88 protein-coding genes and 6 pseudogenes (1 of these 94 only partly in view) are annotated in these 115,343 nt (G+C 53.0%); 55 read left to right on the forward strand and 39 right to left on the reverse strand.

What is annotated here, in order from left to right; genetic code table 11:
* The first annotated feature begins 375 nt into the window (after nucleotides 1–375).
* From IAE39_RS00230 to IAE39_RS30035, 13 genes and pseudogenes are all read left to right on the forward strand, one after another.
* Entirely contained in the window at nucleotides 376–1,443 is a 1,068-nt protein-coding gene (locus tag IAE39_RS00230; RefSeq protein ID WP_201162894.1) for a Rieske 2Fe-2S domain-containing protein, read from the forward strand.
* A 100-nt stretch (nucleotides 1,444–1,543) separates the two neighbouring features.
* Nucleotides 1,544–2,887 (forward strand): nucleobase:cation symporter-2 family protein, encoded by a 1,344-nt coding sequence (locus IAE39_RS00235; RefSeq protein WP_201162895.1) that lies wholly within the window; start codon nucleotides 1,544–1,546, stop codon nucleotides 2,885–2,887.
* A gap of 29 nt (nucleotides 2,888–2,916) precedes the next feature.
* Nucleotides 2,917–4,002, forward strand: a complete 1,086-nt coding sequence (locus IAE39_RS00240; protein WP_117182408.1) for a sugar phosphate isomerase/epimerase family protein — start codon at nucleotides 2,917–2,919, stop codon at nucleotides 4,000–4,002.
* Between the two features lie 150 nt (nucleotides 4,003–4,152).
* A complete protein-coding gene (locus IAE39_RS00245; protein ID WP_201162896.1) occupies nucleotides 4,153–5,007 on the forward strand; it encodes an aromatic ring-hydroxylating oxygenase subunit alpha in 855 nt (284 codons plus the stop codon).
* 30 nt (nucleotides 5,008–5,037) lie between these two features.
* On the forward strand, nucleotides 5,038–6,804 hold the full coding sequence (locus IAE39_RS00250) for a Rieske 2Fe-2S domain-containing protein (RefSeq protein ID WP_201198339.1): 1,767 nt from the start codon (nucleotides 5,038–5,040) through the stop codon (nucleotides 6,802–6,804).
* 10 nt (nucleotides 6,805–6,814) lie between these two features.
* Entirely contained in the window at nucleotides 6,815–7,483 is a 669-nt protein-coding gene (locus IAE39_RS00255) for a glutathione S-transferase family protein (protein ID WP_201162898.1), read from the forward strand.
* Nucleotides 7,484–7,553: 70 nt separating this feature from the next.
* A complete protein-coding gene (gene fghA / locus IAE39_RS00260; RefSeq protein WP_201198341.1) occupies nucleotides 7,554–8,402 on the forward strand; it encodes an S-formylglutathione hydrolase in 849 nt (282 codons plus the stop codon).
* 53 nt (nucleotides 8,403–8,455) lie between these two features.
* The gene (locus IAE39_RS00265) at nucleotides 8,456–9,172 is read left to right on the forward strand and encodes a hypothetical protein (RefSeq protein WP_117139635.1); all 717 of its coding nucleotides are present in this window, start codon (nucleotides 8,456–8,458) and stop codon (nucleotides 9,170–9,172) included.
* Between the two features lie 75 nt (nucleotides 9,173–9,247).
* Nucleotides 9,248–10,369 (forward strand): Re/Si-specific NAD(P)(+) transhydrogenase subunit alpha, encoded by a 1,122-nt coding sequence (locus IAE39_RS00270; RefSeq protein ID WP_201198344.1) that lies wholly within the window; start codon nucleotides 9,248–9,250, stop codon nucleotides 10,367–10,369.
* Between the two features lie 11 nt (nucleotides 10,370–10,380).
* Nucleotides 10,381–10,692: an NAD(P) transhydrogenase subunit alpha gene (locus IAE39_RS00275; RefSeq protein ID WP_117139633.1), complete on the forward strand. Its 312-nt coding sequence runs from the start codon at nucleotides 10,381–10,383 to the stop codon at nucleotides 10,690–10,692.
* Nucleotides 10,693–10,697: 5 nt separating this feature from the next.
* On the forward strand, nucleotides 10,698–12,134 hold the full coding sequence (locus tag IAE39_RS00280) for an NAD(P)(+) transhydrogenase (Re/Si-specific) subunit beta (RefSeq protein WP_117139632.1): 1,437 nt from the start codon (nucleotides 10,698–10,700) through the stop codon (nucleotides 12,132–12,134).
* A 166-nt stretch (nucleotides 12,135–12,300) separates the two neighbouring features.
* A pseudogene (locus IAE39_RS00285) lies at nucleotides 12,301–13,269 on the forward strand (GlxA family transcriptional regulator); the annotation flags it as partial.
* A gap of 205 nt (nucleotides 13,270–13,474) precedes the next feature.
* On the forward strand, nucleotides 13,475–13,741 hold the full coding sequence (locus tag IAE39_RS30035; RefSeq protein WP_394342696.1) for a methyltransferase domain-containing protein: 267 nt from the start codon (nucleotides 13,475–13,477) through the stop codon (nucleotides 13,739–13,741).
* A gap of 297 nt (nucleotides 13,742–14,038) precedes the next feature.
* On the opposite strand, the gene IAE39_RS00295 is transcribed toward IAE39_RS30035, so the two are convergent.
* The 3 genes from IAE39_RS00295 to IAE39_RS00305 are packed head-to-tail and all read right to left on the reverse strand — an operon-like array spanning nucleotide 14,039 to nucleotide 19,760.
* Complete coding sequence (locus IAE39_RS00295) at nucleotides 14,039–15,493, reverse strand: efflux transporter outer membrane subunit (protein WP_201198348.1); 1,455 nt, start codon at nucleotides 15,491–15,493, stop codon at nucleotides 14,039–14,041.
* Nucleotides 15,490–18,618, reverse strand: a complete 3,129-nt coding sequence (locus tag IAE39_RS00300) for an efflux RND transporter permease subunit (protein WP_201198350.1) — start codon at nucleotides 18,616–18,618, stop codon at nucleotides 15,490–15,492. The genes IAE39_RS00295 and IAE39_RS00300 overlap by 4 nt, the downstream gene beginning before the upstream one ends.
* Before the next feature lie 11 nt (nucleotides 18,619–18,629).
* A complete protein-coding gene (locus tag IAE39_RS00305; protein WP_201198352.1) occupies nucleotides 18,630–19,760 on the reverse strand; it encodes an efflux RND transporter periplasmic adaptor subunit in 1,131 nt (376 codons plus the stop codon).
* A 213-nt stretch (nucleotides 19,761–19,973) separates the two neighbouring features.
* On the opposite strand from IAE39_RS00305, the gene IAE39_RS00310 reads away from it, so the two are divergent.
* Entirely contained in the window at nucleotides 19,974–20,564 is a 591-nt protein-coding gene (locus IAE39_RS00310) for a TetR/AcrR family transcriptional regulator (RefSeq protein WP_201162907.1), read from the forward strand.
* Between the two features lie 92 nt (nucleotides 20,565–20,656).
* On the opposite strand, the gene IAE39_RS00315 is transcribed toward IAE39_RS00310, so the two are convergent.
* The gene (locus IAE39_RS00315) at nucleotides 20,657–21,379 is read right to left on the reverse strand and encodes a DUF4198 domain-containing protein (protein ID WP_201162908.1); all 723 of its coding nucleotides are present in this window, start codon (nucleotides 21,377–21,379) and stop codon (nucleotides 20,657–20,659) included.
* Nucleotides 21,380–21,538: 159 nt separating this feature from the next.
* On the opposite strand from IAE39_RS00315, the gene IAE39_RS00320 reads away from it, so the two are divergent.
* Nucleotides 21,539–23,650 carry a TonB-dependent receptor gene (locus tag IAE39_RS00320; RefSeq protein ID WP_201198354.1) on the forward strand — a complete coding sequence of 704 codons (2,112 nt, stop codon included), beginning with the start codon at nucleotides 21,539–21,541 and terminating at the stop codon, nucleotides 23,648–23,650.
* Nucleotides 23,651–24,015: 365 nt separating this feature from the next.
* The gene (locus IAE39_RS00325; RefSeq protein ID WP_201162910.1) at nucleotides 24,016–24,243 is read left to right on the forward strand and encodes a hypothetical protein; all 228 of its coding nucleotides are present in this window, start codon (nucleotides 24,016–24,018) and stop codon (nucleotides 24,241–24,243) included.
* A gap of 199 nt (nucleotides 24,244–24,442) precedes the next feature.
* Here IAE39_RS00325 and thrS read toward each other — a convergent pair whose 3' ends face one another.
* The 8 genes from thrS to IAE39_RS00365 all read right to left on the reverse strand — a co-directional run bounded on the left by thrS (nucleotide 24,443) and on the right by IAE39_RS00365 (nucleotide 32,581).
* Nucleotides 24,443–26,455, reverse strand: a complete 2,013-nt coding sequence (gene thrS / locus IAE39_RS00330) for a threonine--tRNA ligase (RefSeq protein WP_201198365.1) — start codon at nucleotides 26,453–26,455, stop codon at nucleotides 24,443–24,445.
* A 114-nt stretch (nucleotides 26,456–26,569) separates the two neighbouring features.
* Nucleotides 26,570–27,163: a 6-pyruvoyl trahydropterin synthase family protein gene (locus IAE39_RS00335; protein WP_201198367.1), complete on the reverse strand. Its 594-nt coding sequence runs from the start codon at nucleotides 27,161–27,163 to the stop codon at nucleotides 26,570–26,572.
* Complete coding sequence (yidD, locus tag IAE39_RS00340; RefSeq protein WP_201162913.1) at nucleotides 27,157–27,411, reverse strand: membrane protein insertion efficiency factor YidD; 255 nt, start codon at nucleotides 27,409–27,411, stop codon at nucleotides 27,157–27,159. The genes IAE39_RS00335 and yidD overlap by 7 nt, the downstream gene beginning before the upstream one ends.
* The gene (cysS, locus tag IAE39_RS00345; RefSeq protein ID WP_201162914.1) at nucleotides 27,408–28,823 is read right to left on the reverse strand and encodes a cysteine--tRNA ligase; all 1,416 of its coding nucleotides are present in this window, start codon (nucleotides 28,821–28,823) and stop codon (nucleotides 27,408–27,410) included. The genes yidD and cysS overlap by 4 nt, the downstream gene beginning before the upstream one ends.
* On the reverse strand, nucleotides 28,820–29,947 hold the full coding sequence (locus IAE39_RS00350; protein ID WP_201162915.1) for a CobW family GTP-binding protein: 1,128 nt from the start codon (nucleotides 29,945–29,947) through the stop codon (nucleotides 28,820–28,822). Before IAE39_RS00350 ends, cysS begins: the two co-directional genes overlap by 4 nt.
* Nucleotides 29,937–30,857, reverse strand: coding sequence for a GTP cyclohydrolase FolE2 (gene folE2, locus IAE39_RS00355; protein ID WP_117139642.1), 921 nt, complete (start codon nucleotides 30,855–30,857; stop codon nucleotides 29,937–29,939). The genes IAE39_RS00350 and folE2 overlap by 11 nt, the downstream gene beginning before the upstream one ends.
* 53 nt (nucleotides 30,858–30,910) lie before the next feature.
* Nucleotides 30,911–32,128, reverse strand: coding sequence for a zinc metallochaperone GTPase ZigA (zigA, locus tag IAE39_RS00360; protein WP_117139617.1), 1,218 nt, complete (start codon nucleotides 32,126–32,128; stop codon nucleotides 30,911–30,913).
* A gap of 48 nt (nucleotides 32,129–32,176) precedes the next feature.
* Nucleotides 32,177–32,581, reverse strand: a complete 405-nt coding sequence (locus IAE39_RS00365) for a Fur family transcriptional regulator (RefSeq protein ID WP_117139616.1) — start codon at nucleotides 32,579–32,581, stop codon at nucleotides 32,177–32,179.
* Between the two features lie 183 nt (nucleotides 32,582–32,764).
* Between IAE39_RS00365 and IAE39_RS00370 the strand changes: the two genes are divergently transcribed.
* Entirely contained in the window at nucleotides 32,765–33,964 is a 1,200-nt protein-coding gene (locus IAE39_RS00370) for an N-acetylmuramoyl-L-alanine amidase (RefSeq protein ID WP_201162916.1), read from the forward strand.
* Nucleotides 33,965–34,034: 70 nt separating this feature from the next.
* Here IAE39_RS00370 and hemB read toward each other — a convergent pair whose 3' ends face one another.
* Both hemB and IAE39_RS00380 read right to left on the reverse strand, forming a co-directional pair.
* On the reverse strand, nucleotides 34,035–35,042 hold the full coding sequence (hemB, locus tag IAE39_RS00375) for a porphobilinogen synthase (RefSeq protein WP_201162917.1): 1,008 nt from the start codon (nucleotides 35,040–35,042) through the stop codon (nucleotides 34,035–34,037).
* 69 nt (nucleotides 35,043–35,111) lie between these two features.
* Entirely contained in the window at nucleotides 35,112–35,549 is a 438-nt protein-coding gene (locus IAE39_RS00380) for a DUF4440 domain-containing protein (RefSeq protein ID WP_201162918.1), read from the reverse strand.
* Nucleotides 35,550–35,629: 80 nt separating this feature from the next.
* Between IAE39_RS00380 and hisI the strand changes: the two genes are divergently transcribed.
* The 3 genes from hisI to dksA are packed head-to-tail and all read left to right on the forward strand — an operon-like array spanning nucleotide 35,630 to nucleotide 37,843.
* Nucleotides 35,630–36,064 carry a phosphoribosyl-AMP cyclohydrolase gene (gene hisI, locus IAE39_RS00385; protein ID WP_442967350.1) on the forward strand — a complete coding sequence of 145 codons (435 nt, stop codon included), beginning with the start codon at nucleotides 35,630–35,632 and terminating at the stop codon, nucleotides 36,062–36,064.
* Nucleotides 36,061–37,407: a dihydroorotase gene (locus IAE39_RS00390; protein WP_201198369.1), complete on the forward strand. Its 1,347-nt coding sequence runs from the start codon at nucleotides 36,061–36,063 to the stop codon at nucleotides 37,405–37,407. Before hisI ends, IAE39_RS00390 begins: the two co-directional genes overlap by 4 nt.
* A gap of 31 nt (nucleotides 37,408–37,438) precedes the next feature.
* The gene (gene dksA / locus IAE39_RS00395) at nucleotides 37,439–37,843 is read left to right on the forward strand and encodes an RNA polymerase-binding protein DksA (RefSeq protein WP_117139610.1); all 405 of its coding nucleotides are present in this window, start codon (nucleotides 37,439–37,441) and stop codon (nucleotides 37,841–37,843) included.
* A 197-nt stretch (nucleotides 37,844–38,040) separates the two neighbouring features.
* Here dksA and IAE39_RS00400 read toward each other — a convergent pair whose 3' ends face one another.
* Genes IAE39_RS00400 through IAE39_RS00415 form a run of 4 tightly spaced genes read right to left on the reverse strand, consistent with a single transcriptional unit; the run spans nucleotide 38,041 to nucleotide 42,792 of the window.
* The gene (locus IAE39_RS00400) at nucleotides 38,041–39,510 is read right to left on the reverse strand and encodes an ABC transporter ATP-binding protein (RefSeq protein WP_201198372.1); all 1,470 of its coding nucleotides are present in this window, start codon (nucleotides 39,508–39,510) and stop codon (nucleotides 38,041–38,043) included.
* Nucleotides 39,507–40,328 carry an ABC transporter permease gene (locus tag IAE39_RS00405; RefSeq protein ID WP_201198374.1) on the reverse strand — a complete coding sequence of 274 codons (822 nt, stop codon included), beginning with the start codon at nucleotides 40,326–40,328 and terminating at the stop codon, nucleotides 39,507–39,509. The genes IAE39_RS00400 and IAE39_RS00405 overlap by 4 nt, the downstream gene beginning before the upstream one ends.
* Nucleotides 40,325–41,260: an ABC transporter permease gene (locus IAE39_RS00410; RefSeq protein WP_201198376.1), complete on the reverse strand. Its 936-nt coding sequence runs from the start codon at nucleotides 41,258–41,260 to the stop codon at nucleotides 40,325–40,327. Before IAE39_RS00410 ends, IAE39_RS00405 begins: the two co-directional genes overlap by 4 nt.
* Complete coding sequence (locus IAE39_RS00415; protein WP_201198378.1) at nucleotides 41,257–42,792, reverse strand: ABC transporter substrate-binding protein; 1,536 nt, start codon at nucleotides 42,790–42,792, stop codon at nucleotides 41,257–41,259. Before IAE39_RS00415 ends, IAE39_RS00410 begins: the two co-directional genes overlap by 4 nt.
* A gap of 543 nt (nucleotides 42,793–43,335) precedes the next feature.
* Here IAE39_RS00415 and ykgO (IAE39_RS00420) point away from each other — a divergent pair.
* Nucleotides 43,336–43,476, forward strand: coding sequence for a type B 50S ribosomal protein L36 (gene ykgO / locus IAE39_RS00420; protein WP_117139605.1), 141 nt, complete (start codon nucleotides 43,336–43,338; stop codon nucleotides 43,474–43,476).
* A 515-nt stretch (nucleotides 43,477–43,991) separates the two neighbouring features.
* On the opposite strand, the gene IAE39_RS00425 is transcribed toward ykgO (IAE39_RS00420), so the two are convergent.
* The 3 genes from IAE39_RS00425 to IAE39_RS00435 all read right to left on the reverse strand — a co-directional run bounded on the left by IAE39_RS00425 (nucleotide 43,992) and on the right by IAE39_RS00435 (nucleotide 47,583).
* Entirely contained in the window at nucleotides 43,992–44,828 is an 837-nt protein-coding gene (locus IAE39_RS00425) for an ABC transporter ATP-binding protein (protein WP_201198380.1), read from the reverse strand.
* Nucleotides 44,825–46,408, reverse strand: a complete 1,584-nt coding sequence (locus tag IAE39_RS00430) for an ABC transporter permease (RefSeq protein ID WP_201162927.1) — start codon at nucleotides 46,406–46,408, stop codon at nucleotides 44,825–44,827. Before IAE39_RS00430 ends, IAE39_RS00425 begins: the two co-directional genes overlap by 4 nt.
* A gap of 131 nt (nucleotides 46,409–46,539) precedes the next feature.
* A complete protein-coding gene (locus tag IAE39_RS00435) occupies nucleotides 46,540–47,583 on the reverse strand; it encodes a LysR family transcriptional regulator (protein WP_201198382.1) in 1,044 nt (347 codons plus the stop codon).
* Between IAE39_RS00435 and IAE39_RS00440 the strand changes: the two genes are divergently transcribed.
* Nucleotides 47,554–49,842 (forward strand): TonB-dependent receptor, encoded by a 2,289-nt coding sequence (locus IAE39_RS00440; RefSeq protein WP_268932981.1) that lies wholly within the window; start codon nucleotides 47,554–47,556, stop codon nucleotides 49,840–49,842. The genes IAE39_RS00435 and IAE39_RS00440 overlap by 30 nt on opposite strands.
* Before the next feature lie 17 nt (nucleotides 49,843–49,859).
* A complete protein-coding gene (locus tag IAE39_RS00445) occupies nucleotides 49,860–50,927 on the forward strand; it encodes an ABC transporter substrate-binding protein (RefSeq protein ID WP_201198386.1) in 1,068 nt (355 codons plus the stop codon).
* A 33-nt stretch (nucleotides 50,928–50,960) separates the two neighbouring features.
* On the opposite strand, the gene IAE39_RS00450 is transcribed toward IAE39_RS00445, so the two are convergent.
* Complete coding sequence (locus IAE39_RS00450) at nucleotides 50,961–51,872, reverse strand: formylglycine-generating enzyme family protein (protein WP_328825411.1); 912 nt, start codon at nucleotides 51,870–51,872, stop codon at nucleotides 50,961–50,963.
* Between the two features lie 132 nt (nucleotides 51,873–52,004).
* Here IAE39_RS00450 and IAE39_RS00455 point away from each other — a divergent pair, with 132 nt between their 5' ends.
* The 3 genes from IAE39_RS00455 to IAE39_RS00465 all read left to right on the forward strand — a co-directional run bounded on the left by IAE39_RS00455 (nucleotide 52,005) and on the right by IAE39_RS00465 (nucleotide 55,307).
* Nucleotides 52,005–53,441 (forward strand): sulfatase-like hydrolase/transferase, encoded by a 1,437-nt coding sequence (locus tag IAE39_RS00455; protein WP_201162931.1) that lies wholly within the window; start codon nucleotides 52,005–52,007, stop codon nucleotides 53,439–53,441.
* A 53-nt stretch (nucleotides 53,442–53,494) separates the two neighbouring features.
* Nucleotides 53,495–53,956: a MarR family winged helix-turn-helix transcriptional regulator gene (locus IAE39_RS00460; RefSeq protein WP_157973387.1), complete on the forward strand. Its 462-nt coding sequence runs from the start codon at nucleotides 53,495–53,497 to the stop codon at nucleotides 53,954–53,956.
* Nucleotides 53,957–54,065: 109 nt separating this feature from the next.
* On the forward strand, nucleotides 54,066–55,307 hold the full coding sequence (locus tag IAE39_RS00465; RefSeq protein ID WP_201198388.1) for an OprD family outer membrane porin: 1,242 nt from the start codon (nucleotides 54,066–54,068) through the stop codon (nucleotides 55,305–55,307).
* Nucleotides 55,308–55,675: 368 nt separating this feature from the next.
* Here IAE39_RS00465 and IAE39_RS00470 read toward each other — a convergent pair whose 3' ends face one another.
* Nucleotides 55,676–56,767: an IS630 family transposase gene (locus tag IAE39_RS00470; RefSeq protein ID WP_201198390.1), complete on the reverse strand. Its 1,092-nt coding sequence runs from the start codon at nucleotides 56,765–56,767 to the stop codon at nucleotides 55,676–55,678.
* An 894-nt stretch (nucleotides 56,768–57,661) separates the two neighbouring features.
* Here IAE39_RS00470 and IAE39_RS00475 point away from each other — a divergent pair.
* The 3 genes from IAE39_RS00475 to IAE39_RS29945 all read left to right on the forward strand — a co-directional run bounded on the left by IAE39_RS00475 (nucleotide 57,662) and on the right by IAE39_RS29945 (nucleotide 60,156).
* Nucleotides 57,662–58,840, forward strand: a complete 1,179-nt coding sequence (locus IAE39_RS00475; protein ID WP_201198393.1) for a hypothetical protein — start codon at nucleotides 57,662–57,664, stop codon at nucleotides 58,838–58,840.
* 73 nt (nucleotides 58,841–58,913) lie between these two features.
* Complete coding sequence (locus IAE39_RS00480; RefSeq protein ID WP_201198394.1) at nucleotides 58,914–59,276, forward strand: histone-like nucleoid-structuring protein, MvaT/MvaU family; 363 nt, start codon at nucleotides 58,914–58,916, stop codon at nucleotides 59,274–59,276.
* Nucleotides 59,277–59,547: 271 nt separating this feature from the next.
* Complete coding sequence (locus IAE39_RS29945; protein ID WP_201198395.1) at nucleotides 59,548–60,156, forward strand: alpha/beta fold hydrolase; 609 nt, start codon at nucleotides 59,548–59,550, stop codon at nucleotides 60,154–60,156.
* A 124-nt stretch (nucleotides 60,157–60,280) separates the two neighbouring features.
* On the opposite strand, the gene IAE39_RS00490 is transcribed toward IAE39_RS29945, so the two are convergent.
* Both IAE39_RS00490 and IAE39_RS00495 read right to left on the reverse strand, forming a co-directional pair.
* Nucleotides 60,281–60,958 (reverse strand): type 1 glutamine amidotransferase domain-containing protein, encoded by a 678-nt coding sequence (locus tag IAE39_RS00490; RefSeq protein WP_201165522.1) that lies wholly within the window; start codon nucleotides 60,956–60,958, stop codon nucleotides 60,281–60,283.
* 16 nt (nucleotides 60,959–60,974) lie between these two features.
* Nucleotides 60,975–61,718, reverse strand: a complete 744-nt coding sequence (locus tag IAE39_RS00495) for an SDR family oxidoreductase (RefSeq protein WP_201165519.1) — start codon at nucleotides 61,716–61,718, stop codon at nucleotides 60,975–60,977.
* 123 nt (nucleotides 61,719–61,841) lie between these two features.
* Here IAE39_RS00495 and IAE39_RS00500 point away from each other — a divergent pair, with 123 nt between their 5' ends.
* A complete protein-coding gene (locus tag IAE39_RS00500; RefSeq protein WP_236408527.1) occupies nucleotides 61,842–62,759 on the forward strand; it encodes a LysR family transcriptional regulator in 918 nt (305 codons plus the stop codon).
* A gap of 137 nt (nucleotides 62,760–62,896) precedes the next feature.
* Here the strand turns inward: IAE39_RS00500 and IAE39_RS00505 are convergent, their stop codons facing one another.
* Entirely contained in the window at nucleotides 62,897–63,280 is a 384-nt protein-coding gene (locus IAE39_RS00505; protein ID WP_236404152.1) for a LysR family substrate-binding domain-containing protein, read from the reverse strand.
* 207 nt (nucleotides 63,281–63,487) lie between these two features.
* Between IAE39_RS00505 and IAE39_RS29575 the strand changes: the two genes are divergently transcribed.
* From IAE39_RS29575 to IAE39_RS00520, 3 genes and pseudogenes are all read left to right on the forward strand, one after another.
* The gene (locus IAE39_RS29575; RefSeq protein WP_328804914.1) at nucleotides 63,488–63,583 is read left to right on the forward strand and encodes a hypothetical protein; all 96 of its coding nucleotides are present in this window, start codon (nucleotides 63,488–63,490) and stop codon (nucleotides 63,581–63,583) included.
* Nucleotides 63,584–63,948: 365 nt separating this feature from the next.
* Nucleotides 63,949–64,168 (forward strand): annotated as a pseudogene (locus tag IAE39_RS00515) (electron transfer flavoprotein subunit beta/FixA family protein); the annotation flags it as partial.
* Nucleotides 64,169–65,096: pseudogene (locus IAE39_RS00520) on the forward strand (electron transfer flavoprotein subunit alpha/FixB family protein).
* A gap of 122 nt (nucleotides 65,097–65,218) precedes the next feature.
* Here the strand turns inward: IAE39_RS00520 and IAE39_RS00525 are convergent.
* Nucleotides 65,219–66,520, reverse strand: a complete 1,302-nt coding sequence (locus IAE39_RS00525; RefSeq protein ID WP_201198399.1) for a hypothetical protein — start codon at nucleotides 66,518–66,520, stop codon at nucleotides 65,219–65,221.
* A 162-nt stretch (nucleotides 66,521–66,682) separates the two neighbouring features.
* On the reverse strand, nucleotides 66,683–69,046 hold the full coding sequence (locus tag IAE39_RS00530; protein WP_201198401.1) for a TonB-dependent receptor: 2,364 nt from the start codon (nucleotides 69,044–69,046) through the stop codon (nucleotides 66,683–66,685).
* 600 nt (nucleotides 69,047–69,646) lie between these two features.
* Between IAE39_RS00530 and IAE39_RS00535 the strand changes: the two genes are divergently transcribed.
* From IAE39_RS00535 to IAE39_RS00545, 3 genes are all read left to right on the forward strand, one after another.
* On the forward strand, nucleotides 69,647–70,561 hold the full coding sequence (locus IAE39_RS00535) for a LysR family transcriptional regulator (protein WP_201165511.1): 915 nt from the start codon (nucleotides 69,647–69,649) through the stop codon (nucleotides 70,559–70,561).
* A 511-nt stretch (nucleotides 70,562–71,072) separates the two neighbouring features.
* Nucleotides 71,073–72,656, forward strand: coding sequence for an ABC transporter permease (locus IAE39_RS00540; protein WP_201165509.1), 1,584 nt, complete (start codon nucleotides 71,073–71,075; stop codon nucleotides 72,654–72,656).
* Nucleotides 72,653–73,468, forward strand: a complete 816-nt coding sequence (locus tag IAE39_RS00545; protein WP_201198403.1) for an ABC transporter ATP-binding protein — start codon at nucleotides 72,653–72,655, stop codon at nucleotides 73,466–73,468. The genes IAE39_RS00540 and IAE39_RS00545 overlap by 4 nt, the downstream gene beginning before the upstream one ends.
* Nucleotides 73,469–73,647: 179 nt before the next feature.
* On the opposite strand, the pseudogene IAE39_RS00550 reads toward IAE39_RS00545, so the two are convergent.
* Nucleotides 73,648–74,187: pseudogene (locus IAE39_RS00550) on the reverse strand (aminoacyl--tRNA ligase-related protein); the annotation flags it as partial.
* A gap of 2 nt (nucleotides 74,188–74,189) precedes the next feature.
* On the opposite strand from IAE39_RS00550, the pseudogene IAE39_RS00555 reads away from it, so the two are divergent.
* From IAE39_RS00555 to IAE39_RS00570, 4 genes and pseudogenes are all read left to right on the forward strand, one after another.
* Nucleotides 74,190–75,470 (forward strand): annotated as a pseudogene (locus IAE39_RS00555) (dihydroorotase); the annotation flags it as partial.
* 32 nt (nucleotides 75,471–75,502) lie between these two features.
* On the forward strand, nucleotides 75,503–75,793 hold the full coding sequence (locus tag IAE39_RS00560; protein WP_201164993.1) for a TraR/DksA C4-type zinc finger protein: 291 nt from the start codon (nucleotides 75,503–75,505) through the stop codon (nucleotides 75,791–75,793).
* Nucleotides 75,794–76,177: 384 nt separating this feature from the next.
* Nucleotides 76,178–77,209: an ABC transporter substrate-binding protein gene (locus tag IAE39_RS00565; protein WP_201198405.1), complete on the forward strand. Its 1,032-nt coding sequence runs from the start codon at nucleotides 76,178–76,180 to the stop codon at nucleotides 77,207–77,209.
* A gap of 23 nt (nucleotides 77,210–77,232) precedes the next feature.
* A complete protein-coding gene (locus tag IAE39_RS00570; RefSeq protein ID WP_201198407.1) occupies nucleotides 77,233–78,123 on the forward strand; it encodes a TauD/TfdA dioxygenase family protein in 891 nt (296 codons plus the stop codon).
* Between the two features lie 79 nt (nucleotides 78,124–78,202).
* On the opposite strand, the gene IAE39_RS00575 is transcribed toward IAE39_RS00570, so the two are convergent.
* Nucleotides 78,203–79,117, reverse strand: a complete 915-nt coding sequence (locus IAE39_RS00575; RefSeq protein ID WP_201198408.1) for a LysR family transcriptional regulator — start codon at nucleotides 79,115–79,117, stop codon at nucleotides 78,203–78,205.
* Nucleotides 79,118–79,814: 697 nt separating this feature from the next.
* Between IAE39_RS00575 and ykgO (IAE39_RS00580) the strand changes: the two genes are divergently transcribed.
* A complete protein-coding gene (ykgO, locus tag IAE39_RS00580; RefSeq protein ID WP_201165004.1) occupies nucleotides 79,815–79,943 on the forward strand; it encodes a type B 50S ribosomal protein L36 in 129 nt (42 codons plus the stop codon).
* 17 nt (nucleotides 79,944–79,960) lie between these two features.
* On the opposite strand, the pseudogene IAE39_RS00585 reads toward ykgO (IAE39_RS00580), so the two are convergent.
* The 4 genes and pseudogenes from IAE39_RS00585 to IAE39_RS00600 form a co-directional block, all read right to left on the reverse strand.
* Nucleotides 79,961–80,456, reverse strand: a pseudogene (locus tag IAE39_RS00585) (TonB-dependent receptor domain-containing protein); the annotation flags it as partial.
* A gap of 296 nt (nucleotides 80,457–80,752) precedes the next feature.
* Nucleotides 80,753–82,936 carry a DEAD/DEAH box helicase gene (locus tag IAE39_RS00590; RefSeq protein WP_328822849.1) on the reverse strand — a complete coding sequence of 728 codons (2,184 nt, stop codon included), beginning with the start codon at nucleotides 82,934–82,936 and terminating at the stop codon, nucleotides 80,753–80,755.
* A 43-nt stretch (nucleotides 82,937–82,979) separates the two neighbouring features.
* A complete protein-coding gene (locus IAE39_RS00595; RefSeq protein ID WP_201198410.1) occupies nucleotides 82,980–84,275 on the reverse strand; it encodes an ATP-binding protein in 1,296 nt (431 codons plus the stop codon).
* Entirely contained in the window at nucleotides 84,272–86,695 is a 2,424-nt protein-coding gene (locus tag IAE39_RS00600) for a tellurite resistance TerB family protein (RefSeq protein WP_201198411.1), read from the reverse strand. Before IAE39_RS00600 ends, IAE39_RS00595 begins: the two co-directional genes overlap by 4 nt.
* A gap of 1,091 nt (nucleotides 86,696–87,786) precedes the next feature.
* Here IAE39_RS00600 and IAE39_RS00605 point away from each other — a divergent pair.
* From IAE39_RS00605 to IAE39_RS00615, 3 genes are all read left to right on the forward strand, one after another.
* Nucleotides 87,787–88,167 (forward strand): hypothetical protein, encoded by a 381-nt coding sequence (locus IAE39_RS00605; protein ID WP_201198412.1) that lies wholly within the window; start codon nucleotides 87,787–87,789, stop codon nucleotides 88,165–88,167.
* 111 nt (nucleotides 88,168–88,278) lie between these two features.
* Nucleotides 88,279–90,915, forward strand: coding sequence for a UvrD-helicase domain-containing protein (locus IAE39_RS00610; protein WP_201198413.1), 2,637 nt, complete (start codon nucleotides 88,279–88,281; stop codon nucleotides 90,913–90,915).
* Between the two features lie 37 nt (nucleotides 90,916–90,952).
* Nucleotides 90,953–91,162 carry a hypothetical protein gene (locus tag IAE39_RS00615; protein WP_201198481.1) on the forward strand — a complete coding sequence of 70 codons (210 nt, stop codon included), beginning with the start codon at nucleotides 90,953–90,955 and terminating at the stop codon, nucleotides 91,160–91,162.
* Between the two features lie 38 nt (nucleotides 91,163–91,200).
* Here IAE39_RS00615 and IAE39_RS00620 read toward each other — a convergent pair whose 3' ends face one another.
* Together IAE39_RS00620 and IAE39_RS00625 are read right to left on the reverse strand one after the other, a co-directional pair.
* Nucleotides 91,201–92,082, reverse strand: coding sequence for a hypothetical protein (locus IAE39_RS00620; protein WP_201198414.1), 882 nt, complete (start codon nucleotides 92,080–92,082; stop codon nucleotides 91,201–91,203).
* 304 nt (nucleotides 92,083–92,386) lie between these two features.
* Nucleotides 92,387–92,764 carry a hypothetical protein gene (locus IAE39_RS00625; protein ID WP_201198416.1) on the reverse strand — a complete coding sequence of 126 codons (378 nt, stop codon included), beginning with the start codon at nucleotides 92,762–92,764 and terminating at the stop codon, nucleotides 92,387–92,389.
* A 185-nt stretch (nucleotides 92,765–92,949) separates the two neighbouring features.
* On the opposite strand from IAE39_RS00625, the gene IAE39_RS00630 reads away from it, so the two are divergent.
* From IAE39_RS00630 to IAE39_RS00645, 4 genes are all read left to right on the forward strand, one after another.
* Complete coding sequence (locus tag IAE39_RS00630) at nucleotides 92,950–93,645, forward strand: hypothetical protein (RefSeq protein WP_201198418.1); 696 nt, start codon at nucleotides 92,950–92,952, stop codon at nucleotides 93,643–93,645.
* Entirely contained in the window at nucleotides 93,636–94,604 is a 969-nt protein-coding gene (locus IAE39_RS00635) for a hypothetical protein (protein ID WP_201198420.1), read from the forward strand. The genes IAE39_RS00630 and IAE39_RS00635 overlap by 10 nt, the downstream gene beginning before the upstream one ends.
* Before the next feature lie 369 nt (nucleotides 94,605–94,973).
* On the forward strand, nucleotides 94,974–96,929 hold the full coding sequence (locus IAE39_RS00640) for an ATP-dependent nuclease (RefSeq protein ID WP_201198422.1): 1,956 nt from the start codon (nucleotides 94,974–94,976) through the stop codon (nucleotides 96,927–96,929).
* Nucleotides 96,926–98,590 (forward strand): UvrD-helicase domain-containing protein, encoded by a 1,665-nt coding sequence (locus IAE39_RS00645; RefSeq protein WP_201198424.1) that lies wholly within the window; start codon nucleotides 96,926–96,928, stop codon nucleotides 98,588–98,590. The genes IAE39_RS00640 and IAE39_RS00645 overlap by 4 nt, the downstream gene beginning before the upstream one ends.
* Nucleotides 98,591–98,905: 315 nt before the next feature.
* Here IAE39_RS00645 and IAE39_RS00650 read toward each other — a convergent pair whose 3' ends face one another.
* Nucleotides 98,906–100,105, reverse strand: coding sequence for an XRE family transcriptional regulator (locus IAE39_RS00650; RefSeq protein ID WP_201198426.1), 1,200 nt, complete (start codon nucleotides 100,103–100,105; stop codon nucleotides 98,906–98,908).
* Nucleotides 100,102–100,743 carry a hypothetical protein gene (locus IAE39_RS00655; protein WP_201198428.1) on the reverse strand — a complete coding sequence of 214 codons (642 nt, stop codon included), beginning with the start codon at nucleotides 100,741–100,743 and terminating at the stop codon, nucleotides 100,102–100,104. The genes IAE39_RS00650 and IAE39_RS00655 overlap by 4 nt, the downstream gene beginning before the upstream one ends.
* Before the next feature lie 179 nt (nucleotides 100,744–100,922).
* On the opposite strand from IAE39_RS00655, the gene IAE39_RS00660 reads away from it, so the two are divergent.
* From IAE39_RS00660 to IAE39_RS00690, 7 genes are all read left to right on the forward strand, one after another.
* Nucleotides 100,923–102,455 (forward strand): hypothetical protein, encoded by a 1,533-nt coding sequence (locus IAE39_RS00660; protein ID WP_201198430.1) that lies wholly within the window; start codon nucleotides 100,923–100,925, stop codon nucleotides 102,453–102,455.
* Between the two features lie 173 nt (nucleotides 102,456–102,628).
* Entirely contained in the window at nucleotides 102,629–103,675 is a 1,047-nt protein-coding gene (locus tag IAE39_RS00665) for a DUF4062 domain-containing protein (RefSeq protein WP_201198431.1), read from the forward strand.
* A gap of 391 nt (nucleotides 103,676–104,066) precedes the next feature.
* Nucleotides 104,067–107,984 carry a hypothetical protein gene (locus IAE39_RS00670; RefSeq protein WP_201198432.1) on the forward strand — a complete coding sequence of 1,306 codons (3,918 nt, stop codon included), beginning with the start codon at nucleotides 104,067–104,069 and terminating at the stop codon, nucleotides 107,982–107,984.
* The gene (locus IAE39_RS00675; RefSeq protein WP_201198433.1) at nucleotides 107,981–110,065 is read left to right on the forward strand and encodes a hypothetical protein; all 2,085 of its coding nucleotides are present in this window, start codon (nucleotides 107,981–107,983) and stop codon (nucleotides 110,063–110,065) included. The genes IAE39_RS00670 and IAE39_RS00675 overlap by 4 nt, the downstream gene beginning before the upstream one ends.
* Before the next feature lie 78 nt (nucleotides 110,066–110,143).
* The gene (locus tag IAE39_RS00680; protein WP_201198434.1) at nucleotides 110,144–112,426 is read left to right on the forward strand and encodes a KAP family P-loop NTPase fold protein; all 2,283 of its coding nucleotides are present in this window, start codon (nucleotides 110,144–110,146) and stop codon (nucleotides 112,424–112,426) included.
* Between the two features lie 572 nt (nucleotides 112,427–112,998).
* Nucleotides 112,999–113,496 carry a hypothetical protein gene (locus IAE39_RS00685; protein WP_201198435.1) on the forward strand — a complete coding sequence of 166 codons (498 nt, stop codon included), beginning with the start codon at nucleotides 112,999–113,001 and terminating at the stop codon, nucleotides 113,494–113,496.
* Nucleotides 113,497–113,959: 463 nt separating this feature from the next.
* Nucleotides 113,960–114,529: a hypothetical protein gene (locus IAE39_RS00690; RefSeq protein WP_201198436.1), complete on the forward strand. Its 570-nt coding sequence runs from the start codon at nucleotides 113,960–113,962 to the stop codon at nucleotides 114,527–114,529.
* 9 nt (nucleotides 114,530–114,538) lie between these two features.
* On the opposite strand, the gene IAE39_RS00695 is transcribed toward IAE39_RS00690, so the two are convergent.
* Nucleotides 114,539–115,343, reverse strand: the 3' portion of a protein-coding gene (locus IAE39_RS00695) for a tyrosine-type recombinase/integrase (protein WP_201198437.1). The gene runs 656 nt beyond the window's last position; the window shows 805 of its 1,461 coding nt (coding positions 657–1,461); the start codon falls outside the window, past its right edge — the gene reads right to left on this strand; it ends in the stop codon at nucleotides 114,539–114,541.

Here is a 115,343-nt window from a genome sequence, read left to right on the forward strand (position 1 = left end):
CGTTGGGCGTGCACGGGTTGCGAACATAGCACCAAAATGTAACACGACACCAACTGTGTCACCGTTTGAAACACGCGCCGTACACAAAAATTGAACGCATTGTATACAGATTCGTGAGTTATTCTGACCCTTAGGTCAGAAAAATGCATTATTAAACAATAGGATAACAGAGTAAGCACACCTCCGATGGATCGATCTGGCACGGAATCTGCTCTGTTTTTGGCTCAACCACGTACCTGCAAGCGGATACAAAAAAACTATCCGTCGTAAAAAACCGGCTAAACTGGTATACCAGATAGGCGATCTGGGAAGCCTGACAGGTTTTTTGGCACACAAAAATAACATTGGCAATCGCTAGCCCTGAGGACTCCACACGTGAACCAACAACTCAAGCCTCTCTTGGACGACAAAACCTACCTCCGTCACTTCTGGCATCCCGTATGCACCCTGAACGAGTTCGAGCGTGCTAACCCTAGCGGGCATGGCCCTATGGGCGTTACCTTGCTAGGAGAACGGTTGGTGATCGCCAGGCTGAACTCGAATATTGTTGCTGCGGCTGACCGATGTGCACATAGATCGGCCCAGCTATCTATAGGGCGAGTCTGTAGCCATGCTGGGACAGATTATTTGGAGTGCCCTTATCACGGCTGGCGTTATGATCAAGAGGGCGCTTGTAAGCTCATTCCTGCTTGCCCAGATAAGAGTATTTCTCCTCGTGCCAAAATATCTTCCTACGATTGTGAAGTAAGATACGGCATTGTCTGGGTTCGACTAGACAATAGCTTTGACTGTACTCAGATTCCCTATCTGAGTGACTACGAAAACCCTGATATGCAAGTGATAGTTGCAGATTCGTACATTTGGAATACTGTTGCTGAGCGACGTTGGGAGAACTTTACTGACTTTTCCCATTTTGCGTTTGTTCATCCAGGTACTCTGTACGATCCATTTTTCGCTAGTCATCCTACGGTATATGTAAACCGAGTTGGTGGGGAAATGCAGTTCAATCTCGCGCCACCGCGAGAAATGAAAGGTATACCCCCTGAAGCGCCTATGGGGGATTTCACCTACCGCTGCACCATGCCTTATTCCGTAAACCTCGAAATCAAATTGTGGAAAGATGACTCGCGTTTCATCTTGTGGACTACCGCCAGCCCGGTTGATGCCACAACCTGCCGCAATTTCATGATCATAGTTCGCGAGAAAGACAATCAGCCAGATCACATGCACCTGGCTTTCCAGAAGCGGGTGCTGGATGAGGATCAGCCGGTAATTGAGTCTCAATGGCCTCTGGAGATTCAAACGTCTGAGGTCTCTGTGGCTACTGATAAGGTTTCTATCCAGTTCCGCAAATGGCATAAGGAATTGTCTGTTGCTGCAGTTGAAGGGCGTGAAGCGTTTCGCAGCTCGGTTTTGACAACGGTTATTGAAGAAGAGCAGTAATACAAAGTATTACGTGTCGCGCCGATGGTGCGACACTTTCCTCGTGCATAGGCAGAAGCCAGAACGCGAGACATTATAATTATTAGCTTGGGTGATGCTCATGCAATCTCTTGCCCTGCGGAAAAAAACAAACGTTTATAAGGTCATGTTCATGGGGTGGCAACATGTGCTTGTGATGTATGCAGGTGCTGTCGCTGTACCGCTGATTTTGGGCGCGGCACTTAAGTTGCCTAAAGACCAAGTGGCCTTCTTGATTAATGCTGATCTATTCGCGTGCGGTATTGCAACGCTGATTCAGTGCATCGGGTTCGGGAATGTTGGCATCCGACTACCTGTAATGATGGGTGTTACCTTTACAGCTATCGGGCCCTTGGTTGCAATTGGTACCGATCCCCAGGCAGGTCTGCTGCAAATCTTTGGGGCGACCATAGCTGCCGGTCTATTTGGGTTCCTGGTAGCACCCTTTATTGGAAAATTAATCCGATTTTTTCCACCTGTTGTGACAGGAACGGAGATCTTAGCTGTAGGTTTGTCGCTGATGGTGGTAGCGGCCAGTTGGTCTGCGGGTGGATATGGGAATCCAGATTTCGGAAATCCTTTATATTTGTCGATAGCTGCTGCAGTCTTAGTAGCAATTTTAATCATTGTTAGATTCGCTAGAGGGTTCTTATCCAACATTTCGATTCTGCTTGGTATGATGTTCGGCTTTCTTTTGGCCTTAAGTGCTGGACAGATCGATTTTAGCGACGTAAGTCGGGCTCCATGGTTCGGGATCGTTGTGCCTTTTCACTTCGGTGTCCCGCAGTTTAGCCTGTGGCCTATTGTTGCAATGTGCATCGTTATGTTGGTCACATTTATCGAATCTACCGGCATGTTCCTGGCGCTAGGAGAGGTCGTCGATAAGCCGGTAGGGGAAAAGGAACTCGTTAGGGGCTTCAGAGCAGATGGTGTTGGTACAATGCTGGGGGGTGTATTTAATACATTTCCCTATACCTCATATGCTCAGAACATTGGCTTAATCAGTATAACTGGCGTGAAAAGCAGGTGGGTGTGTGCCCTGGCTGGATTCTTTTTAGTGCTTCTGGCGCTGTTTCCTAAGGTTGCGATGATAATTGCGTCCATTCCGCCGTACGTGCTCGGGGGTGCAGGTTTAGTAATGTTTGGCATGGTAGCTGCGAGCGGTATAAAGGTTCTTTCGCGGGTTAGCTTCGCTGATAATAAAAACCTATATGTTGTAGCAATCAGTGTGGCGATAGGAATGATTCCTGTGGTTTCGCCCCAGTTCTTTGCCAAGCTGCCTAAAGATATGGCTCCAATTCTTGAAAGCCCAGTGCTCCTGACAGCCATCTGCGCTGTTGTTTTGAATGTCTTCTTCAATGGTTTCGGTAGTGCGGAGGAGACAAAGAACTCACTGTTAACTGCTGCGAAAGAAGCTGAAGTCTGATTTCACACCAACCCTAAGAGAGAAGAATAATGAAAAAGATGTTCTTGCTTGGCTGTGCAGGTCGTGGGGTTCAACCTTCGTCCATTCATAAGCCTGTATCTGACAAAGAGCTTCCCATCATGGAGCAGTTCCGGCTCCAGAAGGAGTCGGGGCTCTGGGACTTCGTAGATCGGATTCCAGTGGGTACTTCTGAATTAGACGAGTATATTAAAGCAAGCCAGACTTACTCGCTGCCAGTCTATAGCGGGAGCTGGACGTATACCTTGGGTGCAGATGAACAACGAATCCGCGAGAATATTGATCAGACGATCGCAGTTGGAGCGAAATATCATAATTTGATGGTCTGGGCGAAACACGCCGATGGGCATTATATTACTGATGAAGAGGTTGCGATCTCTTATCTGAATGCGTATGAATACGCTGAAAAAAGAGGAGTAATTATTACTTTTGAGAATCATGTCGATATGTGGTCGGAAGACCCGCGGCGAGTTGCAAAAGTTGCGGATATGGTCGAACGTCATGGAATACCATTCAATATCTGTATGGATTATAGCCATTGCATTTTTAAGGTTGAGAATGAGGTGGAGATCGCCGTTGCCCAGTTACGCGGTGATCAGGAAGGCACCCGTAGACTTGATCCATTTAATGACGACAGCTACGCGGACGAATGGCTTGCTCGTAATACTGTGCATTGGGCCCAAGTGCGGCCAGCAGCGCCCAATGGGCCACGTAACTGGTGGGCAGGTGAAACTGGCCCATGGGATGGCCTAGGCTATGATCGACCAGGTCGCTCAATCCAATACCCGTTCAGCAATCCAAAATCAGGCGAATGGCACACAGATTTTTGGCACGCTCATAAACTTGCTCCAACCAAAGAGTTGATTCGGAAAGTCATAGATAGCTATATTGCCGAGGAAAACTCTAGTCTCCGTTTGATGACTATCGACAATATTAACCTTGCGGCTTACGGCACTGGCTGGAAGTACGATATGTATGCTGACAGCTGCTTGGTCGCTCAGTTTGTTCGAGAGCTCTATGCGGAGCGCATGGCTATCCACCTTGCCAAAAACGAACAGGGTAACGATTTCGTAAACCAATATCGGAATCAGGTTTGATCACCCCCTTGTATTTTGCCAAGGGCCAAGTCATCACTGTTTAGTCTACTTGCTCGGGAATTGTAGAGATCCTGGATCTCGTTTCCAGTCAATTCTCGAGCTATAACCTGGTATACCAGATGAGCAATGTGAAAAACCAAAGGTGCCAAAATGTCTTCCGATGAAGTAATCTTTAATGATTGGCATCCAGTCGCTGCTTTGGATGATGTGGCTCTGGAAAAGCGCTACCGTTGCCGATTGCTCGGGCGAACTGTCAGCTACGTAAAAAGCGTTGAGGGTGTGAACGCCTTATGGGAGCAAAGTGCAGAATCCGTGTCCCGCATCCACGCCAGGGAAATTTATGGAGTTCTCTGGTTGTCATTTGCCGAGCAGCCCACGGAAATGTTTGACATTCCGGAATTCAACGAGGCGGATCGCCGTATTGTCAGTGCGGGTTCTGTACGTGTCAATGTGTCCGGTCTGCGTGCCATCGAGAATTTTCTGGATATGGCGCACTTCCCATTTGTGCATACCGATATTCTGGGAGCTGAGCCGTTGACCGAGGTTGAACCTTACAAGGTTCACCACGATGAAGAGAGAGATGAGATATTCGCGACAGAATGTCGATTTCCTCAGCCCAAGGGTTCTGCTACAGCGGTAGAGCCTATTGATATGCAGTACATTTACAGAGTTACTCGGCCATATTCAGCAATTCTTTATAAAACTTGTCCCCCACAGCCGGATCGTTGGGATGCTTTGGGGCTCTTTATCCAGCCTGTCGATGAAGATTGGTGCATAGCTCACACCATCATGTGTTACGTCGATGAGGTTAACTCGGATCAGCAGCTTCGACATTTCCAACAAACGATCTTTGGCCAAGACCTGATGATCCTGATTAACCAGGTACCCAAGCGTCTCCCTTTGGCTGCTAGTCGGGAAAGTCCAGTTCGCGCTGACGTTTTAGCGACCGCTTATCGTCGATGGATGCGTGAGAAAGGCGTGCAGTACGGAACCCTGCGGGACTGAATAACAAGAATCAATAAAGAGGTAAGCGCCGTGAATAAAATTGACTTGAACCAGTGGTTCCCCATCGCTACTCCTGAAGATCTACCCATGCGTCACGTGTATCATGCGACGCTCATGGGACAAGAGATGGCGGTTTGGCGAGACGACAACGGAAATATCAACGTTTGGGAAAACCGTTGTCCTCACCGGGGCCTTCGACTGACTTTGGGAGCAAATACTGGCACCGAAGTCCGCTGCCAGTATCACGGTTGGACTTATGAAACTGGGACAGGTGGGTGTACATTTGTTCCAGCTCATCGAGATGCCACTGAGCCAAGCAAAGCTCGTGTGAATACATTTCCTGCGCGCGAGAAGCATGGGCTGGTTTGGACGTCATTGGGCCAGCCTGAGGGAGAGCCAATCTCCATCCTCGATGATGCGCAATTGGTCAATGCTGTAAAAACTAATCTTCACACTACCGTTATTGGCACCGACAGTGATTATCTGATCAGTGTCTTGCGAGCTAACTTGTCAGCATTCGTTGATGTTTTTGGTGTGACTGATGTCGATGATTTGCATCTCAAAACCATGCATCACGACCGAGCGATAATCGTCACGAAGGTTGGCGCGCTTGCAATCCACCTCTATCTGCAACGGGCAACCGTCACCAAGACTCTCGTTCATGCTCAAGCATTAACACCAGGTCGTTCAGGTTATGAGCTCCAGAAGAGTTTCGCATTCGCTATGAGCGCGATCCGTCGACTATCAGAGGCGGCGACTTCGAATTTGATTCACATCAATGATATTAGTGATCAGACTGTCGACAACGTTGAGTTAGTGACAGAAAATCTTACTAAAGCACCACCTGCCGAATATATTTGCGAAGTTGTAACCCGATCGCAGGAAACGAGTGACATCTGCTCGTATTGGCTCAAGCCTATTGGACATCCGTTACCCACGTTCACTGCTGGTATGCACATCAGCATCACCACGCCTGAAGGATGTATCCGGCAGTACTCATTGGTGAATGCACCTTGGGAGCAAGAATCTTTCATCATTGGCATTAAAAAAGAACTACAGTCGCGTGGTGGTTCGAAGTCGATGCATGAACAGGTAAAGGTCGGTACCCAGTTGAAAGTAACGCTGCCTCGTAATGGCTTCCCTTTCGTAGAGACGGGTAAGCGTCCTATCCTTGTGGCGGGCGGCATTGGTATTACTCCAATCCTCTGTATGGCTCAAGCGCTCGATGAGCAAGGTACGCCATTTGAGATCCATTATTTCGCCCGAGGTGAAGAGTACGTACCTTTCCTGGAACGACTGAACGCATTGGGCGAGAATTTGAACCTGCACTTTGGTCTTGGGCCTGAGGAGACCAAAGAAAAACTTGCTGATATCATGTGGGAGCATGAGCCTCAAAGCATTGATATCTACACTTGTGGCCCGCAACCTATGATAGAAACTGTGTCGTCGGTGGCAATTGCCCATGGCGTAAGTGAAGAATCAATTAGATTCGAGTTCTTCAGTAAGAAGAATGACGCTCCTGTTTCAGACGAAGAGTACGAAGTTGAATTGAGTAAGTCTGGTCAAAGTTTCATTGTGCCTGCTGGCTCGACGCTGCTACAGGCGTGCTTGGAAAATAACGTGCAGATTGAGGCTTCTTGCGAGCAGGGTGTCTGCGGCACCTGCATAACTGCGGTTCTTTCTGGCGATCTCGAACACCACGATACCTATCTTTCCAAAAAAGAAAGGGAAAGTGGCAAGTGGATAATGCCGTGTGTTTCGCGCTGCAAATCCAAGAAAATTGTTCTCGACCTGTGAGGCCTCAATCGTGATCACACTCTATGACTATGAGCTTTCCGGAAACTGCTACAAGGTGAGACTTTTTTTGTCGATCCTCAAGCTGGAGTACAAGATTGAACCGGTGGAATTTTATCCTTCCCGTGAGCATAAGTCGGAGAAATTTCTCAAAATTAATCCACTTGGCCAACTTCCCGCGCTTACTGACGGTGATTTAGTCCTGCGTGATGCCCAAGCTATCTTGGTTTATTTAGCTACTCAATATGACAAGACTGGATACTGGTACCCGATCGCGCGCCCTGATCTCATGGCCGAAGTGCAAATGTGGATCGCCTTTGCTGACAGTCTAACCAGCACTATTTCAGCAGCTCGACTTCATGATCTTTTTTTCTTCGAGTTCGATGTTCAGTCCTGTCGCGATCGCGCTCATCAACTGCTCAAAATTTTAGATGAACATCTCTGGTTCCGCGATCTGAAGGGGCTACAGTACATCTGCAGTTCGTTGCATCCGACGATTGCCGATATCGCATGCTTCCCTTATATCGTATTGGCTGATGAGGGGGGGGTATCACTTGAGGACTACCCGGCGATCCGTCGCTGGGTAGATCGTGTCAAGCGTCTTCCAGGGTTCACTGTTATGTCAGGTGTCTTCCCCACCTCGTCAGCATCCGAAAGCTCAGAGAAGCCAGTCAGCGCTTAGCCTAAAGGGTGTTTGAGAATTCTACTCAGACACCCGACTTTACTCTGTAACTACTAATAGGACTACGATGATGAGCATTACCAAGATTTCGTCACAAAGAAGTTTTGATGGTTCGTATAACCGGTTCAAGCATCAATCCCAAGTGCTTGGTTGCGAAATGACCTTCGGTATTTACCTGCCCCCCAATATGGAATCGAGGCCAAGCGTTCCGGTGCTTTATTGGCTTTCCGGCCTGACGTGCACTGACGAGAATTTCATGCAAAAAGCTGGCGCACATCGACTGGCGGCTGAGTTAGGCATGGCTATTGTTGCACCGGATACCAGTCCTCGGGGAGAGCATGTACCCGATGATGTAGATAAGTCTTGGGATTTTGGGCATGGTGCCGGTTTTTACATCAATGCTACTGAAGAGCCTTGGGCAAAAAACTATCAGATGCATGACTATATTGTAGAGGAGCTACCTGCGCTTATCGAAGCCAATTTCCTTGTGTCAGATAAGCGGGGCATCAGCGGACATTCCATGGGCGGTCACGGCGCTCTGATTTGCGCGCTGCGAAATCCTGGTCGTTATCTTTCGGTTTCCGCATTTTCGCCCATAACCAATCCTGTTAAAACGCCCTGGGGGCATAAGGCTTTCAGTCAGATGTTGGGTGACAATATCCAGAAGTGGCGGGAGTGGGATACCTGCGAATTGATGTCAAATGCTCAAGAACGGTTGCCTTTGTTGATAGATCAGGGAGCTGAGGACGAGTTTTTGCATAGCCAGCTCAAACCCGGGTCGTTATCTTCTATAGCGTCGCGTTCTGGCCATGTGGCTAGTATTCGTATCCATCATGGCTATGATCATAGTTATTATTTCGTCGCGTCGTTTATTGAGGATCATTTGCGCCATCACGCCAGCGCGTTGATCGAAGGCTAAATATTAAAGTTCATAATTAATATCTATATGGAACCTTGTGGCACGGAGGGGTCATGAATAGTGTTGAGTATCAAATATTTTCGGGGGAAGCCTTTAGGAATCTCAGGAGTTCCTCTTTATTGCAGGGTAAGAAATTGCTGGGTAGTGGAAGCTTCAGTCTCGTTTTTGAGGGTAGTGAAGCAGACACCGTATTCCATCTTTCCATAGACAATGCAGGACATGATTTTTCGGTTAAAGCGAAGCAGCACTCAGTAGATGGAGTGGCCAGAATACATAGGGATTTCGGTGCTGTTGCGCTGTATCAAGATGACGCTTTTTATCCTGACTACCTTTGGCTGGCTGAGTTGGAACTATTGCATCCGCTTTCGAGTTCCCCTGCAGCCTTTCGTGAAGTTCAAGATCTACTACGTATTCTCACTGGCGTTACAGAAGGGGTGATTTACTCTACCTTTAGCGAGAAATGTAAGTTGCTAGCGAGACTCAACCATGTTCCGATCTATCCTCGGACGATGCGATGCACCCAGGCGTTGAGAAAGCTTTTATTTAAGTATGTAACGACAACTTCTTGTGATATTGATATTCGGATATCTAATTTTATGATCCGACCATACACTGGAGAGGTGGTTTTAAATGGCCCCGTAAATTGGCTGTGTGATATCTCACCGGAGCGCCAAGCTCGGTTAGCCCATTCGGAAATTATCCTTGACGGCACTCTTGCTCCGCAGGAATCAGCTCAGATCCTTCCATTTCAGCGTGTCGGGCAAGCCTAAGCCTGAACTTCAAATATAAGAGTGCGCTATGATGTGAGATTGATACGTAGCGCCATCGAGTGTGAGGATATTGCCTTGCGAATTGGTATCCCGAAAGAAACCCTGGCGGGCGAAACGCGCGTTTCTGCAACTGTTGATACGATAAAAAAATATTTGCTCCAGGGGCATCAGGTAATTGTTGAGTCAGGAGCTGGGCTATGTGCTGCAATTCCAGATTCAGCGTACAAGGAATGCGGGGCATCGATAGGCACTATGAGCGATGCATACGGCTGTGAAGTCATACTAAAAGTACATCCGCCAACGGATGAGGAGCAGAGTTTTATAAGTGAGGGAAGCTTACTTGTGGGTATGCTCAATCCTTTCGATGACCTCATGATAGGAAAAATGGCAGTACGCGGCATCACCGCCTTCGCCCTGGAAGCCGCGCCGCGCACCTCGCGGGCGCAGAGCCTTGACGTATTGTCGTCGCAGGCCAACATCGCCGGCTACAAGGCTGTGTTGCTGGCCGCCCATCACTACCCACGCTTCATGCCCATGCTGATGACCGCCGCCGGTACCGTTAAGGCCGCGCGCGTGTTGATCCTGGGTGCAGGCGTTGCCGGCCTGCAGGCGATTGCCACGGCCAAGCGCCTGGGCGCGGTGATCGAGGCGTCCGATGTACGCCCGGCGGTGAAGGAGCAGATCGAGTCGCTCGGCGCCAAGTTCATCGATGTGCCGTACGAGACCGATGAAGAGCGTGAATGCGCCCAAGGCGTAGGCGGCTATGCTCGGCCAATGCCGGCCAGCTGGATGCAGCGCCAGGCCCAAGCCATACATGAGCGGGCCAAACAGGCCGATATCGTCATTACCACCGCTCTGATCCCCGGGCGCAAGGCGCCGACCCTGCTCAGCGCAGAAACCGTGGCACAGATGAAGCCCGGCTCGGTGGTTATCGACCTCGCCGCAGCCCAGGGCGGCAACTGCCCGCTGACGGTCGCCGACCAGGTGGTGCAGGCAAACGGCGTGACCATCGTCGGCCCGACCAACCTGCCGGCCCAGCTGGGCGCCGATGCCTCGGCGCTGTATGCACGCAACCTGTTGGACTTCATGAAGCTGCTGTTCGACAAGGACGGCGCACTGGTCATCAACCTCGAAGACGACATCGTCGCGGCCTGCCTGATGTGCCGCGACGGCCAGGTCGTCCGCAAGAACGGCTAAGGAGCACGACAATGGAAGACATGCTGATTTCGCACGGCATCTACAACCTGATCATCTTCGTGCTGGCCATCTATGTGGGTTACCACGTGGTGTGGAACGTCACCCCGGCACTGCACACGCCGCTGATGGCGGTCACCAACGCCATTTCGGCGATCGTCATCGTCGGCGCCATGCTGGCTGCGGCCCTGACCGTGACCACTGCGGGCAAGCTGATGGGCACCCTGGCGGTGGCCCTGGCAGCGGTCAACGTGTTCGGCGGCTTCTTAGTCACACGCCGCATGCTTGAGATGTTCAAAAAGAAAACCAAGAGCGAGGCGCAATAATTAGCATGAGCATGAATCTGGTAACGCTCCTCTACCTCGTCGCCTCGATGTGTTTCATCCAGGCACTCAAAGGCCTGTCGCACCCGACCACTTCGCGGCGCGGCAACCTGTTCGGCATGATCGGCATGGGGCTGGCGATCCTCACAACGATCGGCCTCATCTATAAGCTTGGTACCGAGCTAGCTACCGACGGCATCGGCTACGTGATCGTCGGCCTGCTGGTCGGCGGTACCGCCGGTTCGATGATGGCCAAGCACGTCGAGATGACCAAGATGCCGGAACTGGTCGCCTTCATGCACAGCATGATCGGCCTGGCCGCGGTGTTCATTGCCATCGCCGCCGTACTGGAGCCGCAGTCGATGGGCATCGTCACCGCTATCAGCGATCCGATCCCCACTGGTAATCGCCTTGAGCTGTTCCTTGGCGCGGCGATCGGTGCCATCACCTTCTCCGGTTCCGTGATCGCCTTCGGCAAACTGTCGGGCAAGTACAAGTTCCGCCTGTTCCAAGGCGCACCGGTACAGTTCGCCGGCCAGCACAAGCTGAACCTGATCTTGGGCCTGACCACCATTGCCCTGGGCCTGCTGTTCACCTTCACCGGCCACTACAGCGCTTTCGCTCTAATGCTGGCCTTGGCCTTCGTCATGGGCGTGCTGATCATCATCCCAATTGGCGGCGCCGACATGCCGGTGGTGGTGTCGATGCTTAACAGCTACTCGGGCTGGGCCGCAGCCGGTATCGGCTTCTCGCTGAACAACTCGATGCTGATCATCGCCGGCTCGCTGGTGGGTTCGTCGGGTGCGATCCTCTCGTACATCATGTGCAAGGCCATGAACCGGTCGTTCTTCAACGTCATCCTCGGCGGTTTCGGCGGCGATACCGGTGCCGGCGCGGCGCAAGGCTCGCAAGAGAAGCGCCCGGTGAAGTCCGGATCGGCAGATGACGCGACCTTCCTGCTGAGCAACGCAGACAGCGTGATCATAGTCCCGGGCTACGGCCTGGCAGTAGCTCGCGCCCAGCATGCGCTGAAGGAGTTGACCGAGAAGCTGACTCACAACGGTGTGACCGTTAAGTACGCGATCCACCCGGTGGCGGGGCGTATGCCCGGGCACATGAACGTGCTGCTGGCCGAGGCCGAAGTACCGTACGACCAGGTGTTCGAGATGGAAGACATCAACGCCGAATTCGGCCAGGCCGACGTGGTGCTGGTGCTGGGCGCCAACGACGTGGTCAACCCGGCGGCGAAGAACGATCCGAAATCGCCGATCGCCGGCATGCCGATCCTCGAGGCGTTCAAGGCCAAGACCATCATCGTCAACAAACGCTCGATGGCCAGCGGTTATGCCGGTCTGGACAACGAGTTGTTCCACCTGGACAAGACCATGATGGTGTTCGGTGATGCGAAGAAAGTTATCGAAGACATGGTGAAAGCGGTAGCTTGACTGAAATTGACTATCAAGGGCGCTGGCTAGCGCCCATGATTAGTTTTGTTGCGCAGTCATATTTTGCCAGTGATGCGGATTGGTTTTAGAGCGCTTAGTGCTCTAGCAGAGATAATAAATAGAACAGTGTCTAAGCTGGTAACACTTGACGTAGTGAGGTACTAGTATGTCATCCACTGGCTATCGAGAATTTACGCATTCCGAACCTATGCAGTCCGTCGGTTTTCTCTTGCTTGAAAATTTTACTCTGATATCTCTTGCGTCTGCTGTTGAGCCTCTGCGTATGGCGAATCAACTATCTGGTAGGGAATTGTATCGTTGGAGTACCCTTAGTGCCGATGGTGGACAAGTATGGGCCAGTGATGGACTTCAAATTACTCCAGACACTGGCGTTAGCAATGCACCGATGATGGATACGGTGATAGTATGCGGGGGAGTTGGGATACAGCGTACTGTTACGAGAGATCATATCATGTGGCTCCGTTCGCAAACTCGCAGATCCCAGCGTATCGGTGCGGTATGCACGGGTAGCTGGGCTCTAGCGTGTGCAGGGTTGCTGGATGGTTTTGATTGCAGCGTGCATTGGGAATGCTTAGCTGGTATGCAAGAAGCTTTTCCTCATGTTAATTTGAGTACCAAACTTTTTACCCTGGATCGAAATAGAATAACCTGCTCTGGTGGTACTGCACCTCTAGATATGATGTTGCACTTAATAACCCGAGATCATGGTCGTGAGCTTTCCGCTGCGATTTCCGAGATGTTCGTCTATGAGCGGATTCGGAATGAACATGATCATCAACGTGTTCCATTGAAGCATATACTTGGTGCTAATCAGCCTAAGCTGCAAGAAATAGTTGCGTTGATGGAGTCTAATACAGAGGAGCTAATTGATTTAGATGAGTTAGCTGAATATGTATCAGTGTCTCGCCGTCAGCTGGAGCGGATTTTTCAGAAATACTTGGGTTGCTCTCCATCTCGTTACTATCTAAGACTACGATTGATTCGTGCTCGTCAATTGTTGAGGCAAACAAATATATCAATAGTTGAGGTTGCTTCGGTTGTCGGTTTTGTCTCTACACCACACTTTACAAAGTGTTATCGTGAGTGCTTCGGTTATCCTCCACGAAACGAGCGCGTCATCTCTGATAATAAGCGTGTGGGGAAGGTGGTAGTGGGTGTGTCTTCCCGGAGAGACGTATATTTGAAGTTAGGTGAAGGTGGCGGTGAGTCAACGCTTGGTAGTGTAAAGTAATAAGCTGAGATATTCGTTGCGTTGATTGGTGTGCTTGCTTCAATATATGCAGGAAATTCAAGGAGCAAAATGAATAACGACTGCTAGAATTGATTTTGCAACTCAGCTTCTCATTGACGCAGGCATTGCTAACGGGATGCGTGTATTAGATACCGGCTGCGATTCGGGTGACGTCGCCTTTCTCCTGAGTGGCATAGTTGGGATGACTGGTGAAGTCGTAGGGATCGACCATGATAAGGATGCGCTTGGTAGGGCGCGCAATCGCTCAAATATTGATCACCTGCGGATTCCCACAATCTTCGAATATGAGCTTCTCGACATGCCCGAATCGCTTGGGTCGTTCGAAGCCGCGTGACATGGCATACTCGGCAAAATGTCGATAGAAACGCTGCTAAACACCAATGGCATCGGCAACTATCAGATTGCCCTTGGCAACGGTGCTCGCGTAGTAACGGTACGCCGTGAGAGGATAGCCGTCGAGAACGCACTCGTTCAATATTCGCAACCATTTGCTGTCCCAGCGCCAAAGCCTCTTGCTCATCACTTTGAAGCTATGTTCCAGTGGACACGAAGATCTATTTGTACGGAGATTACTCGGCGGTTCGAAGCGTACAGGCAAAGAGGGGAGGCGGGTTGCCACCTCCCTCGGTCATTAATGGTTTGCAGCGACTCCAGATGCGAGCGGTGCGTCCCATTCACCGCCTAAGGCCTTAAACAAGGTCACCTGATTTTCGAATTTTTGCAGGCGCAGTGCGATCAGGCTTTGTTGAGCGGTGTACAGCGTTCGCTGTGTGTCGAGCACATCTAGATAGCGCGATATTCCGGTGTCGTAGCGCTGCTGAACCAGAGTAAAGGCGTTTTCTGCTGCTTGAAGTCGAACGGTCTGGGTTTCCAGGCGATCATCAATATTGGCGCGGATAGCTAACGCGTCTTTAACCTCTCTGAACGCTACCTGAATCGTTTTTTGATACTGCGCAACAGCCAACTCTCTATTAGTTTCTGCGACCTGCAGGGAGGCGTCGAGTGCACCTCCGGTGAATATCGGCACGTTGATTTGGGGCATGAACGACCACGATCGGTTGGAGCCCGAGAATAAAGTGCCTAAGGAATCGCTAGCTCTCCCCACGCCAGCTGTAAGGCTGATGCTCGGGAAGTAGGCAGCTCTAGCTGCTCCGATATTCGCATTCGCACCTTTGAGGGAGTGCTCCGCTGCGATTATGTCAGGACGATGCTGCAATAGATCCGATGGTAAGCCCTCATTTATGACGCTGCCCGCCATTATTGATTCTATGTTAGTTGTTGGTAATAGGGATGCCGGCAGAGGATGGCCTAGCAACTGTTCCAGCATGTTCTCATCGGCAGAAATAGCAGTGTGCCAAGCGAGCTCGTCGTCGCGTGCGGTTTCGAGCTCTGCCAGGGCTTGGTGTGTTTCCAGCTGTGAGGAGGAGCCAGTCTGTTCGAGATCCGTTTGAAGTTGGTATCCATCCTGACGACTGCGTACGGTTTCTTGGGCTACCTGCAATTGCTCTAGATCTGCCGCAAGGCGGAGGTACGTATGAATGACCTCTGAGGTTAACGCGAGCTCCGCGCTTCGACGAGCGGCGACAGTTGACAAGTAATCCTGGATAGCCCGGTTTTCAAGACTGCGAATTTTTCCGAAGAAGTCCAGCTCCCATGACGTAATCCCGACCCCGAGTTGGTATACGCGGCTAGTTTCTGCCTCGCCGGTGCTCGAAACAGATGCTGGGGTTCGGCCTGTCGTGCCATTGAAGCCAGCTCCCATCGTAGGTACTAATTCAGAGCGTTGAATGCGGTATTGAGCTCTTGCTCGTTCTACATTTAAAGCGGCAATCACCAGATCTTGGTTGTTGTCGAGCGCAATTTTAACGACGCGGCGAAGCTTCTGATCAGTTATCAAGTCTCTCCACTGAGTTACGGTTGCCATGGATTTTTGGTTTGGCTTATTAAGAGCTCGTTCAATATTCCAGCTGTCACTGATCTTCGCGGATGGCTTTTCGTAATTCGGTGCAAGGGTTCCGTTACAACCGCCCGCTATCAAGCTTGAGACCACCAAGCCCAATCGGCAAATCGTATTAACGTTGCTCATTTAGCGTGCTCCTCATCCCGACTAGCCACTCGTTTTTTGTTTTTACTGAAGGCCGTAGAGACGACGACATAAAACAATGGAATGAAGAAAATCGCGAGGAACGTAGCAGTTAACATGCCGCCGATCACACCGGTACCAATAGCATGCTTACTACCTGCGCTTGCTCCGTGCGAGATTGCAAGCGGGATGACGCCCATTGTGAACGCCAACGATGTCATGACTATCGGGCGCAAACGTAGGCGTGATGCTTCGATCGCTGCCTCGCGGATGCTACGACCGCCTTTCTCGTAGAGCTCCTTGGCAAATTCAACGATAAGAATTGCGTTCTTCGCGCAAAGGCCAACTGTAGTGAGGAGCCCGATTTGGAAAAAGGCATCATTTTCGAGTCCTCGAGCTAGCGTGGCAAGCACTGTCCCAATTACGCCTAGTGGTATGACAAGCATCACAGCAAACGGTACTGACCAGCTTTCATACAGTGCTGCCAGACACAAGAATACAGCGATAACCGAGAGTACATAGAGAGCGACAGACTGAGAGCCTGATAGGCGCTCTTCGTATGACAAACCTGTCCATTCGATACTGAAGCTCTTAGGGAGCGTCGCTGCTACTTCTTCGATAGCTTTCATCGCCTCACCTGAGCTGTAACCAGGGGCAGGTTGGCCCATCATTTCGATAGCGGGTGCCCCATTGTACCTTTCAAGCTTAGGTGATCCATAAGTCCAGTAGCCTTTCGCAAAAGAGGCAAACGAGACCATCTCCCCGGCCTTGTTTCGAACGTACCATTTGGCAAAGTCGTCAGGAGTGATTCGTGACGTCGGTACCCCCTGAACATATACGCGTTTAACGCGTTCACGGTCGATGAAATCGTTGACGTAGGACGAACCCCACGCGGCACTCATGGTGGTGTTTACATCCGCGAGCGTAACTCCGAAAGCCCTGGCTTTTTGGTCGTCAATGGTTATCTGATACTGAGGCTCATCTCCTTTACCATTTGGCCTTACTAGTGCGAGTTCAGGCCGCTTTGAGGCCGCCTCCAATAGCGTTGCCCTGGCCTTCATCAAATGTTCATGGCCTTGCCCGCTGAAGTCTTGCAGAAAGAAGTTGAAACCGGTTGCATTGCCCAGCTCCATGATCGCGGGAGGCATGAATGCTAATGCAACGGCTGATTTCATTTGACTAAAGCGAGCCATTGAGCGCGCCTGGAGTTCGGCTGCGGTGGTTTTTCGTTGATCCCAAGGCTTGAGCATGACAAACGCCATACCTGAGTTTTGCCCACGCCCAGCGAAATTCCAGCCATTTACGGCAAACACTGAATCAACAGTTTCGCCTTCTTCATTCAGAAGATAAGATGTTACCTCCTTCAGCGCGGCGTCTGTCTGATCTGCCGTACTGTTTGCTGGTAGCTCTACCTGAGCCAAGATGAAACCTTGGTCTTCATCCGGCAAAAACGAGGTAGGCAGTAGCGGGAACAGCAAGCCTAGGCCGGCAACGATTAGGATGAATGCGCTGAGTGACCGTTTTGGGCTTTTAAGGACACCAGAAATACCGCGCTCGTACTTGTTGGCACTCTCTTCGAACATCCGGTTGAACCAATCGAAGAACCCTTTTTTCTCGTGATGTCCATGAGCAGGTTTCAATAGAGTTGCGCAAAGTGTCGGCGTGAATATCAACGCAACGAATACGGATAGGGCCATTGCAGTGACGATAGTGAGGGAGAACTGTCGGTAAATCACCCCAGTTGATCCGCCAAAGAACGCCATCGGAATAAATACTGCTGACAATACTAATCCGATGCCCACCAATGCCCCTGAAATCTGCTCCATCGATTTGCGGGTAGCTTCTAATGGTGAAAGGCCTTCTTCCTCCATAATGCGCTCTACGTTCTCAACAACCACAATTGCGTCGTCGACTAGTAGGCCAATCGCTAATACCAGACCAAACATGGTCAAGATGTTAATCGTGAACCCAAATGCTGCCATGACACCAAATGTGCCAAGAAGTACGACAGGCACTGCCAGTGTAGGAATTATCGTGGCGCGAATATTTTGAAGGAAGAGATACATGATCAAAAATACGAGCACGATCGCTTCAGTCAAGGTATGGACGACACCCTTGATAGATTCGCTGACAACGGGAGCTGTATCATAGGGGTAGACGACTTTAACGCCGGCAGGGAGCGTAGGTGCGATCCGATCTAGGGTTTTTTTGACAGCAGCTACGGCGTCGAGCGTGTTACCCCCAGCTGCTAGTCTAAGGGCAATGCCTGCAGTAGGTTTGCCATTCGACATGGCGCTAATGGAGAAGTCATCAGCACCCAGGGCCACTTCGCCGACGTCTGCTAATGTTACCTGCGAGCCATCTGCATTCACCTTCAAAAGAATTTGTTTGAATTCTTCGGGAGTGCGCAGCAAGGATTTTCCAATGACCGTGGCGTTCAGCTGTACTTTACCCGCTAGTGGGCGGCTACCCAGTTGGCCGGAGGAAATTTGAACGTTTTGCTCTTGAATAGCCGCAATCACGTCGCCAGGCATCAAGTTATAGTTGTTGAGCTTAATAGGGTCGAGCCAAACGCGCATTGCGTTCTGAGCGCCCAGCACCATGAAGTCCCCAACCCCGGGCGTACGAGTCAGAGGATCTTGGAGTTGAGATACTACCAGATCACCAAGCGCGTAATTATCAAGGCGACCATCCTCGGACACCAAGGCTGCTACCATCATGAAGTTAAGCTTATACTTAACTACGCGCAAACCGATTTGCTGTACTGATGTTGGTAGCATCGGTGTAGCTAGCGCGAGCTTATTCTGTACTTGTACTTGAGCGGTATCCGGATTCACATTTTGCTCAAATGTGATTACGATAGTCGCGCTGCCGTCCGTGTTGCTCTCCGAACGGATGTAGCGCAGCCCATCTAAGCCATTTAATTGCTGTTCAATGACTTGGGTAACAGTGTCCTGAACGGTTTGTGCAGATGCTCCAGGGTAACTGGCAATAATCCCGATGGCAGGAGGGGCTACATCAGGATATTGATTGACGGGAAGCTTAAGAAGCGATAGTCCGCCGGCTAACATTACTACGATTGCAATGACCCAGGCGAAAACTGGGCGATCAATAAAAAACTTTGACATGTAGTCCGCCGTTATTCACCGTGTTGGGTGGTTGCCAGTTTACTTTCAAGGGCAGTATTCGAAACTTTCACTTTGATGCCGGGCTGAACGTGCTGGATCCCGTCGACCACCACTCTGGCGCCAGGGACTAGCCCACTAGATACAAGCCATTGTCCGTCAATCGACCTTTCAGTCTTGATGCCGCTTAATTTCACAGTGTCGTCAGAGTTGAGTTCATATATTGAAGCCATGCCTTGGCTATCACGGGATACTGCTCGCTGCGGCACGAGTACTGCGTTTTCACGAGTACCCTCTTCAAGCTCGGCACGTACAAACATCCCAGGCAGCAGCGTTCCGTTTGGGTTTGGAAAAATAGCGCGTAATGTGACCGAGCCCGTACTTTCGTTGACGCTGACCTCTGAAAATTGGAGTTTTCCTGTATATTCGTACTTGCGACCATTTTCCAATACGAGATGGATATTGGCTCGGTCTTCATCATCTGTTTTGAGAAGGCCGTCAGCAATGTCTTGCTTCAGTTGTAGAAGCGAAATCGATGGTTGAACGATGTCCACATAGATGGGGTCGAGCTGCTGAACGGTCGCAAGCGCAGCTGACTGATTGGCAGTAACAAGCGCTCCTTTAGTGACGGTTGATCGACCGATACGCCCAGAGATCGGGGCAGTAATGTCTGTGTACCCCAAATCGATTCGCGCGCTCTCCAAAGCTGCTTGCGCTTGAAGGAACTGCGATCGCGCATCGTCATATTCCTGTTGGCTGATAGCTCGAGACTTCACCAATGTCTCATAGCGTCTCAACAGCGCTTTGGCAGATTCAAAGCTTGCCTGAGCTCGCAGCATCGCTGCGCGGTATGGAGCGGGATCAATTTTGTACAGCAGTTGACCTTGCTTTACTTCAGCGCCTTCTTGGAACGCTCGGTTCATCAGAACGCCACCAACCTGAGGACGGATTTCCGCAACAACGTTGGCGCGTGTCCGACCAGGGAGAGTCGTCGAGAGCTGGACTGGTCTTGCTTGGATGGTTATCGCATTGACCTCCGGCTCTGGTTGTCTAGCCGCTACGCTTTCGCCCTCACGACAAGCGGAGAGCATTACGCACGCTGCGATGCCGGTAATGCCGATGACCAGCGGTTTGTCGAATCTCATTTTATGTATCACCAGTCTAGGTGGCTTGACCCACCTATAATTTGTCCCTACACCCCGCTGCCTTTGATGGCAGCTTCGAGCGCACTCATAGGAGGAGAGCGGTTTTCAAAAAATCTAGGTCGCCCGACCCACCTATTTTTAGTGTACACTGATCTGGTTGGTAGGAGGCAAGCTCAGAATCCGCTTGCAGGTCAATGACTGTTGGAGAGCTCAATGGTTGGTAAGAAATCCGGCGATTCCGCAGTGGCGTTGCGCCGTAAAGAGCAGGTGCTGGCCGCGGCGGCAGAGTGCGTGCGCCGAGAGGGTTTTCATCGGACGAGCATGTCCCAAATTTCAGCTGCGGCGGGCATGAGCTCTGGTCACATCCATCATTTTTTTGGAGGGAAGGAGGGCATTATCGAGGGGGTCGTTGCCCGAGAGCATAGTGAGCTCGGTGATTTCGTCGATGAGGTGCGTGTAGCAAGTGATGGGAATGACCCGATCACGGCCCTGGTCAACCTTGTGCCGAAGTGCGCTGAGCGCTACTTGGATAGTAGCAATGCAGCACTGGCGATTGAGATCCTCGCAGAATCTACTCGCAACCCCAAGGTTGCGTCGCTCCTCAAAGAGAACGATGTGAGCGTGAGTGCGTCTTTCAATGAACTATTTGGTGGTAGTTCCGCCGAGGTAAAATCTAGCTGCGAAATCGTTGCCGCACTTTTCGAGGGGCTATCAGCCCGAGCGCTTCGAAATCCTGAGTCGAAGAAGCGGATCGACATGTCCATGCTGCAGCGAGCGGTTGAGCAAATCATGAGGGTTAGCTGAATTTGCGGCATGCCGTGACTTGATTGCGGTTTAGGGAGGGGTGCGGCTCGGCTCACTCCGCCGTTCCTTGGTACCACACCCCTTCGGTTCAATCAGTGTTGGTGCGCTTCTCCAACGAACGTGAGGGTAGCAGACAGGCTCGTTTGTGAGACCTGATTTTCGCCCTCATTCGGTAGTTTGGCTTGTGCTGCTATCACATTAAGGCCGGCATTGCGAACAGTGACAGTCGCTCGGCCTCTTGCATCCGTTTTTACTGGTGTAGCATCTGGCATGCCTCGATAGTCATCAAACAGTGCTAAGTCTGCAATTGGCTTTCCATCAATGGTTACTTCCACGGGAAGGCTATGTCCTACGCCCACCTCGGTTGGGTCTCGCAAGGGGCGAATGACCATCCTCAGACGCAGGTTGGCAGGGATATCGGCATCCGGCTGCAAAATTGCCAAGCTGTATTTGAAGCTGTGCGAGGTGCTGATCGCACCTGGAACCTCTGCCCTAGAGGCGTCAACGGACTTACCGTCTTTTGTTTGACTCCAGACGCCGTTGTCCAACGTGACTGTTAAAACCGCGGGCTTACTGAGGGGGGACAAGCGCGCGTGATCGCTTTCGCGCTGTACAGTAACGGGGATAGTTTTGCCCTTCAGATCATACGCCCAGACTTCTTTGATTTTTTCCGCCGCGTACGGGTCATCTTCAGCACCATGGCCGTAAATCACTTCTAGCTGGCCGTAGCGTTTTTCAGTCCAGATGCCGTGGGCTTCGACTGCCTGGATGCTGAGCAAACTGATGGCGGTTGCGAGGGATAGGGGGAGTCTCATGGAGCTACCTTGTCGTGGTTGGGGAAGGCGTTCTACCTATGAGCGACATCACGCCCCTAAGAAATCAGCCGCTTAGCTTGAAGCATGGATTCGATGGTGCTGCACACTGCAATGCTGTATGGTTAAAGATACACTATAACATAACATTTGGATGTCATTATGTATCGTTCCAGACGCCCCGCTTGGGCTTGGGCTTTTACCGGTGCCGCGTTGAGCACAGGTTTAGGCGTTTCCGAACCGATTTCGGCTGAAGAATTGGAAGCTGCAAGCGGGATCACAGAGCTCGAGGCGATCCAGGTTACTGGTGAGGGAGGAAACAGAAAGCCCATCGAGCCACTATCGCGCGGGAAGGTGAGCAATGCTGTTGAGAGTCTGCCTGCGGGTGTGACTTCAATCACGCAGGAGGACATACAAACGCTTAACGTTGACCGAGATATTTCCAATATTTACCGGCGTGTACCCGGAGTAGTGGCCAACAACATCGATCAGGGCGATACCGGTAATGGATTTCGCATGCGAGGCTTTGCTACCAATGGTACGCACGGTGCCGACGTCGCCGTTTACGTTGATGGTATACCTCAGAACATTCCGTCCAGCCAAGGCGGAGCAGGTCATGGCCCCGTATTTCTGGAATGGTTGACTCCCCAAATGATCAGGAGCGCTAATGTCATTAAAGGGCCGGTGTCTGCTCTGTATGGTGATCAGAATCGGGCTGGAGCGGTGGAAATCGAGACACTGGATGGTGGCAGCGTGGCTTCCAGTATCGGTTTGGACGTTGCCAGTTTCGATGGGCGTCGTACTAACCTGGTGTTGGGCGGTGAATATGAGGGCTTAGAATCGCTGTTCATCGTCGACATTTACAAAACTAACGGATACCGCAAGGCCGCTGAAACCAATCGAGACAATTACTTCTGGAAGTTGAGTAAGGTTATCGACGACGTTAAATATTCTGCGCGCTTCAGTCATTACGAATCGGACTTCAAAAATGACGGTTATCTCAACTTGCCCGCGCTTCGAGCAGGTACGATTGGTCGCCGAGATACCGATAATCTGTACGGCTTCGGCAACGCTAATAGGAACACCTACGTATTCAATCGTGCTCCGGCTTATGACGAAGCGGGCCTGTACTACACAGCGTATTACGAGGATTTTAGACGGGTTCGAGCAATTTCTAATGGCACCAATACTCATAATTACGGAAAAGATGATCGCGATATATATGGGGGTCGACTAGCCTATAACTTCGTTGCGAATGAATCGGCATCATTGATGGTAGGAGCCGATGTCCGGCGCGACAAAGGAATTGCGTTTCGCCAGCAGTATAGAAACTTTGAGCCTACACCAAATTTCTATTACGACTTCGATATGGATCTCATCACATATGGGGTGTTTGCACAAGGTCAATACAAGCCGACCGATTCAGTTAAGTTGATGGCAGGGGTTCGGTATGATCGGTTCGACTATGATATCGAAAATCTGAAATTCCGTGATGCTGACACGGGTTATAATAGTTCTGTTACGACACCTAAGTTTGGCTTGGCTTGGACACCCATTCGAGAACTGGAAATCTTTACGAATGTAGCTCAAGGGTTCCGCTCACCTGCGGCTGAGTATATTAGCTCTGGCAGCAGCAGTGCCTTAGCGCCTAGTGAAACTGGAGGCCAAGTCAATAGCAGTGTTCGGCCAAGCAAGGTAAAGTCCTACGATATTGGATTCACAGTACGTCCTTCTGACCGTTTATCGAGCACCACAGAGTTCTACTACATCGAGAACGACAATGAAACTGTTCAGACCTCAGCAGGTGTTTACGAGCAGGTCGGCAGTACTACCCGAAGGGGGGCAGAAACTAGCTTCAATTACCAAGCAACATCGACAGTCAGTGCGTATGCCAGTTACGGGCGCATAATTGACGCGAAGATTAATAATCCTTCGCCGGGTACCGGTGCACTCCTTTCAGTCCCAGAGCACACCTACAAGGCAGGGGTTCAGTACCGCAACAGATTCATGGCGGGTCAAGTCACTCTTAACGCTGACGTTTATCACCTGGATGGCATTCCCTACTACATAGGGACTGAAAAAAATGAGATGCCGCCTTATACCCGTTACGATCTAAGGGCCAGCTACGACTATAGCGATTACCAGTTTAGCGTATATGGTACCTTCCAACCGCATCGCTACGGGACTGAAGTTGCCTATGGTACGAGCGGTGGACTTGTGATTGTACCGCAGCCCTCTACAACGCTTGGTGCTTCGATCAGGTACTTTTTCTGATTTCTCCAGGATCAAAGGTGGTGTCGGGAGCGCAGGGTTGAGTATCGCCTCTGCCCATAGCGACGGTGGAATTCATCATTTGGGGGCTGCAAATTCGTGATGGGAGTAGAATAGGCGGCGTCTCAGTCGGGAGAGCTCTGGGCTGTACATCCCTAACGTAACAACATGTTTTGTCTAATGGCTTAGAACGCTTCGTTAGCTATTTAGCTGTCTAAACTTGAAAAGGGGGCTTCCAGTTGGATGTCCCTGCAAGGCAGGACTAAAAGGTGCGCGCGTCAGTTATGCCGAACCGGGCGTTGCCTGCAGAGCGAGAGAAAAAGTATTCAGCACGGTTATCACGATGCTTACGCTTTAGGAGGTTATGGATGACAATTTTTACTCTGAATTACCGCCTGAATGATGAACCTAAGGGCTATCAGGTGGTTCTCGAAGAAAAATTTCTTAGTGATCACGAGGCAGCAATTCATCTAATTGAGTTGCATTATGGTGATAGCGAAAGCTGGATAGTGATGCCTGATGCATCGCCAGAAGATATTCTCGCCCAGGCGGAGCTGCTTGGGCTGTGGGAGATCAATATTACTCTTGAGGCATGAAACTCTCCCTCTCTCGATGAGAGTGCGGGAAATTTCCCTGAGGAATTAGAGTTCAGTCGTGTGATCAGTACTCTCCATCAAGATTTAAAGTGGCTTAGGACGAATTGACTAACGCTGATTTATTAGGAGGTCAGTAGGCGTGTGTGAAGGCGCAGCTCAGTGGCTGAACTGCGCTTTTTTGTAAAGCGGAAAACTACAATCAAACGTCGCAGGTATTTAATGGAAGTCGGGACGCGATGCGGTTATGTACCTCTTCAACAATGTGATCAGACGAAAGCTCATCCGGCGAACTAGCTTCTTTTCGTAACCATTCAATTGCGGACTTTAAGTCCATCACGCCAAGGTCGTTGCCGTCTCTGGTGCGCACTGCGATGGTTCCTTGCTCCTGCTCCTTGGTGCCTGCGACAAGGAGGAATGGAATCCGTTGAAGTGTCTTCTCTCGGATTTTGTAGCCGATTTTCTCATTGCGGGTGTCAGTTTCAACCCGAAGGCCCTTGCAGCGCAGCAGTGTGGCGACATCTCGAACATAGTCGGTATGCTGTTGCGAAATAGAGCAAACGACCACTTGGATGGGTGAAAGCCAAGTTGGAAGCTTGCCAGAGTGATGCTCTAGCATGATGCCCGTGAAACGCTCCAGAGAGCCGAAGAGGGCGCGGTGCAGCATGACTGGTCGCTTGCGAAGGCCATCTTCGTCGACGTACTCGATACCGAATCGTTCAGGAAGGTTCATGTCGACCTGAAGTGTGCCGCACTGCCAGTCACGGCCAATAGCGTCGCGCAGCACGAACTCAAGCTTGGGCCCGTAGAACGCCCCCTCACCTGGATTGACTTGGTACTCGAGGTTCATTTCTTCGAGGGAGTGGATAAGCGCTCCTTCGAGTTGATCCCAGGTTGCGTCACTGCCGATTCGGTTGGCGGGTCGAGTGGACAGCTTGATGCGCACGTCCTCGAAGCCAAACTGGCGATAGATGTCCAGTACTAGACCCACGACGGATCGGCATTCTTCGTTCATTTGTTCGGGGGTGCAGAAAATGTGCGCGTCGTCTTGGGTGAAGTGACGCACCCGAAGCAACCCATGGAGAGAGCCTGAGGGCTCATACCGATGGACTTTACCGAATTCGCCCATGCGAATCGGCAAGTCGCGATAGCTCTTGAGGCCGTGTCGATAGAGGAGGGTGCCGCCGGGGCAATTCATCGGCTTGAGAGCTAGGGCGCGACCATCCTCGGTTTCGGTCGTGAACATGTGATCACGATAGTTATGCCAGTGTCCGGACGTTTCCCACAGGCCGCGATCCATGACGTCTGGCGTGTTCACTTCGACATAGCCCGCGTCATTCTGTCTGCGTCGCATGTAGGCGATGAGAGACTGAAACACCGTCCATCCCCGCGGGTGCCAGAAAACTGATCCTGGTGCGTCATCCTCGAAATGAAAAAGGTCGAGTTCTCTTCCGATCTTGCGATGGTCACGCTTCTCGGCTTCCTCAAGTCGAACGAGGTGGGCTGACAGCTGCTTTGCATCGGCCCAAGCCGTTCCGTAGATGCGCTGTAGCTGTTCGTTTTTTGCATCACCGCGCCAGTACGCGCCCGCTAGCTTGGTCAGCTTAAATGCCTTCAAGAAGCGAGTATTGGGTACGTGAGGGCCGCGGCACATGTCCACGTATTCTTCGTGGAAGTAGAGCCCCATCTCCTGGGTATCTGGCATGTCCTCGATCAGACGAAGTTTGTAATCTTCGTCTCGTGCCTTGAAGATCTGGATGGCCTCATCGCGCGGCGTCATGCGCTTGACGACATCGTACTCTTTGGCGATCAGCTCGCGCATGCGAGCTTCGATGGCTTCGAGGTCTGCCGGGGTGAATGGCCTTTCAAACGCTACATCGTAGTAAAAGCCCTCATTGATCACCGGGCCAATGACCATTTTGGCAGTCGGGTAGAGCTGTTTGAGTGCATGGCCAACCAGGTGGGCGCATGAGTGACGGATGATGTCTAAGCCTTCATCATCTTTAGGGGTGATTACCTGCAATTTAGCATCGCGGTCAATCATCTCGCATGCGTCCACCAAGCGACCATTAACCCTTCCTGCCACCGTGCTACGTGCCAAACCGGCGCCGATGGATGCTGCTACGTCGTGGACAGTGACGGGGTTATCGTAGGTACGAATTGATCCATCTGGCAGCGTGATGGAAACAGGGGAGGGGTGTGCGTTATCTGGCATCGTTACAGGCTTCTCGGTCTTAAAATACTGTGGGCCGTCCGCTAGCGGACGCCCTGGTCATAAATTGGGTGGACTGCAAGTTCTAGCTGCGAGCACAGCTACTCGCGCAGGGCATCAGCTACACAAACCTTCCAGCTCGGTCTGGATCATGGTGGGCTTCGGCTTCAGCCGTTCGTACAGCTTGGGATCAGCCCACTGGGCAGTAATCGCGGGAGAGAACTCAATGAGGTCGAGGTCAATCAAGCCCATACGGGGGTTCACAACATCCTCGCGGAAGCACTGCGCATACCCCGTTTCGGTTTCGTGCACGATTACAGAGTGGAGCTGAACACCGGATTCACCGTTCTTCATTTGGGTGTTTTCCAAGGCGGCTTCCACCAGGCGGAAGATTAATCTGGAGAACTGCTCAGCACTCGGTGACACGGGGATGAGTACCCAGCGCTCTGAATGCCTCCGAATTGAGGCAATGTAATCAGGATCATCCTGCGACCAGATCGCGACGGCGTGATCGAAAGCGTCGATCAAGTCCCGAACGTCACCTTTGAGTAGCCCGAAGTCATACACCATCTGGCCGTGATCAAGGGCGTCGGCGCGCAAGAGCAGCTCGACTTTGTACGAGTGCCCATGAATCGAGTGAGAGCAACGACGGGTGCTACAGCCTCGAACTATGTGGGCGTTTTCGAATTTGAACAGTTTCCGAATCAGCATGGGCCACCTTTATCCTTGTTGCCTTTCGACGGTACGGGGTCAAATCCACCGGGATGCAGTGGGTGGCAACGCAAGAGCCGGCGCAGCGTCAACCAGCTGCCCATCAGGGCGCCATGAGTCCGCAGTGCTTCGATTGAGTACTGCGAGCAAGAAGGGTGAAATCTGCATCGATTGCCTATGACGGGGCTGATGAACAGTTGGTAGCCGCGTACCAACGCAATCAGAATAGAGTTCGGCCACCGCCTCATATCACGCTCCTTGCTGTCGGGCGCAGCGTGGAGCCTTCTGGACTGTCTTCGATGCTAAAGCCAGCTTCTAGCAACTCGTCACGCAGAGCGTCGGCTCTGGAGAAGTCGCGCGCAATACGTGCTTGGTTTCTTGCTTCCAGCAATGACTCAAGATGCTGTCGATGACTGAGCGGTTGCTCAACAGGCTGTACTGGAGGCCTAAGCGCAGCCAGCGCGACATGTGGCTCTTGCTGCAGGAGGCCGAGCAGTCCGGCGGACTTGATCAGCCTTGCTTTAGCAAGCATTCGCATTTCATCTGTCACCGCCTGATCGAGCTCCGATCTGAGCACATGCAGCCGAGCAAGTGCTTCGGTCACCCCTAGGTCATTCTTAAGTGATTCCAGCACCAGTTCATCCGGTGCCACGTCGACAGGGACAGCCAAAGAGCTGACTTTCGACAGCGATGAGTAAAATCGGAATAGCGTCTGTACGGCAGCGTGCAAGCGCTGTGTGTTCCAGTCCATTGGGCGTCGGTAGTGGGTACAGAGCAGCGCGAATCGAATAGCTTCACCAGGTGCCTGAGCGAGAAGGTCTCGGACTAGCAAAACGTTGCCGAGTGATTTGGACATCTTCTGCGCATCCACGGTAACGAAGCTATTGTGTACCCACGTGCGGCAGTAGAGAGTGCCATTGGCGCAAGTACCCTGAGCGATCTCATTTTCGTGGTGAGGGAAAATAAGGTCTTGGCCTCCGCCATGAATGTCGATGGTGTGCCCCAGGTGTCGCCCAATCATCGCAGAGCACTCAACATGCCATCCTGGCCGACCTCGTCCCCAAGGGCTGCTCCAGCCGGGCATTTTAGGAGTCGAAGGTTTCCATAGAACGAAGTCCAGCGGGCTGCGCTTATAGGGGGCAACTTCAACTCGCGCTCCAGCCATCATGTCCTGGGGCAGGCGTCCTGACAGTTGACCGTAGGCAGGGTAGGAAGGGACGTGGAACAGCACATGCTCTTGTTCGACGTAGGCGTGGCCCCGGTCGACCAATCGTTTGATCAGCGCGATGATCTCTGGGATGTGATCCGTAACGCGTGGTTCCAGATCGGGCGAGGCGATCCCAAGGGCTGCCATGTCTTCATGGTAGGCATCGATGAAGCGGCGGGTGATGTCCCCGATTGGAGAGCCTGACGCAATTGCTGCCGCGTTGATCTTGTCGTCCACGTCCGTGAAGTTTCGCGCGTAAACGACTTCCTTAAATTCATGGCGCAGAACTCTGGCAAGGATGTCGAAGACAACGGCTGGTCTAGCATTCCCGATGTGGGCGTAGTTGTAGACGGTAGGGCCGCAGACATACATGGTCACCCGATCAGGCCGCTCAGTGCGCAGTGCCTCTTTCTCTCGAGTGAGCGTGTTGTGAAGTTTGATGGACGACGTCATACGCTGATGCCTTCGATATGTCCCGCCTTGTTTTTGAAGGCCCTGAAGGTCGCCTCGATCATTTCTCGTGTGACGTCTTGAGTGATGAAAACCAAACGGGAACGCCGGTCGTCAGTCGGCCAGGCGGGTAGTGGAGCGGACGGATGGAAGATGTGCTGAACACCGTGCAGGGCGATCGGCGTGTCGCGCCCTTCAATGTTGAGGATGCCCTTAACCCGGAGAATGTTGCTTCCCAGTAACGTCATCAACACCTCTAGCCAGCACTCCAGAGCAAGCTCACTGATTGGGCTGTCGATGGTGAAGCAGAACGCACGAATCCGGTCGCCATGACGGTTTACGTCCTGTTGCGGTGCTCGCAAGCCTGCAGAGAACAACCCTTGACTCGTACTCTTTTCAGGTTGAGGCGTGATCTGGAATTTAGGGGTAGAGGTGGCCTCGTATGCATGCTCGTTTAACCAGCCTTCAACATCGGGTGACTTACCCTCGTGAGTGAAGAGGCCAAGGCCCAGAATCTTGCTTGCCTCCAGATGGCCGTTCTTGATTTCCCAGCGAGGTGCTGCAGGGTTGATGTCTGACAGGCGCTGGAGAAGCTCTGCCCTATGCTCGGGGCTCACCAGGTCACCTTTGGTCAACAGCAGTACATCTGCCATAGCAGCTTGTTTGATCGCCTCCTGATGGTGATCAAGCGTAGCCATGCCGCTGGCTAGGTCTACTGTCGCTACCACACCATCCAGTCGATATTTGGGGGCGATCTGTGCATGCGTCATCAGGGTGTGAATGATCGGGGCAGGATCTGCTAGGCCGGTGGTTTCAATCAATACGCGGTCAAACTGGCGGTTCCCCTCCCGAGAGAAACGCCACGTGATGTCCCGCAATGTCTGGACGAGGTCTCCACGAATTGTGCAGCAGACGCAGCCGCTGCCCAATTCCATGACGATGTTCTCGTTACTGTGGGTGACGAGAAGATGGTCGAGTGCCATCGCCCCAAATTCATTGATGATGATCAGCGTGTTGGCAAATTCCGGCTGTCTCACCAACTGGTTTAACAATGTCGTTTTGCCGCTGCCGAGGAAGCCAGTCAGCAGTGTGACGGGGATCAGCGAGCTGCGTGCTTCACTGCTCATGGTGCGAACCCTGGTCAAAAGGTGAAGACCAGGCAGCTGCATCATGAGGATGCAGGCTCTCCAGGTGCCGCACATGAACTTTAGGATTCTGGTGTTCGGTGAGTGCTGCGCGAATCCGGCGAGCGGCATCCTCGACGAACATCAGGTTCTGGCCATTAAGTGCTGCGAATGCTTGCTCATCAGCCCGTTTGACTGCGGTTTGGACTGGAGTACCTAGAGAATTCTCAACAGCTTCAATCAAAGATAGCAACCCTAGGCTGGTGGAAGTGCGTTCAACCGAAACGCATACGCGTGCCTCGCTGCGCTGGCTGTGCGGCGTTGCAACTGACGCGTTCGCTCGCAACCATTTCGCGACGGTTGCCGGGTCAACGAGTGGCTGGTTTGAGAATGAGTTGAGGAAACTCGCCTCAATCAGCTGGCGAGACAGCGCCGCGGAGCAAGGGCATGTAGACGAGTAGCCAACAGTGCACTCAACGCTCAGCGCAAATTTATCTCCCACCAGCGATGCGTTCATTTGAACACGGTATGACTTCCACCCCGATAAACCTTCCGTCACGAGCGCTGGGCGGCGGATGAGAAGATCAAAATCGAGCCGAAGCCGTGCACTTCGGCTATCACAGTCGTGGTGGCTGTCGATCATGCTGCTCAGCAATGTATGCACATGCTCCGGCGAGATGTGCGCCTCTTGTCCCCAGCTGTCCAGCAATCGATAGAGGCGAGACATATGGATGCCTTTCACCTGGGGCGCAGGCAAGTCGACTTGCACGTCTGCTCTGGCGTGAAGCTCGCGATGATAGCCTGGCTCGTCAATCGTGACTGGGAGGTCGATTCCTTGCATACCAACCCACTCCAGGGGGCCAAGTGTCGGAGCAATGTCGGTGACGGAAACGTCGGGAAGTGCTGCACTCATGTTCTTTATCCGCAGGTTACTGGCCCTCCCAATCACGGGAGGGCTCTTACAATTTAATTCCAGCCAGGAAGCGGGTTTTTAAGCTTCATCCAGCCCTTCGGGCCTAGAGCCATCTCATCATCTGTGAGGAGGCATGCATCAAAGCTGGCTCGCAGCGCTGGCTCATTCATGTCCATGCCGATGAGTACGAGCTCTTGTCGTGCGTCGCCCACGTCCTTTTCCCATTTAGCGCGAATGTCCTCGACGGACTCGGGATCCGTCGGCCAACGGTCTTGCGGGATGGCTGCCCACCAATAGCCCGCTGGGCCATGTCTGGCCACTGCGCCTGCTTGCGACCAGTTACCGGCCATAGCTGGCTCGCTGGCGAGCCAGAAGTAGCCTTTGGAGCGCACGACGCCTGGCCATTCACTTTCAACCAGCTCATGGAAACGCTCGGGATGGAAGGGGCGTCGGGCGCGGTATACGAAACTGCGGATCCCATACTCTTCCGTCTCTGGCGTATGAGTACCACGCATTTCCTGCAGCCAGCCGGGGGCTCGCGAGGCCTCGTCGAAATCGAACAAGCCTGTATTCAGCACACGATCCAGTGGGACTTTGCCGAACTCGGAGATCTCGATCTTCGCTCGGGGATTCAGGCTGTTGAGGATGGCGATCAATTGTCGCCGCTCATCCTCACTGACCAGATCAATTTTATTGAGGACGATCACGTCGCAGAACTCGATCTGCTCAATCAGCAGATCGACTACCGTGCGAACATCTTCCTCTCCCAGCGATTCGCCTCGCGCCTGCAAGCTATCGCGTGAGCTGTAGTCTCTGAGGAAGTTGAAGGAATCCACGACGGTGACCATGGTATCGAGGCGAGCTACCTCGCCGAGGCTGCGCCCATCTTCGCCCTCAAAGGTGAAGGTCTCCGCCACTGGCAGTGGCTCAGAAATGCCGGTGGACTCAATGACCAACTGATCGAATCGCCCCTCCTTGGCAAGGCGATCCACCTCAAGCAGTAGGTCTTCCCGTAGGGTGCAACAGATGCAGCCGTTGCTCATTTCAACCAGTTTTTCATCCGTGCGTGAGAGCTCTGCGCCTCCGTCACGCACGAGGGCAGCATCTATATTCACGTCACTCATGTCATTGACGATTACGGCGACACGTCGGCCTTCGCGATTGTTCAGGATGTGATTGAGTAGCGTGGTTTTTCCTGCTCCTAAGAATCCGGACAATACGGTTACGGGAAGCTTATGGGCTTCACTCGAGTTAGAGGTTGGGACTGTCATCAGGAGCCCTCACGGTAAGATATGGTGTAAGCGTACTACTCGTAGTCGCTAGCCTTTAGAGGTGTGTTCAAGCTTGCAGCAGTCGGCACATTTCCCGTGCAGCTCTATGGTTGAGCTGCCCAGTGCAAACACGTTTTTCTTCACCCAGGTACCCAAATACCTGTCAAGCGAAGGCACGAGAAACTCATCGACCCGACCACATGAGTCGCAGATCGCGAACGCCCTTACGCCGTTGTCGCAGGTAGAGGACGGGTCACATTTCACGTACGCGTTCAGAGACTCCAGGCGATGAACAAGGCCTCTTTTGGCAAGATTTCCAAGCGCCCGGTAGATCTGTATGGGCGCTTTGAAGCCTTCATCCTTCAAGCTCTCAAGGATCTTGTACGCACTAAGTGGCGTACTTGATTGCTGAAGGGTGGCCAGAACCAATTGCTGATTAGTGGTGAGTCGCATGCAGGCCCCGCGTCGAACGTGAAACTTGAGTCATGTCATCCATAATGCTTACGTTATAACGTAACATAATGCTCCACGCCACAAAAAATGTCGCGAGCATGCGCGCGTTCTGGGCGGACAGAGGCTGAGAAATGCCGAGTTCCCGCGTGGTTGGATAAGAAAAATGAAGAAATGGAAGGGTGTATGGACAGACGCAGCTTGCTCAAATTTCTCTTGGCTGGGTTGGCGCTGCCGGCTTCGCTGACTGTGCATGCAGCTCAGGCGGTGAGGCGGGTGAGTGTTAGTCAGTCAGGAGGTGCTACTCGGTTTTTGCTCGATCTGAGCGGCCCGGTGATCGCCAACAGCTTCAGCTTAGAATCTCCGCCGCGCCTAGTGCTTGATCTTCAACAGGCCGTACTAAACGCGCCATTGAGTAACCTAGCGCTTGACGGTACTCCTGTTCGAGCAATTCGGAGCGGGAAGACGCCCGCAGGCGATCTGAGGATTGTTCTGGATCTGGCTAATTCCGGAGTTCGTGGAGAGCTACGACCTGTCTCGGCTGGAAGCCACAGATTGGAGCTGGAGTTGGTTGATCCCTCGTTCAGGGTTGCCGCGGCAGCTGGTGCGACCCAGGCTGCACTAGAGCCGCCGAAGGGTAAGTCCAATCGCGATTTGCTGGTAGTGATCGATGCTGGGCATGGAGGGAAGGATCCGGGCGCGGTGGGCGCCAAGGGTGAACAAGAGAAGATTGTTGCCTTGCAAATCGCGACATTGCTGGCTAAGCGAGTCAATGCACAAAAGGGTTATAAAGCTCGGCTGGTGCGCACCGACGATATCTTCATCCCGTTGCGTAAACGAGCTGAGCTGGCGCAGCGATTGAATGCCGATCTTTTCGTGTCTGTGCATGCGGATGCCGCGCCTAGATTGACCGCATCAGGTGCATCAGTCTTTGCGCTTTCGCAGGGTGGTGCTACCTCCTCCATGGCTCGATGGATGGCTGAGCGAGAAAATGGCGCCGACTCCGTTGGGGGTGGTCTGGCAGTGAAGCTTCGAAAAAACGACCCGATGGTCGCTGGCGTTCTGCTCGATATGTCAATGAATGCGACTATCTCAACCAGCTTGGATCTTGGTCATCAGGTGTTGTCGCGGCTGGGAGATGTGTCGGGCTTACATCAGTCGAAGGTTGAGCAGGCAGGTTTTGCAGTGCTTAAGTCTGCAGCTATTCCATCGATTCTGGTCGAGACCGGCTTCATTTCCAATGCGGGTGATTGTCGAAGACTGCATGACGTGCGGCATCAGCGCAAAGTGGCTGACGCGATATTTGCTGGAGTGGATGGATACTTCCGTCAGCAGCCGCCGCCAGGCAGCCTCATCGCAGCGATGGCTCGTATGGGAATGGCCTAAAGCGGAGAGAGAGCCGTTGTTGAGCGCTGCCAACTCTGACGGCGCTCGTTTGGGCTGCTCTCCGTGGGCCTCAGCCGCGCTTCAAGCGCTCGGCGGCCTCAATGGCGAAATAGGTCAGCACACCGCTGCAGCCAGCTCGTTTGAATGCCATGAGTGACTCCAGCACGACCTTGCCCGGATCAAGCCAGCCGTTATCGATGGCTCCTTTGATCATCGAGTACTCGCCGCTTACCTGGTACGCAAACGTCGGCACAGCGAATGTGGCTTTCACTCGCTGGATAATATCCAGGTAGGGCATGCCAGGCTTGACCATGACCATGTCTGCGCCTTCCTGGAGATCCAGTGCAACTTCGCGTAGCGCCTCGTCGCTGTTGGCGGGATCCATCTGGTATGTACGCTTGTCGCCCTTCAGTGCGCCGGATGAGCCAAGTGCATCTCTAAATGGGCCGTAAAAGCCGGATGCGTACTTGGCTGCATAGGACATCAGTCGCACGTCTGTGAGGCCGGCAGAATCCAAGGCGGCTCTCAATACGCCAATGCGCCCGTCCATCATATCTGACGGAGCAAGCGTATCGATTCCTGCCTGTGCTTGAACCACCGCCTGGCGTGCCAACACCTCAAGGCTTTCATCGTTAGCCACTAAGCCATTACGCAGTACCCCGTCATGACCATGATCGGTATAGGGGTCTAGAGCCACGTCGCCGATAAGGCCAAGCGTAGGGTAGGTCAACTTCAGCAATCGGGCGGCTCGGCATACCAGATTCTCTGGGTTTGTAGCTTCACTGCCTTCGCTATCTTTGCGATCGGGCGAGGTTGCGGGAAAAAGTGCGATGGCTGGAATGCCGAGATCTACTGCCTTCCCCGCATGCTCTATGAGTTCGTCGAGCGTGACGCGTACTTGGCCTGGCATGGAGGCAACGGGATCGTTTTTTCCGGAGCCCTCTTTGATAAAAATTGGCCAGATCAGGTCGTTCGCAGACAGTGTATTTTCGGCTACCAGCCTGCGAGTCCAGTCGTCAGCGCGGTTGCGGCGAAGACGAACTGCAGGGAAGTTTCCTAGGCTTGAAATATGATTCATAGACTTCGCAATTTTTGGGTAACCGGGGGGAGCAGGTTCGACCGTTCTGAGTGGCGAACCTGGGCTCTATCAGGCTTCGATTGACGAGTGGTGACCGGTGATCAGCCACTCTTCATTGATGCGTTCGAAGGTGAAGAGGAATCGTGCGGGTACAATCCTTTGCTCGCCACCGTCACGGTAGACGAAGGTGTAGAGTCCCCCGACTACGACGGTGCCAAGCTTTCTGCTTACGCGTTTTTTGAAGACCTGGATGTCACAGACCAAACCGTCGTTCGCCAAGAAATTCTCGAAGTAATTGCGGCGGCTATCGTTGCAATCGCGCACTTGGTTGGACAAGGTTGGTACCAAGATGGCATCAGGGGCGTAGAGCTCAAGAACCTTGTCGACATCTCGAGTGGCAACGGTTGCAGCCCAACGATAGAGAGCGGCTTTCGCTCCGGCGAGGCACGCCAATTCAGTATCGGCGTAAGGTTCGGTGGTGAGGAGCGCGGCAGGGGCTTCGGTCATGAATGCTTACCTTTAGGGTTTAAAATTGTGAGGGAGGTACTCAGAATATCGAAAAAACGTGATATGTTATAACATAACTAATGAATTATGGGTCACAGATCATGTTCCTCAAGCTCGAGCGGGCGGAGGCGGGAAGCCGTTTTGCCCTCAGCGACGTACTCAGTCAGGTGCCATGGAGCCCACAAGGGCTCATAGCGGCGATCGCCCTGCAGCACGACAGCGGAGAGGTGCTGATGCTCGCCTGGATGAACGAGGAGGCTCTCCAGGAAACTTTGAATACCCACCAGGCCTGTTATTGGTCACGCTCCCGTAATGGTCTCTGGCGCAAAGGCGAGACCTCAGGGAATGTGCAGCACGTTAAGGAGATTCGTTTGGACTGTGATGGCGATGCGCTGCTGCTCCTCGTCGATCAGGTGGGTGCTGCATGCCACACCGGGCGGCGTAGCTGTTTCTACAACGTCATCGAGGGCGACCAGGTCGTGGTGGAGAGTAGCCCTGGAGTGGTCAAATCATGACTCGTATCCTCATCAGAAACGCTCGCCTGGTGAATGAGGGAGAGGTGTTTGATGCCGACGTTCTCATTGCATATGGCCGAATTGAGAAAATTGCAGGCAGCATCGATGGTATTAATGCCTCCGTCGAAATTGATGCTCACGGGCGCTGGCTTGTGCCAGGAATGATCGACGACCAGGTGCACTTTCGTGAGCCCGGCGCTGCGCACAAGGCAACCATGGCGAGTGAGTCCCGAGCCGCTGTTGCTGGTGGTATTACCAGCTTCATGGACATGCCCAATACAAACCCGGCCACTTTGTCCCTCGCCGCGCTTCAAGATAAGAAAGCCCGAGCCGCCGCTTCGTCCGTCGCAAACTTCGGCTTTCACTTTGGCGTCAGCAAGGACAATCTGGACGTGGTCGCCAGTCTTGACCCGCGGCAGGTCGCAGGTGTGAAGGTATTCATGGGCGCGTCGACGGGAGACATGCTCGTTGACGATCCACGTGTGCTCGAGCGGCTGTTTGCCAATGTGCCTACTATCTTGCTCGCGCACTGTGAGCATACACCTTCAATTTTGGCCAACGAGGCTCGTTACCGAGAGCAGTTTGGTGATTTCATCCCGCCGGCGATGCACCCCGTAATACGGGATGCGGAAGCCTGTTTCCGATCTTCCAGCTTGGCAGTAGAGCTTGCCAATAATTTTGGCACGCGCCTACATGTCCTGCACTTGACCACGGCTAAGGAGTTGAAATTATTCGAGCCAGGCCCGCTGGCAGGCAAGAAGATTACTGCCGAGGTTTGCGCGCACCATTTGTTGTTCGATGACCACGATTACGCAAGCCTTGGCAATCTGATCAAGTGCAATCCTGCCATTAAGAGCCGAGAGGATCGTGATGCTCTGCGGCAGGCGCTGCTATGTGATCGAATCGATGTAATCGGTACTGACCATGCCCCTCATACGCTGGAGGAGAAGCAGAGGGCTTATGCATCGGCTCCATCTGGGTTGCCCCTGGTTCAGCATGCGTTTCCTGGCCTGTTTGAGCTGGTGGAAGAAGGTGTACTGCCGATTACCCAGCTCGTGCAGAAGACTAGTCATGCGGTTGCAGACTTGTTCGCGATCCAGGAGCGCGGATATCTGCGTGAGGGGTACTGGGCGGATCTCGCTCTCGTTGAGCGTCTAGATGAGCCACGACCGGTTGCCCTTGACCCGATCCTTGCCCATTGTCAGTGGACACCGTTCAAAAATCACCAGCTGCGGCACCGAGTAACGACGACCGTAGTTTCTGGCCAACTGGCATGGCATGACGGATGCGTGAATGAGAGTTGCCAAGGGCTGCCTTTGGCATTCAGCGCGCAACGCTCCTGACTACCCAAAATATCGAGCGAGAGTGACCGACATGACGGAACAAGAGCTGCTTTCTCTGCCAGTTGACGATTACATGGATGCCGCGCAACAGGGATTCTTCCGAGACCTGCTGCTGTCACAGCGTACGGAGTTGCAGGAGCGAATATCTGGCGAGTTCCAGCTCATGCGAGAGTTCGAGCCTAGCAGCGACCCTTCTGATTTGGGCACCGTCGAGGAGCAGCGCCATTGGCAATTACGCCTTCTTGAGCGGGAGAAGAAGCTTCTGGACAAGATAGACGAAGCCTTGGAGCGGATCTCGCGAGGGGAGTACGGATGGTGCGAAGAGACTGGAGAGCCCATTGGATTGCGGCGTTTGCTACTGCGGCCAACTGCGACATTGAGCATTGAAGCGAAGGAGCGGCAGGAAAGGAAGGAGCGGCACATGCGGGAAGACTGACCCCTGCATACAGCCGGTTAATCACTAAAATGTGGAAGGTAATCAGAAGGTTAATGGTAGCGCAAAGCCTGATCTCTGCGGCCAGTCGATTACGGATCAGATACTTCAGCTAGCTAGAGCTCAGGCGCCCTACCGAGTAGGGCGCTGAATGAGCTCACTCCCGTTAAATTGTGCGTCGTACGCCAGCCACAGCTACTTTAAGCCTCGGCTGCTGAACGAACTGATTGCGCAGGCGTCTTAGCCATTTCATGTACAGACACTGGATACTCTGAGCTGCCAAGCCGAATACGTTGATCAGAAACTGCATCAATCAGGGCTTCGTCATGGCTAACCAAGAGCACAGCGGTATGACTTTCTTTTGCGGATTCGACTAGCAGTTCCAGCATTTCCTTTTGGGTAATGAGGTCAAGCCGGGAGCTTGGTTCATCCGCGAAAATGAGCACTGGGTCAATCAAGAGTACACGTAGCAATGAGAAACGCTGAAGCTCACCGCCAGAAACATTTCCCGGCAGCCGATTCAGCAGTGACTGTTCCAATCGAAGTCGTTTCAGCAGGGGGCCAATGCGATTGGCATCAAGTCCATGCAGGTGTACCAGATCTGCCAGATTTTGGGCTAATGTCACTGTCGGCGGGAAGGCGGCGACTGGATCCTGGAAGAGCTTTTGGAACGCAACTCGGGAGGTGCCGGCGCGCTTAACGATGTTGCCTTCGCTTGCATCCATCAGCCCCAGAATCACATCTCCGAGGGTCGACTTGCCGCACCCTGAGGGGCCGGTTACTCCAACGATTTCACCTGGGTGAACATCGAAGGAAAGGCCCTGGAAAAGTGTGCGCCCGCCGCGATCAACAGCCAAGTTTTTAACTTGCACCACTGGCTCGACTGCAGGCAGCGCGGGTTTATGAATCTTCCAATTCAGCGGGTCAGCATCCAATAACTGTCGGGTGTAGGCGTGCGTAGGATTGTTGAGCACCTGTTCGGCGCTACCAGCTTCGATGATCTTCCCCTTGAGCATGATCATGATGTCGCCGCCCAGGCGGCGGGCAACCTCCATGTCATGAGTAATGATCAGCAGCGCACCACCCTCGGCCAAGCCAGCTTTCAGGAGGCTGATCACCTCGTCAATCCGGTCGCGATCCAAACCTTTGGTGGGTTCATCTGCCACCATCAATTTTGCGCCGCCAGCGTGTGTCGCCGCGAACGCTAAGCGTTGCGCCATACCGCCTGAAAGCTGAAATGGGTACTTCGTGGAAGCATGCTCTAGCCCCAGTCGAACCAAGTCTCTTTGCGCGAGCTCGCGAGACTCAGACGCGTTCTTCCCTACTACATGCTGATAGGTCTCGGAAACCTGAGGAAGTGCGCGCATGGTTGGGTCAAGGCTCAGCCAGGGCTCTTGAGGGAGAACGGCAATTTCACGCCCCCAGAGTGTTTGGCGCCTATTGCTTCGCCCATCCTCACTGACGCCGTCCGCGAACTCAATCCGGCCTTGGGCGTGCAGTCCCGGCGGTAAATTTCCAACAACACCTTGAGCGAATAGGCTTTTCCCTGAGCCGGTTTCGCCAATGATGCTTAGCACCTGACCCGGGAACAGTTCTATGGAAAGTGGATCAACCAGGCGAGTGTCAACTGTTCGGATCTCCAAATCTTCAGTTTTCAGCAGCGGCTTCATGGTTTGCGCCCTCCAGCGATCAGTATGAGTGAAAGAACAATCAGGAAGACAACCATGATCGGCATTGCGATTACTGAAGGTGCTTCTGCAAAGTAGGGGAGCAATTCTGTGATCATCAGTCCCAACTCAGCTGTCGGGGGTTGAACGCCTACGCTGACAAAACCCAGGGCTGCGATTGCCATGATCGCCGAGGCGGCTCCGAACGACGCAATGGTTAGGATCGCGGGCCCTAGCTCTGGCCAAAGGTGGCGGCGGATGACGTACATGGGCCCAAAGCCGAGCAGGCGTGTGGCAGCGACGGCTGGCGATGCCAGTACGTTGCGGGACAGGGCGCGTGTCATGCGGAAGTATTCTATCCAAAGCACCAGTGCGATCGCCCCGTACAAGGCGACAAAGGAACCTGGGAAGATTGCCACGATTAGCAGAACCAACAGCAGGCCGGGCAGCGCCAGAACCAACTCTGTAACAAGGCCAAGTGTCTTGTCGGTAAATCCACCTTTCCAGGCTGCAAGGATGCCCAGAAGTACGCCAGGCACGGCTGCTGTAATTACGCTCACCAGCGCTAGCCCCAATGACAAGCGTACTGCAGAAGCCAAGCGTGCGAGCATATCTCGACCTAAATGATCTGTGCCCAGGGGGTGCGCGCTTATTGAGCCCGACAGAATGGCGTTGTAATCCTGCTTGGCAATGTCCACGTCCCACAGAATAGGAACGAGGACGGCAAAGGCAATCAGAGCAAGGAGGATTGCGAACCCGACCAGCCGAGGTAGGTGGCGAGGCTTTGGTGCCGCGTTTGCGATTTCGAGTTCAATATTCATGCGTCACTCCGGCGCGGGTCAATCAGATGGTTGGCCAGGTCGACACACGTGTTCAGCACCACAAACATGAGACCCATTGCTAGCGCTGCGCCTTGCACCATCGGCAGATCGCGTTGGACGATGGCATGCACCAAGCCATGGCCAATTCCAGGCCAGGCGAAGAGCGTTTCTACGACGACCACGCCTTCAATCAGATACACCAGTTGAACGCCCAGGTAGGTAACTACTGGTACGCCAATGTTGCGTAAGCCGTGGCGTGTGAAGACCTTCAGCGCGCCGAGCCCTTTCAGTCGGCCAAACGCATAGAATGGGGAGGAGGCAATCTTTACCGTAGCGTCTCGCGCCACACGAGATGAGACAGCTGCGAGTCCCAGCGCGAGGGTAAGCGAAGGTAGTATGGTGTGCGCCCAGGTGCCGTGCCCCGCGGATGGCAGGATTGCGAGTGAGACGGAGAATACAAATACTAGAATCACGCCCATCACAAAATGCGGTATAGCGCGAGTTGCTGTGCTCAGGATGAGTAGCCCTCGGTCAAGCACTCCGCCCGGGCGCAGCCCTGCGAAGATTCCGAGTGGTGGGCCGATGAGGAAGGAGAGAATCACCGCTCCAATAGCCAGGCGCACTGAGCTCCCTAGCTCATGAAGTACAACGTCAGTGACAGGAGTACCAGACACCAGGGATGTGCCGAGGTCAAAGCTAAGCAGGTCTTTAATCCAGGCGAGAAAGCGCCAGATTACTGGTTGGTCGAGGCTGAGCTCTGCGCGTACCGCTTCAGCAGCAGCGCCGTTCACCATGTCATAACCATAACGGCCTGCGGCAATTCGGTACGCTGCGTCACCAGGGAGGAGCGTCATCAACATAAACGTAAGAGCGCCGACGACGACAGCCACCATGACCGCCTGAAGCAGTCGAAAGCCTAGAAGCCGGATCATTGTGCCCACCGCATTTTTGTTAGCCCGAACGTGCGCTCGAATGGATCGATTGCTGCCCCTTCCACCTGATTCGACACTGCGATTGTCTGGCGGTACCAGGCCACAGGAATCAGGGGGAGCTCGTTCTGGAATTGAGCAAGCATCTGATTACGCAGAGCTTGTTGGTCTTCTGGCTTTTTTCCGGACAACAGCGCGTTCATCGCGGAGTCAAAAGCAGGGTTTTTCCACCCCAGTGGCCCCCACTCAGCACCGCCGTTTCCAAAGTCGCCGAAAATAGTTACGAGGGGATCGGGCACGAGTGCGTAAGCGCGGGAGAATAGCGCCATTTGAAGGGAACCATCATTGTATGCCACGGGTATAGCGCTGACATTTTCCACTGCCACTTGAACCTCGACGCCAATCTCTCGCAATTGCGCTTGTAAGGCTGTGGCGATCAGTGCCAACTCAGGGCGGTCACCGAAGGTGAGCAGCTTCATACGGAAACGCACCCCGTCTTTCATCAAGATCCCGTCTGAGCCAGCAACCCAACCTTCATTGCCCAACAGCTTGCGTGCCGCTTCTGGGTCGTACTTCAAGGGTGGAAGGTTAGCGTCGTGCCAGGCACTTACGTTATCGGCAAACATTTGTGTTGCGCCGGTACCTGGTGCACGTAATACGGCGGCAGCGATACCTTCCCGTTGGATTGCCAGGCTCAATGCTTTACGGGTATCTACAGAGGCTGTCGGCCCTGCGCCTGAATTCACTGCCAGCATGACAACGCGCGGAACTGGCTCTTTCAGTACATGGACATCCTTGGAGCGTGAGAGTCGAGCAATGCTGGGAGGGTCGAGCTGAAACACAAGCTCAGCGCCGCCGCTCTCGGCCATCAGGGTTCGAGTTTCTCCGCGCCCTGCGCCCAAGTAGGTGGTTTTCTCGATGCTTGGTTTAGTGCCCCAGTATTCTTCGAATCTTTGCGTTGCAAGACGTTGAGGAGGCTCTACCAGGGTTGTCTTGTAGGGGCCGGTGGCAATGACCTTTTGAACAACATCCTTCGAATCATACGCAGCCGCGGCCAAGATGCTGGTGGACGAGTGAGCCAACAGCGCGGGCAGAGGGGCGAAGGGCTCCTTCAGTCGAATGACAACTTCGTTGCCTTCGGCTGTAATCGATTCAATCTTGGCTTTGCTCAGAATGCCCGCCTTGTTCCGAGCGACATTGAGTGAATGAGCCGCTACAACTGGGGTTAATTCGCTTCCATCATGAAATTTCACACCGGGTCGGATTGCCAGGTGCCACACTTTTCCGTCATCCGTGACACTCCACGTCTCAGCAAGCGCGGGTTGGGGCTGTCCTATCGGGTCGGCTTCTAGCAGGGTTTCAGTGATCTGCATTCGCTGAAAAATGAATCCGGATACGGACGGATCCAGGCCCACGATCTCGAAGGGAGCAACGACGTCAAAGACTTTGTCATCAGCGTTGACGTTTGCGTAGGCGAAGGTCGCGCAGACGGCAACTGCTGCCGCGAGTAGCTTTAGCTTGGGCTTGAGTACCACATTACATTCCTTTTGCTCGACACCCGACGGCAACGTTGAAGCGACCTGTCTAGGCCGAGCGCTTCAGAGTTGTTCGTCCTTGTCAGTTTCGGTGAAAAAAATCATCCAGTGCGGAAGTCGCGCATGGTAGGCAATGTGATGATATAACGTCCATTATTGAAATATCTTGTTACGTTCCCGCTCAAGCCATGCGTGTCGTAATTGGGGCGGTTCGCATTTTTCATCCCAAGGCAGCAGCTGATCACCGCCTGTCGCTTGGGGTACGCATTATGATGACGCTGAAGGAAACCCAAGATCTGGGGCTCTCATCGAGAACCTCCTAGGGGTCGCTAGGCAGCTGTGCAGGCGTGTTCCATGAGCGTCTGCGCCGGGCAATACGTGTACATGCGTGAGCAGTCGGCTGTTTCGGGAACTGAGTCATCGTTGCATGACAAGTGGCTTGGCCTGCAGTAATCAGAACCGATGAGGGGGGGATGAGGGTGAGGCTTGTAGTCGAGAATGATTCGCGTTAACATAATGTTATCACATAACAGGAGTGGCGCCATGCAAGTTCTTTCATCGCTCAAACAGGCCAAGAATCGCCATCGTGACTGCCAGATCGTGAAGCGTCGAGGCAGGATTTACGTGATCTGCAAATCCAACCCGCGGTTTAAGGCTAGGCAAGGTGGTGTCAAGAAAAAATAAATTCTTGAAAAATGTCGAGCCTCGTTTTTGTAGGCTGACAACTGCGCTCGCTGTTAGCTTCGAGCGCGGTTGTCGGTCAACTGCAGTGTGCTGAGGCTCCATCAGCTGGGCGGCGGGTGATCAGTTTCTGATGTGATCTGTTTTAGTGGTGATGCGCTTAACCGACAAAGCTCAGAGAGCAGGTTAGCCGCGAGTATCGGAAAGCCGTTGCAGTAGAAATCTCCGGTCGTAAACCCCGCACGGCAAAGGTCGTCAGGCCCTGGCCACCAAAGTTAGCTCGACCAACCCCACCCGCTAGTCCAGAGATTCTTGCAGTGGTGTTGCACCTATGTCCTGCGCTACGTTTTAGCGTGGAGCTTCGCCCGAAATCATCCTCTTGATGACGCCCTGATCGCGCTCGACGGATTGAGTATCCCGTCCCGATAGAGCCCCTGGGCACGTAGCAATCATCTTTTTCATAGACGGTTTAGGTCGCATCTCTACGAGGACACCCTTAGAAAGTTATTTGGTGGCGGCTAGAGGGCGATGGCGCTCGGCGATAGGCTTTCGAGTCGACGAGTCTCGGCTGCGTACGCCTCATCGCCTGTCATCGTGTACAGCAGCTCCTTCTGTAATCGATGAAATTCAAATGGAGTGCGCTCTCTTGGGTGTGCTTCACAAACCTTTATCACCTTCTGAATCCTTCCCGGGCGAGGGGCCAGTAGAATAATCCTGTCGGCGATATAGATAGCTTCCTCTATATCATGGGTCACCAGAATGGTGGTAATTCGAGACTCCGCTCTGATCCTAAGAAGTTCTTGCTGCATCTGCGTGCGAGTATTGGCGTCTAGGGCACCAAATGGTTCATCCAATAGCAAGATGCGCGGACTACTCACAAGTCCTCGTGCGATGGATACGCGCTGAGCCATCCCCCCCGAGAGCTGGTGGGGATAGCTGTCTGCGAATCCATCCAGCCCAACTAGCCTCACATGATCAGCAATTTTCGACTGTCGTTCTTGTGGACTCAGTTGGTCATTCAGCAGTCCCAACTCGATGTTCTTGGCTACAGTTAGCCATGGAAACAAGCGGTGCTCTTGAAAAACCATGCCTCGCTCTTGCTCGATGCCCTTAACCGGGCGGCCTTTAACACAGATTGACCCTTCGTAGTCTGTATCCAGTCCAACGAGCATCCTCAAAAGCGTAGACTTGCCGCAGCCACTTGATCCTAAGAGAGCAATCGACTCACCTTCAGCGATGTCCAGCGTGAAGTCATCAAGCGCTAACAGATCACCTTGGGTGGTCTTGAATTTTTTTCTGACATTTTTGAAAGAAACAATAGCCGTGTCGCACGCAGCATTGATTGATGAATTCATTTAAATCTCCAGCGCGATGCTAGCTTCTCAATTTTCATGCCTAGCTTATGAATTACGGCGCCCGTTAATCCGATTAAGATCATTGCTGCCATGACATCGTCCATTCGGAATAGCTGTTGTGCGGCAATCATGTAACTTCCTATTCCAGAAGTCGTGGTAATAAAGTACTCCGCGCCGATAGTGGCAAGCCATGCATAAATCAAAGATACCCGGAGTCCGCTGAATATGCTGGATAATGCACCGGGAAGAATGAGCTTGGTCATTCTATGCCACAAACCCAGCCGCAGAACGCGAGCAGCCTCATTCAAATCCATAGACAGGTTCGCGATTCCAGTCTGAGTGGCTACATAGAGAGGAGAGAAGCACGCGAGTGCTATGAAAGCAATTTTAGATGTATTTCCTAGGCCGAACCACGCGGTAATTAAAGGAATCCATGCGAAAATTGCGACGTGACGGATAACCGAGAGCGTTGGGCCGCAGGCATGTTCTACTACCTGCTTCATGCCCAATAAAACCCCAACGATAATTCCGAAGCTACCACCAACGGTTAGGCCAATTAGCGAGAAGCGCAAGCTCTGAGCAAGCGATGTGGCCATATTCCCCTCGGTAAGCCCATGCCACAAGGTGATAAAAACCTTGTTGGGATGGATAATGATGTTAGGGTTGACTGCACCTGCAGCCGACACGGCGTACCATGCTGTTAGCATTAAAACAGGAATAATCCAAGGCTCTATATTTTCAATACCAATCAGTGATCGCCGTTTCAACTCTAACGCACTCGGTTGAGGCCAGTGTATGCAATGCTGATCAATCCAACGGATTCCACGATCCATTACAATACCGATCACTGCGACCACGCAGATACATACCAGCACAATGTCCAGCATAAACAATTGGCGGCCCCACACCATGAGGTAGCCCAAGCCGTCGCTTGAGGCTAGTAGCTCTACTGCAAGCAGTGACGACCATGCGGTACCAAGGGCCGTCTTGCATCCTGCGAGGACGGAGGGCGCCATCGCCGGAATGATGAGGTACCTTAGTCTTGCCCACGGCGATAGGCGAAGAACTGCTGCCGCCTCCTGGAGTCGTGAAGGGATGTCCCGCACTCCCATAGCGGTATGGAATGTCATGGGCACAATCACCGCCTTCATGACGACGACTATTTTGAGCGTCTCTTCGATGCCGAACCACAGCATGAAAAGTGGAATCCACGCCAGCGTTGGCACTTGGGCCAGTGCTGAAAACGTGGGGAGAAACAAGCGTTCTGCTCGTTCACTCAGACCTATCAATGTACCCAGAAGTACACCCACCAAGAGGCCAGAGGTCAGGCCTAAAACCAGTCTACGAAGACTGATCAAAATGCTGGCCACCAGGTCTTGTTGTGCAAGATCCAGTGCTGAACTCCAAACCACGGACGGTGAAGGTAGAACCTGGCTGTTCAACCAATCGTAATGTGATGCCAGATGCCAGAGTATTACTATGGCTAGCGGTAGTATCAAGGGGGACAACGAGTGCGCGCATTCCCCGAATTTGAACAACCTGCTTCGAATGGGTTGGTCTTGCGGTATTGAAATAGACATCTTTGCTGCCTGTCTGACTAGGCGGGCGACTGGGAAGTCGGGCCGAGAAGGTGATCGAACACTGTATGGCGCGATGCTCTGGTGCTCAATTGCCTTCAGCGCATGTTGACATGCACGGCTTGCATAATTCTTCAGTGCGGAACTTGATCGTAATCTTGCAGTAGTTGTATGAATGTCTGCCTTAGAGGAGTTGTCATTGTTCCCTTCAGTGAAATAATTCCATTTAAGATATTTCTGTCCTGCTGCGCCCCCTGGAAATCACTGGGCTCGATAACCCGGAGCAATCTTTTTTGAATATTATCTTCTATCATAGGGAGCAGGGCTGAGCAGCCAATGGTGTGTGAGTTTAGACTGATATCCATAATGGAGTAGCCGTTCTCGCAAAGTAAGCTCGGTATGTAGTCCGGCTCCGATAGGTAGCTGGACAGTAACTCCCTAACGCCAAGCGTACAGCCGATTGGATATTTCAAGATGTTGTATTTGTTTGGCGTTTCTTTGAATACTGGATGTTCAGCTTGAGCGTATAAGCACCACTTTCTTGGCGCAAGAGGTACTATTTGGTGGTTCTTGTCATCTTCAAAATAAAGTGTATTGCTTATGAAGAAGTCTATTTCGCCGCGGTTAAGTTTTAAGCTCAGTTCATTCCACTTGTCTACAACAAATCGAGCCTTGGCATGTGGGTGATTCTGCAAAAGTTTTGCGATTGCTTTAGGTACTATTGAGGCAGCCGCTACTGGGCCACAACCGAAATTCAAAACGGATTGAGCATTGCTGTTAAAGGCAGCAATCCTAAATGCCAGTTCGTCTGATTTTCTTAGAATCTCATTGGCGTAATCCAGCAGAACTTTGCCTTGCTGGGTAGGTGGAAGCCCTTTCTTTTCTCGGTGAACAAGATCACAACCCACTTGATGCTCTAAAGCCTGGATGCTTCGGCTGAACGCGGGCTGTGACAAATTAACAGAATGGGCTGCAAGCACAAAGCTTCGGTGATTAATTAACGCAACGAAATGCCGCAAGTTTCTCAGTTCGAAATGCATCGTGTGCATACCCCTATAAGCCATACGCATTTGCGCGGGAATTGCTCGAATTTTAACCTCAAATAACAAATATTCACAACGAGCATCTTTTTTATTCCCTGGGGATATATGCATATACAGCATCGGTTTAAGTGTCATCTGCTTTACTGGTCGGTCGCACTGGCTTACACATGGCAAGGTGCTTCTGTGTACGCAGACGATTTACCGATTTCAAAGCCAGAGGCAAGAGATGACTCCACGCTGTCCACGGTGGTGGTGAACGCACGGCGCCGTGATGAGGCGGCTCAAGACGTGCCTGCGCCGATGACGACGCTGACCGGCGAGCATCTTCAGGACAATCGTGTGTCTGCGATACAGGACATTCAGCAACTTGCTCCTAGCGTCAACATGCCATTTTGGCACGCAGCGCAGAGCAGTCTGTCCATTCGTGGTATTGGCAACAACCCGAGGAACGACGGACTGGAAGGTAGCGCAGCCGTCTACATCGATAACGTGTATCTCAGTCGAACAGGCATGGCAGCCTTCGACCTGCTGGATATCGAACAGGTGGAAGTCCTGCGGGGAGCGCAAGGTACGCTGTTTGGCAAAAACAGCACGGCGGGCGTTGTGAACATCCGCACCAAGGCCCCGACCTTTTATCCCGAGAACCATCTCAGTGTGTCCACGGGCCAGTATGGATTGAAGGAGTATCGAGGAAGTTTCTCGGGGCCACTCACAGATGCTGTTGCTGGTCGCATTTCCCTTAGCCGCAGCGAGACCGATGGTTTCATCAAGAACGTCCACGACGGAGATTACCAAGGCCGCACCCGACAGGGCATTCGAGGGCAATTGCTGTTTGAGCCTGACGATGACTTCAGCTTGAGGCTGATCGCTGAGTACAACGATGAAGACCTCGACCTCACTCGTTCATTTTTGAGTTTTGGGCCACTGGCGAGCACCCGGGCACGATACACCAGGGTAGGTGCGCAAGACCCCATCACCGACCCTAAGAAGCTAAAGGTCAATACGGACGGTAGAAACGGGAGCAAGGTATATCAGAATGCTCTCTCGGCTGAAGCCAACTGGAAGCTTGACAGAGGCTACTCTCTGACTTCTATCAGTGCTTGGCGGTTGTGGCAGTTCGATCCCTACAACGACGACCTCACCACCGCACCGGTATGGACGAACATGGGAGCGTCCGCCAATGCATCGCAGTTCTCCCAGGAAATCAGGCTCGCCTCGCCAAAGGATGACACGTTCGAATACGTCGTAGGCGCTTACTATTTCAAGGGTAGCGTCGGAAACAATCTGTTCTACAACTACGGCCCTCAAGCAGATGCCTGGTTTGGGCTACCTGTCGGGGCGCTGAGTAATGTCAGTTCTAAAATGCCTTCGAAGGTGTCCACGGACAGCTACGCCGTATTTGGCCAGGGCACTTGGCACTTGAATCCCCAGTGGGATTTGACGCTTGGATTACGAGGTACCTATGAAGAAAAGACGGGGAGGGTCAAACGTTATGAGCCCACCGGCGATTCGGTAACCGGTGCTGCGCTGGCTGCGAGGAATGCACGATTAGGGGCTTACGACTCCGGAAATCTGAAGATCTCGGGCAGCAGTCCATCTGGGATGGCATCGATAAGCTACAAGGTTAACCCGGATCTGATGGTTTACAGCAGCCTCACGCATGGCGAGAAATCAGGGGGCATCAACCCTTCACTACCTGGCAACGGTGCCTCTTCACTGCTAATCGGCCCTGAGCGTGCCAATGATGCGGAGCTAGGCTTCAAAAGCACGCTTTGGGGTGGGCGAGTGAGCTTCAACGCCAATCTCTTCTGGTCATGGATCACTGGCTACCAAGCGACTGCTTGGGATCGTGAGGCCAACACCAGCTATTTGAGTAACGTAGGCAGCATGCGAAGCAGGGGCATCGAGTTCGAGACCACCGTCATGCCAATCAAAGGCTTGACGCTTAATGCCAATGGTTCGTTTATCGATGCCATTTACATGGACTACCAGGACGGCCAGTGCCCGCCGGAAACGCCAGGTACTACCTGCAACCTGACTGGCAAGCGTGTATCCGGATCCCCCCGTCAGATCTTCAACGCCAATGCTCGATACCAGTGGGCGCTCGACTCCGGTATCAGGCCCTATCTGAATGCCTCGTATTCATACAGGGCGAAAAGCTTCGGTACCGGCGACGATTCAGATTATGGCGTGATCCCGTCCTATAGCCTGACCAACCTATCCGGAGGTGTTCGTATTGATGACGGGGACGCTCAATGGGATGTCTCGCTGTGGGTGCGAAACGTGTTCGACAAGTTCTACTACACCAGCGTGGCGACTGGGGCAGGCAACATCTTCGCGGGTACGATAGGTGATCCTCGCACCGTCGGTGCCACCGTGTCTTACGATTTTTGAAAAGTAGTGAATCGACGATGAAAAAGTATGTGTTGAAGTCAAGAAAGCTAATAGTCGCAAGCCTACTCATCCTGTTGAGCGGCTGGCTCTCTCCCGTAGCGTTTGCTGCGCCACCACCAACGGTCATTAGGCTCGCGGCTCCGGACAACGGTCTCGGGGGTAAAGAGCACTTCAACGGTGGTGTCGCGGATGTGCTTGTCTGGCGGCAATTGTTGGAGAAGGAGTTTCAGGAGGATGGCATCAAGGTGGAATGGCAGTTTTTCAAAGCTGCCGGCCCAGCGATCAATGAGGCCTTGGCGAACAAGCAGGTTGATTTTGCTTTCTACGGTGACCTTCCTGCGATCATTGGTAAAGCAAACGGGTTGGATATCACTCTCCTAGCGGCGACTGGCCGCCAGGGGAATGCTTATCTAGGGGTACGGCAAGGACTTGATGTCAAGTCATTGCACGACTTGAAAGGCAAGACACTTGCGGTTTTTCGAGGCACCATCTTCCACTTGTCTCTGGTGAATGCGTTGGCATCCGTGGGGATGACCGAGCGTGACCTGCGAGTCGTCAACATGGATCTTGCCGCGTCCACTGCAGCACTTTCCACCGGTCGGGTTGATGCTGTATGGGGTTCAAGCAATTTGTACGAACTGCAGGACAAGGGGCTTGCCTACGTTGCACTGTCCAGTGGAGATCTCGGTGGAGTAGGGGGCGTACAAAGCGTTCTGGTTGGGAGCAAAGAATTCTTGGCCAGCTATCCCGATATCACTCGACGCTTGCTGAGAGTCTTCGCTGGTGCCTACGACTGGATCAGCGTTCCATCGAACCGCCAAGTGTACCTGAGCGAGGCTGCACGTCGATCCGGGTTTACGCAGGAACAGGTTGATCGCGCAATGGGCACGCTGAGCTTTAGGGATATTCTTCAGCCAGATCTGGATGCGCCTTTCATTGAATCGTTAGATCAGCAGGTATCGCTTGCCAAAGAAATGCGCTTGATCAGGAAGTCGTTCAATGCCGCAGATTGGGCTGACACAAGACCACTACTCGAGGCCAAAGCGCTGCCTAGCGCTGACATCGTCAAGGCGATATCTCAATAGGGGGTAGAAGGGCCCCGAACGGGGCCCTATCTATCAGCTGACCACGCACCTGAAACCAATATGACTTGTGGGGCTATCGATTGACTGTGGGTGTCGCGCTGCGGGTCGATACCTCTTGCAGTAATTAGGTGCGCACAGATGCGATCCGCCTTTGAGTACTTTCCTGGGCACCGGCGCAGGGTCGAAGGGGTCAAGGCTTCTCCGTTTTAGCACTTCCTCTGTCGAGCAGCATGATCGCATGGGCTGGGCGGTGTGAATGTTCCACCAGTCACTCGTCCACTCCCATACATTCCCAATCATATCGACCAGGCCATAGCCGTTAGAGGGGAAACTGCCAACAGGCGATGTTCGCAGCCAACCATCGGTCAATTCATTTTCATGAGGGAAGGCGCCTTGCCAAAAGTTGGCCATCATCGCGCCGCCTGGGGCTAGCTCACCCCCCCAAGCGTACTCAGCGTCCGCCAAGCCACCTCGTGCCGCAAACTCCCACTGGTCTTCCGTCGGCAGGGTCTTCCCAGCCCACGTTGCAAAGGCAAGCGCATCTTCATAAGCGATGTGTACGACTGGGTGGTCGAGCAGGTCATCAATGCTACTTCCGATACCCAATGGTGCCTTCCAGCACGCACCGGGGCTGTACTCCCACCATGTGTCCGAGTTCGCAGTAGGTTGAACAAAAACAGCTGAACCCGCGCCCGGGTTTGAGTCACATGCATCGGTCGGGTTTTTCTCGGCAAGGGTGACAAAACCGGTGGCGGCCACAAACGCTTCGAAATCCCGATTTGTGACTGGACTGCGATCGATCCAGAACGCGGCCACTGTCCTTTCCTGCCGAGGGGCCTCTTCGGGGTAGAAACTGTCGCTGCCTTTCAGGAATCGGCCTGCTGGAATAAAGCACATTCCCTCCGTCGACCCACGAGAAATGGATAACTCATCGCTTAGCGTCATATCGAATAACCTCAATCTAAACAGTTATTTGCACATGCATATGCATCTGCATATATTTGTAACATAGCGGAATGGCCGTCGCGGGTGAAGCCCTAACGGCGCCGTATTCATAGTCACCTACCTGAGGTAAGCATGAGCGAAGAAAAGGACGCCCCTACATCCAAACGACCCAACGTGGTCATCATCATTGCGGACGATATGGGTTACGGGGATCTGTCTTGCTACGGCAGCAAGCTTGTAGAAACCAAGCACATCGATAGCATCGCTAAAAAAGGCGTAAGGTTGACCGCCGGATACGCCTCCGCTCCGCTGTGCAGCCCCTCGCGCGCGGGCTTGATTACCGGGCGTTACCAGCAGCGCTTTGGGTTCGAGCAGCAGGTTTCATCTGGAGCGTTCCCTGAGCGGCACCCTGTTCGAAACGCTGATGGTTCACTTGCGGAACTACAGGGTGAGGCGGAGTTTTTGCGACGAGGAATCCCTAAGTCGGAAAAAAACATCGCCGAGCTCTTCAAGGCAGCTGGCTATAAAACCGGTGCGATCGGGAAGTGGCACTTGGGACACGGAGCAGAATTCCTCCCGCAGAATCGCGGTTTTGATCACTCGGTAGTGTTTTACGGCAATACCAGCCTGCAATCTACAAATCCTGACGATCCAGACATGTTCAGTCTCAAGGTCGACTTTCACGACGAAATACCGGACACCGCCTGGACACGGGAGGGGCTGAATGAAATTCGCGAAAACGGCGAAATTATCGATATCGACCAGTACCTGTTGTTCTACTTCCGAGACCGGGCAGAGCAGTACATCAACGAGAACAAGGATGAACCCTTCCTCCTGTATTTCGCAATGAATTCGCCGGTACCTCCGCTTCAGGTACCTCGCCACTACTTCGATTCATTGAAGGAAACGATCCCTAACATCGCCGTGCGTGGCTACAACGCCCTCTTGCTGGCGCAGGATGACGCCGTAGGGGCGATTTTGGAAACGCTTCGAAGAAATGGGCTTGAGGACGACACCATCGTGGTGTTTGTGAGTGACAATGGCACGGCCACGAGCCGCCCGGGCAGCAATGCTCCTTTCTCTGGGGGCAAGTTCTCTACGTGGGAAGGGGGCATTCGCATGCCATACGTCATGCAGTGGCCAGGCCAGATTCCAGCTGGCCTCATTTTCTCTAAGCCAGCTTCTACATTGGACATTCTGCCGACGGTAGCAGCTGGGTGCGGAGTCTCGACTGAACGCTCGCAGCCCCTCGATGGCGTAGATTTGTTGCCGTATTTCAAAGGTAATGTCGAGGATGCGCCCCATGAGGCCCTTTTCTGGAAACTTGATGGCTATTCTGCAGTAAGGGTTGGTAAGTGGAAGCTCTATCTTGAGACGCTCGAGGAGGTCGCGATGTTGTTCGACCTCGAAGCAGATCCACAGGAGCTGAACGACCAATCAGCAGAGCAGCCTGAGGTTTTCGAGGCCCTCAAAGCGCGCTATGAGGCATGGGAAGCCAGTTTGCCGCCCAGAGCTTGGACAAACTATTACGGGGGTTTCCGTCGCAAGGTAGGTTTACAGGGGCGTTGAGTTATGAAGGCTAACACACTATAAAGGCTAGTTTGACCGATATGAGTCTGACAATGACTGCTAACCATGAAATCCTCAATGAGCTGCAAGGCCTTAATCTTGCTGAGTTCTTGCCACACCGGTTGGCTGTCTTGTCCAGGCTCGCGCAATCGCTCCTTGCCTCCGAGCTTGCCCAATTCGACATGTCTATCTCTCACTGGCGAATTTTCCTTTGCTTAGCGAAGAACGGGCCGTCAACTGTCAATGGAATCGCGGATTTCACCAAGATTTCTCAGTCAGCGTTGAGTCGCGCTATTTCGAAACTTGATGAGCGTGGATTCGTTTGCAAAACTAAGAATCCGGAGGATCGCAGGCTGGCCGCGATATCTATCACAGAAGAAGGGTTGCGTCAGCTGAACTTAGCAATCGCGACTATCACCGCGACTTGGGATTCTTTGCTCGTCGAGCGGGGCGTTAATAAAGGTGCTTTTCTCGATACGGTCAACGACATAATTGTTCGCCTCGGTGGCGACTAGATCGGGAACTATAGTAAGCACTTAATTTTTTAATCTTGCCGCTGGCCGATAGGTCGGTGGCTTTCGTTCGCCCGGAATTTGTTTGGCGAGCGGCATCGTTGGAACTCACATGTACCGTACCTTCCAATCTTTAACACGTTGCCTGCTTGTGTTTCCTTTGCTTGCGCAAGCTGCATCTGCCGATACGTTCGATGACAGTAAGCTAGTATTGGACTTTAGAAATTTCTACATGAATCGAAATTTCGTAAATGATAAGGCGCCAATATCAAAACAGTATAGCTGGTCGCAAGGTGTGCTCGGAAAATTCTCATCGGGATACACTGACACTCCCGTTTCGCTTGGGTTTGATCTCAATGCTCAGTATGCACTTCGCCTTGACTCTTCGGGGAATGATGGCTCATTACCGTTTGGCAATGATTCAAAGAAGACCACGCCGAGTTATGGTAGGGCCGGTGCGACGCTCAAACTTAGGTACAATCAGACTGATGCTTGGATAGGTGATCAGCAGCCCAATTATCCAATCATGGGTAGTGAGACATCTCGACAATTGCCGTCAGTGGCGCAAGGTGCTGTGGTGCAGAACCGCGACCTGGAAGGTCTGACACTCACTGGAGGGCGCTTCTGGTCTCAAGTAACCCGAGAGTCCTCAGAGCACGCAGAACTATATTTGATGAATCAAAGCAAAGGAAGTGCGAGTGATGATGGGCTGGATTTCTTCGGCGTTGACTACGATGTAAGCCAAAATTTCAGACTCAGCCACTGGCAATCTGTTTTGCATGATATTTATAAGCAGCGTTATGTGGGGGGGCAGACTCGGACACACTTTGGTGAGGGGAAGGTGCTGGGCTTTGACGTCCGACTCAACGATTTTCGCGCGGATGGAGATCGTCGAGTTGGGGATATCGATAATAGGAACTATGGTGTCGGGCTAAGCCTTACCCAGGGAAACCATCTGATTGGAGCAACGTATCAGAGGATGTTGGGACAAACGGGATACCCTTTACTCAGCGGTAACACAGATGTCACTGCTTTGGTAGGGTGGTCTTCACTCGGCTTCATCCGACCCAATGAGCACTCTTGGTCAATTCGTCATGTCTACAATATGGCTGGAATTGGCCTGCCTGGAGGTCGGTTTTTTACCCGCTTTAGCAAGGGCACGCAGATTGATCGCGGAGCTGGCTTAGCGAGGGACAAAGAGACGGAAACTGATTTTATTGCTGATTATGTATTTCAGACGGGGGCCTTGAAGAACCTCGCGATACAGCTTCGCTACATACCGATTAGACAAAAGTATGGATCGGATGCTGATACTATTCGCTTTAATGTCAATTATTCCTGGCATGTTTTTTGATGGAGCACGGCTTGATACGCTCTCTGAGGCAGCAGGAGTCGAATACACTTTTGACCAATGGCCATTGAAATCTTTGTCTACCGCAGGATGGCGAGCGACATCTATCGGCTGTTGACGTGCCTAAGATCCTGGTTTAGATGCTCCAGCCTTAATGACCGCACGACCGATGCTAACTCGTTGGGTATTTCCATTGTGACTGCCAGGGCGTCAAGCGTCGGGGCAGGATCATCGTAAACGACACCTTCCAGCCTCACCGTTGCGGCACTGAATCGAGTATCGAACTAAAGACGGTCTGCTAATTGTCTCGCAACATTTTGATCACTTTGGAAGAGCCGGTCAGGGGGACGGCCCGCTAGTGCCCTGAGCGCTTAATTCATTAGCTTATTTTTTATCACGCTCAGCTTTGCCATATGTACGGAGCTGATGATGGCCGCTGCCGTCTTGCTCCACTTGAATGGCTTGGCCGAGTGCTCGTTATGAGCAGTAATGAACTGGCGAATCGCGACTTTTAGGTCAGCAACACTGGTGAAGACACCTCGATACAGCGCCCGTCTCTCCAGTTGTGAAAACCAGCACTCCACCGCGTTCAACCAAGACGCACTGGTCGGTGTGAAGTGCAACTTGAAGCGTGGATGCTTTTCCAGCCATGCCTTGACTGCAGCGGTTTTGTGGGTCGAGCTGTTGTCCAGGATCACATGGAGATCCAGCTCGGCAGGTGTGTTGTTATCAATCTGCCGGAGAAAATCCAGAAACTCCTTGGCCCGGTGCCGCTGGGTTATCCGGCCCATTACTTCACCGGTCATGATGTCGAACGCGGCGTATAGGCTCGCCGTGCCATGGCGCTTGTAATCATGGGTGCACCGCTCAATCTGTCCGGGCCGAAGTTGCAGCATTGGCTGAGTACGATCCAGCGCCTGGATCTGAGTTTTCTCGTCAACCGAAAGCACCATGGCATTGTCCGGAGGTCTGAGGTAGAGCCCGACGACATCAATGACCTTCTCTGCGAAGTTCGGATCGTTACTGATCTTGAATGTCTTTAATCGGTGCGGTTTGAGATCGGAGGCAGCCCAGATTTGCCGGACTTGCCAGGTGGTAACGCGCGCGTACTTGGCCATCAACCGGACGCTCCAATGCGTTGCTTCTTTCGGCACCCGGTGAGTGGTCAGGGTCAGGATTTCCTTGATTTTCTCAGCACCCAGTTTCAAGGGCTGACCGCTACGCGGCAGGTCGCTCAGGCCGTCGATACCCGACTCCAGGTAGCGTTTTCGCCACTTGAACACCGTTGGTGTCGTGATCTGTAACTGATCACAGATGGCCAAGGGCGTCACCCCTTGAGCAAGCAAAAGTAGTATCCGCGCCCGCTGAGCGAGGCACTGCTCCAGCGTACTCATGCGTAACCAACCTTGAAGCGTGATGACGTCGGCGGGTTGCAGTGCAAAAGGAGCAATGGGTCGAGGCATGCGTATAACCAGCTCGGGTAAGGGCCGCACAGTATACCGTTGCGCGTTAGAAAACGAACTACCCGCTCACGACACTAGGAGGGCTGCCTGCTGTATTTTCGTGGCCAGATACGATGACTTCGACCCGGAGTCATGAGCCCTTCGTCCTTAGGCTTCTGGATAGCGACAGCCTGTTGATCTAAGCAAATCGCTTACTGTGCCCCGGGAGATGGCGCACTCTCCGTGGGGCCTTTTCAGCCCGATTTTCTTACTTATATGCGACATTACGGTCAAAAAGGCGACGACTTTAACCTTCACCCCCTATAAAATTTTTTTGCGGGACGGAGTTGTTATATTTGAAGGCAAACAAAAAAGCAGCGCATTTTGCCCCACCGATTTTTCCCAGAAAAAACTCGATTTCTGACGCCTTTGCTGTTGCTGCTGCTCTGCTTCGAATCGTGTTGAACTGACCTTCTCCATGCCCCCCAGTGGGGGGCATTGGGGGAGTCGCCCTTTTGGCCGAAGGCCACTGCTTTTGACTTTGGGTTCAAAAATTTTCTTTGAGTAACAAAAAATGAGTGAAGCTCACTGATACCTAATGGGGATAGCTACGTCTGGCGTATGCATGCCTAGGAATGTGACGGCTGACATTAAAGATTGGTAGCTCATGCGACAGCATTCTGCTGGGGGCGAGTGGGGTGCTGAGCTGTGCAGTATCAAACCATCGATGAGTGCCAAGCTGCTCAGCGTTGACGCGGATGCATGCTCAGCAGATTCGTTGAGAGAGAGGTCGTCTGTTGACCAGACGTGGGCCGTCTGATGCAGCGATGGCAGCCCTGATTACATTCGTTGTCGAGTAGATACTAAGCCTTACGCCGATTGCTACAACTCCTCGGGCGCTACAAAGGATCAGTGATGTACGTCGAAAAGAGCTTCACTCCTCAGCAGCTATTCGAGATGGTCTGGGCACGACCGGTTTTGATAATCGCCAAGGAAATTGGCGTATCTGATGTAGGCCTGTCGAAGGCCTGCCGCAAGGCCGGGATCACATTGCCTGCCCGCGGCCACTGGGCTAAGCCAGAGTCGAAAAGGCCCCGGCGTCCAAAACCGCCAGTCTCCACTATACCCATCACGTTCCATGTTCTGGATATCCCAAAATCTGAGAAACCTAAGCCCCAGAGCCCAGTCAAAGACCTCGGCACGTTAATCGTTCCAACGGAATTGGTAGACCCGCATCCGTTGGTGAGCAAATGGCTCGCTGCAGCGAAGAAAGCCAAGGAGCTCAACGGCGCGCTAGTAGTAGAGAAGTCGCGGGTTTTGAGTTCCCACATTTCTTCGACGGAAATTGGCCGGTGCGCGATTCTGTTCGACAGCCTGATCAGGGCGAGTGAGGCCGTGGGCTACACGTGGGGTGTAAATGACAATGGAAGCTTCGTACGCCTGGACGGTGAGGATTTACTGATCACGATACAAGAGCGGATTAAACGATACGATATCCCTCCGCCGCCCCCCAAACCTTTCAAGCCTGGTCAGAGGGGGGAGCCTGATTTCACATCTATGAGAGCAGCCCGCTTTGGCTGGGAACCTACTGGCGTGCTATCCCTCATCGTGGATGCACGATCAGAGGTTTTGATCCAAAAAACTTGGACGGACAGTAAGACCGGTAAGCTTGAATCGAAGCTTGGTCAGATATTGACAGGATTTGTTCGAATTGCTGCCTCTGTGAAAACCCGAAGGTCATCTGACGAAACCAATCGGTGTCGTTGGGCCGAAGAGGAGCGGGTAAGGAGAGAGAAGATTGATCAGCAGCGTCGTCAGGAAAAGCTGCGTCAAAATTTAATGATAAACCTGGAGAATTGGGAGCGAGCTCAGCGACTGCGCGCGTTTATTCAGGCGACGATGGATGCGTCACCGCAGGACGAAGCATCTCAAATGGCACTGGCTATTTGGGTTAGCTGGGCTACGCAAAAAATCGAGCTGCTCGATCCTCTAAAAGTAGATATTCAGAAGGTTGTCGACTTGTCTGTGGATTTGCCAAATTCTGAATATGGTTACTGGAGCAGTGGCAAGAAGCCCGAGGATTGGTGGCCCTGATTTTCATTTGGATTTGAACTTAACCTGCGTTAAGATTCTCTACAGATCACTCATCACATTTTGGAGTATTTACATGTCCCGTCTGGCGGAATTCAGACAGCTCGAGCAAAAACTCGCCGCACAATTAGCCGAATTGGAGGCCATGAAAGGTAGCAGTGAGCTTCAGAACGAGATCGAGTTTGAAACCAAATTGCGCGATTTGCTTGCAAAGTATGGTTACAGTCTGAGAGATATCATCAACCTGCTGGATCCGCAGGCTGGTCGCCGTGCTGCCCCGGTAGCTGCAGAGAGGGCTCCTCGCCGTGCCCGTCAGGTCAAGCAGTACAAAAACCCGCATAACGGGGAAATCATCGAAACAAAAGGCGGCAACCACAAGCTTCTGAAAGAGTGGAAAGCTGAATACGGTTCTGACGAAGTCGAGAGCTGGGTGTCGTAATTTGTCGCGTGCACTGGCGGTAAGCTAAAAAACGGCCTTAGGGCCGTTTTTTGTTCGTGCCAGTTCTTACTTGAGAGGTTGGATTTGACATCTTCACAAGCGTCCTTAACCTAGCCTGTGCGCTTTGAACGTACTGTGAAGTGGCAAGGTCTTTCTTGAATTTATGCTTTGAACTCCGCAGGCCTAGCCAAACGAACGAATAGCAGGCACTGTGGTAATACCATTCAGCGCCTACAAAAGCGCTGTGCCTACACAGAGTCAAGGATGAGCTGTGACTACCCCTGAAAGCGTTTTCTTTCTACCTGGAGCCTCTGGCAACATCCAGTTCTGGCATCCGGTTGCTGAAAGACTCAGATCAACAATACCCACACACCACATGGGATGGCCTGGCTTCGGCAACACAGCGCCCAGCCCGAAAATCACTAGCCTGAAGCATCTTGCATCGTTGGCATTGGACGAAATCGATAGACCCACGGCATTGGTAGCCCAATCCATGGGGGGAGTCGTAGCCATCCATATGGCCCTTGAGCGGCCTGAGTTGATTACCCATCTGACCTTAGCTGTCACTTCGGGCGGAATGGACGTTTCTGCAATGGGTGCCGAGGACTGGCGGACAGAGTTCGAAACTGACTACCCGAACGTACCACGCTGGTTTCTGGATGACCGAACCGATCTCACGGCTCGCCTGCATGAGCTACGCATGCCGGTATTGCTCCTATGGGGTGGCTCAGATCCCATAAGCCCATTACGGGTCGGGCAGTTGTTAGCACAACGCATCCCTGGCGCTCGGTTGAAAGTTTTTCCCGAGGCTGCTCATGATCTAGGGCGTATGCATGCTAGAGAGGTCGCGAACCTGATTGATGAACACCATGGCTTTTGAGGTGTATCGAGTCGCTTTCAAGCAAGCTCCGTGAATCAGGCATTGGAATTTGCTATGCGGCGATGTGCCAAAGACCGTATCGAGCTGGCCTGAGCCCTCTGTGAGCTCAGGCCAGCTCAAGCGATTACTCCATTTGGGCGAGAAGTGCTTTAGCCACACCTTCAGAGCTTGCTGGGTTCTGACCTGTAACCAACTTGCCGTCTTCGACGATGAATGGAGCCCAATCTGGGCCCTTCTCATAATGGCCCCCCAGGCGCTGAAACTCATCTTCGATCAGGAATGGCACCACGTCGGTCAACTCCACGGCGGCTTCTTCGCCGTTGGTGAAACCCGTTACCCGTCGGCCTTTGATCAACGGGGATCCGTCACTACCTTTAACATGGCGAAGTGCACCAGGCGCGTGGCATACGAACCCGATGGGCTTGCCGGCGCGTTCGAATGATTCGATCAGGTTGACAGAGGTTTTCGACTCTGCGAGATCCCACAGAGGGCCATGCCCACCTGGATAGAATACTGTGTCAAAGTCTTCCGCACTGACCGTATCGAGCTTGATGGTTGCTGACAATGCCTTCTGGGCGGCTAGGTCAGCATTGAACCGGCGCGTCATGTCGGTTTGGAAATCAGGCAGTTCACTTTTCGGATCGAGTGGCGGTTGCCCACCCGCTGGGGATGCCAGCACAACCTCGGCACCTGCGTCTTTGAAGACGTAGTAAGGTGCAGCGAACTCCTCCAGCCAGAAGCCCGTTTTCAGGCCGGTGTCGCCCAGTTGATCGTGCGATGTAAGGACTATCAAAACTTTCATTTCACTATCCTCTCGATCAGAAATCCTGAGATGTTGGACGCAGGACAATTTCATTGATGTCCACATCCGCCGGTTGTTCGATGGCAAATGCGATGGCTCGCGCTACAGACTCTGCAGGAATTGCGTTCTTGTAGAAGTCAGCCACCGCCTGTGCACTGGCTTCGTGACCACTACCGAATTTCAGCTCGGAATCGACCGCGCCTGGCTCGATGGTGGTGGTACGGATGTTCTTCCCTACCTCATGGCGCAAACCTTCCGAGATCGCCCGGACTGCGTATTTCGTACCGCTGTAGACCGAACCGCCAGGGCTAAAGACCTTGATGCCCGCAACAGACGAGACGTTGATGAAGTGACCCGACCCTTGCTTTTCAAACAGGGGTAGGGCGGCAGCAATGCCATACATCACCCCCTTGATGTTGATGTCGATCATCCGATCCCATTCATCAACCCGCAGTTCAGAAATAGGCGCGATCGCCATTAGGCCAGCATTGTTGATCATCACATCCAAACGGCCAAACGTGTCCACTGCGTGTTGCACGAGGGAAATCAAGTCCTCACGACGTGTGACGTCCACCACGAGCGCCGTGGCTTTTCCACCGCTGGCTTCGATTTCTGCAGCAATTGCTTTGAGGCGATCTTCGCGTCGTGCAGCCAACACGACCAAAGCGCCCTTGCTGGCCAAGTGGCGAGCAGTGGTCTCACCCAGGCCGCTGCTTGCACCCGTGATGACGACGACCTTTCCTTCGATACCTTTGCTCATTTCAGAAGCCTCATTAGGTGGAGATGACACCGATTATGAGTTGTCAAATCATCACAGAGAATGGAATATTCAGGATTTTAAAATTCCAAAATATGGAACAATAACGTGCTGAATCGGCTTGAGATGGTGAGGGTTTTTTTGGCGGTCGTTGATTGTTCATCCTTTCGCGAAGCTGCGAATCACCTAGGAACATCGCCTCAGAAAGTTACCCGGGCGGTGCAGGAGTTTGAACGACTCATGGGCGAGTCGCTGTTCCACCGCAGCACGCGACAGATGAGAATCACAGATTTCGGAAGGGAGCTCGCGCAAGAAGCGAGGGCGGCAATAGAAGGCTTTGACCAGCTCTTCTCTAGAGCGGATCGCGGTGATGGGCAAGAGATCATGGGGCGAGTGGGACTGACTGCACCGCATGCGATCGGCAAGCTCTACCTAGCCCGTTTCCTGGCTGAGTTACGTCGGCAGTATCCGAAACTGAGCATCGACCTAACTCTGGACGATGAGCTAACGGATTCGGTGGCATCCAAAATCGATATCGGGATTCGAGTGGGTACTGTCCGCGATCGTCGATTCATCGCGAGGACGGTGGCAAGCGTTCCGTTGCTTGTCGTGGCCGCACCTGAGCTCATAGCCAGTGCTGGAGCGCCATTGAGTCTTATGGAGCTGAAGACCATGCCTCTATCGCTGCTTCAGGATCGTAGATCCGGACGCGGTTGGCCGTGGATTTTTCCCAACGAGGAGAGCTTCATTCCCGAGCAACCTGGCTTCACATGCGATGACCCGGAAACTGAGTTGGAAATGGTGCTGCAGGGGGGCGTGTTTGCTCAAATGCCTCTTTACTTGGCTGAGCCTCATTTGTCGCAAGGCACCCTCGTTGAGGTGATGTCAGATCATGCTCCGCAACCACTCGATCTGGTTCTCTACCGGACGCGCCCAGGGCCTGCGCCGCGGAGAGTAAGGTTGGTCTATGACTTCTTACTGGAAAAGCTCAGTGATCAACGTCTATTTCCAGGGGGAGCACCTACGGTTGGGCATGTGCCGTAGCAATAAACCGGTGTAGTGGTGCGTTCGAGAACGTGAAAAGGCTGACATTCCGGCAAGCCGCGTGGCATTGGGTAGTCTCAGATCACTGCAGGTGCAGAAAAATGGAGAGGGGTTGATGGCGGGTGCTCCTGCTGTTTTCAGTTCAGCCACTTCTCCGCTTCCCCCAGAAAATGCATGACTGCTCGCGATCGTTCGTCCACTCGAGTGATGAGCGACAATTCGCTCTGCATGTCTGGCTGACTCAGTTCCAGAGTGCGGATGCCCGGCATGCTCAATTGTGTAAGGGTCTCAGGAAGAATACTGATCCCGATGCCAGCGGCTATCAGGCCAGGAATGCTCATCAAGGACGGCACATACATGATGTTAGAGGGGTGCAACTGGTACTGACGGCATAGCTGGAGAGTGTGTGAGGTGAGGCCTATCCCAGCAGGGTCTTCCAGAAAGATGAATTTCTCTTGTCGGAGAGATGCCAAGTCACCATTGAAGTCCTGTGCCAATGGATGATTGTCAGGGGCCAGCAATACCAACCTGGAGAGGCTAAAACAGTGTGTAGAGGTGAGCTTCTCGGTGATGCAAAGCGCTCACTCATCGAACTGGCTTATGGGAGAAGTGAGTCTTTGACTCAGGGCTGCCAACATGCTCGACAGTGACTCAGCCATACCGGTCGATCTCCTATCAAGTGAGTTATATCAACACCGCTGCTGCTAAAAGGGCTGGAGTTCGATCATGTGCTCATACCGGATGCTGCTCATTTTCTGACCGAGCGCTTCGCCTCGGCCAAGCTCTTTTACGTTGCGATTTCGCGAGCTAGACACCACTGGTGATTGTCTCTTCAAACCCTATCTTGCAATTTCCTAGGCCAGTGCTTTAAGCCAACCCCTAGGAGAAAAAAGCATGGCGCAATTAGGGGGGCTGGTTGACTAGTTGGACGGCCATAGAATTTTTGCCAATACCGCTTGCTGCACAACCCTCGGAGTCAGTGCCAGTGCCTCTGCACGGTCGACTTCGGACGCCCCTGTAAAGATCGTTTCTCACCGGAGCGATGTAGTGCAGCCAGCGCCTCTGGGAGGCGTTGGAATTGCGACGGTTACGGGTCAGGTGTAAGTCGAGAGCAGAGCTCGCAAGAAATCTTGCCTGCGGTGAACGCTGCTGAGGATTGTGTAGTCGCGTTCTCCGTCGTGGGAGAGATGACCTGCGCCTGAACGAGCCACGCTATGCGTCGCTGCCGAACATCATGAAGGCCAGGAAGAAGCCGCTGGAGACCGTCAAGCCTGACGATCTGGGCGTTTCCCTCGTTTCGACCCAAGACCGTGAAAGTTGAAGCGCTGGCTGCCCGCAGCGCTGGCATCAAGGTCAAATCGGTGGCCGAACTGGTCGAGAAGCTGAAGAACGAAGCGAAGGTGATCTAAATGACTATCTTGGTTGTCGCTGAATACGAGAATGGTGCCGTAGCCCGGCCACCCTGAACACTGTTGCCGCTGCCGCCAAGATCGGTGGTGATGTGCACGTCCTGGTCGTTGGCCAGAACGTCGGTGGCATCGCCGAATCCGCCGCCAGGATCGCAAGCGTGGCCAAGGTGCTGGTTGCCATAACGCTGTCTACACCCACGCTCTGCCAGAAAACGTAGCGCCGCTGCTGGTCGAGTTGGCCAAGAGTTACAGCCACGTGCTGGCCCCGGTCACTACCAACAGCAAGAACATCTTGCCACGCGTTGCCGCGCTGCGGGACGTCGACCAGATCTCCGAAATCATCTCGGTAGAATCTGCAGACACCTTCAAACGCCCGATTTATGCCGGTAACACCATTGCCACCGTGCAATGGAGCGCTACGGTCAAGGTCATAACTGTGCGCACCACCGGCTTCGACGCAATAGGCGCTGAAGGTGGCTCGGCGACTGTTGAAACCGTCTGCTCTACGCACAGTGCGGGTATCTCAATCTTCGTCGGTGAAGCGCTGGCCAAGTCCGACCGCCCGAAGTTGACCGCTGCGAGGGTCGTTGTATCCGGTGGCCGCGGCTTGGGCAACGGTGACAACTTCAAGCACCTGTACAGCCTGGCCGACAAGCTCGGCGCTGCCGTCGGTGCCTCGCGCGCTGCGGTCGACGCAGGCTTTGTGCCGAACGATACGCAGGTCGGCAAGACCGGCAAGATCGTTGCGCCACAGCTGTATATCGCCGTCGGTATTTCCGGCGCGATCCAGCACTTGGCCGGCATGAAGGACTCCAAGGTGATCGTTGCGATCAACAAGGACGAAGAAGCGCCGATCTTCCAGGTAGCCGACTACGGCCTAGTCGCTGACTTGTTCGAAGCGGTTCCTGAGCTGGAAAAGCTGGCCTGATCGGCCTGCAGCCGTACACGTAACCCGGGCTCTTGCAACAAGGCCTGGGTTTTAGCAGCACAATCTAAGATGATCGATTTTGGTCTCAGCCATGCCAGCACTTACTCATTATACCTCACTAACTACGAATCATTACGCCTTGAATAGCTTGTCATTCGCTTGTCCAGCAACGTTTGGCTTATACTAGATGAGTGGCGCCTGGTAATTCGGTCAGGTAAATCTTCAATGGATAGAATGTGGAATGACTTCACTCCACCAATACTGCCACCTGAGGGTATTCCTTGCACTCGAATCGATACATACCCGTTAAGGAGCCCATCGGTTGATAGCCAGTTCACAAATTTGGGATCTGTATTCGATAGCACGTAAGTGTAAGTGCCATCGGGGTTTGACACTGCCTGTGCTCCATTCAGGCTGCCTGTTTTATTGATGTAATTCCGAGAACGAGCCCACGGATCCATAACTTGAGTACCGATATAATTGGCTGATCCAGGATCTACTGTGATGACTAAAACCTCATCTTCAACGAGTGTAAAGCGCCGATTGACGACCCATCCCCAGCCCCCAGTTCGCAGCAGGAGTTCAGGTATCTCACCGTCGATCACAGGTTGAATGCTGCTGAGAATAGGAAGCCAGTAGTCAACGAACTCTGGAACAAGCGCCTCAGCATCTTTTGTAAGTTTGTCAAATGCTCTCCTCGGCTGAAGTGAAGGGCCAGAGACCCGCCGAATGCTTAAGCGGTTGGGTGATTGCTTAGCCCAGTCAGACAGGACATCCCTAATCATGAGGTATTTTGCATCGGCGGTACTCTGTATGTGGTTAGCTCTTCCATTTGCAGGCTGATTGTCGATGGTTATCTCAAAAAAACCATCGAATCCTACTAGAACTTCATGGTTAGCTAACATCGCAATATGATTCTCTCCAGTCATGCCCTTCCAACTGCTGGTGAGCTCAAAAAGATACTGTGATGGTGGTGCGCTTCCTAATTTCCCAGTAATTAGGTACTGACTATGACTATCAATTGCAACGATGCGATAAACGTTGTCGGGGTTGTCAACAATGTATCGTGCGCCTGGCCAATCCCTTCTGGGAGGGCTCTCATGTAGCATTATATTAGGCCGCTGTGGGTCGTCTGCGGCCAAGTACGAGATAGCCCCCATTGCTAACTCGCGAACTGCTGAAGGTAGCGTCTTTTGAGCGTCAGCTGTTTGGGCCAGTGGCAATGAGCCAAGTTGTTTTTCCAGCTTTTCGATAGTTGCTTGGATGTTTGGCGAATTGAACAGGCGCAAGCATAAATTTTCTAGCTCTTTATTTTCTTTCGTAAGCAGCGCGGAGGAGAACAATTCCGCTTGTGGCTTCAAATCATTCAATGATTGAAGTGTATTAGGTGTTGGGAGGTGGGTCGAAGATCTATCTTGGCTCATTTATGCCTCATTTATCTAAGATAGTTGAGCATTGGATTGCGCTGTGAGTATTCTTAGTCGAGTGTGTCAACGGGCTGCGTTGGGAGCAGACAATCCCCGGTCAAGGAGGCCGCAGGGCGGCCTCTAATTCTGGTGTTCTAGATATTTATTCTATTCGCTTCGTCAGAAGTCATACCGCGCTGTTGCGCCCAAAGTTCGGGGTGTGCCCAAGAATCCTGAATAGCCACCATTGATTTCATTGAAAAATGTAGTGTAGTAGGTCTTGTCGAAGGCGTTTTTGACCCACAATGATAAATCCCATTGGCCTTGCCCCCAGTTACCTCGTAATCCTGTTGAAAAATTGGCTACGCCATATGCGGGGATTTTCGCATAAGATGAATCCTCTACGGTGCCTACAGCTTTAGAGCGATAAGCGTAGCTACCTGTGACATATGGCACTAGGTTATCGCCCCAATGCCATTCATACACGCTGTTGATGTTGGCGATCCATTTTGAAGCGCCTACTACTTGATTACCGCTGAGATCACAAGATGCTGGGGCTCCGGGTTGATAGGCTACCTCGGGAGGGCAAGGGGCATCTTTATAAGAAAGATAGCGTACATCGTTATAAGAGCCATTGACGTTTATCGTCAGGCCACGTAGCGGGATGAGCGTGGCTTCTAATTCTGCCCCGCGAGACCTAACTGAACCAGCATTGGTTAAATACTGGACACGATTAGCTTCGTCATACCCAGTGGTCTGATAACCATTGACTCGAGTCCAGAACAAGTTGCCGTTCAGTTGGAGGCGGTTGTCAAGTAAAGTACTTTTGATGCCCAATTCAAGGTTGTTCGCACGCTCGCTGCCGATCTCTAATGACTCTGCCCCTGCTGTAGGCGCGGTGCCGACAGAAAGGTTAACACCACCGGATTTTTCGCCGTGCGAAAGTGTCACATAACCGAGAAGATCTTCGTTGAAGATATAGCTTAAGCTTAATAGTCCAGATGGACTGAAACTATATTGATTTAAACTCCCAGATTCATACGCTCCGAACCGAGCGTTTCGGGATACTAATGCAGCGCCTGAAACTGGCTCGCCGCCAATTGATGGGCTACGATTGACCCAGGCGTCTTTCTCTTCGTACGTACCCCGCAAGCCCGCGGTGAAGTCCAATTTTGGCGTAAGGTGCCATGTCCCTTGGCTGAACAGCGCGAAGCTGTTGGTTTCAATATGCCCCTTGCCAAGGCTTTGAACGTTCGATAGAGCGCCAGTTGGAGTTCCATTCCATAGGTCGGCCAGAGGGCCATTACTGATTTTAGTTTCATTGTCTAAATCAGATCCGAAATAGTAGGCTCCCAGAACGTAATCAAATGTGCCACCAATAGGAGAAGCCAGCCTGAACTCTTGTGACCATTGTTTATCCTGAACCGACACGCCACTGTTGTTAGTGACTGGTACATTTAACGTGTCATCGTTACGAGGGCTGAAATCCCACCATCGGTAAGCGCTGACGGATGTAAGAGTGAAGTCACTAGATAGCTTCCAATTCGCCTCTGCCGATAGCCCACCTTGGTGCACTGTAACGCGCTGAACTCCATCTATATTGACTCTGCGCTTGCGTCCATCAACTAGTGTGGCGCCGACGGCAGCAGCTCGGGATTCAAAGCGGTTGACGCCATTAATAGTTGGGCCCGTGCTGTAGAGTGGATGTGTGCCGGCGCTAGAAGACTCCTCATTGTAGTCGCCTATGATGCGTAAACTGAAGTCTTCACTAGGTTTGTATAGTAATTGACCTTTAAACCCCTCTCGAGAACCGCCATTGAGGTCATGGCCATTATATTCATTTTTCAGGTCACCATCGCTGCGACTTCGGTACGCCGAAAAGCGTCCGGCCATCACTTCGGAAATAGGCCCGGAAATAGTCCCTTTTGTCTGGAAGAAACCATCCTCTCCGAATGAAGTTTCGATGCTCCGCTCAGGTGTAAAGCTCGGCAACCGAGTGCTAATATTGACTACCCCAGCGGTTGTGTTCTTGCCGAACAGAGTACCCTGTGGGCCGCGCAGTACTTCAAGCTGTTCGATGTCCATTAGGTCAAACACTGCCATCCCTGGCCTTCCTAAATAGACATTATCAATGTACAATCCGGCGCTTCCTTCTAACCCATCGCTACCGGGGTTGTTGCCTAGTCCGCGAATTGATACGCTTGACTGCCTAGCATGCATGTAGGCCACGTTTAGACTAGGTGTCAACTGCTGAAGATCTTGTATGCGGTAAACTCGCTGGTTCTCTAACGCCTGTCCGCTTATAACACTCATCGTAGCCGGTACATCCTGAGCACTTTCCTCGCGACGGCGGGCAGTTACCGTCACTGCTTTCAGGCGTGTATTATCCAACGTTGCATCGCTTGCCGCTTCGGGCTCTTTGCTAGCGGGATCCTCCGAAGCATGTGCTGGTGAGCAGGCGATGTAGCTTGCTAGCAATAAAGTCGCTGGTAAGGTTTTAAGCGGAAAAATTGGTTTCGTGGAAATACGCGATAAATAAGTCATTGAAGTTCCTTGGGACGTAATCACACCCATTACCCAAGCCATCTCGAATTTTTCGACTCGAATTTGGGGGCTTGGTTAATTTGTTGTGATAAATCTGCGTCTATGTTAGTTGTTTCTTTTTTATTGGGATGGCGCCATAAAGCTGCGTGGGGTGCTAGCTACATGCTTATCTGTTTCCACTCGCAGGCAATACTAAAAAAGTTGAAAGTTAGGGTGAGCGAAATATCGTTATGGCTCTGATCGTCTAACCGTGACCATTCCTCGAGAACAAGCGCTTTAGACTCGAGTGATGGTGTGTTTCCTGGTCGAGCGAGTCACGCCTTCCACTCGACGTTACTATTCTCATTGCAGCACCTACGCCCCTTGACACTCGGTGGTCGGTATAGCTGTAGTTGGTGTGTTTGAAAATTTTGGTAGTACTGCTCAAGGACGAGCCTCCAGGCTTGGTCGGTTCTACACGCGGCGAAGTTAGGCTCATATGCCTTTATGATCTAAACAAAGATCTAAAGCTTTGTTGACGGCATAAGAGTCAGCATTTAAAACCTCTGTCTGGCTTAGGGCCAATACTTTCGACCTATTTTTTAGATGCCGGGAACGCATATGGATTTACGCCAGCTTCGCTACTTCATCGCTCTTAACGAACATCGCAGCTTCGTACGGGGAGCTGACGCCATGGGAATCACACAACCAGCCTTCAGTCGCAGTATCCAGGGATTGGAACAGGAATTTGGTTGCGTATTGATAGATCGTGGCAGCAAAGATCTGCGTCCGACGCCGGAGGGTCATGTAGTATTACACCATGCACTCAATATACTAAAAGACGCTAATCAGTTAACCCGAGAAGTAGCTCAAATGACGAAGCTCGATGCCGGTGAGCTTCACTTTGGTTGTGGCCCTGCTCCGGCGGTGAAACTAGTTCCGGACGCCGTAGCGGGATTTGCGGCAGCTTATCCGGGTGTCCGAGTCAGATTCGAAACTTCTAACTGGGAAAAACTAAGTCGTAGTTTGAATCGAGAGGAGATTGAGTTTTTTGTTGCCGATATTCGCCATTTCGAGTCAGATCCTAATTTTCATACTCAGCCACTCACACCACGACGCGGAGTGTTTTTTTGCAGGCCGGGACACCCATTGTTATCCAAGACTAACTTGTCTCCTGACGATATTTTCGATTATCCGTTAGCAAGTGCGATGTTGCCTCCAGGAGCCCGTAAACGCCTTGCTGCAACCAGTGGCCGTTTGGATTTCGCTCTAGCGATACAAACCGATGATTTCAGTAGCCTGGCTAAGATTGTACGGAACACTGATGCGGTCGGCATGAGCACGGAGGAACACTATGAGCAAGATATTCTTCCTGGATCGTTGGTGCGTCTGCGTTTCCGCAATTTTCCGGGCGAACAACCTGGTGGCTCAGCAATTTTCGGGATTATTAGTCGTGCAGGCTTCCGCCTATCTCCTGCGGCGCGAGCGATGATTGATATAATTGTTGGGCTAGATAAGTCGCACTGTGCTGCTTGAAATAGGTTAAAACATGCTTAAATTTTTTGCTGTATGGATGTTTGCAATAAGCTATTGTTGTTGCGCTCCGTCTATGTGTGAGGGTTCTAAAATTCAAAGTACCGTTTAGCATTTTTAATAATGCTGGTGAGCTATTTTGATATCTTATTTATCCTAAAGCGTCTATGTCCTTATTTAGGAATACGTTTTTTGTTATAAAATTCAATGTTTGACTATGGTTGCTGGGGTCGCTGCTTGACGTTTTAGAATGCTCATGCATATTTCTCGTATATATCTCGTTTTGTAGAAAATATGCGCAGAGCGATGCCTCAAGTCGTATTAAATTTTATGAGGCGGTGCAGTTATGCATGTGTGGCATAGAAAATATTCGGATAAAGCATTGGCGGTTTTTGCAGAAGACGGTACTAATGACGTCTTTTAACTCAAAGACCAGTTCACATGTTTAATAGTAAGTTGATGCGAGTATTTGATCGCTGGTTTGTAACCTACACGCCAACCTTCGGAGAGTCGAATGCTTGGTGACCGAACCCTTTCTGTGTCACCTCGTTGGCATCCATGGTGGATTGTTTTTACTGTCCGTCTGAGCGGCGCCTATGTGCCATTGCTCATCTTCGCGCTGTGGTGGATCGCTGCCCGAGACCACCTGATGAGTGCGCAAATTCTTCCGTCGCCGGGGGGGGTTTGGCTAACCGCACTAGAATTAGGCCGCGGGGAAATCTGGCAAAATATTGCAGTGAGCCTTCTACGTCTGGGGCTCGGCCTGCTGGCAGGCATTAGCTTCGGCGCGCTGCTCGGTGCTTGCCTAGGCGCCAGTTCGAGACTGCAGAATCTGGTGCTCCCGACCTTCAGCGCATTGGCGCAGATTCCGACGCTGGCATGGATTCCACTGTTTATGGTTTTCTTCGGAATCGGTGAGTTACTAAAACTCATGGTGCTTATCAAAGCCGTTGTGGTTCCGATCACGCTACACACTCTTGTAGGCGTACGCGATGCTCAACCAGGCTTGCGGGAGGCCGCTGCGGTGTTGCGTCTGCCTAAATTGATGCTCATCCGTCGGTTGATCATCCCCGCCGCAATGCCATCATTCATGGCTGGAGTGCGTTTGGCGCTCTCTGCGGGCTGGTCATCCTTGCTGGCAGTGGAGCTATTGGCATCGAGTGAGGGCATCGGTTACCTAATGGTCTGGGCTCGGCAGTTGTTTATGCTCGACATCGTATTTGTATGCATCGCTGTGATTGGCTTGATTGGAGTGGTTTTGGATCTGTTGATTGGCTGGGTTGATCAGAAAACAGTTCACTGGCCACATCCACCGACCTCACGGCTCAAGCGCTTTCACCGCCCTGGCGGTCGGCAGAGTCTTACAGCTTTGTATCTGCCCCTGACACTGTTGGTATTGTGGCAAACCGCGTACCAGCTCCATTGGGTTGATCGGGAGATATTGGTATCGCCCTTGCGAGTCTTGGGAACTCTCTTTGCAGGCATGCTCGATGCCAGTTTGCTGCACGCCATTTCCTCCAGTCTTACCCGAGCACTTATGGGCTTGCTCATCGGGGGCTTTTTTGGATTAGCCGCGGGCCTGCTTCTAGGGTTATCCCGGCCTGCTGAGCGACTATTTGGCCCAAGTTTGGGAGCCCTAAGGCAAATCGCGATCTTCGCTTGGGTTCCACTGCTAACTGCTTGGTTCGGATTAGGCGAGTCGGCGAAGTGGGTGTTCGTATCATTCGCGGCGTTTTTTCCATTATATATCGCCACTCATCGGAGCGTCGCTAGCCAGTCAGAGCAATTGAATGAGGTCGCGCTAGTGCTAGGGCTGAACCTGCAGCAACGCCTCAGGAAATTTGTGTTGCCCGGCGCTGCGCCCGGCATCTGCAGTGGATTGCGTCTGAGTCTGATTTATTCTTGGCTAGGAGCAATCGGCTCCGAATACTTCATGCCGTCGAATGGTGGTATTGGTAGCCTAATGATTGGGGCGCAACAACTAATGGATATGGACAAGATTATGGCTGCGATGCTGCTGGTTGGGATCACTGGCGGGATGATCAACCACCTCGGGCACCGTATAGAGGCGCGTGTCACGCGCTGGAGGCAAGCATGACTCATCCAATCGTTAGCTTTACTAATGTTGGAAAAGCTTTCAATATCGACGGAGGAATATTCCAGGCGATCAATGATTTTAACTTGGAAGTTTCAGAAGGTGAGTTCATTGCAGTCGTGGGCGCCAGTGGGTGCGGTAAATCTACTCTATTACGTCTATTGGTTGGTTTGGAGACTGACTATAGCGGTGATATACGCGTGGATGGGAGGAGAGTTGAAGTAGTTGGTGCGGGTTGCGGCATGGTGTTTCAAGAGCATCGGCTTTTTCCATGGCTGACAGTGGAGGGTAATGTCGGCTTGGGGTTAGTAAATGATGGCTCTACTAACGAGCAGAAAAAGCGGAAAGTAATGGAGTTTATCGACCTGGTAGGTCTTAGCGAGTTTTCTCGTGCCTATCCGCATCAATTGTCCGGCGGAATGGCCCAAAGGGTGGCTATCGCTCGAGGTCTAGTGGGGAGCCCACGCATCTTGCTGTTGGATGAGCCTTTCGGCGCGCTGGACGCGCTCATTCGTCAGCAAATGCAAAATGAGCTGCTTCAGATTCGTGAACAGTCCAAGATCACGACTGTGATGGTCACTCATGACGCGGAAGAAGCAATCTTTCTCGCCGATCGAATTGTTGTGATGGCTCCTCGTCCAGGACGTATCAAGCGTATCATCAAAGTTAACCTGCCTCGACCACGTAGTCGTAGTCAGTACGAGTTTCATTTGCTGCGTGAAGAGCTTTTGCATGAGCTGACAAGTGATGAGCTCTATGTGTTGCCTAATAAAAACAGTATCAACGGTATTGATTCCGCTCTCATTGCGCAGTAAATATTCAGCCTGCTGTGATGTCACGAGCAAGGCGAGGTTTTTTGCTTGTATCTAACTCATCTGGCTTTAAATATTTCAGGATGCTCTTCATTAACCTGGCGGTGTGCAAGGTGAGGTTTCGGGCGTGCAGTTGTTAAAACAGCAATTTTCCGGGCAGCGGCGTATCCTCTGCCCACATCTTCGTCAACGTATTCAATGCCGAATCGTTCAGGGAGGTTCATATCGACCTGGAGCGTGCCGCACTGCCAGTCCCGGCCAATCGCGTCGCGCAAAACGAACTCAAGCTTGGGCCCGTAGAAGGCACCTTCACCAGGATTGACCTGATAGACGAGGTTCATTTCTTCGAGAGAGTGGATGAGCGCACCCTCGAGTTGATCCCAAGTGGCGTCACTGCCGATTCGGTTGGCAGGGCGAGTAGACAGCTTGATGCGCACTTCCTCGAAGCCAAACTGGCGATAGATGTCCAGAACTAAAGCCACGACGGATCGGCACTCCTCGTTCATCTGTTCAGGAGCGCAGAAAATGTGCGCGTCGTCCTGGGTAAAGTGACGAACCCGAAGCAATCCATGGAGAGAGCCGGAAGGTTCATACCGATGGACTTTACCGAATTCGCCCATGCGAATCGGCAAGTCGCGATAGCTCTTGAGGCCGTGTCGATAGAGGAGGGTGCCGCCTGGGCAATTCATCGGCTTGAGAGCTAGGGCGCGACCATCTTCGGTTTCTCATTGCATATGACCGAATTGAGAAAATTGCAGGTAGCATCGATGGTGTTAACGCCTCCGTCGAAATTGATGCGCAGGGTCGCTGGCTTGTGCCAGGAATGATCGACGACCAGGTGCACTTTCGTGAGCCTGGCGCTGCTCACAAGGCAACCATGGCGAATAAGTCCCGAGCCGCCGTTGCGGGTGGGATTACCAGCTTTATGGACATGCCCGATACCAATCCGGCTACCTTGTCCCTCGCCGCGCTTCAAGATAAGAAAGCCCGAGCCGCTGCTTCGTCAGTCGCAAACTTCGGCTTTCACTTTGGAGTCAGCAAGGACAATCTGGATGTAGTCGCCAGTCTTGACCCGCAGCAGGTCGCAGGTGTGAAGGTGTTCATGGGCGCGTCGACGGCAGACATGCTCCTTGACGATCCTCGAGTACTGGAGCGGCTGTTTGCCAATGTACCTACTATCTTGCTCGCGCACTGTGAGCATACGCCTACAATCTTGGCCAACGAGGCTCATTACCGCGAGCAGTTTGGTGATTTCATCCCGCCGGCAATGCACCCGGTAATTCGAGATGCGGACGCTTGTTTCCGCTCATCAAGCTTGGCAGTGGAGCTTGCCAACAAGTTCAACACACGCCTGCATGTGCTGCATTTGACCACGGCTATGGAGCTGAAATTATTCGAGCCTGGCCCTCTTGCGAACAAATTGATCACTGCAGAGGTCTGCGCACATCACTTGCTATTCGATGACCGTGATTACGCAAGCCTTGGCAATCTCATCAAATGCAACCCCGCCATCAAAACCCGAGAGGATCGTGATGCCCTGCGCCAAGCTCTCCTGTATGATCGCATAGATGTAATCGGTACTGATCATGCCCCACATACGTTGGCAGAGAAGCAGAGGGCGTATGCTTCTGCGCCGTTTGGATTACCCCTGGTTCAGCATGCGCTTCCTGCGTTGTTTGAGCTGGTGGAAGAAGGTGTTCTGCCGATTACTCAACTGGTGCAAAAGACGAGTCATGCGGTTGCGGACTTGTTCGCGATCCAGGAGCGCGGATATCTGCGAGAGGGGTACTGGGCAGACCTCGCTCTTGTAGAGCGTTTAGAGGAACCACGACCAGTCGCCCATGACCCGATCCTTGCTCACTGTCAGTGGACACCGTTAAAAAATCACCAGTTGCGGCACCGAGTAATGACGACTGTAGTTTCTGGCCAACTGGCCTGGCATGGCGGATGCGTTAATGAGAGCTGCCAAGGCCTGCCTTTGGCCTTCGGTGCGCAGCGATCCTGACAACTCAAAATTATCGAGCGAGAGTGACCGACATGACGGAACAAGAGCAGCTTTCTCTGCCAGCTGACGATTACATGGACGCCGCGCAACAGGGGTTCTTCCGAGAGCTGCAGTGGCAATTGCGCCTGCTTGAGCGGGAGAAGAAGCTATTGGACAAGATTGACGAAGCCTTGGAGAGGATCTCGCGAGGAGAGTATGGATGGTGCGAAGAGACGGGAGAGCCCATTGGATTGCGACGTTTGCTTCTGCGGCCAACTGCGAAGTTGAGCGTTGAAGCCAAGGAGTGGCAGGAAAGGAAAGAGCGGCATGTGCGGGAAGACTAGGCTGGTTAGTAGTTGACCCAACAAGATACTTTAAACATATGGGGATCGATTCCTTGCCTAAGGCGGCTCGATTGCTATTTTAACATTATGAGTGCTAAAGCTTCCGCTAGGAGTACAGCTAAGCTTGGTTATAGTTTTTTGAGGGCGCTCTGCCTCACTCCTTTCTATATACACGATAAGTGATGTGCGGAAAATAGCGCGCTCGTTGCAATCTCCTCATTTCGCTTTTGCATCACTTGCATGACCTACCCGGTGTGGCGTATTCATTGGCTTATGCCCTTGTGCATGGTGCTTAGCTATTTTTTCTGTTTGTAAAATTCAATATGTTCATTTAACGTGCCGCTATACATTGCTTAAGCATCATGCAGGTGGTTCAGGAAAAATATGAACAGACTTCTTCAGCTCGCTCTATTTACTTTGACATTGATGACTACATCAGCTTATGCGGCGAATAGTGCGCCTGCCACCATTCGAATTGCCGTTCCGGATGCAGGCGGAAGCGACAAGCATGCTGCCGGAGGCGTGATAGATGTAATCCGTGAGCAACACTTGCTCGAGAAAGCATTTGAGAAAGATAAAATAACTATTGAGTGGCGATTTTTTAAAGGTGCTGGCCCAGTCATCAATGAGGCACTAGCGAATGATCAAGTCGATATTGCATACATGGGCGACCTGGCGGCTATCGTTGGGAAAGCTGGTGGCCTGGATACTCGTGTGTTATCCGTAGGTGTGCGCGGGATAAAAAGCTATCTAGCCGTTCGGCCTGGCTCCGAGATTAAGCAGTTGAGTGATTTGAAAGGCAAGCGCATAGCTGTATTTAGAGGCACTGCTCTTCAGTTATCATTTGTTAGCGCTCTGGCCAGCCAAGGGCTCTCGGAGCGTGACGTAAAAGTAATCAACTTAGATCCGAATGCGGCGAATGCGGCATTGGCCGCAGGCCAAATTGATGGAACCTGGGGGCTTTCCAATTTGATAGTTCTGCAGCAACGCGGTTTGGCAGAGCTTCCTGTCAATTCAAAAGAATTGCAGAACGCTGGGAGTACTCAGATGATGCTTCTTGGCACTGGAAAATTTGTTCGCGACTATCCAGAGCTCGTGACGCGACTGCTCGAGGTTCAAAAGCAAGCTTCAGATTGGTTAAGAGATGAACGCAACAAAAAAACTTACATCGAATTATTTACAAAAAACTCTTCATGGCCGCCATATGTCTTGGAGACCGAGCTGGCAGATGAGGATCTAGCGACTTACTTTGACCCGCGGCTCGATGCAGATTTTGTTTCGGGATTACAAAAGAGTATCGAGCTAGCCTTTAGTGAGCGTTTAATACGTCGCCGCTTTGAGGCCCGCGACTGGGTAGAACCAAGCTACATGAACAAAGTAATGGCCGAGAAAGCCACGGCTAAAGTTAACCCATAAATTCAGCCATAGTTGGGTGGTGTATGAGCGAAAAATCATTGAGTAGTTCTGAATATCAAAACGGGATAGAAATTATCCCAGTTGCTGGTCGTATTGGTGCTGAAGTTCGAGGGATTAAACTTTCCGGCAGCCTGGCAGCAGACGCAGTAGAGACTATCCAGGAAACGCTGGTTAAGTATAAGGTCATTTTCTTTCGCGGTCAGAATCATTTGGATGACCAAGAACAGGAGGCATTTGCTGAACTACTAGGCGAACCTGCTCGTCACCCTACGTTAGCTGCGGTAGGTGGCACTAAATATATGCTTGAGCTGGACGGCGATTCAGGCCGTCGTGCAGCGTCATGGCACACGGACGTAACCTTTATAGACGCTTACCCCAAAGCGTCTGTATTGCGCAGTATCATTTTACCTGAATCTGGCGGCGATACAGTTTGGGCGAATACCGCAAGCGCCTATGAAAACCTGCCAGCGCATCTCCGTGCCTTTGCCGATACGCTGTGGGCAATCCATACCAACGACTATGACTACATTCCTCCTACAGAAGGAATTAGGGATAAGCAAAGTAGTTTTTTGTCGACCATTTATGAGGCTGAGCATCCAGTAGTGCGAGTGCATCCGATCTCTGGCGAGCGGACACTGCAACTTGGTCATTTTGTTAAATATTTGAGAGGATATTCACTGGAAGATTCAAGGAAGCTAGTATCGCTGCTTCAGGGGCATGTAACTGCCCTAGAAAACACTGTGCGCTGGTGTTGGAGTCTGGGTGATGTAGCTATCTGGGATAATCGAGCAACCCAGCACTATGCGCTCAACGATTATGGTACGCAGCGGAGGCTGATGCGCCGCGTCACTTTAAAAGGTGAGGTGCCAGTGGCGGTGGATGGATCTCTGAGCCGATCAATACGCAAAGGCTGAATATCTCGCGATAAAGTTTGAAGTATGGCGTCAGGTTGTGCTGCCCTGGCGCCACTCAGACATTTACGATTGCTTCTCCTTAAATCTCTTCATCACTAGTAACTAATTGATTTATTAGTGCTCTTGCCATGGGTGATAAACCGATGTCAACACGGCTGACTATCCCGTAGCGTGTATAGAAAGCGTCCTCGTGTTCTGGTAGTAGATTCGCAAGTTTTAGAATGATCAATCGCGGATTCGCTTCTTGTTGTTGGAAATTGTTTGTGCATGCAATTCCGATTGCGTCAGATTGTTGAACGATGTTTATCAGGGCGTATCCATGTTCGCACTCTACCGTGGGGGTGAAGTCTCTACGCCCACTAAGCTCACATAGAAGCTTGTGAATTCTGGGAGGGTGAAATACTGTCGCTAGTGGGTACTGTAGTAGATCTTCCGCCCGCACTTCCTCCTTACAACTCAGAGGATGCCCTGCGCGGCAACAAAAGTTCCACCGCCTAGGTTTTATATGTGTTATTTTGTGGTTAGGGCTGGACTCAAACTCGTCACTATCGGCTATGAAAAAATCAATGTCCTCGGCAGAAAGCTTTTGTTTGAGACCTTGCCAGCTGTCTACTTGCAGATATGTCTTAACTGCCGGATATTCTGTAATGAAGCGCCCTACCGCAATTGCAACTAGCCCGCCCGCAGCTGCTGGGCCAGAACCGAATCTTACCAGGCCCGTGCTGGTTCCGCTAAAATCCTCAACCTCTCTGATCAAGCTGCGAGCGCCATGAACGATTTGCCGCGCGTGCTCAAGAACCAATAAGCCATGCCGTGTAGGGTTTAACCCCTTTTCACCTCTATCAACTAATCTGTATCCAATATTATTCTCTAGACTTTGTATGCTGCGACTGAATGCCGATTGAGACAAATGCACAGCTGCTGAAGCTGCAGCAAAACTGCGATGTTCGATTAGGGCAATAAAGTGACGAAGCTGGCGGAGATCAATATTCATGTACGTTTCACAGGCTACTAGTTATAAATTTGGTGATGTTATATCTTTCGAATAATCAAGCCAAATAATTGATCGATCTATTGTTATTCCTTTTTGGAATGTACTTGAAGGGCAATTAAACGGTTCCGGTAATTCGGGTTGTCATTGAGTATATTAGAGCTGTTTCACGGTACTTATAAGTTGTTCTGTTTTTTAGAATAGCAAAGTCCCGGTAATGATTGTGAACTTATTCAAAAGGGATGGCCCGGATTATTAGGGCTGACAATTACAAGCATCGCAGCCGACTAGCCCGCGCTTGACGGGCTAGATCTTGAGCTTGAGCTTGACTAAAAAATCGGCTATTGAAATTCCTTGCTAAGCACGTAATTCATACAAACAAAAACAAAAATACGACGCCAAATTATTGGCATCGGCAGTCTAATGCCATGTCGCCGATGCATGCATACAAAGAAAACCGCAAAGCGTCACGCGCGTTCGAAATGCTCCGTAGTCGGATTCGTCCTTGTGATTCCGACGCGCTCCATGGGTTGTTGCCGCACCTCCAAACGCGCGATGTTTGGTAACCGATTTAATACCCAGGGGACAGCTAAGGACGCGCCGGCTGTCCTGAAGACTCGAGAGTGATGGCCGGCAGGAGTGGTCGTAATCGAGAATGATTTTCGTTATCATAGTGTTATTACATAACAGGAGTAGTGCTATGCAAGTCCTTTCATCGCTCAAGCAAGCCAAGAATCGCCATCGGGACTGCCAGGTAGTGAAGCGGCGCGGGAGACTCTACGTAATCTGCAAATCCAATCCGCGCTTAAGGCGCGGCAAGGTGGTGTGAAGAAAATGTGAAATCTTCTGAGTGCCGGTCTCCCAGCCTTCGTTGATCGATGGATCAAGGTCTTCATTACGCGGCGGTACCTTGTAGGCAGCTGCACCTGTGCCTACCTGGAAAGTGCGGCCCCAGTTCGCATAAAAACTCGCAAACTTCCAGGGTGAGTAGACGACACTGAGCTTCGGCTGCTTGATAAGGCCATAGTCGTTGATGTCGTAATCTTGGTCGGTAAGCTTGCTGGTGAAATCGCCGCTGATCTTGTCGACGCGGGGCCGGGACAATCTTCAGCGACTCAAAGGGCTCGATTTCGGCCTGCACATAGGCTCCAACGGTATTGAAGTCGAAATCTTGGTCGCGAGTCTGAGTCTGCCGCACGAGGTTGATGGTGTTGTAGCGCTCGCTGCGGTTTTCCTGCTTCTGCATATCGCTACCGCCCTCCAGGGCGAAGGCGTGCAACCATTCAACCTCGGGCCGCCAGGTCAAGGAGGTGATGGCGCCGTATTGGGTCTCGTACCCATTGCACTGTTGCATTGGGTACTGCCTGTTGTTAGGAGTGAGGCGCTCCTGTGTAGAAGCTCAAGTCTCAGACAACGGGGAGTAACGGATTTTCTCATCGAGCGATTCGACTCTCCGGCTTTGGTCATGTGAGCTGAAGAAAGGGGGGGCAACCACGCAGCGCTTGTGATGGTGCGTTTGGCTTCAGCTGCTGTAATGGGGCCAGAGCGGGCCGTGGTCAAACGGGCGCCGAGCGGTAGCAGTGCCCAGCAGCGGGGGCTGTTGGGCGTCCGCTGCTACTGGACACGCCCAAGCGCCCTCTACTGGTACTGGTTTTCACTGATTTTTCGAGCTATTTCCACCGCGCCTTGCAGATCTAGGTGACTTGAGGCAAACGACCTCATCAAAAGCGGTTGAGGAAGAGCCCAGTCCCATTTCTCTCGGATCATGTTTTCCACGTTCTCGAGAATGGGCTCCAGATTAGAGACATCTAGCTGAGCGACGGTACGCAATGCTTTCAGTGAATCCTCCGCACCAAATGCGATGTCCAGAAAAAGTCCCGAGTTCTCACACTGGATGCCCACATGCCTCAGCAGCAAAGCCAAGGCATCATTGGTGTAGTCGCCTTGCCAAGTTACAAGATGGCTGGCGCTAGCCGATCCCACGATCGACTTTTCCCCGAGCCCGAGGGCATGAAATGTTTGCCGCGCTTCCTGGAGCAATGATTGGGCCTGCTTGTCCAGGAAAGGGCAGGGTGCTGTTTCCGAAAGAACACTCCGCATCTCCATTCGAACGCGATCGTGTATCTGAGCGCCCAAGCCGTCAAACTGGGGTGGCTCGCCGCCGCGCGTTGGGGTAACCACGATGACTTTGGCTTCAAGATCTACATCCTGAACCTGCCAGCGTCGGCCACCAAAGATGATTCTCTGCCCCTTGGAGAGTGGCCGGCTAACGGGCAGAGATCCCAGTGGTTTGCCATCTCTGAGCAGTCGGAACTCTTCATCGCTGGTAAAAGCGGTGTAGAACTCATAGTGATTGATCAGACGCTCACCCAGCTCACCTGGCAGGAGCAGACCAGAACTGTCCTGGACAATCAGCTCCTTCTCACCCATGCCCTTGAGCAGCAACATCAGATCGCCCTTCGTTACGCTCGCGAAGCTGCCGCTGGCAATGAGATCGTTCCACAGTTGGGCAGCGCTGGCGCCGCCCATTTGGGCAATGGTCGACAGGCATTGCTGAACGAGCGTGGAAGCATGCATTCCCTGCGAACGAGGGGGCTCAAACCAACCGGCCACCAGCAAGCGAATCATGGCAACGGTTTGCACCAACCCTTCACGCAGTTGATCGGAAAGGTCGGACTGATCCGTGAGCACGCGCTCCCGGCAGTAGCCTCTCAGGATGGCAGGCTCGCCTGCGCGCCGTCCCGATCTTCCGAGCCTTTGTCGCAGGCTAGCTACAGAGGGTGGGCATCCCACTTGGGCAACTGTTCTGATGTTTCCGATATCAATGCCTAGCTCAAGCGTCGTCGTGCAAATAGCAGAAGCGGGTGGATCGCCGGCTTTTAGGGCACGCTCAGCATCTTCTCGCAGCTCTTTTGAGAGGCTGCCATGGTGTGGCCAGAACTCGTTGAGAACGCCATCGTTTTCGCACAGCGACCGCAGTCGATCTGCAAACCACTCTACCTCTTGGCGCCGGTTAGGGAAGATCAGGTTGTTGTGCCCGCGTAAAACCTTGTAGAGATGTCCGGCGATCGCAACTTTAGAGCCTGACTCCTCGGTCTCCTCGTCTGTGGCATCTTCCTCAGAGGATTGTCGCTTACCATGGTCGGCAACCTCCTGCTGCATTGGACGCTCGATGTAGCCGCGTACCTGAACTTGCAGCTCCTGGCCTGTCGACGTCGAGTTGATGACGGTGATCTGCTCAGGGTTGTTCGGCCTTAGAAACACCTGAGCCAGAGACATCTCACCCAAGGTGGCAGATAGGCCCACACGTGGAAGCTGCCTGCCAACGACTGTCTCCACGCGCTGCATCAAAGACTGCAATTGCTTTCCACGCTCGCTGCCAATGAACGCGTGAAGCTCATCCACGACGATGTAACGTAGGTTTTGAAAAACACCTGGCAAGCTTGAGCCTCGGTTCACGAAGAGTGCTTCAAGCGACTCTGGTGTGATCAGCAGAATGCCTTCAGGTGATTTGAGAAAGCGTTGTTTCTTGCTTGCGGACACGTCCCCATGCCACGCGACGACTGGAATCTCCAGTCGTTCGCACAGTCTGCTCAGCCTGTCCCATTGATCGTTGATCAAGGCTTTCAGGGGGCTGATGTAGAGCACCGCGCCTGCGGTGCTCGTATCGTTCAAGAGGTTGCTCATGACGGGGAGGAAAGCGGCCTCGGTTTTACCTGCAGCAGTCGAGGCCGCGATGATGACGTCCTGGTCGGCGCCAATTAGGGCCGGCACCGCCCACTCCTGCGCATCGCGTAGCGACGTCCAGCCCTGCGACCAGATCCATTGCTGAACCTCAGGGTGCAGACGCTCGAATGATGAAGAATCAGAGCTTGAAACTGGCGAGCTCATCATCGGCCTCGACTTCTAGATCCTGCTGGGCTCCTTCATCCTTGGCCAACTCCACAGCGCCGACCAGCGACCGCCAATCTGCTCCAGGGTTTTGCTCGATCACCGCAAGTAAGCTGATGAACGCTGTGATCGTAGTCCTCGGCGTGCGGAAATAAGCCTCCCCCAGTCGCTGATTGCAGTGAGCCATGAAGGCTGGGATCGCTTCATCCGGCAGCAGGAATTTCTCAGGTTCACCGTAGGCGTACACGTGCCTGAGCTTTTGCAGCAGCACGAAGAAATCTTCGGGTGTCAGGCTGCTCAGTCGAATGACCGGGCCAGACAAGTCAACCAGGCCAGACTTGGCAAAGGTGTTTTCTGCCAGACGGGACTGGAGGGCAGGGTAGCTGTACAAGCCGCGGCGAGTGTCCATCAAGAATTCTGGTGTGCCGCCTAAGACAAAGCCGAGACCTTCTGCAGAACCCTGCAACGAGTCATTCAGAATGCGCAGGATCTGTTCGTAGTTGGCGTTACGGGCTTGGGTGTTCGCAAGCTTGTAGAGGTTGACCAACTCGTCGAGGCAGACCATCAAACCGCCAAAGCCTGCCAACCGCACAAAGCGCGCAAGCAGTTTCAACTGGTCGTAAACCGATGCGTCATCGACGATCGTGCGCACACCAAGTGCAGCTCGCGCATCTGTCTTGGTGGAGAATTCGCCACGCAGCCAGCGGATGGCATCTGCTTTCAGCTGTTCATTTCCCTCTTCGAAACCACGGCAGTAAGCTGCGATGACCTCGGCAAAGTCATAGCCATTAACCATCTCAGTGAGCTCTGCCAGGTACTCACGAATGACGGCTTCGCTTTCCACACCCTTGGCTTTGGCTTCAGACTTGGCCTGGGAAATGAATTTTTCGACGATGCCCTGGAGTGCACCACCATCGGGTTTCGTTCTTGTGGCCATGTTCTTGGCCAGCTCAGAATACAGCGACCGAGCTTGCCCACCGGAGGCATGGAGTCGACGATCCGGGTTCAGATCACCATGCATGGTGACTAGCTTGCGCTCCATGGCGATACCGCGCACCAGGTTCAGGAAGAAGGTCTTACCTGCACCGTACTCACCAACGACCACACGGAAGGCCGAACCACCATCGGCCAAGCGATCAACATCCTTGAGCAGCGAGTCGAGCTCGCCGGCTCGGCCCACCTGAATCAAATGCTGGCCAACGCGAGGTACAACGCCTGCACGTAGTGACTGGATGACCGCGTCGCGATCCTTGGCACGTATCTTACTCATAGGGCTAATTCGTCCAGAATTTCGGGATTGATTTCGATCGGTTCGTCGCCTTCGGTCACCGGCATGTCGAAGAGCTCGAAGGCGGTGTCGTTAATCCGCTCCAATGCACCGTCCAGCATGAGCTCCATATCGCTCGCGGCGTCCTCAAGCTCGGCACGACTCCATTCGGTTCGTGAAACCAAGAGACGCAGGAACGCGGAGTGTTCCACATCCAGCCCGTGAACAGTGGCAAGCTGCTCGGCTGCGCTTTCTTCAACGTCCTGAGTGACTTCAGGCGATTGGACATTGTTAGTTTCAGCGGTCGACTCGTCGCTGAACACGCTGGCGAGCAGGGCTGATACTTCAGCGGTCTCCTGCTGCAGGCGAGCGACTTTGTGCATGTCCAGGACAAAGCCTGCGTCGGCTTTGTGTGCAGAGTTGCTAGCTATCGTTGGGCTTGTAGCCCCGGTCACTGTTTCCACCTGCCGAGCAGGCAGTACCGCAGCACTGTGCAAATCGCTGTAGACGAACTGCGGATCCAGCGACAACGACTTGTAAACTCGCTCAAGCAGCTTCACTTCTTGCGGCGTGACCTCGCCGTCTGCCTGGGCCAGGTGGGCCAGGAAGCTCGCAATTTTTCGCTTAGCCTCTGCAGTTAAAGGCTCCAGCTTCTTCTTGAGGCTCGCCAGGGTAGGGGGCTGTTTCAGCTGAATTTGCAGGTGGGCTTTCAAGCGCTTGCGGTGGGCCACACAGAGGTGATCCCACGAGTCGATGTGCCCAGACAATAAGCTCACTTCTTCGAGAGAGGTGTCACCATCTGCCGCAGCGACAGCGCTGGCCAGATCAAGGGTCACAGCTGCAGCGTTGTAGGCGTCCGATGAGCGAAGAGAGCCTTCCTCCGATTCAGCGGCGAACAGAGCGATGGTGTCTTCAGCTTTAGGGGTGCGGCTACCGGAGAGCACATCGGGCTCCAAGCCAATGCGCTTGCTCTCCAGTGCACGGGCCAGCGCGATCACCTTGTCACGTGAAAGCGCGCCGGCGGATTTGAATCGCCCGGCCAACTCGCCGAAGCTCATGCAAATAGTTTCACCGCCCACACGTTGCGCAAGCTGATCGAGCTCAGTTTGAGCCTCTGCTGGCCAGAGTTCAGTGGGTAGCTGAAGGATGGCTTCAAGCGAGCCCGCTGCATCCGGGTTGCGCCCCAGGTACCGGCTATAAGGGTCGAGCACGTTCGTGCAGTCTTCAACGATAACCTGCAGCTTGTTTCGGGTGCCAGAGGTGGCGCTCACGTCCGGTAAGTCACCCACGGATTCAGCCGGAATGTTCAGTGTCGCTGAGGCTGGGCGATAGGCGGTTTTGAGCTTGGTTTTGTTCTGAGCCAGCGCGATCCCGTTGGGGTAGCGCTTTGCGAACTCGTTTTTGAAGAGTGCTGCAAATTGCTCCGGGCAACGAGTCACAGGTGTGCGCCTGGAGATGTTTGGCTCTGACTGCGCCCAGGCCAATGCCCAACTTGGATTCAGTGGGAATTTATCCACGGCCATCTGACCCAGAGCGACGCGAAGTGACATCGGCAGTTCATAACCGTCGGCGCTCATGGTGGGCGGCTCGCTCAAATAGCTTTGAGCTTGGAGCGAGCCTGATTCGAGATGAGCGAGGAAGCGTGTTGCGTAGCCGCGGAAGGAAGAGTTGCCGCCGTAGAGATCTATCAGACGCCTCACTTCGGCTTTGATCGCAGGCAGTTCAGCCTTCGCCTGTGGGTCGGTTGGCGCATCAATCAGCGCACGCCGTTCAAGCCCATAGAAGAACAGGAATACGTACCCGGCATCGGCTGGCTGACGACGTCCACCGGCCAGCCATTGCAGATAGGCCCGACGTGCCTCTGGCGTGATGCTCTTGTAGCTAGGCCAGTAGGGCATTTGCCGATCAGTGAGGCTCATGGGGGATCGTGCAACTCGAAGGGTTGCATCAAGCAAAGAAGGCTCGGAATGACCGAATTGGGTTGCGCGTTCGGTGATGTAGAGCATCCCGCCTGGTATGGAGAGCCCTGCGACGTTGAATGATTCGCCTTCTGCGAGCCAACGTACACCAATCGGCTGAGGGGGCTTGGGAATGGCGAAGCCTTGATTAGACGGAGTGCCTACTTGAACTGTATGGAATTCAGGTTCGCGCGCGCGCGTGCTTGCTGCGTTGAACTGGACGGAAACACTAGGTGAGTTTGCTTGCAGGGGAGCTGCGGCAATTTCAGCCATGAGCGCATCCTCTGCGTCATTCGGATTGTCGCGGGAGGGGCGCCTGATGGCCCATACCAACACCCCAATGCCCAGGATGACTCCGAGTGCAATCCATACCTGCTTCGGAATCTGCGCCAAGAGGGCAACGACGAATAACAAGGCGTACAGAGCGATCGGCCCGCCGCCGCTCCCTTTTCGCTTCCGTGGCATACGAGTGTTCCATGATGTGGGTAATGGCCAAATGACATTCTTACGGATTTTTTAAGGCCGGCCAAGCCTATTAGACGAAGGGGAGGGGCATTGCGCAGCCTCGTGGAGTGGGTTCACGAGATTTGGACGGCGTTTGTAAGGGCACTGTAAGCCGTGCTACCTCCCTCCCGGGCATGGCAGGATGGTAGAAAATTATTAACTGAGTTAATGGTTTGGTGAGTTGTTGTTTGATAATGTATTCGGTAGTGCGCTTTTTTTGTGTCGCTTAATCCTCGAAGTGGCTGCGCGTGTCCGAGCTCTAACATTGTTGTTTGTATTTTTGTTTTAATGTGTCGTTAGATGAACTTCTGTGGTGCTGTTCCGTGCTTTTGTACTGCTTTTTTAAGCTGGGGCGTATTGCTCCTCCAGTACATTGCTGTCATGAAGCTATTGCTCGGTAAGCTGAGTCTTGCCCTCTCGTGTCGCTATAGCTGTCTCATCTCCCTGGATCATTTAGGTAGGCAAAGGAACGCTGTCAGACCCAGATCCTTATGAATTACCAAACCGTTCGTCGGATGATTGGGAAAGGTTTTAATTATTGTAAACTGACAAAATAAATCATATAAATTGACAGTGTCAATACACTGAAAATATTTTAACATACTGATATTAAACGGATTTTTTTGTTTTCATTAGTGTTTGTGTTGGTTTTTGCAAGGTGTCGTATCACTGTACGTTGCAAGTTATTTTTTTGAGATATCTTGGTTGTGCTTCTCAACTTCGGTTGATGTTGGCTAGAGACTTTGCATTCTGCGAGCGTCCGTTTATGCTCTGTTGAAGAGTTTATTTTTCACTGAGCGATAGGTGCCTTTTGGCATCTATGGGAGGGCTTATGCGTGCCTTTTTATTTGCTGTGTTCTGTATGGTTCTTCTTGTCCTTCTTTTCTGGGTGCAGTCCGCATATTGAATTCGATCGCCAGGGCCTAAAGTGCATGCATAAAAGTTCTTATTTATTAAAGGCTGAGTGCCAACGTCACAGCCGAGATTTGCAGCTCGCTCGGAGGGCGCTATTCTCCCGATTCCGACCGTCAGGTATTGAAGCAGGATTATCAATGGAGCATGTTCGCTGGTTTGACTCATCGCTCGAGGGGAGAGAGCATCGGGTGGCAAGACGTTATGCCCTTGCTATGGGTGGTCTGGGCTCGATGGCCTTCACTGCGAGCGAATGGCTCACGATGACGCCCGTCAAGGCCTTGATTGTTGCAGTGGCCTTGATGCTGGCAGGTGGCTTCGTAGGCACTGAGTATCGCTTGATGTACCGGTTGATCCGCAAGAGCATGAGCTTCACGAAGTTACTATGTCTGTTGCTGCCATCCGCCCCCTTTGTGCTCGCTGGCACCTTGTCATTGGGTGTTGCCACTGGACTCGCTGATTGGGACACATTGAGCGGCCTCCCTAAAGCGCTGGTTCATGCATACATCCCATTCGCCTGAGTCTGGTGAAGTGGTACGCTCCGTTCGACCTTAAGAGAGGCGTGCGCTTCGAGCGCAGGTAACCTGTGTTGTAGCGCTCGCTTCTGTCGTACGAAATGGAGATGTACCGTAGTGGACGCCCAAAACCCCGGCTCGCCAGACGAAGAGATTCGGGAGCCAACCTTCGCCCAGAACCTGCTTCACCGGATGATCAACCGTGTGCTTGATGCTGCAGGTGTGCGGCAGATTTCTGCATGGAGAGAAGGGCGGGAATCAGGTCACCATGAGGGCTATAAGAAAGGATTCAGTATCGGGCAGGCTGCTGGGGAGGCAATTGGTGATGGAGTCGGGCACTCCCGAGGCGTTCGCGAAGGCCATGCAAGCGGACACGATGACGGGCGCACCGCTGGCTATGCGGAAGGCCAGGCGGCGGGCTATGAAGCTGGCCACAAGAAGGGATTCGATGAAGGGAAGTTGATCATCGAGGTGCAGCCCGGGCCCTCACCGAAAATCGAAGCCCCGGGAATCCGTGAAGACCAGTTGTTCAAGGACTGGCGCTTCCCGATAACGGATGAGCTGGAAGCGCAGATTCGCTCGGAAATTGGTAGCAAACTGGAGAATCAGCCGCCTTCCGCGGATCAGTGGAAAATGATCCTCTCCCGTACACCGACCACTTCAGTGGTAGCAGGCGCAGGTAGTGGCAAATCCACGACCATGGTGCTGCGGCTTCTGGTACTGCGGCATTATCTGGGAATCGACTTTTCTAACCTCACCGTTGTTACGTTCACCGTCGAGTCCAAGAAGGATTTCGCGAAGAAAGTCAGGGAGGTGTTTTCCCTGTGGGGCTATGACATCTCGTACGACGACTCAATGAAAATCGTCCGTACGTTCCACTCGAGAATCCTGTCATTTGCGCGCTGCTTGCCAGGCATGGGAAGCGTTCAGCCCTTCGAGTTCCTTGAGAAGGATGGAAGCACCAAGGAGAAGGGCTCAATGTTCCAGGTCAAAATGGGAGAACCCCAGCTTGAGCTGATGAACGAATGCTACATGCGTCTCTATGACAAAAATCCTGAATTCAAAGCGCTCATCGGCAAGCTCTATCGCCACGCATTGGCGATGGAGAAAGTAAACGCCGATAGCCCTGATGCCTTGAAGGCACAACGTCAAGCTCGCGATCTGGCAAAAGCTGACGAGGACATTTGCGACACCTTGGAGAGGTTGTGGCGTGCGGCAGGGAAATGGCCAATCGAAGGCGTCGAGCCTACCCGCAAAGTGATCCAGCTCTTGGGGCAGGATTTCCAAGTCAACGGATACATTCCAGAGCTCGACGCGTTTGTCATCTTGGGCGTAGATAAATCAGAACCTGCAGATTTGAAGGCAAAGGAAGGGCGGTTCCCCTTCCTCACTGTGGATGTGAAGCACAAGCGAGTCTTGTTCCAAGCACATTGCTCTCGACCAGTTATCTACCTCAAAAGCTATGTCGAATCAGCCAGTCCGATAGAGGCAATCCGCAGCTTGGTGAACACTTGTCCGAAGTTCGCCTACAAGCTCGAGGGTGATATCGCTCCGCAGTACATCACAGAGGCGTTCTACGGCGCTGCGTCATACATGGAAAACCTTGGCTTGGATGTGTTTGAAGCTATACGAGCCATGCGCCTGCTCAAGGACGATGTGGATCGCGATTTCTTCCACGCCTTGGCGATTTACTGGAGCGAATTCACACGTATGTTGTTCAACATGACCCCGCCCGTCATGACGTTCAACACCATGTTCGCCATTTTCAGTGAGCGCAAACCGCACAACCTTAAAGCCCTTACCCCGAGCGTTCTGCGACCGATGACAACGTTGCTCGTCGACGAATTCCAAGACGTCGGTGCGAATACCATTTCGTGGATTCGAGCCACCTTCGCCGAGATCGAACGACGCAACCTGTCAGTACCCTCCAATGGCTCTCCCGCCTATGCATCACTCATGGCTGTCGGGGATGATTGGCAGAGCATTTATGGATGGCGCGGGAGCTCGCCGCACTATCTGATCGACTTCGATAAGGTGTTCGAGTCGCCTGAGCCGAATCGGGTGCTTATGCAGGAGAACCATCGCTCGCACCAGATGGTCATCGATGCGGCGGAGGAGATCGTCAAGCGAACACCTGGCGGTGTCCCTAACAAACACGGGGTTGCGAAAAACAGCGCTGTCATTGGTCATCAAGTACCTGTTGAGGTGCGGGAGCTCGACTGGAAGCAGATCGTCTCAGATGTCGAACGGCACTACGATGCAGGTGACTCCATCCTGGTGCTGACACGTTCAAACTCCGTCAAGGAAGACGCGCGTGAGAAGCTGGAGGATCTGCTTGATAGGGCCAGAATGGAAAAGCGTTCTAGGCAGATCAAATTCCTTACCTACCATTCAGCGAAGGGCCTGCAGGCTAAAGCCGTTTTCCTTCTTGGAGATTGCGACCTCAAGACGTCTTCGCCTTCGAAGAATGATCTGTACACCCAGGCTGGCCTCAACCGTCCCGGTGATCCATGTGGCTATGACACGTCTCAGGGTGAAGAGGCGCTTCGCACCGCTTACGTGGCGATCACGCGGGCTATCACCTATTGCTACTGGTACTTGGACGATGACTCGAAGCCTGCGGTCGAGCGGGCGAGCCGGTATATCAAGGCGACTCAGCCATACTGGAATCGGGTTAACGCGCCTAAGCCGACTTCTGGTACATCAGGCAAGTCAGGAGGGGCGGTGAAGCTGCGTGGCAATCGTGTGTACTGAAGACCTGAAAGCTTGACTTGGACAGTGGAGAGAGCGATTGGACAAGCATCTGATTCGTTTTTTGGAGGGCGACGATCCACTGATGCAGAGTGCGATCGACGCGCTCAAACGCTATCACGAGGCAATCGATGCGGCTGCACCGGAGGTAGAGGTGGAACGTCTGAAAAATGAGGCTGAGTCGCTTTTCCAGGCTGTCTCAGACTACCTGTTGCGTGTCACTGGTGGGCGAGTAGGGCCGCTTCATTGAGCGGTCTCGCTTAAATGGTGATGCACGCTGCCAGTTTTCTAGCTAAGCGCTTCGGTAAGGTCTTCTCCCATCATGAACAGGGCCGCCTCAATTTCCCGGCCCGACCATATCCTGGGTAACCTTTCAGCTGTCGCGTTGACGGTCGGAGCCTTAGTCATCTGCTCTATGATCCAGTTTGCTCTGCGATTCCAAGTAGCGTGCTTGCGATGCTCTCTAATTTTCCCAGAAGGAGAGAAGTACTTGAACACTTGCGCGTCGGGTGTTCTGGGCGTTAGCGGCCTCTTCTTCGTGTTGGCGCGCATGCAGCCGAAACGCAAATGAACGGGAATTGCGCGTGCGCTTGTTTCAGCCCAGGACTTCACGAACCATGCGAGCGCAGCAGCTACGCGACTGTCGTAGATTACAAAGTTTGGTAGGGCCAATGAGTGGATTTTGGTTGTGCCGGCATTGGAGCGTAAATCGACAACCTCCATTAGATCCTGTGAATCGTCCGCGATCAAAGCAGGGAGCGCGCGCTTAAAATAGTCATCCAGATTGTCAGCCATTTTGTCCAGCCAGGCGCCGTTACCAGGCCGTGTGAACACGCCTCCCCATTGCATTATCACTCTCGCCCAACCAGCTAGTTCGCCAGGCTCTGCGGGCCCCGCGTTCAGGCAACTTTGGATGCCATCGGAGAGTTTCCCAAGCAAAACGGCATTTTCGTAAAAGCTTGAGTAAGCTGAAATGCTTTCGACGCCCTGAGGCGTCACAAGGTCAATCTGCTTGATTGGCCATCGGTAGCGCTCGAAGGCTCCGCTCAGAAACTGATCTATTCCACCCTTGTACGGGAAGTTTATGGGACGTATACCTACCACGGCAGGCTCAAACCAGTTCATGAAAGCCTGGGTGTCGGGATCTGTCAGAAACTCATTTTTCGTCATTTAGCTTCCGTTTGCTTGCTGAATACGACACTCACTCATGGTGGATTTCAGGGCGTGTCAGAAGACGGCGCTCAGATGCCAGAGTCGATGACGCTATGGGTATGAGCGCCGTATTTGGCCGCGTCCTGACAAGAGTACATTTGTACTCTTTCGGCTGGGGCTTATCCATGGCTAACCTCGTCACCTTTCAAGGCATGAGTGAGAGGCGCGGGTAGGTTCCAGATGATCCCGAGCACACCTGATTTCGGCGTTCCTTCGTAGCCGCTCTGTCGAGTGAGCAGAGCGACTATTTATCTCGCAGCGCTTAAGTCGACCGGCGGGAAGAGGTAAACGGAGTGACCCCGCGCTGATCCACCTCCTCGAGCATGAAGTATTTTCCGTTAGCCTTCAGAGCATGGATGACTTTGCACTCGGCGTAGGGGGTGCTGTATGAAACGTTGGGCCCTTGGATGTCGAAAATGACCGAGCCTGAATACCCCTGCTCGAACTTTATGCTTTCCAAGGCACCCACGGTTTCGCCATTCGCTTCCGCGATCTCGATCACGAGGTTTCGAAGTGTTGAGCGCTCGGCATTTACGACCTCAGTGCAGAATATCTGAGTGCGTTGCTTGGCATACCAGCCATTACCACCTGCTGAACCAATTCGATTGAGGTTGAAGTGTGCTAGCAGGACGACTTCCATGATGCGGGCCTCTGTAGGTGATGGCGCTTGTGCGCACGATTTCTGCTCGAATGGCAGCAATTATCGACGGGGGGCGATGAGCTATCAACGAAGCGCGATCCGATTTTCCCCAATCCGTAGCTAAACTAATTGATGTCACTGGTGCGCCGTGTGCGTGCCGTAGGTTTTTAGATAAAGGTGATCAAATGGATTTCGTTGTGCCACGCAATCGGCAGTTGTCCGACCTGCTAGCGAACGCTTCCTCGGAAGACCTGGAGGTACTGGCTGACATCATTACAGATGGTGGCAGGGGCAGGGTGGCCCTCGACAGCGAAGTAAAAAGCAAGATCGTGGGCCGTCGAGCGATGGGAACCCTCCAATCCATCCCAGAGGTACTGATCGCCGAAATTCAAGCGTTCGGAGGCAATAGCATCGCCAATGCCTTCAGATCGGGCGGTGTGAGCTATCGAGAACTTATTGTCGACGTCGCCAGAGAGCTAGGCGGTAAGCCTTCGAACGCGCATGACATCTTCGACGTCGAGCAGATCATTCTGGATCGAGCCGTTAGCAAGTTCAGCCCACATGCAGGGATTCTTAAGGGAGCTGCTTTGCTGGCTCAGACGGCTCAGATCGTGAGAAATCTGCTCTTATCTGCCGGATCTATTCGCGGATTTACAGCAAAGGGCAGCGTGGCGGGTGTGTCCAGTTTTTTAACTAAGCGCGTTTTCCCGCTGACCAATCCCGCGCTGCTAGCGACAATCGCGGGGCTAGCCATCTACCAGGTGGCCGCACCGGCGTCTCGTATCACCGTTCCCGCGGTCATACAGATAGCTCGAATTCGTAAAATGCGATTCGATAAAGATCTCTCAGCTTATGAGGAGGCCCTACGCGCATGCCTGTAAATACCGATGCGCTCCTGCGCTCATTACCTGACCTTCCTGACGTCCTGGCCAAAATCCAAAGCGGGCTCTACACGCTATGTGGTGGTGTAGTCCGGCATGCGTCTGGCACGGGCAAAGGAGGACAGATTGTTGGGCACCTGCTTTTCCCTGGCGATGCGCTGCAGACGCAGGAAAGCCTAAAGAATTTACAGTCCATGCTGTCGAGCGGGTTGGGGTCTTTGCAATTCGGGGTAGGTCAGCTTCAGCAGAGTATGGGCGTGCTCCAGGGGCTACAGTCCGCGAACCTTCTGCTTTCAGGGTTGAACATTGCGGTAACCGCCGTAGGGTTCGTCGTGGTATATGAAAAGCTCAACAAGATCAGCGGGCAGATCGAAGCCCAATCGCAAGGCATCGCTCAGACGCTCAAAGTGGTTGGGGAGATCCATGACAGGGGCTTGATGCTAGATGAGGCGCGCTTTCAGTCTCTTCGAGACAGCGCGCGCCAATTCTGTGAGTGCGATGATGTTGACCAACTGAAAGACCTCATCCCGGAGTTCCATGAGCAGTATCACTACAACAGGTTGGTGTTGGAAAAGCATGCCCCCATCGCACGGAGTAGTCTCGAGCGTCTGGGTGAAATTGGCCTGCTGCAAGATCGCCTCATCCACCTCAGCCTGATGATGTCGCATGTGCAAATGAAGATCGGCGCGGCCAAATTTGGCCATGAGTGCCTCTTGCGGCTCGAGGGTGATCTCAGCCGTTTCAATGCTCTGCGCGTTGAGGCGTTGGCAAGTGACCGACAGCTGGCCTCTTCAGTCACTCAAGAACAGTTCGCAGAGTTGACCGGCTTCCTGCAGCGCGGAAAACAGATCAGGCCCGCTCTCAATTATCAGGCCGATGTCATCACTTTGGAGGTTGAGCATCCTGGTTTGCTGGATCGAGCATCGACGGGCAACCAGATCATGCTGCTCGTAGCATGATGTAAACCATGTTGGAGGATTGCGAAGCCCTTGGGTATCGTCTTAGCGCATTGAAAGCTCCGTGAGCTTGAGGACGAGCTGGAAGCAGAGCTTGTCCATCGTCCTTTCCCAATGTCCTGCAGGTAGCCAAGATGCTTGATACTGTCTGAGTATCGATTGCTGATTGTTCGAACCAGCAACATTGTGCGGCCCTCGCGCACAAAACCTCTTCCCAGATATTGATTGCTATGCCTCCAGCTATCAGCTGGTGCGCCACTATATGGCTACCACTGATTCATTAGCTGGGCTAGGATTGGCCAGTTGCAATGTCACTGAGCGTGCCGGACTGCCCGGGCCGCCGCTATTGGTAAGCCAGAAAGGAATCGAGCGTTGTTACTCAAAAAAATGCGCGTCTGTGGTTTTCAGTCGTTTGGCGGCGAGCCGGTTATCATCGATTTCGAAAAGCTGACTTTTTTCATCGGCCCTAATGGATCTGGCAAGACAGCGACATTGCAGGCCTTGTGCCGCCTGTTTGCGTTTGACCCCAATCAGCGTCGTCTGCGTAGATCTGACTTCTTCGTTCCTCATGATGAAGAGGAGGTGCCGAAGGAGCGCAAGCTGTGGATCGAGGCTGATTTTCATTTCCCAGAGATCGCTGATCAGACCCAAGAGCATCCCACCATCCCCTGCAATTTTGGTCACATGCGCCTGGATGACATTGGTGGTGTTCCCCGTGTGCGGTATCGCCTGGACGCGACGCTTGGCCTTGATGATGAGATCGAGCAGACCCTGCGTTATGTCTCAGAAGCAGAAGAAGATGGCACTCCCATCATTACAGCCCCGGTACCACGCGACGAGCGCAACCAGATTCAAGTGCATTATCTGCCGGCGCGGCGAGACCCCGCCGAACACATCACATACGGTGCGAATGCACTATTGGGACGCCTGCTGCGAGCGGTCAACTGGACGGATCAACGGGAAGAGATCAGCAAGCTTTCTGAAAATATTTCAAAAAGCCTTCGCAACAATCGGTCGGTCAGCAATCTGGGGGAGGGAATCGCTAAGGCGTGGGGACATTTGCACAAAGGGCATTTTTTTAAAGACCCGAGTCTGACGTTCGTCGCTAGCGAAATCGAATCCCTGCTGCGGCATTTGTCGGTATCTTTTACCCCTGGCCATGGCGAGCAGCAGGTCGACTTTTCCAGGTTGAGTGACGGTCAGAAGTCGATGCTTTACCTGACGCTGGTGCTGTCTTCCCAGGCTGTCGGCAGGGCCGTGCTCAAGGGCGATGATGACTCATTCGACGTTGATAAATTAAGGCCTGCCGTATTCACCATCGTTGCGCTGGAGGAGCCAGAGAACAGCCTATCGCCTCACTACCTAGGGCGAATCGTATCGGCGCTCAAAGTATTGGTGGAGGATGAAGAGTCCCCGGACGCTCAAGCGCTGATTGCAACGCATGCACCCTCGATGCTGCGACGCGTAGAGCCCGAGAATATCCGTTACCTGAGGCTTGATGAGTCCCGTCGTACAGTGGTTACGACCATTAAGATGCCGAGAGAAAAGGACGGCGAGCAATACAAGTATGTGCGCGAAGCTGTTCAGGCATTCCCCGAGGTGTACTTTGCCAGGCTGGTTATTCTTGGCGAGGGCGACAGTGAGGAAATCGTACTGCCGAGGCTGCTTGCTGCCAAAGGTCTTCTTGTGGACGAGGCCGCCGTCTGCATCGCGCCTCTTGGCGGTCGGCACGTAAACCATTTCTGGCGCCTTTTGAGTGGTCTGGATATCCCCTATGTGACGCTCGTTGATCTCGATGTCGCACGTTTCGGAGGTGGGTGGGGGCGTATCAAATATGTGGCTAAGCAGCTTCTGGAACACCGCCGGGATGATCAATTCCTGTCCATGGCCGAGATCAAAGGTCTGCCGAAATGGAACGATGCCACAAACAAGATTCTCAAGGTCGAGAAAGACCCCAAAAGCACGAGTTACATCGGTGTATTGGAGGATCTGGACATCTTCTTTTCTGCGCCGATGGACTTGGATTTCGCCATGTTGTGCGCATTTCCCAAAGCCTTTGGCGTTGAGACTGCTGACCTGACTGCACCCAACGTAGGTACGGTCAAATCAGTGCTGGGCGACAGCTTTTTCGATAAGACCCAGTACAGCGTGCTTCAACGCAGTTATTTCGGCGCCTATCACAAGCTGTTCAAACTCGACAGCAAGCCGAAGTCGCACATCCAGGCCCTAGCGAGCCTCGACAACGAAGAGCTCATCAAGAAAATGCCGGCATCGCTTGGACGGCTGGCTGACCGGGTGATTGAGCGAGTGAAGGAACTTCACGAATGATCAAGCCCGAGGATTGGAGTCCATCAGAAGGCATCGTGCTTGAGCCTAATGCTGAAATTGCTGTGCGCGAGCAGCAGCGTTGCGTGGCATTGACGGCGGGGCCTGGGGCAGGAAAGTCGGAGCTGCTGGCTCAGCGAGCTGATTACCTCCTTACAACAGGCGCCTGTCGTTACCCCAAACGGATTTTGGCCATTGCATTCAAGATCGACGCCAGTAACAACCTGAAGGAGCGCGTATGGCGTCGGTGCGGCTCAGCGTATGCAGGGCGTTTCGATAGCTACACGTTCCATGGTTTTGCGAAGAAAATTATTGATCGATTCCGACCGGTACTCACTGGCGCCAATGCTCTGGATTCTGGTTTCAAGGTCGTTGGGAGCGGTAAGGCGCACCCGGAGCAAACCGAGTTTAAGCTGCTCATCCCGCTCGCCATCAAAATTCTGGAGGCCTATCCTCAAGCTGCCAATGCAATCCGACAGACTTACAGCGACGTGTTCCTCGACGAGTTTCAGGATTGCACCGAAGAGCAGTACGCGTTGGTCAGCAAGATTTTCTTGGGATCCGGGCGGCGTGTGACTGCGGTCGGTGATGCGAAGCAGAAGATCATGGGATGGGCAGGTGCTCTGGAGGGAATCTTTGGCACGTTCGCGGGTGATTTCGACGCGTTGCGCCTCAACATCTACCGGAATTTTCGTTCACAGCCGCAGTTGCTGCGGTTGCAAAACGAGATCGTGAAAGTACTCGACCCCGTTTCTGAGATGCCTGCTGAACTCCTGGAAGGGGACGGGGGAGAGGTGCATCTTCTGCATTACGCAGACTGCGAAGATGAAGCTGAGGATTTGGCCGCGAAGATCAGCGAGTGGATCAACGTTGAAGGTATTGCTCCGGCCAGAATCGCAGTTCTGGTGCGTATCCAGCCCGAAGCTTACACCGTGAGGTTGGCCGCGGCACTCGAGAAGTGGGGCATCAGCTATCGAAATGAAAGCCGCATGCAAGACCTGTCAACCGAGCCTATCGCATTAGTCGTGGTCGACTACCTGCTGTGCATTTATGGTTCACGAGAGCCTCAGGCGTGGACGCGCCTCATGCGCCGCATTGTCCCACCCGAGGATGATGTCGCGGGGAGCTTCAAAACCAATTGGGGCAGGTTCATCAAGGAGGCACGAAAATCCGCCTCAGAAGATTTGGTCGGCAACACGTACGACCAGCGATGGACGCTTCTGAAAGAGTTCTTCCTGATGGTAGGCACGCCCTTGCTCGTGGGGCTCTCGCACGATTATGAAACGCCAGGGCGCCTCAGAGAGCTCGTCTTGGAGGTGAAGGAGTACATCGACGAAGCCTTGAAGAAAGAGCCTGACCTTTTGAAGGCCTTGGCACAGCTCTCTGATGATCAATCGATTCGGATATTGACAGTGCACAAGAGCAAAGGCCTGGAGTTTGATACAGTGGTGTTGCTTGGGGTCGAAAATCAAGCCTACTTTGGCAACGATCCGCAAGAGGTGCGATGCACGTTCTTCGTTGGGGTATCGCGCGCCGAGAGGCGGCTGGTGGTGACGACAGCGAGCCATCGAGAGAACCTTGCTGGTCTCGGGTACTGGAAATCAAGTCGTACGGCACACGCTGAGTTTCTGGGATATACGGGGCTTTGGAAAACGCATCCCTGAGCTGGAGATCTCGCTTGATTGGCTACTGCGCAGCCTTCATTTCGTCATGCGTAAGGGCCACCTGAAGGTCGTCTCTAGATGCGGCCTTTAGCTGTGGCCGGGGGAATCCAAATACTGCTGAACCTGCTCTGCCAACTCCTCCAGCGCATCAGCCAAGCGACGGTCTTCTCTGGCATCTCCAGACTCTGGGCGAAAGCTTTGGCAATGCCTGAGCAAGGCTTCACAATCGTTGGTATTCAGATCTAGTTGGATGAGCATGCAAGAGCCCTGGGAGAAAGAGTGGCGCGACGGTAGTGCTCCGTCGCGCAGTTATGTTTAACGGTCTCTGTTGAAGGGCAGCACCACGCCGCCTTCCTGTGCCTGAGTGGCGGGTCGATTGACGGAACTCTTTAGCTTGGCAAGATGTATCACTGGTGCCTTGTTGGTGAGGTAGTTCTGAGGCAGCCCAGTCAGTTTTTCGATGTCTCCGGCTGCCAAACCTACGTACCCCGAAACGGACTCCAGGGGGAGAACGCCAGACGACGCCAGCAGCTCGATGGTACGTTTAAGTAGACGAACCTGCTCAGGTGCTCGGCCATCGTCTCCCGGCTCTGCCTTGACACCCCAACGTGCAGAGCGACGCTTGAACAAAAGGGACTTGGCATCATCATCAATGACCTTGAGTGCCCACAACCTCATCACCATGGCTGCAACCGACACTCCCCAGCGCTGTTTCAACAGCAGAAGGCTGTCGAGCGTCACAGGAGTTTTCACATCCGAAGCGAACGTCTCTGCGGGGAGCAAAAATGCTCCGGCGAACCGGTGAGCTTGATCCTCCATCAGCTTGTAGCGATCAGGATCTGTTGAGCGCGCAATCCCCTTGTGCAGAATCAAATGGCCAAGTTCATGCGCCAAGTCGAAGCGACTGCGGAATCCATTCCCTTTGTCAGAGGAGAGCAGCACAAATGGGCGGCCCAGTGCATGGCTCCAAGCGGAGAGGCCTTCAATGGTCGCCACTCCCGTCTCTTCGCGCACGACAATCACGCCGGCACCTTCGACTGCAAGTGCCAGGTCAGGAATTGCACGGCGGCCAAGGCTCCAGAGGTCACGGCATTCGGAGGCCGCGTCTTCGATATCCGAGCTGGTAATTTGCTCGGGATCGGTGAAGGAGCGGGTAGGCAGATTTACCTCAGGGAAGTCGACGAACTCACCCAGGGACAGAACAACGTCTTGGGCCCATTCCAGCCGAGCTTCCAGCATTGATCGCGCAGCAGCGTGAGCTGATGCGTTGCTGCGAAACAGGGGCAGTGAGCATTTTTCTGGCAGCGGTCGAGTGAACCACTCGGGGCTCACCCCGACGGCTTGAGACAGGTTTGTGAGTGCCTCTACTTCTGGCGCCTGCAGGCCATTCTTCCATTTGCTGATCGTAGCGGTGGAGACACCGACCTCAGCAGCCAGTTGGACTTGAGTTAATGCTCGAGCCGCGAGCGCCTGTATCAGGCGCCCGGGCTGAAAGTCGATAATTCCGCGGCTCATGATGCAGTTTGCCGCCCCGTGTCGAGCACCTTCGTCTTGAGCTTGGGCTGGGCACGGTCTACTTGCTTCGGCGCTTGTTCGTACCGAGAGAGGAACGTTTCGAGCGGCTCGCGGAAGAGCCAGTCCTCCAGGGTGTCGTCAGGTACGGCGATATAGATTTTCAACGGTTTCTCGGGGTGGTGGCTCAGCGAGCCACTGAAACAAGCAACGATGAACAGGGTACCGCTTTCGATCTCGACTGGGCCGAACAACGAGGGCTGCAGCAGGTGAGCAATCGCCTGGTTGTCTTCAGCGAGACGGCGACGGGTGACGCTGCGGCTGCTGTTATTCCAGGCGGTTTCCGAGATGTTCAGGCGGCACAGTTTGAAGATGCCAGATTGGCCCACCACAACACCATTCCCCTTCAGCGGAACCATTTCCGCACCCGCAGCCAACAGCGCCTCATTGAACACTTCGTTCATGTGGAAATGACGCATCTGGCCCAAAGCATTTTTGCGATGCCCTGTGACCAGGTCTTTCGTTGCTGTGAAAGCGCGCATGGCGCCGGCATCCAGTGCGTCCTCGATACCCATCAGCAGGTCGCGCGGAACGTTGGCCATGATCAGTTCGGGAATGGAGAGAGCAGGTTTTGGGGTCATCGGTTGAGACCTCTGGTTTCGATGAGCGCGATTTTACACCAAAAATATTTCGTGTGGATAGGCTTCGCTTGCTCAGCGTTTCTGGTTACGCTTGCTCTGGTCACTTCGCTTAGCCTCCGTTCCAGACCGAGAGGTGTTGCGCCATGCCATATGCCCTTTGAGAAGCCAGGAAAGCCGATATGCCGGGGAAAACACCGTGGGAAGCTGCGATTGAGGTTGAGCCCAAGACCGCCTCTGAACGTTACTTGAGCCAGCTTGCGCACCGTGCGTTCTTGAGCTTGTGGTGCTATGGCAATGTTCACACCGACGAAGGCAAAACCTCGGAATCAGGGGATGGCAAAGAGCTCTGCGACCTGCTCGTGGTGTTTGGAAGCCACATATTGATTTTCTCGGACAAGGAGTGTGCGTACACCGCTCACGCTGATCCTTTGGTGGCTTGGGGGCGCTGGTACAAACGCGCTGTTGATAAATCGGTAAGCCAATTGTTGGGTGCTGAAAAATTCATCCGCGAACATCCCGATCGGCTCTACCTGGACAAGCAGTGCAGCGTGCCGTTTCCTTTCCGTTTGCCGGACATGAAAGAGGCGGTCATTCATCGCATAGCCGTCACCCGAGGCTCGTATGACGCTGCCGTTGCGCGTTGGAAGGGCGAAAGCAGCACCAGCTTGATGATCAACACAGAGCTTGAAGGAAAAGCAGGACATCTGAAGACGCCCTTCGCCATTGGCTGGCCCGCCGGAAGAGATCGTTTCGTTCACGTGCTCGATGAGTTGACCTTGGATGTGTTGTTGGGCGAACTCGACACTGTCGCTGACTTGGTCGAGTACTTTTCGGAAAAGGAGCGTTTCTTCAACAGCGCTAAATACATCATCGTGCCGGGCGAGGAAGAGCTGATTGCGCTCTACCAGACGACCGTCGTCGATGGCCGGCATATTCTGCCGCACATCGCTGCCGGCTCCAGCATGATCACCGTGCCGGAGGGTGGATGGAAGACCTTCAATGTGAGCTCGAAGCGCGCCGCGCGTGACGCTGCTAATAGACGGAGCTATCAGTGGGATCACATCATCGAGCATCAGTCGAAGTTCATCAGGTCTGCCCAGTCCGTTTCTGTGTTGGGGGGTGAGAACAGCGTGGATCAGCAAGAAGAGCTTGTCAGGGCAATGGCGAGTGAAACCCGCTTCGGTCGGCGCATGTTGGTAGATGCATTTGACGGCGTCGTGCGTCGCCCAGTCGTTCCTGGTGAGCAGTTTACCCGCCGAGCCCAAAGTCTCTCGGTACCGAATCGGTATTACGCCTTCACAGTGATGGGGCGTAGACCGTCGGTGGACTATCAGGTTTATAGAGAGAACCGGGCGCAGGTGCTTACCGCCTACTGCCGCGGTGTAAGGCTGAAGCATCCTGATGCGAGGGAAGTGATTGGAATTGCGATCGACCCTGTGACAACAGATGTCACTTCACAGGATGTTGTCTACCTGGATTTCCTGGGCCCACCGACAACTGAAGAGCTGGCCGCTGCCCGCAAGGATTGCGATGAACTTGGCATCATGAAAGATTCCGCCATGACGGAAACTGAGTATCTGGCCCAGGAGTTTCCTGAGCCCAAGTCGATCATGGGGTTTGGCCAGGTGAAGGTGGGGCCTGGCAATCGGGCTGAGCGGCGAGCACAGGCGAGCGCGCAGCGTCGAAAAGGTGGTGGCAAGCGAGGTCGCTAAATCGGGTGTGCGATGTCGAGCTTTGAGCGTTGACTGCAGTGCTTGATAACAGAAGCTGCTAAGGCAGAGGATTCTTTGCAGCAGGGGCGCCGCTCCTGCCGTCCGAGGTTAAGCAGTGCGGCTGTGACTGAGCGCTGGAGTTAAGGAATTGATTGGCGTCTCTGGAGATTGCGATGAAGATATTTGTTAGCTCCGTTGTCAGTGGATTTGAGCCTTATCGTGCCGCGGCCAGGAAGGCAGTTATGCTCCTGGGCCACACACCTATGATGTGCGAGGACTTTGGTGCGCGGCCACACTCCTCACAGCATGCGTGCATGACCGAGGTCGACCAAGCAGATGTCGTGGTTCTTATCCTGGGTGCCAACTTCGGCTATGAGACCGAGACTGGGGAGTCGGTCACGCAGCAGGAATTCCGGCGAGCAAAGGCTTCCGGCAAAAAAATCCTGGCCTTCCTTGAGAACGTGGCAATGGACGAGCGCCAGAAGGCATTTTCTTGGGAGGTATCGGACTACGTTGATGGCCTGTTCCGAGTGACTTTCACCGATCAGTCTGCACTGTACGACGGCATCATCCAAGGCCTTAACCAGCTTTCCGTAACCCGTCAGGCCATCTCTGAGCAGGAGTTCATGCAACGTCTTCAGCAGCGCAACGGCAATGGGCGCTGGGGCGGTTATGACCAGGAAGCTCGGATAGAGGTGGCCTTCTTTCCGCAACCAGAGACAGCGGGCACACTGCGCACCGCACATACTCAACATGAGGCGTTTTTCCTCAAGCTTTGTCAGGCCGTGCTGGGTTCTATCAAGGGCGGATACAAGGATTTTGACTCTGCTGACCAGACTGGGATCGATACCGCAGAAGCGAAGTGGCGGCACCATGAGAGTGGGCTCAGCTGGTTAAGTCTATCCCTCGCCAACACCACGAGCTCGCGGAACATCATGGACTCCTACTACCTCTCACCTTCGAGGGTCAGGCAAGGCGCAGAGGCTGCGTTCAGCTTGTTGAGTGAAGGGAAAGGAGGGTGGTTCCAGATTGGCCTTTATGGCGTCGGCTACAAGCTATTTGCGGAGCCGCCAGCAGTCCCGGCCAACAGCATTTCGACACCGTTCCGTTCAACCGTAAATCTGGAAGAGCGGAGTCTGCTGATCCCCGCCACACCAGCGGCTTACCGGCAATGGTTGGATGAGGTGATGTTCCGTTTTGAGCGCAAAATGTCCATGTGAGAATGCTGGCCGGGCTGCTTGCCAATCATTCGGCTTGGCCTTTGTATGCGCCTTCAGTTTCTGCCTTCACTCGTCATTACGCCGGCAGTGGAAACCAGACGGTCTTTTCTTCTTACCATCGACCGGCGCGCCTTGGGCTGAGTACCTGTCCAGCGACGTGCCACCTGCCCGGGATTAGGTATTGTGCATTAGGGAAAGAGTACAAATGTACCCTTCTGGCTTTTGCTTGACTCATTTTCAGGGATTAGCGTTGCGACGCGGATAGCCACGAAGGTGAAAATTCCTCGGCTGCCTGCGCCACCTGGACGCTTGCATTACATAAATATTGCCAGCACCCTCGGTTGTTGGTATGCATTAAATTGCCATCATCAACAGGGCATTGAGACTATCCATGGATGAAAGCAGCGGTCGCATCAGTGCAGGACTTAGCCAAGAGATCAATTCGCATCGGGCCCGCCTGGCGCCGTTCTTCAATGGCAATGCCAAATCCAATCCGTCAGTAAGCTTTGCTAACGATGGCACTGGCTTTGGCAAGTCCTACAACGTGTTCGATCAATTCGTCGAGCATTCTGCGGTGCGCAACGACAGTGGTGGCCATCGAAACCTGTTCTTCATCACGCCACACAAGGCTCAGATCGACGTCTCCCTAGTCACTCAGGAGAAAGCCGCAGCTCGTGGCGTGAGCATCCTGAGCTTCTTGGCCGAAAGAGATTTATCTGACCTCAATTTCGTCGGTTGGGTGACCCAGGTACGGAATGAAGACCTCTACAATGGCTGGATCAAGGCCCTGAGCACTGAGTACTACCGCGAGGTAATCAGCGAACTGAGCAGTGCGCTCAGTGGAGTGAAGTCCACTGATGCTGAGTACATGCGATACCTGAGTTTGGGCGTGGCGGATCATCTTCGTGACGTTGAGCTGCAACGTCGAATCGAAGCTTCGAAAATACGCTTACTCTTCGCATTACAGGATCTGGCTAAAGCCGTGATCAGGGAAAAGGTCGGCTCTAAATTCGTGAGCGTTCAAGACCTATTCAAGGATGCTCGCACCGATCGAGACGTCGCGAAAATTGCAGTGGTCGATCATGTTCTGCCCTTTGAGCGAGCCAAGGTTGGGCCAACCATCTTCGTCGCCACCACCGCTCGATTCCTGAAGCGCGCTTTCATTGCCTACATCGACAAGAAGAAAGAGCCAAACATCAAGAAGCTGAGCTTTGACGCCATCCTGGGTGCAAAGCGATCACCCACAAATGCTGAAGAAGACAGCATCGCGCCGATAGGCGCGGCCTGCAGTTTGTCCCACGACGAGCAAATCGCTTACCTAAGAGACGACTTCTTCATCTCGGATGAGGCAAATTTTTTCAAGGCTCACGGAATTACCTTCAACCTCGTCGTCGATGAGGAGCACGACAGTTACGACAGGATCTTCGAAGAGAGCAAGAAAAAGCTGGTTAACGAGAGGGTGAAACCACCCCACGTCATTGCAGGCCTGCACCGCCTGATGCAGATGGTCTCGGAGGAGTACGGCCCAGATGACGAGCAACCTATCGCGTTCAACGAAACAACTGAGCTGATGAATGATCTGCGTCGGCATTACAATGAGGATTGCCAGACCAGTGTCCCTCTCGATGCCATCCTGACGATGTGCTCCGGCAACGTTGGTCATATCACGATCAACAATCGCGATGTCGAGCAGATCCTTTCGCTGTCACGCAACATCTTCAGCCTCACGCCGAGACGCTTCTATAACGAGGAGGCGCTCAAGCGGATCAGGATGCGATCTGTGTGCGGCAACAGCGAGATTCGCCTCTATTTCGATGACGGTGGCCCCACTAAAGATCCTACCTTGCACGACTTCTTGCAGGTCATGCTGTGCGCGCTCTACGCATGCTCCAAGGTGCCTCAGAAAAGCCCCCTCAAGCAGCTCTTGGAGCTGGGTCAAGAGGCCAGTCAGAACGCGCCTCTGTTGGAGTTCATCAAAACCTCCCGGCAGCATCAATCCTATGTCGCCTCGGTGTTCGACCGTGCCAAAGATGCTGAAATCTTCGTGGATGCCTTCTTCACTTTTTTTGCCCCGAAAATCGTCTTTTCGCTGATCAAGGTGGAGGAAATCCCCTTCGGCGGGGACGCTGTGAAGAATCGGGTGTTCGTTGATTTCCACCTGGATCTGATCCTAGAGCTACCAGAGGTCAAGCTGCTACGTATCTTGCACGCCACGCAAAACAGCGCGATGTGCCTGAGCGCAACCACAGGCTTCAAGAACTCCTACTCTGGCAATTTCTCAAGAAGAATGCTGGCTCGATACGGTGAAGAGCGAACGGCTAACCTGGATGTTCGTGTCGTCACGCGCTCCGGCACCGACATAGATGCCATGGCCGATCTCCGGGCAGCTCGGGCCAAAGCAAGGACGATGGAGGTCAAACCGTTTTACAAGACCTCTGCTGATGACATCAGCGGTTTGCGTGCCGACCCAGTCTTCAAAAGTGCTTACAGCTTCTGGTCGAAGTCACTGCTGCCACCTGGCTTCCGAGATAACAAGTACCGGATCTCGGCCTACCGGCGGCAGATTGAGGCAATGCTGATGGCGGCCTGGGACGGTAGGAATACGTTTGTCCTCTCGCTCAATAATCGCTTCGCACAGCTGTTTAAAGATCTCTTTGCGCAAAGCGTCGAGGGCCGTATCAAAGGCCTGCAACGTGAGTACCAAGACAAGATCTTCACGCTGAAACCGTTCGAGGGTAGAACCAAGATACGGGTCATCCTGTTCAGCGCCCAGCTAGCCAAGGACGTCAACATTGACGACTACCTCAAGGTGGAGGCCGACACCCGTATCTGCCTGATCTCTTCCTACGGCAGCGCCGGCACAGGTTTAAACCTGTTCGTCGAGCGAGCTGCGGATGGTTTCCATCACGATTTTGATCGCTTGGTGTTGGTGAACACGCCTTTCTACAGTGCGATACGTGAGAAGGACACAGGCCTCAATACCGTTAAGAACCACATCCTATTGCTCAAGCACATTTCCTCCGGTGAGAGCGAGGCGGTTCGTTTGTCGCAGTTCGACTCGAACCTCATGCAGCCTAAAAATCGGCGCATCCTGAATCTGGAGCATGACCTTGCAGTGCTCAAAGCCATTATTCAGGCAGTGGGACGGGTAGAGCGGCGTGACACGCACCTGCGCACCGAAATCTTCCTGCCCAGCGACGTCATTGACGATTTGGTGGTGCGTTACAGCCGGCTTCGGCGAGAAGGCAATGACCTCTTGATCAACAGCCTCTCACTGCTAAACCACAGGCTTATGCAGTTCTGTCTACAGCAGGCCGAGAGCCGATGCTTTGCCACGGAAGAGGAGCGTGATCAGTTCACCTCCAAGGTTGCTGCCGATGCCGTGGATATCGACAATTTCTTCAAAGGCGCCTTCCGAAGCAAGATCCTCAGAAGTGCTCGGGAGGGTAATCGCGATGCGATGAGGTTTAACGAGATGCTCAGGTCACCAGAGAGCATCACAGCGCCAGACAGCTACGTACGCAAGCTGCTGGCCTCACCGCTTGTAAAAGCTTCGGCCTACTATCAAGAAATCATCAGCGCGTTCTACTTGCCGCGGACGGTGACGGATCATGTCACCACCTGCACGACGCCCGACAGTTTCCACCACCTGAGCGACCTGCTGCATGGGCAGGCTGTATACCAGCCCGGGAAGTGGCTTGTTCCTGATTACATACGCAACGATGGCGATGACCGGGATCCAGGAACCGGCATTGTCAACCTGGCCTGTAGCATGGCCAGCGAGGGCATCGACGTCCACTTGCCTAACCCTGCGCTCATACCTCTGCTAAAGGGCAACGTGGGAGAGTTCATCTTCTCCAGCGTGCTCACTGCGCTCGGGATCAAACCGCTGAGCCTCGATGAGCTCGTCGAGCTCTTGGGCCCCGCGGTCTACGAGAGCTACGACATCTTTATTCGCGTTGATGACACCATCATCTGCATCGACGTGAAACGGTGGTCGGGAGGCCTGGACAGTGAAGAGCTTTCTCTAAAAACACTTCGCCGTGCCGAAACCAAGCGCTCCGACATGCACGAATTATGTGCTGGTCTGAACCTTATCCCTCGTTTCCTGTACGTCAACACGCAGCCGGACGACAACGCGCTCAATGCTGAGCGTGAGTTTACTCACGGATCGTCGATCCACTTCCTCAATGCCTTCAAGATCATCACACGGTATGTGCCGCTGTCGGATGCGAGCACCACCCATAAAGTCGATGACCGACTGATGATCAACCCCACATTGGTACAACTGCTAAGGAACGCGCAATGACAATCAACCTGCTGGATTCTGGAGCTGTAGCCAAGGCTCGTACGAACATGCTGAAGCTGCCAGGCGATCTCAATGACATCATTGATCGTGTGTCTGCCCCTGAAGAAGGGCATGGTCACATTCATGCAGCAGTGGTTGAGGTCACCAGGGCGTACGGTGAGGAACCCGAGGCGTACTACCCGCGCGTCGACGCCACCATCAAAGATTTCATCCGAAAAGCGCTGGGTGTGCCTGCTTCCACCAAGGTGCATTACAGCAAATTCAGTGGCAGAAAAGGGGTGTTTGGCTTTCTGTACCTGAGCACTCATGCTCCAGCGCCTGGCCATGTCCGCCAAGTGATAACCGAGCACTCACTCAATCCCTGCTATGTGATCCAGGCGCTGCTGGATCTAAAGCTCAAGCTCTCGTACCTGAAGGATGTTCACCAGCATTACGAGATTGCTCCTGTCGAGTTCAACGCCAATCTTTACCTCGGGCTTGTGTTCAGCCGGCCTGTCAAAAAGAACGGCAACGATGTGTTCGAAGCCCTGGAGTACGACCTGTTTTTCTCCAAGGAGCAGGAGCTTGTGATCTCGCTCAAGCGTGCCGTCATGGAGTGTGCGGCGTCCGCGGAGGCGGTGAGTAGGCCGGTCACCGACTCCGGCATGCTGATGTTTGATTGGAGTGGCAAGCGATACCAGCGTGTACAGGCTCTCAATGCGACTACCAACAGTGATCGCAAGTACATGGCGTTTGCCACGAACAGCCCGAAGGCGAAGCCACTCGACCTGTATTACAACAGCATCAACTACCACCAAACGGATTGCCTCAACCGCATCGAGCGAATTCTCAAGCGTGCAGGCGTGCAGTTCAGTCCTATCGTTTATGAGGCCACCCACCAGGTCAGGGCATTCCTGGAAGGGTTGCCGACCATGTCGAATCCGCTTTTGCTGCTTGATACGGCGAAGGACTCCGCGGGCAATGAAGCCTGGGAAAACACCATTGACACCCTGGCGGAGAAATTCGGTGCGAGCAAGGTGTTGAGGGGGGAAGGGCTGCCATTGCCAACGAAGCTTGATGTAGGAAGCACGAACTACCTCGTCGTCAGTGAAAAGGTCAGAACCCCGGGTAAAAGCAAAAACGGGTCGAGCATTTCCAAAACCAAGGCTGATGGCTCGGAGTCGTACAACAGCTTCTGGCAAGCACTCAATGACAGCCAGCGTAGTCCGGAAGCCCAGTTCGATTACTACACCTCAGTGAAGCTCCATCGCTTCACGGCATCCGTCGATACCATCTGCCAAGGCTTCGATGTAGCGCTCAAAAAAGCGCCTTCTGTATCCGCTATCGAGAAATGCCTGCAGGAGCTGGCCCTCAAAGAATCGATCTTCCGAGACAAGGCCGTGACCATCACCGGCGCGGTTTTGCGTGCGCATGCCTTGCAGTTGATAAGCTGCCGGAGGGATTGGAGCGAGAACGTCTACATCCAGGTGTTGGACGTATCGGTCAACGGCGAGCATATCAAGATCGAACGATCCCGCCGTTTCGATGACACGTGCAAAGGCGAATTCAACTATGAGTTCAAGCAGCTTGGAGCGGTGTTTGGGAAAGAGGGCGCCAAGGCCTTCGATGTCCTCTGGAATGGCGCATTCCTGATCCGTGATAAGGACACCAACACCTGGTTGAACGCCTACAACACGCTGCGAGTACCCTGCATCATTGGCAACGCACTGTTCGATAATCAGGAGCGGCAAGACGACGGTACCTCCCCATCCCGTCAGGTTCGCGCTGAAGTGGCTTCGCTGCCTTACTACCTCACGCCCACCAAACAAAATCAGCGCCACAGCGTGTTCATCCAGGACAATGGTCAGGAAGGTGCGTGGTTCTTCGTCGCGTCCAACCAGGCCACCAACGGAACCATCGCAAAGCAGAGCTTGGTCTACAACGTCGTCATCACCGATGAGGCCGGTGTCCGCATTCCTGTCCTGAACCATCCCCTGGGCGAGCTGTTCTTCTCAAGTTTCACCTACGACATCGTGAGGCTTCGTGAAGCGGCCAAGACCTCGATCTTCCAGAAGATCGTTGAGGTGTGCCTGCATAACTAGCATGAGGGAGGGAAGCCCAGCCTGCTTGGCGTTCGCAGCGGGCTTTCCAAGGAAGGTTGAGATAGGAGGAGGGGTGGCATGAATTGGTTTCGCAAGCTTTTCGGCTCGTCTACTGAAAGCCTGGCGCCTTCTTCGGATGCGCCTGCTGCTGAAGAGGTGGGGCAGGAGCAACTGAACGATGACGATAGTGATCAGTACTTCTCTGACGAGCCCATTTCGTCGAAGCTTCAAGATCGGTTCGGGCGAGCGCCTTACGCAGTGCGTATCGCTGACACCATCGCCAAGCGTCGCGATCCCTCCAGCATTGTCATCGGCTTGTTCGGGCCTTGGGGGGACGGGAAAACCTCGGTGCTCAAGATGATGGAGGAGTCGCTTGAAGAGCACGGCCACATCGTCACCATTCGGTTCAATCCTTGGCACTTCTCTACCGAGGATGCGCTGTTGCGCGGGTTCTTCGCCACCATGACTGCAGCCTTGGGTAAGGAGCCGGCATTCAAAGAAAAAGCGGCAGCGCTGCTTGAGTCTTACGGCGGAATTCTATCGGTGATTTCGGTCACCGTTCCGGGAGTCGAGATCAATCCTGGTGAAGCAGCGAAGCAGATCGGAGAGTCATTATCCAAGGTCAGTCTCGACAAGCTGAAAGATCAGATTGACGCGCTTCTAGGTCAGAGCGGGAAAAGATTGGTCATTTTGATTGATGACATCGACCGACTGGACAGGCAAGAAACCCATGCGATTTTCAAGCTGGTAAAGCTCTCCGCAAGCTTCAAATACACCAGCTACGTTCTGGCCTTCGATGACGAAGTCGTTGCTGCTGCGCTGGGTGATCGCTACGGTGATGGAGGGCAAGAAGCAGGTCGGGCTTTCCTGGAAAAGATCATTCAAGTGCCTTTGCACCTGCCGCCCGCTGACCAAATTAGCTTACGTGAAATAACCTTCGAAGGCGTTGATCACGCCGTTAAGCAAGCTGGGATTGTCCTCGATCAGCGTCAAGTCCATGTGTTCACCCGCCATTTTGTCGACGGTCTTGAGTCACGGTTCGAAACACCGAGAGTTGCGAAGCTGTACACAAACGCTCTCCTCTTTGCGCTCCCTCTCGTTAAAGGTGAAGTCAATATTGCAGAATTCATGCTTGTTGAGGGGCTGAGGGTCGTGTGTCCGAAGCTGCACGCGGCCATTCGTGATAACCCTCAGCTATTTTTGCAAGGTGAGTCACGAGATGGTTTGCGAGGTTTGGAGAGAGCGCCATCCGCCGTTGATCAAATCCTCGAAGGTGCAATGCCTCATACTACATCAGAAGAAAGAAATCAGTTGCGAGAGCGCCTTTTGACACCACTATTTCCACGTATCGGCAACACGCTTTACGGTGGAGATTGGGAGAAGCAGTGGGCTGATGAACAAAGAATTTGCTCCAACCGGTATTTCAAACGTTATTTTGTTTACGGGGTGCCTGCAGGGGAGGTGTCGGACGGAAGTATTGCTAACTTGATTGATGCTCTCGTCGTGGCCGATGCTGGCTCGCAGCGCGACCTGTTGAGCGCATACACCATGCGTGCGATGCCGAAATTGATCCAAGCGCTTCGGAACCGAACGGATACTCTGGATGGAGCTTCAGCGTTAGCCATCGCGACTGCCGTTGCGAGCAATGGTGATCTGCTTCCACGCGAGCGCGGTGCGTTTGTCATGGGGGGGACGATGACGTCGGCTGGAATCCTGATTTGTCATCTCATCAGGCGCATCCCCTTATCGGAGAGACAAGCAGCTGTAGAGGCCGTACTCGGATCGGCCTCTCCGCTGGTCATGGGTATGGAATGCCTTCGCTGGCTAACTCATTCAAAAGATAGGCCAGAAGAGCGCAGAGTGCTCCCAGATGCCGCGAACGAGGGGCTCTACCATATGTTCGCGTGTCGAATTCGCGACGCGAATGAAGCTATGCCTCTATTCATCCAGGAAGGGAAAGACGCACCGCACCTCTACTGGCGCTGGCTACTGGGAGGTACTCAGGAAGAAATCGAAGCGGGCTTGCGCGCGATCTTTGATAAAGATCCAGCAATGGTCGATGTTTTTCTTGATACCTACATCGGGGAAGGATGGGAAGTAGAAAGTGGTTTACCGGTTAGGTCGGATCTGGGCCGAGAAAACTACAACAGTATCGCCTCTATTATTTCGCCAGGCTACATATTCGATAATCTTCGTGCTCGCTATGGGGGCGAGCTGGACGATCCAGATTATTATCAGGATGGAGAGCCAGCGAAGATAACGGCTCATCAATTCGCATTTATACATCGAGCTGTTATCGCTGAAGAGCAATCGCCTGAGGATGCCGGCGAATCAAGCAGCATGCCTCAGGAGTTCGAGTGATAGCGATCAACTAATACTTAAATAAACTCAAAGGTCGGAGCAATACAATGTTTCTCACTCAGGATGAGCGCAGCTCATGCTTGATTCGTCTGCGAAAACTCAACGAGACATTCGTTTCTTCAGTGTCGAGTGAATACTTGAGAGCAATGGTAAGCGAAATCATAACTCTAGTTGAGTCCGATTTGGAGCTAATGTCGTTCGACAGGGGGGATGATTATTTTAACTCGGCTTTTGACTCAATAAAGCAAAGGCTTTTGCGGGAGTTGAATGAGGGTTCGCTCAAGGAGCTTCATTTTGAAATCGCTTCCTTCCTCCGAAATCTAAGCTATGGTGGGTTTCATAACTTTAATGAGCATTCGATAGTTCGTTTTTACCTTGATCAAAAGTACCCGCAAATCGAATACAAGAAAATTGACTAAATAAGGTTCGATGTTCCATTAAAATTTGTACTTGCTCCTTACGAGAATGGGCTCAAGAAGATCAGAGAGGTACACGGTAAGGTCGAAGCCTGGGAAGGAGGGCTTGTAGACTGGGAAACGCGCGTTGCTGATAGCGAGAGGCGATATGAAGGGGTGCTTGGCAAAAATAACTATCTTGGCTTGGCGAAGGCGTTTACGACTCTGCTGGAAGCTAAAAATAAGGAACTAGAGAAGACGTTTTTGGCGCTTGTGTCAGTGGGGTGCCTGGCTGCGTTCATACCGTTCGTTTATTTGATAATGGGGAATTCGGATAAGTTAACAACTCTTGTTTCGGGTGTGTATAAGGTGGATGCCATCGCGTCGTTGGTGTTCTCTATCGCCCTCGAGGTGTTAATCCTTTATTACTTCAGGATAATTTACTCTCAGTGGGCCTTGGTAAAGCATCAATTGCTACAGCTAAATTTGAGGCATCAAATGTGTGCGTTTGCGAGTGATTATGCGCGCAACTCTCAGGAGATGGACAAGTCAACGCTCGCAAAATTCGAGAACCTGGTGTTCAGTGAGCTCTCCAGCGATACCTCTGTGCCTCCGAGCATCTACGATGCTGCAGATGCTATTTCTAAGGTTATCGGCAGCATGCGAAAGGGATAAATCAGTAGCCGGGCACAACGTGATTTGTTGCGGATCGCGGTTTTGATGCGGAGGCAGACGCTGGCAGAGCAGGCGTTGATAAGGTTCAGAAGATCCGTGGCGAGGCTTCTCCCGCGTCGCGGACACTTTCGTCTCGTATGACGCCTGTGGCGTTTCCCTGTGTCTGGGCTCTTGGCGAGCTAATGGTTATTTTTCCTGGGAGTCGTCACGCGTGGGCTTTTGGGGCCGCTGCCTAGCTGACCACCGCTCACGGCGACTGTGTAGGGTCTTTAATACCGTGTTAGGTAGGTAGCGTGATCGTCGGAGGACTGTTCCGATTGTGACTGCTTATGGGGACTGGGCGAGGGAACCATCATTGAGTCGCTCAGGGCGGTTGGCCGAAGGCGGCAAGCATGAGAGGATGCGCCCCAACTGCACCTGCAGGTCACCAAGCGAATCACCGAGCATAAAATGGATGGTTACTATGGATGTGAATGCATCTGAACAATGCTATGAGGAGCTTCGATCGGACTACTTCATTGCTGTCTCAGACTTTCTGGATTTGGTAGATCTTGAAGGTTTCCCTAACGAGGCAGGAGGCGAGCGTAAGCCTTGGTTGGTGTGCTTGATTCCAGAAGCCGCGCAGCAACTCGTGTTGGTGGGGGGAGTTCAGAGCAAATTTTCGCTACGCACCATTGACCGTGTTTGGAGGTTAGCCGGCGCGCATTACACAGAAATGGAGCTGAATGCGCTCTTTCTAGAATCCATTCAGGGACAATCGCTAGACCCCATCTTCAGTCCGGCGATGCGAGGTACTGCTCGTACAAGCATGGAGGAGGGTGACGATGAGGAGCCCTATACGGCGGTTGTGGCACTTTGCACAGCGCTTTACGAGGTTAATGTTGGTCAAGGTGAAAGGGCGATAGCGGAGCTGAAACTTAGCTCAATGGGCTGGGGCGACTTTACGCAGGTACTCATGCGAAAGCTGACTGCGGATGGTCACGCTAGCGACGAGGATCGCGAGCTTGCGCTGGCTCGCGATCTGGGGCTGTGACCATTGCCTCTATTCGTCCTCGAGGTACGTCTCCTGGATTGCTTTCAAAGCTTCTGTGCCCGACTTGGCTTCATCAAGCAGATCGGCCTTACGCTGGCGCTTCAGCTCTTGCAGCCTCATCACGTACTCAGCTGCATCGAGTCCGTCCTGCAGCTGTTTCAGAAGCGCCTCCTCGGCTCGGTCGTAGGTACGGTTCACGCGAATGATGTGTACGGTACTTGAAGTTTCTTCGTAGCCATCTAGTCGCGCAAAAGCGAGGTTGATGTAGCGTTCGACAGACGCAGCGCTACGATGCCCCGTCCACATCATCACATCGGCCATAAAATGGGCGGTGTTCAGGAAAGCATTACGGAAGTCATCCTGATTTTTGAATCTGTGACGCTTGATAAGCAATACAAAGAGATTGGTAATAAATGCATGGCGGAACATATGACCGCAAACCTGATGCTCAATGTCAGCATGCTTCCTAAGTAGCCCGATTTCCTTACTGAACGTCTCAGAGCGTAGTGGTATACCGGTCAGCTCTTGGACAAACAGAAAGCCATGGTCTTTCCTCCCGTACTTGCGCATGGACTTGGCTCTGGCCATCTGGATATATTTATTAGCTTCGGTCAGCACTGCACGCGATATTGGAATATAGCGTTCTTCCTGCATGCCATTTTTTAGCGTGATCATGCGAAGCATTGGCTTTTTCAGGCGTAGTGCATTCTTGACGTCTTCGACGCGGAGCTCTCCAATCTCTCCTCGCCGTGCTCCAGTATGCTCGTAGAGTGAGAGCATAAGATTACGCCTGAGCTGAACATTCCTGGACGAG

The sequence above is a fragment of the Pseudomonas sp. S37 genome, from assembly GCF_016658545.1.
GTDB lineage: Bacteria > Pseudomonadota > Gammaproteobacteria > Pseudomonadales > Pseudomonadaceae > Aquipseudomonas.

Coding starts and splice junctions, on each gene's coding strand:
- IAE39_RS00235 (WP_201162895.1), top strand. CDS start 1,544: ATGCAATCTCTTGCCCTGCGGAAAAAAACAAACGTTTATAAGGTCATG.
- IAE39_RS00240 (WP_117182408.1), top strand. CDS start 2,917: ATGAAAAAGATGTTCTTGCTTGGCTGTGCAGGTCGTGGGGTTCAACCT.
- IAE39_RS00245 (WP_201162896.1), top strand. CDS start 4,153: ATGTCTTCCGATGAAGTAATCTTTAATGATTGGCATCCAGTCGCTGCT.
- fghA (WP_201198341.1), top strand. CDS start 7,554: ATGAGCATTACCAAGATTTCGTCACAAAGAAGTTTTGATGGTTCGTAT.
- IAE39_RS00265 (WP_117139635.1), top strand. CDS start 8,456: ATGAATAGTGTTGAGTATCAAATATTTTCGGGGGAAGCCTTTAGGAAT.
- IAE39_RS00275 (WP_117139633.1), top strand. CDS start 10,381: ATGGAAGACATGCTGATTTCGCACGGCATCTACAACCTGATCATCTTC.
- IAE39_RS00280 (WP_117139632.1), top strand. CDS start 10,698: ATGAGCATGAATCTGGTAACGCTCCTCTACCTCGTCGCCTCGATGTGT.
- IAE39_RS00295 (WP_201198348.1), bottom strand. CDS start 15,493: ATGAGCAACGTTAATACGATTTGCCGATTGGGCTTGGTGGTCTCAAGC.
- IAE39_RS00300 (WP_201198350.1), bottom strand. CDS start 18,618: ATGTCAAAGTTTTTTATTGATCGCCCAGTTTTCGCCTGGGTCATTGCA.
- IAE39_RS00305 (WP_201198352.1), bottom strand. CDS start 19,760: ATGAGATTCGACAAACCGCTGGTCATCGGCATTACCGGCATCGCAGCG.
- IAE39_RS00310 (WP_201162907.1), top strand. CDS start 19,974: ATGGTTGGTAAGAAATCCGGCGATTCCGCAGTGGCGTTGCGCCGTAAA.
- IAE39_RS00315 (WP_201162908.1), bottom strand. CDS start 21,379: ATGAGACTCCCCCTATCCCTCGCAACCGCCATCAGTTTGCTCAGCATC.
- IAE39_RS00320 (WP_201198354.1), top strand. CDS start 21,539: ATGTATCGTTCCAGACGCCCCGCTTGGGCTTGGGCTTTTACCGGTGCC.
- IAE39_RS00325 (WP_201162910.1), top strand. CDS start 24,016: ATGACAATTTTTACTCTGAATTACCGCCTGAATGATGAACCTAAGGGC.
- thrS (WP_201198365.1), bottom strand. CDS start 26,455: ATGCCAGATAACGCACACCCCTCCCCTGTTTCCATCACGCTGCCAGAT.
- IAE39_RS00335 (WP_201198367.1), bottom strand. CDS start 27,163: ATGCTGATTCGGAAACTGTTCAAATTCGAAAACGCCCACATAGTTCGA.
- yidD (WP_201162913.1), bottom strand. CDS start 27,411: ATGAGGCGGTGGCCGAACTCTATTCTGATTGCGTTGGTACGCGGCTAC.
- cysS (WP_201162914.1), bottom strand. CDS start 28,823: ATGACGTCGTCCATCAAACTTCACAACACGCTCACTCGAGAGAAAGAG.
- IAE39_RS00350 (WP_201162915.1), bottom strand. CDS start 29,947: ATGAGCAGTGAAGCACGCAGCTCGCTGATCCCCGTCACACTGCTGACT.
- folE2 (WP_117139642.1), bottom strand. CDS start 30,857: ATGAGTGCAGCACTTCCCGACGTTTCCGTCACCGACATTGCTCCGACA.
- zigA (WP_117139617.1), bottom strand. CDS start 32,128: ATGACAGTCCCAACCTCTAACTCGAGTGAAGCCCATAAGCTTCCCGTA.
- IAE39_RS00365 (WP_117139616.1), bottom strand. CDS start 32,581: ATGCGACTCACCACTAATCAGCAATTGGTTCTGGCCACCCTTCAGCAA.
- IAE39_RS00370 (WP_201162916.1), top strand. CDS start 32,765: ATGGACAGACGCAGCTTGCTCAAATTTCTCTTGGCTGGGTTGGCGCTG.
- hemB (WP_201162917.1), bottom strand. CDS start 35,042: ATGAATCATATTTCAAGCCTAGGAAACTTCCCTGCAGTTCGTCTTCGC.
- IAE39_RS00380 (WP_201162918.1), bottom strand. CDS start 35,549: ATGACCGAAGCCCCTGCCGCGCTCCTCACCACCGAACCTTACGCCGAT.
- hisI (WP_442967350.1), top strand. CDS start 35,630: ATGAATTATGGGTCACAGATCATGTTCCTCAAGCTCGAGCGGGCGGAG.
- IAE39_RS00390 (WP_201198369.1), top strand. CDS start 36,061: ATGACTCGTATCCTCATCAGAAACGCTCGCCTGGTGAATGAGGGAGAG.
- dksA (WP_117139610.1), top strand. CDS start 37,439: ATGACGGAACAAGAGCTGCTTTCTCTGCCAGTTGACGATTACATGGAT.
- IAE39_RS00400 (WP_201198372.1), bottom strand. CDS start 39,510: ATGAAGCCGCTGCTGAAAACTGAAGATTTGGAGATCCGAACAGTTGAC.
- IAE39_RS00405 (WP_201198374.1), bottom strand. CDS start 40,328: ATGAATATTGAACTCGAAATCGCAAACGCGGCACCAAAGCCTCGCCAC.
- IAE39_RS00410 (WP_201198376.1), bottom strand. CDS start 41,260: ATGATCCGGCTTCTAGGCTTTCGACTGCTTCAGGCGGTCATGGTGGCT.
- ykgO (WP_117139605.1), top strand. CDS start 43,336: ATGCAAGTTCTTTCATCGCTCAAACAGGCCAAGAATCGCCATCGTGAC.
- IAE39_RS00425 (WP_201198380.1), bottom strand. CDS start 44,828: ATGAATTCATCAATCAATGCTGCGTGCGACACGGCTATTGTTTCTTTC.
- IAE39_RS00430 (WP_201162927.1), bottom strand. CDS start 46,408: ATGTCTATTTCAATACCGCAAGACCAACCCATTCGAAGCAGGTTGTTC.
- IAE39_RS00440 (WP_268932981.1), top strand. CDS start 47,554: ATGCATATACAGCATCGGTTTAAGTGTCATCTGCTTTACTGGTCGGTC.
- IAE39_RS00435 (WP_201198382.1), bottom strand. CDS start 47,583: ATGACACTTAAACCGATGCTGTATATGCATATATCCCCAGGGAATAAA.
- IAE39_RS00445 (WP_201198386.1), top strand. CDS start 49,860: ATGAAAAAGTATGTGTTGAAGTCAAGAAAGCTAATAGTCGCAAGCCTA.
- IAE39_RS00450 (WP_328825411.1), bottom strand. CDS start 51,872: ATGACGCTAAGCGATGAGTTATCCATTTCTCGTGGGTCGACGGAGGGA.
- IAE39_RS00455 (WP_201162931.1), top strand. CDS start 52,005: ATGAGCGAAGAAAAGGACGCCCCTACATCCAAACGACCCAACGTGGTC.
- IAE39_RS00460 (WP_157973387.1), top strand. CDS start 53,495: ATGACTGCTAACCATGAAATCCTCAATGAGCTGCAAGGCCTTAATCTT.
- IAE39_RS00465 (WP_201198388.1), top strand. CDS start 54,066: ATGTACCGTACCTTCCAATCTTTAACACGTTGCCTGCTTGTGTTTCCT.
- IAE39_RS00470 (WP_201198390.1), bottom strand. CDS start 56,767: ATGCCTCGACCCATTGCTCCTTTTGCACTGCAACCCGCCGACGTCATC.
- IAE39_RS00475 (WP_201198393.1), top strand. CDS start 57,662: ATGTACGTCGAAAAGAGCTTCACTCCTCAGCAGCTATTCGAGATGGTC.
- IAE39_RS00480 (WP_201198394.1), top strand. CDS start 58,914: ATGTCCCGTCTGGCGGAATTCAGACAGCTCGAGCAAAAACTCGCCGCA.
- IAE39_RS00490 (WP_201165522.1), bottom strand. CDS start 60,958: ATGAAAGTTTTGATAGTCCTTACATCGCACGATCAACTGGGCGACACC.
- IAE39_RS00495 (WP_201165519.1), bottom strand. CDS start 61,718: ATGAGCAAAGGTATCGAAGGAAAGGTCGTCGTCATCACGGGTGCAAGC.
- IAE39_RS00500 (WP_236408527.1), top strand. CDS start 61,842: ATGGTGAGGGTTTTTTTGGCGGTCGTTGATTGTTCATCCTTTCGCGAA.
- IAE39_RS00525 (WP_201198399.1), bottom strand. CDS start 66,520: ATGAGCCAAGATAGATCTTCGACCCACCTCCCAACACCTAATACACTT.
- IAE39_RS00530 (WP_201198401.1), bottom strand. CDS start 69,046: ATGACTTATTTATCGCGTATTTCCACGAAACCAATTTTTCCGCTTAAA.
- IAE39_RS00535 (WP_201165511.1), top strand. CDS start 69,647: ATGGATTTACGCCAGCTTCGCTACTTCATCGCTCTTAACGAACATCGC.
- IAE39_RS00540 (WP_201165509.1), top strand. CDS start 71,073: ATGCTTGGTGACCGAACCCTTTCTGTGTCACCTCGTTGGCATCCATGG.
- IAE39_RS00545 (WP_201198403.1), top strand. CDS start 72,653: ATGACTCATCCAATCGTTAGCTTTACTAATGTTGGAAAAGCTTTCAAT.
- IAE39_RS00560 (WP_201164993.1), top strand. CDS start 75,503: ATGACGGAACAAGAGCAGCTTTCTCTGCCAGCTGACGATTACATGGAC.
- IAE39_RS00565 (WP_201198405.1), top strand. CDS start 76,178: ATGAACAGACTTCTTCAGCTCGCTCTATTTACTTTGACATTGATGACT.
- IAE39_RS00570 (WP_201198407.1), top strand. CDS start 77,233: ATGAGCGAAAAATCATTGAGTAGTTCTGAATATCAAAACGGGATAGAA.
- IAE39_RS00575 (WP_201198408.1), bottom strand. CDS start 79,117: ATGAATATTGATCTCCGCCAGCTTCGTCACTTTATTGCCCTAATCGAA.
- ykgO (WP_201165004.1), top strand. CDS start 79,815: ATGCAAGTCCTTTCATCGCTCAAGCAAGCCAAGAATCGCCATCGGGAC.
- IAE39_RS00595 (WP_201198410.1), bottom strand. CDS start 84,275: ATGAGTAAGATACGTGCCAAGGATCGCGACGCGGTCATCCAGTCACTA.
- IAE39_RS00600 (WP_201198411.1), bottom strand. CDS start 86,695: ATGCCACGGAAGCGAAAAGGGAGCGGCGGCGGGCCGATCGCTCTGTAC.
- IAE39_RS00605 (WP_201198412.1), top strand. CDS start 87,787: ATGGAGCATGTTCGCTGGTTTGACTCATCGCTCGAGGGGAGAGAGCAT.
- IAE39_RS00620 (WP_201198414.1), bottom strand. CDS start 92,082: ATGACGAAAAATGAGTTTCTGACAGATCCCGACACCCAGGCTTTCATG.
- IAE39_RS00625 (WP_201198416.1), bottom strand. CDS start 92,764: ATGGAAGTCGTCCTGCTAGCACACTTCAACCTCAATCGAATTGGTTCA.
- IAE39_RS00630 (WP_201198418.1), top strand. CDS start 92,950: ATGGATTTCGTTGTGCCACGCAATCGGCAGTTGTCCGACCTGCTAGCG.
- IAE39_RS00635 (WP_201198420.1), top strand. CDS start 93,636: ATGCCTGTAAATACCGATGCGCTCCTGCGCTCATTACCTGACCTTCCT.
- IAE39_RS00645 (WP_201198424.1), top strand. CDS start 96,926: ATGATCAAGCCCGAGGATTGGAGTCCATCAGAAGGCATCGTGCTTGAG.
- IAE39_RS00650 (WP_201198426.1), bottom strand. CDS start 100,105: ATGAGCCGCGGAATTATCGACTTTCAGCCCGGGCGCCTGATACAGGCG.
- IAE39_RS00655 (WP_201198428.1), bottom strand. CDS start 100,743: ATGACCCCAAAACCTGCTCTCTCCATTCCCGAACTGATCATGGCCAAC.
- IAE39_RS00660 (WP_201198430.1), top strand. CDS start 100,923: ATGCCGGGGAAAACACCGTGGGAAGCTGCGATTGAGGTTGAGCCCAAG.
- IAE39_RS00665 (WP_201198431.1), top strand. CDS start 102,629: ATGAAGATATTTGTTAGCTCCGTTGTCAGTGGATTTGAGCCTTATCGT.
- IAE39_RS00670 (WP_201198432.1), top strand. CDS start 104,067: ATGGATGAAAGCAGCGGTCGCATCAGTGCAGGACTTAGCCAAGAGATC.
- IAE39_RS00675 (WP_201198433.1), top strand. CDS start 107,981: ATGACAATCAACCTGCTGGATTCTGGAGCTGTAGCCAAGGCTCGTACG.
- IAE39_RS00680 (WP_201198434.1), top strand. CDS start 110,144: ATGAATTGGTTTCGCAAGCTTTTCGGCTCGTCTACTGAAAGCCTGGCG.
- IAE39_RS00690 (WP_201198436.1), top strand. CDS start 113,960: ATGGATGTGAATGCATCTGAACAATGCTATGAGGAGCTTCGATCGGAC.